86 protein-coding genes and 1 pseudogene (1 of these 87 running past the window's edge) are annotated in these 115,343 nt (G+C 42.2%); 46 read left to right on the forward strand and 41 right to left on the reverse strand.

The features are described from left to right. Positions 1–462: 462 nt before the first annotated feature. The 3 genes from AAG747_RS26825 to AAG747_RS26835 all read left to right on the forward strand — a co-directional run bounded on the left by AAG747_RS26825 (position 463) and on the right by AAG747_RS26835 (position 2,592). Positions 463–816, forward strand: a complete 354-nt coding sequence (locus AAG747_RS26825; RefSeq protein ID WP_346824343.1) for a hypothetical protein — start codon at positions 463–465, stop codon at positions 814–816. A gap of 35 nt (positions 817–851) precedes the next feature. After that, positions 852–1,925, forward strand: coding sequence for an RHS repeat domain-containing protein (locus tag AAG747_RS26830; RefSeq protein WP_346824427.1), 1,074 nt, complete (start codon positions 852–854; stop codon positions 1,923–1,925). Positions 1,926–2,046: 121 nt separating this feature from the next. Next, positions 2,047–2,592: a hypothetical protein gene (locus tag AAG747_RS26835; protein WP_346824344.1), complete on the forward strand. Its 546-nt coding sequence runs from the start codon at positions 2,047–2,049 to the stop codon at positions 2,590–2,592. A 157-nt stretch (positions 2,593–2,749) separates the two neighbouring features. Here the strand turns inward: AAG747_RS26835 and AAG747_RS26840 are convergent, their stop codons facing one another. Next, positions 2,750–3,220 (reverse strand): transposase, encoded by a 471-nt coding sequence (locus AAG747_RS26840; protein WP_346824345.1) that lies wholly within the window; start codon positions 3,218–3,220, stop codon positions 2,750–2,752. A gap of 111 nt (positions 3,221–3,331) precedes the next feature. Further along, positions 3,332–3,601: a helix-turn-helix domain-containing protein gene (locus tag AAG747_RS29255; protein WP_430300676.1), complete on the reverse strand. Its 270-nt coding sequence runs from the start codon at positions 3,599–3,601 to the stop codon at positions 3,332–3,334. Positions 3,602–3,730: 129 nt separating this feature from the next. Between AAG747_RS29255 and AAG747_RS26850 the strand changes: the two genes are divergently transcribed. The 5 genes and pseudogenes from AAG747_RS26850 to AAG747_RS26870 all read left to right on the forward strand — a co-directional run bounded on the left by AAG747_RS26850 (position 3,731) and on the right by AAG747_RS26870 (position 7,416). Next, positions 3,731–4,048: a hypothetical protein gene (locus tag AAG747_RS26850; RefSeq protein ID WP_346824346.1), complete on the forward strand. Its 318-nt coding sequence runs from the start codon at positions 3,731–3,733 to the stop codon at positions 4,046–4,048. Between the two features lie 35 nt (positions 4,049–4,083). Beyond that, positions 4,084–4,230 (forward strand): hypothetical protein, encoded by a 147-nt coding sequence (locus AAG747_RS26855; protein WP_346824347.1) that lies wholly within the window; start codon positions 4,084–4,086, stop codon positions 4,228–4,230. Then, entirely contained in the window at positions 4,205–5,143 is a 939-nt protein-coding gene (locus AAG747_RS26860; protein ID WP_346824348.1) for an RHS repeat-associated core domain-containing protein, read from the forward strand. Before AAG747_RS26855 ends, AAG747_RS26860 begins: the two co-directional genes overlap by 26 nt. A gap of 627 nt (positions 5,144–5,770) precedes the next feature. After that, positions 5,771–6,910 (forward strand): annotated as a pseudogene (locus tag AAG747_RS26865) (RHS repeat-associated core domain-containing protein); the annotation flags it as partial. Positions 6,911–6,921: 11 nt separating this feature from the next. Beyond that, complete coding sequence (locus AAG747_RS26870; protein WP_346824349.1) at positions 6,922–7,416, forward strand: hypothetical protein; 495 nt, start codon at positions 6,922–6,924, stop codon at positions 7,414–7,416. Between the two features lie 685 nt (positions 7,417–8,101). Here AAG747_RS26870 and AAG747_RS26875 read toward each other — a convergent pair. From AAG747_RS26875 to AAG747_RS26895, 5 genes are all read right to left on the reverse strand, one after another. Beyond that, positions 8,102–9,229, reverse strand: coding sequence for a hypothetical protein (locus AAG747_RS26875; RefSeq protein ID WP_346824350.1), 1,128 nt, complete (start codon positions 9,227–9,229; stop codon positions 8,102–8,104). Between the two features lie 186 nt (positions 9,230–9,415). Beyond that, positions 9,416–10,405: a serine/threonine dehydratase gene (locus AAG747_RS26880; RefSeq protein ID WP_346824351.1), complete on the reverse strand. Its 990-nt coding sequence runs from the start codon at positions 10,403–10,405 to the stop codon at positions 9,416–9,418. A gap of 121 nt (positions 10,406–10,526) precedes the next feature. Then, the gene (locus tag AAG747_RS26885; protein ID WP_346824352.1) at positions 10,527–11,726 is read right to left on the reverse strand and encodes a PepSY-associated TM helix domain-containing protein; all 1,200 of its coding nucleotides are present in this window, start codon (positions 11,724–11,726) and stop codon (positions 10,527–10,529) included. Between the two features lie 287 nt (positions 11,727–12,013). Then, entirely contained in the window at positions 12,014–14,377 is a 2,364-nt protein-coding gene (locus AAG747_RS26890) for a TonB-dependent siderophore receptor (protein WP_346824353.1), read from the reverse strand. 381 nt (positions 14,378–14,758) lie between these two features. After that, on the reverse strand, positions 14,759–17,026 hold the full coding sequence (locus AAG747_RS26895) for a S9 family peptidase (protein WP_346824354.1): 2,268 nt from the start codon (positions 17,024–17,026) through the stop codon (positions 14,759–14,761). Between the two features lie 371 nt (positions 17,027–17,397). Here AAG747_RS26895 and AAG747_RS26900 point away from each other — a divergent pair, with 371 nt between their 5' ends. After that, entirely contained in the window at positions 17,398–17,913 is a 516-nt protein-coding gene (locus tag AAG747_RS26900) for a hypothetical protein (protein WP_346824355.1), read from the forward strand. Between the two features lie 245 nt (positions 17,914–18,158). Then, positions 18,159–20,258 carry a TerD family protein gene (locus AAG747_RS26905; RefSeq protein ID WP_346824356.1) on the forward strand — a complete coding sequence of 700 codons (2,100 nt, stop codon included), beginning with the start codon at positions 18,159–18,161 and terminating at the stop codon, positions 20,256–20,258. Positions 20,259–21,081: 823 nt separating this feature from the next. On the opposite strand, the gene AAG747_RS26910 is transcribed toward AAG747_RS26905, so the two are convergent. The 4 genes from AAG747_RS26910 to AAG747_RS26925 all read right to left on the reverse strand — a co-directional run bounded on the left by AAG747_RS26910 (position 21,082) and on the right by AAG747_RS26925 (position 25,947). Then, positions 21,082–22,143 (reverse strand): endonuclease/exonuclease/phosphatase family protein, encoded by a 1,062-nt coding sequence (locus tag AAG747_RS26910; RefSeq protein ID WP_346824357.1) that lies wholly within the window; start codon positions 22,141–22,143, stop codon positions 21,082–21,084. Between the two features lie 150 nt (positions 22,144–22,293). Then, positions 22,294–22,977 carry a TolC family protein gene (locus AAG747_RS26915; RefSeq protein WP_346824358.1) on the reverse strand — a complete coding sequence of 228 codons (684 nt, stop codon included), beginning with the start codon at positions 22,975–22,977 and terminating at the stop codon, positions 22,294–22,296. 13 nt (positions 22,978–22,990) lie between these two features. Further along, positions 22,991–24,463, reverse strand: coding sequence for an O-antigen ligase family protein (locus tag AAG747_RS26920; protein ID WP_346824359.1), 1,473 nt, complete (start codon positions 24,461–24,463; stop codon positions 22,991–22,993). 272 nt (positions 24,464–24,735) lie between these two features. After that, on the reverse strand, positions 24,736–25,947 hold the full coding sequence (locus tag AAG747_RS26925) for a glycosyltransferase (RefSeq protein ID WP_346824360.1): 1,212 nt from the start codon (positions 25,945–25,947) through the stop codon (positions 24,736–24,738). Between the two features lie 289 nt (positions 25,948–26,236). Here AAG747_RS26925 and AAG747_RS26930 point away from each other — a divergent pair, with 289 nt between their 5' ends. The 3 genes from AAG747_RS26930 to AAG747_RS26940 all read left to right on the forward strand — a co-directional run bounded on the left by AAG747_RS26930 (position 26,237) and on the right by AAG747_RS26940 (position 28,884). Beyond that, positions 26,237–27,577 (forward strand): flippase, encoded by a 1,341-nt coding sequence (locus AAG747_RS26930; protein ID WP_346824361.1) that lies wholly within the window; start codon positions 26,237–26,239, stop codon positions 27,575–27,577. A gap of 143 nt (positions 27,578–27,720) precedes the next feature. Beyond that, positions 27,721–28,128, forward strand: coding sequence for a hypothetical protein (locus AAG747_RS26935; RefSeq protein WP_346824362.1), 408 nt, complete (start codon positions 27,721–27,723; stop codon positions 28,126–28,128). Positions 28,129–28,368: 240 nt separating this feature from the next. Beyond that, the gene (locus AAG747_RS26940; RefSeq protein ID WP_346824363.1) at positions 28,369–28,884 is read left to right on the forward strand and encodes a TlpA family protein disulfide reductase; all 516 of its coding nucleotides are present in this window, start codon (positions 28,369–28,371) and stop codon (positions 28,882–28,884) included. Between the two features lie 50 nt (positions 28,885–28,934). Here the strand turns inward: AAG747_RS26940 and AAG747_RS26945 are convergent, their stop codons facing one another. The 6 genes from AAG747_RS26945 to AAG747_RS26970 form a co-directional block, all read right to left on the reverse strand. Continuing rightward, positions 28,935–29,282 carry a cyclic-phosphate processing receiver domain-containing protein gene (locus AAG747_RS26945; RefSeq protein WP_346824364.1) on the reverse strand — a complete coding sequence of 116 codons (348 nt, stop codon included), beginning with the start codon at positions 29,280–29,282 and terminating at the stop codon, positions 28,935–28,937. A gap of 162 nt (positions 29,283–29,444) precedes the next feature. Continuing rightward, entirely contained in the window at positions 29,445–30,032 is a 588-nt protein-coding gene (locus AAG747_RS26950) for a hypothetical protein (RefSeq protein ID WP_346824365.1), read from the reverse strand. Continuing rightward, a complete protein-coding gene (locus AAG747_RS26955) occupies positions 29,995–30,492 on the reverse strand; it encodes an RNA polymerase sigma factor (RefSeq protein WP_346824366.1) in 498 nt (165 codons plus the stop codon). Before AAG747_RS26955 ends, AAG747_RS26950 begins: the two co-directional genes overlap by 38 nt. Positions 30,493–30,496: 4 nt before the next feature. Continuing rightward, positions 30,497–31,345 (reverse strand): alpha/beta fold hydrolase, encoded by an 849-nt coding sequence (locus AAG747_RS26960; protein WP_346824367.1) that lies wholly within the window; start codon positions 31,343–31,345, stop codon positions 30,497–30,499. Between the two features lie 234 nt (positions 31,346–31,579). After that, complete coding sequence (locus AAG747_RS26965; RefSeq protein ID WP_346824368.1) at positions 31,580–31,816, reverse strand: hypothetical protein; 237 nt, start codon at positions 31,814–31,816, stop codon at positions 31,580–31,582. Between the two features lie 569 nt (positions 31,817–32,385). Next, complete coding sequence (locus AAG747_RS26970; protein ID WP_346824369.1) at positions 32,386–33,021, reverse strand: NAD(P)H-dependent oxidoreductase; 636 nt, start codon at positions 33,019–33,021, stop codon at positions 32,386–32,388. 109 nt (positions 33,022–33,130) lie between these two features. Here AAG747_RS26970 and AAG747_RS26975 point away from each other — a divergent pair, with 109 nt between their 5' ends. From AAG747_RS26975 to AAG747_RS27000, 6 genes are all read left to right on the forward strand, one after another. Beyond that, positions 33,131–33,490, forward strand: a complete 360-nt coding sequence (locus AAG747_RS26975) for a winged helix-turn-helix transcriptional regulator (RefSeq protein ID WP_346824370.1) — start codon at positions 33,131–33,133, stop codon at positions 33,488–33,490. 811 nt (positions 33,491–34,301) lie between these two features. Continuing rightward, a complete protein-coding gene (locus tag AAG747_RS26980; protein WP_346824371.1) occupies positions 34,302–34,727 on the forward strand; it encodes a hypothetical protein in 426 nt (141 codons plus the stop codon). Positions 34,728–34,917: 190 nt separating this feature from the next. After that, a complete protein-coding gene (locus AAG747_RS26985; protein WP_346824372.1) occupies positions 34,918–39,951 on the forward strand; it encodes a DUF4132 domain-containing protein in 5,034 nt (1,677 codons plus the stop codon). A 395-nt stretch (positions 39,952–40,346) separates the two neighbouring features. Continuing rightward, positions 40,347–41,591: an alpha/beta hydrolase gene (locus AAG747_RS26990; protein ID WP_346824373.1), complete on the forward strand. Its 1,245-nt coding sequence runs from the start codon at positions 40,347–40,349 to the stop codon at positions 41,589–41,591. Between the two features lie 299 nt (positions 41,592–41,890). Next, the gene (locus AAG747_RS26995) at positions 41,891–43,123 is read left to right on the forward strand and encodes a S41 family peptidase (protein WP_346824374.1); all 1,233 of its coding nucleotides are present in this window, start codon (positions 41,891–41,893) and stop codon (positions 43,121–43,123) included. 268 nt (positions 43,124–43,391) lie between these two features. Continuing rightward, a complete protein-coding gene (locus tag AAG747_RS27000) occupies positions 43,392–44,603 on the forward strand; it encodes an NAD(P)H-dependent flavin oxidoreductase (RefSeq protein WP_346824375.1) in 1,212 nt (403 codons plus the stop codon). A gap of 355 nt (positions 44,604–44,958) precedes the next feature. Here the strand turns inward: AAG747_RS27000 and AAG747_RS27005 are convergent, their stop codons facing one another. After that, positions 44,959–46,521, reverse strand: coding sequence for a DNRLRE domain-containing protein (locus AAG747_RS27005; RefSeq protein ID WP_346824376.1), 1,563 nt, complete (start codon positions 46,519–46,521; stop codon positions 44,959–44,961). Between the two features lie 416 nt (positions 46,522–46,937). On the opposite strand from AAG747_RS27005, the gene AAG747_RS27010 reads away from it, so the two are divergent. From AAG747_RS27010 to AAG747_RS27060, 11 genes are all read left to right on the forward strand, one after another. Continuing rightward, positions 46,938–47,510, forward strand: coding sequence for an RNA polymerase sigma factor (locus tag AAG747_RS27010; RefSeq protein WP_346824377.1), 573 nt, complete (start codon positions 46,938–46,940; stop codon positions 47,508–47,510). Then, positions 47,503–48,201, forward strand: coding sequence for a hypothetical protein (locus AAG747_RS27015; protein WP_346824378.1), 699 nt, complete (start codon positions 47,503–47,505; stop codon positions 48,199–48,201). Before AAG747_RS27010 ends, AAG747_RS27015 begins: the two co-directional genes overlap by 8 nt. After that, positions 48,201–48,992, forward strand: a complete 792-nt coding sequence (locus tag AAG747_RS27020) for a hypothetical protein (protein WP_346824379.1) — start codon at positions 48,201–48,203, stop codon at positions 48,990–48,992. Before AAG747_RS27015 ends, AAG747_RS27020 begins: the two co-directional genes overlap by 1 nt. A gap of 173 nt (positions 48,993–49,165) precedes the next feature. Then, entirely contained in the window at positions 49,166–49,993 is an 828-nt protein-coding gene (locus AAG747_RS27025) for an alpha/beta hydrolase (protein ID WP_346824380.1), read from the forward strand. After that, positions 49,990–50,304: a peptidyl-tRNA hydrolase gene (locus tag AAG747_RS27030; protein WP_346824381.1), complete on the forward strand. Its 315-nt coding sequence runs from the start codon at positions 49,990–49,992 to the stop codon at positions 50,302–50,304. Before AAG747_RS27025 ends, AAG747_RS27030 begins: the two co-directional genes overlap by 4 nt. Before the next feature lie 86 nt (positions 50,305–50,390). After that, positions 50,391–51,620: a Hint domain-containing protein gene (locus AAG747_RS27035; RefSeq protein ID WP_346824382.1), complete on the forward strand. Its 1,230-nt coding sequence runs from the start codon at positions 50,391–50,393 to the stop codon at positions 51,618–51,620. Further along, positions 51,620–52,396, forward strand: coding sequence for a hypothetical protein (locus tag AAG747_RS27040; RefSeq protein WP_346824383.1), 777 nt, complete (start codon positions 51,620–51,622; stop codon positions 52,394–52,396). Before AAG747_RS27035 ends, AAG747_RS27040 begins: the two co-directional genes overlap by 1 nt. 110 nt (positions 52,397–52,506) lie before the next feature. Further along, complete coding sequence (locus tag AAG747_RS27045) at positions 52,507–53,394, forward strand: helix-turn-helix domain-containing protein (RefSeq protein ID WP_346824384.1); 888 nt, start codon at positions 52,507–52,509, stop codon at positions 53,392–53,394. A 166-nt stretch (positions 53,395–53,560) separates the two neighbouring features. Beyond that, positions 53,561–54,247 (forward strand): ankyrin repeat domain-containing protein, encoded by a 687-nt coding sequence (locus AAG747_RS27050; protein WP_346824385.1) that lies wholly within the window; start codon positions 53,561–53,563, stop codon positions 54,245–54,247. A 220-nt stretch (positions 54,248–54,467) separates the two neighbouring features. Further along, positions 54,468–55,673 (forward strand): MFS transporter, encoded by a 1,206-nt coding sequence (locus tag AAG747_RS27055; RefSeq protein WP_346824386.1) that lies wholly within the window; start codon positions 54,468–54,470, stop codon positions 55,671–55,673. 196 nt (positions 55,674–55,869) lie between these two features. Beyond that, complete coding sequence (locus AAG747_RS27060; RefSeq protein ID WP_346824387.1) at positions 55,870–56,313, forward strand: DUF4259 domain-containing protein; 444 nt, start codon at positions 55,870–55,872, stop codon at positions 56,311–56,313. A gap of 96 nt (positions 56,314–56,409) precedes the next feature. Here the strand turns inward: AAG747_RS27060 and AAG747_RS27065 are convergent, their stop codons facing one another. The 9 genes from AAG747_RS27065 to AAG747_RS27105 form a co-directional block, all read right to left on the reverse strand. After that, a complete protein-coding gene (locus AAG747_RS27065; RefSeq protein ID WP_346824388.1) occupies positions 56,410–57,246 on the reverse strand; it encodes a metallophosphoesterase in 837 nt (278 codons plus the stop codon). Between the two features lie 76 nt (positions 57,247–57,322). Then, a complete protein-coding gene (locus AAG747_RS27070; RefSeq protein WP_346824389.1) occupies positions 57,323–58,207 on the reverse strand; it encodes an SDR family oxidoreductase in 885 nt (294 codons plus the stop codon). 38 nt (positions 58,208–58,245) lie between these two features. Next, a complete protein-coding gene (locus AAG747_RS27075; protein WP_346824390.1) occupies positions 58,246–59,091 on the reverse strand; it encodes a DUF6597 domain-containing transcriptional factor in 846 nt (281 codons plus the stop codon). A 330-nt stretch (positions 59,092–59,421) separates the two neighbouring features. Then, complete coding sequence (locus AAG747_RS27080) at positions 59,422–62,244, reverse strand: TonB-dependent receptor (RefSeq protein WP_346824391.1); 2,823 nt, start codon at positions 62,242–62,244, stop codon at positions 59,422–59,424. 534 nt (positions 62,245–62,778) lie between these two features. Beyond that, a complete protein-coding gene (locus AAG747_RS27085) occupies positions 62,779–64,149 on the reverse strand; it encodes an ABC transporter permease (RefSeq protein WP_346824392.1) in 1,371 nt (456 codons plus the stop codon). Positions 64,150–64,153: 4 nt separating this feature from the next. Further along, positions 64,154–65,575 carry an ABC transporter permease gene (locus tag AAG747_RS27090; RefSeq protein WP_346824393.1) on the reverse strand — a complete coding sequence of 474 codons (1,422 nt, stop codon included), beginning with the start codon at positions 65,573–65,575 and terminating at the stop codon, positions 64,154–64,156. 1 nt (position 65,576) lies between these two features. Further along, entirely contained in the window at positions 65,577–66,287 is a 711-nt protein-coding gene (locus AAG747_RS27095; RefSeq protein WP_346824394.1) for an ABC transporter ATP-binding protein, read from the reverse strand. Between the two features lie 135 nt (positions 66,288–66,422). Then, complete coding sequence (locus AAG747_RS27100) at positions 66,423–68,855, reverse strand: TonB-dependent siderophore receptor (RefSeq protein ID WP_346824395.1); 2,433 nt, start codon at positions 68,853–68,855, stop codon at positions 66,423–66,425. A 994-nt stretch (positions 68,856–69,849) separates the two neighbouring features. Beyond that, on the reverse strand, positions 69,850–71,514 hold the full coding sequence (locus AAG747_RS27105) for a hypothetical protein (protein ID WP_346824396.1): 1,665 nt from the start codon (positions 71,512–71,514) through the stop codon (positions 69,850–69,852). Between the two features lie 586 nt (positions 71,515–72,100). Between AAG747_RS27105 and AAG747_RS27110 the strand changes: the two genes are divergently transcribed. The 7 genes from AAG747_RS27110 (at position 72,101) to AAG747_RS27140 (ending at position 86,534) form a co-directional block, all read left to right on the forward strand. Beyond that, positions 72,101–74,026: a transglutaminase-like domain-containing protein gene (locus AAG747_RS27110; protein ID WP_346824397.1), complete on the forward strand. Its 1,926-nt coding sequence runs from the start codon at positions 72,101–72,103 to the stop codon at positions 74,024–74,026. Then, complete coding sequence (locus AAG747_RS27115; RefSeq protein ID WP_346824398.1) at positions 74,019–76,211, forward strand: DUF3858 domain-containing protein; 2,193 nt, start codon at positions 74,019–74,021, stop codon at positions 76,209–76,211. Before AAG747_RS27110 ends, AAG747_RS27115 begins: the two co-directional genes overlap by 8 nt. Before the next feature lie 277 nt (positions 76,212–76,488). Further along, positions 76,489–77,499 (forward strand): FecR family protein, encoded by a 1,011-nt coding sequence (locus AAG747_RS27120; protein WP_346824399.1) that lies wholly within the window; start codon positions 76,489–76,491, stop codon positions 77,497–77,499. A gap of 233 nt (positions 77,500–77,732) precedes the next feature. Beyond that, positions 77,733–81,131 carry a SusC/RagA family TonB-linked outer membrane protein gene (locus AAG747_RS27125; protein WP_346824400.1) on the forward strand — a complete coding sequence of 1,133 codons (3,399 nt, stop codon included), beginning with the start codon at positions 77,733–77,735 and terminating at the stop codon, positions 81,129–81,131. Between the two features lie 95 nt (positions 81,132–81,226). After that, positions 81,227–82,705, forward strand: a complete 1,479-nt coding sequence (locus AAG747_RS27130; protein WP_346824401.1) for a RagB/SusD family nutrient uptake outer membrane protein — start codon at positions 81,227–81,229, stop codon at positions 82,703–82,705. A gap of 377 nt (positions 82,706–83,082) precedes the next feature. Then, a complete protein-coding gene (locus AAG747_RS27135) occupies positions 83,083–84,846 on the forward strand; it encodes an alkaline phosphatase (RefSeq protein WP_346824402.1) in 1,764 nt (587 codons plus the stop codon). Positions 84,847–84,935: 89 nt separating this feature from the next. Next, positions 84,936–86,534 (forward strand): calcineurin-like phosphoesterase C-terminal domain-containing protein, encoded by a 1,599-nt coding sequence (locus tag AAG747_RS27140; protein ID WP_346824403.1) that lies wholly within the window; start codon positions 84,936–84,938, stop codon positions 86,532–86,534. Positions 86,535–86,598: 64 nt separating this feature from the next. Here AAG747_RS27140 and AAG747_RS27145 read toward each other — a convergent pair whose 3' ends face one another. Beyond that, positions 86,599–88,218, reverse strand: a complete 1,620-nt coding sequence (locus AAG747_RS27145; protein ID WP_346824404.1) for an ArnT family glycosyltransferase — start codon at positions 88,216–88,218, stop codon at positions 86,599–86,601. A gap of 271 nt (positions 88,219–88,489) precedes the next feature. Here AAG747_RS27145 and AAG747_RS27150 point away from each other — a divergent pair, with 271 nt between their 5' ends. Continuing rightward, complete coding sequence (locus tag AAG747_RS27150) at positions 88,490–90,166, forward strand: hypothetical protein (protein WP_346824405.1); 1,677 nt, start codon at positions 88,490–88,492, stop codon at positions 90,164–90,166. 150 nt (positions 90,167–90,316) lie between these two features. After that, the gene (locus AAG747_RS27155; protein ID WP_346824406.1) at positions 90,317–91,516 is read left to right on the forward strand and encodes a glycosyltransferase family 2 protein; all 1,200 of its coding nucleotides are present in this window, start codon (positions 90,317–90,319) and stop codon (positions 91,514–91,516) included. Positions 91,517–91,518: 2 nt separating this feature from the next. Here the strand turns inward: AAG747_RS27155 and AAG747_RS27160 are convergent, their stop codons facing one another. Then, complete coding sequence (locus AAG747_RS27160) at positions 91,519–91,668, reverse strand: hypothetical protein (RefSeq protein ID WP_346824407.1); 150 nt, start codon at positions 91,666–91,668, stop codon at positions 91,519–91,521. An 84-nt stretch (positions 91,669–91,752) separates the two neighbouring features. On the opposite strand from AAG747_RS27160, the gene AAG747_RS27165 reads away from it, so the two are divergent. Then, on the forward strand, positions 91,753–92,349 hold the full coding sequence (locus tag AAG747_RS27165) for a Crp/Fnr family transcriptional regulator (protein WP_346824408.1): 597 nt from the start codon (positions 91,753–91,755) through the stop codon (positions 92,347–92,349). A gap of 45 nt (positions 92,350–92,394) precedes the next feature. Here the strand turns inward: AAG747_RS27165 and AAG747_RS27170 are convergent, their stop codons facing one another. Together AAG747_RS27170 and AAG747_RS27175 are read right to left on the reverse strand one after the other, a co-directional pair. Continuing rightward, a complete protein-coding gene (locus tag AAG747_RS27170; RefSeq protein ID WP_346824409.1) occupies positions 92,395–93,378 on the reverse strand; it encodes an NAD(P)-dependent alcohol dehydrogenase in 984 nt (327 codons plus the stop codon). Positions 93,379–93,622: 244 nt separating this feature from the next. Further along, on the reverse strand, positions 93,623–94,576 hold the full coding sequence (locus tag AAG747_RS27175; RefSeq protein ID WP_346824410.1) for a hypothetical protein: 954 nt from the start codon (positions 94,574–94,576) through the stop codon (positions 93,623–93,625). Between the two features lie 206 nt (positions 94,577–94,782). Here AAG747_RS27175 and AAG747_RS27180 point away from each other — a divergent pair, with 206 nt between their 5' ends. Continuing rightward, positions 94,783–95,376, forward strand: a complete 594-nt coding sequence (locus AAG747_RS27180) for a DUF4291 domain-containing protein (protein ID WP_346824411.1) — start codon at positions 94,783–94,785, stop codon at positions 95,374–95,376. Here the strand turns inward: AAG747_RS27180 and AAG747_RS27185 are convergent. Beyond that, positions 95,373–96,368, reverse strand: a complete 996-nt coding sequence (locus AAG747_RS27185) for a hypothetical protein (protein WP_346824412.1) — start codon at positions 96,366–96,368, stop codon at positions 95,373–95,375. The genes AAG747_RS27180 and AAG747_RS27185 overlap by 4 nt on opposite strands. 649 nt (positions 96,369–97,017) lie before the next feature. Between AAG747_RS27185 and AAG747_RS27190 the strand changes: the two genes are divergently transcribed. Further along, a complete protein-coding gene (locus tag AAG747_RS27190) occupies positions 97,018–97,683 on the forward strand; it encodes a DinB family protein (RefSeq protein WP_346824413.1) in 666 nt (221 codons plus the stop codon). Between the two features lie 146 nt (positions 97,684–97,829). Here AAG747_RS27190 and AAG747_RS27195 read toward each other — a convergent pair whose 3' ends face one another. Next, positions 97,830–98,465, reverse strand: a complete 636-nt coding sequence (locus AAG747_RS27195) for a TonB-dependent receptor (RefSeq protein WP_346824414.1) — start codon at positions 98,463–98,465, stop codon at positions 97,830–97,832. A gap of 991 nt (positions 98,466–99,456) precedes the next feature. Between AAG747_RS27195 and AAG747_RS27200 the strand changes: the two genes are divergently transcribed. Next, on the forward strand, positions 99,457–103,299 hold the full coding sequence (locus AAG747_RS27200; RefSeq protein WP_346824415.1) for a BamA/TamA family outer membrane protein: 3,843 nt from the start codon (positions 99,457–99,459) through the stop codon (positions 103,297–103,299). A 38-nt stretch (positions 103,300–103,337) separates the two neighbouring features. Here the strand turns inward: AAG747_RS27200 and AAG747_RS27205 are convergent, their stop codons facing one another. The 3 genes from AAG747_RS27205 to AAG747_RS27215 form a co-directional block, all read right to left on the reverse strand. After that, entirely contained in the window at positions 103,338–104,516 is a 1,179-nt protein-coding gene (locus tag AAG747_RS27205) for an acyltransferase family protein (protein ID WP_346824416.1), read from the reverse strand. 272 nt (positions 104,517–104,788) lie between these two features. Then, a complete protein-coding gene (locus AAG747_RS27210) occupies positions 104,789–108,337 on the reverse strand; it encodes a M1 family aminopeptidase (RefSeq protein ID WP_346824417.1) in 3,549 nt (1,182 codons plus the stop codon). Further along, a complete protein-coding gene (locus AAG747_RS27215) occupies positions 108,330–109,223 on the reverse strand; it encodes an ABC transporter ATP-binding protein (RefSeq protein WP_346824418.1) in 894 nt (297 codons plus the stop codon). Before AAG747_RS27215 ends, AAG747_RS27210 begins: the two co-directional genes overlap by 8 nt. Before the next feature lie 356 nt (positions 109,224–109,579). On the opposite strand from AAG747_RS27215, the gene AAG747_RS27220 reads away from it, so the two are divergent. The 3 genes from AAG747_RS27220 to AAG747_RS27230 all read left to right on the forward strand — a co-directional run bounded on the left by AAG747_RS27220 (position 109,580) and on the right by AAG747_RS27230 (position 111,810). After that, a complete protein-coding gene (locus AAG747_RS27220) occupies positions 109,580–110,344 on the forward strand; it encodes a sensor histidine kinase (RefSeq protein WP_346824419.1) in 765 nt (254 codons plus the stop codon). Then, a complete protein-coding gene (locus tag AAG747_RS27225) occupies positions 110,341–111,033 on the forward strand; it encodes a LytR/AlgR family response regulator transcription factor (protein WP_346824420.1) in 693 nt (230 codons plus the stop codon). The genes AAG747_RS27220 and AAG747_RS27225 overlap by 4 nt, the downstream gene beginning before the upstream one ends. A gap of 207 nt (positions 111,034–111,240) precedes the next feature. Further along, the gene (locus tag AAG747_RS27230; protein WP_346824421.1) at positions 111,241–111,810 is read left to right on the forward strand and encodes a GNAT family N-acetyltransferase; all 570 of its coding nucleotides are present in this window, start codon (positions 111,241–111,243) and stop codon (positions 111,808–111,810) included. A gap of 45 nt (positions 111,811–111,855) precedes the next feature. Here AAG747_RS27230 and AAG747_RS27235 read toward each other — a convergent pair whose 3' ends face one another. The 5 genes from AAG747_RS27235 to AAG747_RS27255 form a co-directional block, all read right to left on the reverse strand. Next, positions 111,856–112,563 carry a CTP synthase C-terminal region-related (seleno)protein gene (locus AAG747_RS27235; protein WP_346824422.1) on the reverse strand — a complete coding sequence of 236 codons (708 nt, stop codon included), beginning with the start codon at positions 112,561–112,563 and terminating at the stop codon, positions 111,856–111,858. A 161-nt stretch (positions 112,564–112,724) separates the two neighbouring features. Next, positions 112,725–113,777, reverse strand: a complete 1,053-nt coding sequence (locus AAG747_RS27240; protein WP_346824423.1) for a DUF4419 domain-containing protein — start codon at positions 113,775–113,777, stop codon at positions 112,725–112,727. Between the two features lie 84 nt (positions 113,778–113,861). Further along, positions 113,862–114,209: a hypothetical protein gene (locus AAG747_RS27245; RefSeq protein ID WP_346824424.1), complete on the reverse strand. Its 348-nt coding sequence runs from the start codon at positions 114,207–114,209 to the stop codon at positions 113,862–113,864. 73 nt (positions 114,210–114,282) lie between these two features. Beyond that, complete coding sequence (locus tag AAG747_RS27250) at positions 114,283–114,972, reverse strand: DUF6882 domain-containing protein (protein WP_346824425.1); 690 nt, start codon at positions 114,970–114,972, stop codon at positions 114,283–114,285. A gap of 86 nt (positions 114,973–115,058) precedes the next feature. Further along, on the reverse strand, positions 115,059–115,343 hold the 3' portion of the coding sequence (locus tag AAG747_RS27255; protein WP_346824426.1) for a hypothetical protein. It continues 78 nt past the right edge of the window; 285 of the gene's 363 nt are visible here — the last part of the coding sequence; its start codon lies beyond the right edge, outside the window; it ends in the stop codon at positions 115,059–115,061.

Below are 115,343 nucleotides of genomic sequence, written 5' to 3' on the forward strand. Positions count from 1 at the left end.
AGCATGGCAGAAGAGCGGTTAGCTTTTTCTCCTATGGCCTTGATAAACTCTCAGAGGTGTTTTTAAATAATATCAATAATATGATTAAAAAAGCCCTCTGCTTATTTTTGTCATGTACTTAGATAGAAAAGTTTAATGAACGTCTAAAAGCTCTCCAAAGCAAATATACATCTCCAAAATATGTATCTACATTAAAGAAAATAGAAAGAATGGCAGGACAATACCTCATTGGTAACGATGCTATTTTCCAAAATCAATACAGGTTAGAAAACATCAACTATTTTGTCATTATAAATGAACTAATTGCAATACAAAATTTTATAAATAGTATTCTTTTAGTGGAATGTCTTTAGTTCTTTCTGTAAAAATCATATTGTTAATGTAAGTGGCATCAATTGGAGGCTGTCCTTTTCGGACAGCCGGCAGCTAGCCAACGAAGGCACAACCCAAATCGACTGGACGGTGTACGGCAAGGTGGCTAAGGTGGTGAAGGGGGAAGACTTTACCGAATACCGCTACGATGCCTCGGATGAAATCTCGGGCAACCGGGTATACAAAGGAGTGAAAGTAGGTGCTACCACCAAGATGACCCACTATGTACGGGATGTCTCGGATGAAATCTCGGGCAATGTGCTGGCCATCTACAAAGACCAGCAGGTCAGCGAGCAACCGGTCTACGACAGCAGTCGGGTAGGGCTGTTCAGACGCTCCATCCAACCGGAAGGACAAGCAGAAGAGAGCCAACCCCAGGCCGGAGAACTGGCCTTGGGCCACCGTCAGTACGAACTGAGCAACCACCTTGGGGCAGACGCCTAGTCCAATGTTTTAGCGACTATCACCGACCGGGTGAAATACAAGGACAACAGCCGGGCCTCCGAAGTGTTAAGTGCTTCCGACTATTTCCAACTAGCCGTCCGCCCTTTGGCAAACAAATGGCCGGGCGGAGCTACTCGGATGAAGCCTACCGTTATAGCTTTAATGGCAAAGAAAATGACAAGGACTTCGGCAACCAGCACCTGATCCAGGATTACGGTTTCCGCTTGTACAACCCGGAGATTGGGAAGTTTTTGTCGGTGGATCCGTTGGCCCCGGATTATCCATGGTATACACCTTATCAGTTTGCTGGAAATACTCCAATACAAGCAATTGATTTGGATGGTGCGGAACCTGAGCCTTATGGATATAGTAGAGTAGTAAGTAACAATGACGCTAGAGAAAAATATGTAAACAAATATGGCACAGCAGAAGAAAAGTTAAAGTTAGAAAGGGACAAAAATGTTGCTCTTATGGTATCTTCAGGTATAATGATGTCTGGTTCAATATTTACTTTAACCCGCACTGCTGTTATTGCTTTTGCTAAAGGTGCAGGATCGGAAGCGGTTGTACAAATAGGAACAAACACATTAACGAATAAACCATGGTATGATTTTGACTATGGCGATATAATAGTAAATGGAGGTATCTCAACAGCAACGTCTGGAATGGGAGATTATTCACTTATAAAAGTAGGAAAGGAAGTAGCCGGTGAACTGCTTAAAGCTTCTACGGATATAAAATATACAGATGATCAGGTGAGTTTTGAATTTGCTGGTTTACAAAAGGATCTAGGAGAAGCTACAATAGATTTTCAATTTGGTATAGCAGGGGGGATGTTTGGTAAACTACCAGAGTGGGGCTTTAAAATGGATGCTCAAAAAGTACTCAAAGTGTTGGGGGGACAACTTTCAAAACTAAAGGGAAAATTGTCTATTTTAAAAGAAGCAAAGCCTAACTATAAAGAGGTTCAAGCGGAAATTGATGCTATTGAAAAACAAATTGAAGTAGTAAAGAAAAAGGCAGAAGAAGGAAATGGGACTGTTATAGGAATTATATTTGGAATAATTGGGGGAACATCAGCAGATGGAGCGAAAGAGAAGAATAAATAAAATAGAAAATTATTTCTGGCAGAACTAATGTAAATGCGCTGATTTTGTACAGAAACTCAACAAAATAAGTTTAATTAGCTTGTGTAATTTGAAATTTATTTTTTTGGTTAACGGTTTTTTTATGAAGGCTATTTTTAATAAAATGACTAGTCTCAATGTTTCAACTTTGATAGGAATTTTTGGGGTAACTGTACTAATACTAAATTTAGTTTATAAAGTAACAAATTCAAGTTCACTGAAAGAATCAGGTGTCCAAACTACTTGTGTAGTGACTAAATCTGGTTATACTATCATCTATGAATATGAAGTGAGAGGCGAAAAGTTTAAAGAAAGAAGAAAACACCCTTTTGATGGAATTGAAGTGGGAGATAAATTTATGCTCTTATACGACCCCTCCAAGCCTGAAAACCATATGCCGATGTTTTCGCATCCCGTTATAGATGAAGAAGGTGACTTTAAGGATACCTATACGACCAGTGTGAGGTTTGATTGGATGAATGATAATATTCATTTTTCTTATAAAGTAAATGGGATATACTATGAAAGAATTCAAAGGCTTCCTCCTGGTGTAGAGGTTGAAAATATTCGGTATAAGGTTTCTTATCGAAAAGACAAACCTCGAATTGCTTATATAAGGTTTTCACAAGAAGGCAGAGCGATAGAGTGATTCACCCAAATGAAAAATAATATCAGTTGGCAAGGATAAGAATATATCTGGGGTTATTGCTTACTATTTACTTGATTTGAAGTAGTAAAAATCTCTTTTAGTAAGCTTCTGAGAGGTTTTTTCCAGCCATTGTAAGCAACTGTGGGCTTTAAAGTACCTACCAAAAAAAAATAGTGTATTTGGAGCCATAGTTTTCAAAGATATCCTTTACCCTGTTGTAGAGAGTGGTTTTGGAGCTGTAGTCCTGTGGCCTTATCCAGCGGGGTGCCGCCCAAAAGTGCTTCATTTGTTTCCATAATATTTCAATGAGGTTGAGCTCAGGGCTGTATGCGGGAAGGAACTGTAAATAAAGCCCTCTTTTCCGCCACATGGCCAGGTGTTCTTCTACTATTTTTGCCCTGTGCGCCGGGGCGTTGTCCAGTACCACCACCGTCTTTTTGGTTATGGCCTTGCTTACCTTGGACAATATGTCCACCACTATATGGGCATTTACTGCCCCTTCCACTATGCGGCCATAAAAGCTTTGCCCCTTCACATTGAGCGCTCCCAAGACCGTATAACCCTGCCGTTTGGCCGGCAGCAGTACCTGCTGCCCTTTGGGCTGCCAACAGCTTCCCGCGCAGGGCATGGCGCTTAAAAATGTTCTTCAAGGTCTGCACATGACAGGTTTTTCCGGTGACCTTGGACACCCTGTCAAGAAACAATTTGGACTGTTGTACTCCTTTTTTAGCCTTTCTGATCATTTTTTTTCCTCAACGACCGTGTAAATGCGCTTGCGGCCACTCTTGGGACGGTTTTTCAGTCCTTCCAATTTTTCTGTTTCCCACCGGGCCACCGTATCCCGCTTTACTTCCAGTATATCGCTGATCTGGTCAATGGTATAGCCTTTCAGGCTCAGTAAAAGCCCTTCTATACGCACGGTCTCCTGCCGGCTCATCGGCTGGGTGAGTTGGGCCTTCAGCCCAGCGGTTTCTGCTGCCGTGGCGGTGATAAAGCGATGTAGTCTCATCCTGCAAAGTTAGCCTATCTTCAAATACTTTATTTTATTTTTGTGGGTACTTAAAACCTTAGAGAAAGTTGTTGTTTTATAAAATGGTGAGATAATTTGATCCAAGGGTAATCCCCAATCAACTGGACGGTGTACGGCAAAGTGGCCAAGGTGGTGAAGGGGGAAGACTTTACCGAATACCGCTACGATGCCTCGGGCAACCGGGTATACAAAGGAGTGAAAGTAGGCACTACCACCAAGATGACCCACTATGTACGGGATGTCTCGGGTGAAAGCTCGGGCAATGTGATGGCCATTTACAAAGACCAGCAAGTAAGCGAGCAACCGGTCTATGGCAGCAGCCGGGTAGGGCTATTTAGACGCTCTATCCAACCAGAAGGGCAAGCAGAAGAGAGCCAACCTCAGGCCGGAAACAGGCCTTGTTGGGCCACCGTCAGTACGAACTGAGCAACCACCTTGGGGCAGACGCCTAGTCCAATGTCTTGGCGACTATTACCGACCGGGTGAAATACAAGGACAACCGCCGGGCCTCCGAAGTCCTGAGTGCCTCGGATTACTTTCAACTAGCCGTCCGCGACTGGCCGTCCGCCTTTAGGAAAACAAATGGCCGGGCGGAAGTATTCGGATGAGAACTACCGCTATGGCTTTAACGGGAAGGAAAACGACAAGGACTTCGGCAACCAGCACCTGATCCAGGATTACGGCTTCCGCCTGTACAACCCAGAGATTGGGAAGTTTTTGTCGGTGGATCCGCTGTTTAAGTCTTATCCTTGGGATTCAACATATGCTTTTGCTGAAAATGATGTAATTAGCAGTATTGATTTAGAAGGACTTGAAAAATATAAAGTGGTTGGACGAAGTTTTGCTCCACGAGGATCATTTGAATTAACTCATTTTGAAGGCAAAGCTGATGATAGAACAAAGTTTGAAATAGCCGATTATAAAAAAGTTTTAGCTAGAATCCACGTAAAATTATTAATTGATCTAGATGAATGGCTTGTTGGAAAGGCAATTAGTTCACAACCAACAATATTAAAAGGTGGGTTATTTGGAGAATGGGAAATTGATAATCAGAGTATAAATATTAGTGATATAACTGGTAGTAAAGAGAATAAATTAATTCAAGTCAAAGGGGATTATTACGCAAAAAATGGAACTGAACTTGGTCCTGGGATTGACATCCAATTTAATTTAAAATTTGATGTTGATGAAGATATTTTACATATCTCAAGTAAAATTACTGGTAATGTTTTTCCAGCACAAGAAACTATGGTTTTTGATGCTGTAGGTAACGGGATTTTTATTGGAACATCATTAGCTGAAGGTAGTCCACTAACTAATGTTTGGGGAAGTGGCGAAGAAAATATCCTATCAAATTATTCTCTTAAAGTTGCCCTAGATAATGAGGGGAATTTTAAAGGGATATATTCGCCAAACGGTCAAAATAAAAATGAGTTGATTAGTATAGATGAATGGAATAAAAGCTTTGAGAATCAAAAAGTTTGGGATGGTCAAGATAATAGGGATGATTATGAGGATTAAGATTGTAAAAAATAAAGGAATGATATTTATAGGCTTATTATTTTTTATTATAGTTTATATTCCATTAATACAAATAGCATTAGATGCTGCTAATTTTGGATTCATTTATGTGATCGGAGAATTTATAGATATAAAATTATTGAATTACTCTGTATTCTTTAATATTGGTTTATTCGTAACTTCATCAATTCTTTTATACTATTTAAGTGGAAAAATACAAAATATTGTGTTTTTTTCTTCATGCTTTTTTGTGAATTCAACTTTTAATTCCTTACTAAATTATCCAGCAATTTATAAAGAGTCTATTATTGATAGTTATTACATATTAATGTTTGTTTTCAAACCCATTTTTTTTGTTTTATATTTCTTTATAGTTTTTTATTCAAAATCTTATTCCAAGAGTCCGAATCTTCCAAAATCATAGTGTAAGAGTTAAAATAGCTTTTGGATTTATCAATTATGTTTGGACCTTCGGAAGTAAGGTGCTCATTGTGGTACTCCATCGTCCTGCACTTCAATACCTGCAAGGTAGTATAACAAAAGTTATCTCTACTGGTGCGCCAGCCCGGCCAGTGAAGTCCTCAGTGCTTCGGATTACTTCCAACTAGCCGTCCGCCCTTTGGCAAACAAATGGCCGGGCGGAACTACTCGGATGAAAGCTATCGTTATGGCTTTAACGGGAAGGAAAACGACAAGGACTTCGGCCACCGGCACCTGATCCAGGATTACGGTTTCCGCTTGTACAACCCGGAGATTGGGAAGTTTTTGTCCGTGGATCCGTTGGCTAAGAGTTATCCTGAGTTGACTCCATATCAATTTGCTAGTAATATTCCAATTATGAATATTGATATAGATGGTCTTGAGGGAGGTGCAGCCAATGGGGCTTCAACTTTAGAAAGGACGCCAGGTGGGGGATATGTTGATATAGCAGGAGCATCAGGCGTATTAAATTTAAATAGCAAAATTTATAGTATTACAACTGGGGAAGGTGATAAAGCTAATACATTTTATTGGAATGCAGAAGAAGGGAGATATTTAGATAATAATAGAACAGAATATTACAGTTTTTCTTATTACAATGATGCTATATCGGTAGAGGAAAGTAAATTTTCAGGAGGTTATGCTGCAATTGGTTTCTGGAATAGTGGATTGAGAGTTGGTTATGCAGCTTATTCTAACCTACATTTGAAAGAACTTTATTCTTCTACATTGACATCTAAAAGTTCTGGTAATATTAACAGAGGTTTAAAATTACGATATAAATATAAAAGTTTGGCAAGAAAGATGACTCTTGGAACTAAAGGAATGTTAGATGCCATTGACCCAGTAAAGCATATAAACTTGACGGATAAATTCATGAGTGGTAGAATAGCCAAAGGAAAACTTGCGGTTCCAAGTTTTTATAAAACAGATTTATCTGTAAATGTACTAGGAGTAGTAGGAATAGCTTGGTATGGGTATAATTTATATGAAGCTGGTAGTCGAATTTATTCTTCTCCCAATCCAGGTAATCAAGCTACTTTTGAAGCTGTAGGGGCATATACAAGCTTTCAAAGCATGAGGCTCACATCAACACTTATGACATCGTTAACCTTCACTCCACTGGGAAGGACTTGGAAATTAGGGATGGGAATCATAGTATCCGGTGCTGGAGGGTATTATTCTCAAAAGTATAGTGGTGATGTAATGTTAAATATACTTGAAAACTATACTATTAAACAAGCACATATGTCAGAACTTAATAGAAGGGGAGGGACAATAAGATAATATTAGAAAGGATGGATAAAGACTATAAATTATTAGGAGCTAGTGTCTACTATAACTCACTTGTGTATATTGGTTTTTACATTATAAATACCCTTTTCTTTAACCAAAATTATATTGATTATGGTTTTTTAGTGTATTTTATAATTACAAATACATGTCTGTTTTTTGTATTTTCTTTGTTTCATACTTCTTTTGAAATCAGTGTTGAAGATGTTGTTCTAAGGAAAGAAATATTATCCTATAAAATAATAGAAAAAAGATATAAAAAGGAGAGTATTGATAAGGTAGTATTTTCAAGTAGTCAGTGGTATAATAACTTTTTAGGTTATAAATGGCTATTATTCAAGTTTAAAGACGATAGAAAACCTGGTAAATATTTATGTTGGTTTTATGCTTTTGAAACTATTGATGATATTAATTGTGAAAGCAAAATGATTTTTGAAAATCTTGCTTCTGAGTTTTACAGGAATCATTATGATATTGAATGGTACCCAGAAAAACAGTGAAATTTATCTCAAGGGGTGTTCTGGAATTAACTTTCAAGGTTTCTTAATTAAATGCTGCTTAGTTTTAGCACAGGCTTGGTTTTTAAACCTTGAAGAGTTGAAACTGGCAACCTGCTCCAAGCTATCCACGAAGGCATAGTCCCAATTGACCGGACGGTGTACGGCAAAGTGGCCAAGGTGGTGAAAGGGGGAGGACTTTACCGAATACCGCTATGATGCCTCGGATGAAATCTCGGGCAACCGGTCTACGGCAACAGTCGGGTAGGGCTGTTCAGACGCTCCATCCAACCGAAAGGACAGCCGGCAGCCAGTCAACCCCAGGCCGGAGAGCTGACCCTGGGCCATCGGCATCGGCAATACGAATGTAAAAACTCTTCAAGGTTTCTTAATGAAGTGCTGTTTAGTTTTAGCATAGGCTTGGTTTTTCAAACCTTGAAGAGTTGAAATTGGCAACCTGCTCCAAGTTACCAACGAAGGCACAACCCCAATTGACCGGACGGTATACGGCAAAGTAGCCAAGGTGGTGAAAGGGGGAGACTTTACCGAATACCGCTACGATGCCTCGGGTGAAGCTCGGATGAAACCTCGGGCAGCCACTCACTCTACAAAACTCTTCAAGGTTTTTTATCAAAGACCGTTTAGCCTAAACTTTCCAAACCTTGAAGAGTTGAAAAAAAGCTGTTTGCTAAAACCTGCGGATTCTTAGGTTTTTAAGGACTTCTTCAATTCGTTTTTGGGCTTCCGGGTCTTGCTTGGGGTATTGATAGCTGATGTGTAGCAGGTGCCGGTCTTTAAAATAGGTCTCGGCAGTGCCTTGTATTTGTCCGTTGGTTTCTGTGGTTTCACTGAGAAATACCTTCTGTGAGTTTTTGGCTAATTCCCATACGGTGCTTGCGGTTTGCTCTGCTTCGAAGGCTTCTGCACTTAATCCGGTTGTTTTTTTGACAAACGTCAACTCTACGGTTCCATGAGGTCCGTCATAAAAAAAGAGGTAATCCACCCCTCTCTCATTGGCCAATCTCCGGATGCTTTGTTTAAAAGGAGTTTGGGCTACTTTAATTTCGAGATCAGCAAGCATGTATTGCCCATGGTAAATGCCTTTATACGGGTTTTTCCAGAAGGTGACGGGCTGTGGGTTGACTGCCAACGCTTCTACCTTTGCCTTTTCCCATTCCTTCACCTGCAGGTGGAGGGCTTGGCTGCATTCTTTTAATTTTTCCAACCCTTTCTCTTTGTCCTGACAAGGGAACCCGATCTGTACAACCAGGTGGTTTTGTTGGTAAAACCCCAATAAATACTGATTGCCCGGGTTTGTACTGACCCAATAGACGGCCGTTGTATACCGTTGGTTTTTGCCGGTAAGTTGGGTTTCGTTGAGCGTGGCGGTATACGATTCGTGAATGGCATGGGTTCCCGAAAAGGCCGGATTGCCGGAGCTTGAATAAAAGTCCTTTAGATACAATGCTTCGTCTTCGTATAACAATGCCCCATAGACGAACAACTCTCCCCATTCCGGATCTTTGTAAATGACTTCCTCTTTTTGATAAAAATCATAGTCTTGTAAATCGTCATTTTCATTTTTGAAGTCGCCCATAAAGGGAAATACCTGTTCAATATTTGTCAGCACTATTTCGTCCTGCGCACCCTCATGAGGGTTCCATTCGTTTTGAAAGGGGGCTTTTCGCAGCCAGGTTTTTAAATCTTTTTGCGTAAGCGAAGTAAGGTCTTCTGTCCAGGTAAAGGTCTTTTCTTCCTCTGAGGAGCAAGCCGTCAGACCTATAATCCAAAAAGTCCATAAAATTAATTTCTTCATTTTTTTCAAGTGGTTTTTAAAATAAAGCAGAGGCTTGGAGAAGCCTACAGCTCTCCAAACAGATACAATGCCTTGATTAAGAATGTTTAGTTGCTACAAAATTATTTCCTTCTCAACTGCTTCAAAAATATTACCGGAAATAGTTGAATTCCGGAATGATAAGCGAACCGGATGATGTCTTCAAATTTATTGAGTTTGTACAAGCGGAAGTTGGGACAGATAGTCTTTTTCCCATACCTTCTTCCGGGTTTGATGATCGATGTTTCCCCCGGACAGGATGACCAATACTTTTTGAGGCCGGGTTTGTTTTTGCAACCATTGGCAAACCGCTTCCATAGACATAGCACTGGTGGGTTCCACATTTACTTTGAGCAAGTGATGCAACCATTGGGTCCAGTATTTTATCGGTTTTTCTCCGATTTCGTACATCCCGTCCAATTGCTTCAGGTATTCAAAGGTAATTTCCCCAACGGACAAAGTCATGGCTCCGTCCGCCAGGGTGTCGGGGGTGGAGGAGAGGCGTTGGATACTTTGGGATATTAACGACTGCGCTGCATCGTTAGCGTTGAGTGGCTCTACACCAAAAACCTTTGCTTGGGGCGCCAAGGCCCGGGAAGCGATCAACGTACCGGATAACAGTCCACCGCCACCGCAAGGGGCAAATAAGGCGTTGATTCCACTGAGTTCGGCCAGGGCTTCCAAAGCGGCTGTTCCTTGCCCGGCAATGACTTGTTCGTGGTTATAAGGAGGAATCCAATAGGTGCCGTTTTCCTGAGATTTTGCATTGACCAATGCGTCTACTTCCGCGCGGGTTTCACAGAGTACTACTTCTGCGCCATAGGCTCTGGTCGCCTGGATTTTGATTTGAGAAGCCGATTGGGGCATATAGATAGTCGCGGGAATTCCAAATTGGCCGGCCGCCCAGGCTACGGCTTGTGAGTGATTGCCCGAGCTGTTGGCAATGATCTGTTGGGGTTTTTGTCCGTTTTCTATCAGCCAGGCTACGGTATTACAGGCACCCCGGGCTTTGAAGGCCCCGATTTTTTGAAGGCATTCGGCTTTAAAATAAATTTCATGTCCCAGCCATTGGTTGAGCAGTTGGGAGGATAATATAGGCGTGATGTGGGTATAGGGTGCAATACGGCCTTTTGCCAAGGCAAGATCTTGAATATCCATGGATCTCATTGTTATTAGGTGGAAAGTAGAAATAGTATTCCGGAAACCGGGTGTGCTTCCGGAATACTTCAAAGGTAGTCACCTTTTATGAAAATCTTTTTCGATTGCCTCGGCAATCGGATCAACCCGTTGTGGCCATTTGTGCCGTTGGGTTGATTTTCTTTTTCTGTGGGGTTTTGCTTTTTTGTTTGGATTTTTTTCTGCGGCCCCACCATATCATAAAACCGCTGACAGGTAAACTGGCACAAATCAAACTGGCGAAAAATGCCAGGATTTTTCCGGGGATGCCTAAAATTGCGCCTACATGGATGTCGTAATTGGCGGTGATCAATTTTTCCCCGGTATTTTTATCTTCGTGTCTGCGATGTTTGAGCAATTCGGCAGAGTATTGGTCAAATTGCATTTCGGAGCTTTTGTAATAAACCCCCGGTAGTTGCTGAACCCGGGCCATAATAATTCCGGTACTGTCGGCCGGCATATACAAACGGGCGCAGTAGGCTTCCGGATAGATTTTCCAAACCTGTTCCATCGAAAGGTCCATAGGGTTGCTGGAAACAGGAGACGTCAATGGCGTGGAAACGGCTTGAGACATATCGGGTGGGGTAGTGGTACCGGAAGCTGCGACATAGACCAGGCCCTTAAACCAGGTAAAGGCCCAAACCATTCCGGTGAAGGCAAGGATCAAAGCCATGGAGGCGATGTAAAAACCCAGCACATTGTGCAAATCGTAGTTTACCCTGCGCCAACGGGCATTCCATTTGACGGTAAAGCGTTGTTTGCGGGCTTTTTTATTTTTGGGCCACCACAAGATCATTCCCGAAATTAACAAGATGACAAAAATAAAGGTACTCCATCCGACTATGGGTTGCCCGTAGGGGGTATTGAGCAATAAACTCCAATGGAGAAATTTTACGATATTAAAAAAGTCATATTTATGATCGATAAACCCGAGAACCTCACCGGTATAGGGATCGAGGTAGACACTTTCGTATTTCTCCAAAGCTCCAAAGTAGGTGAGGGCCTCAGGGTTGGGCTGGTAGGTTGAATACGACCAGCTGGCCTTGGGGTCGCGGTATTGGCTGGCCCAACCGATAGGACGGTCTTCTCCTAAAGCTTGAGCGGCTTTTTCCCACAATACACTGGCGGGCAGACGGGTACCGGAGGAGCTTGCGGGAACTTCGAGCACTTCCCGGTCGACAAATTGATGGATTTCCTGGCTAAAGACATAAATGCAGCCAGTGATACTGACAATAAACACAACGAGGCCTGAGCCGAGCCCAAGCCAAAGGTGGAGTTTCCCAACGAGTTTTTTAAAGGTCATGAATCGATAGGTTCTGGAATAAAATCAAACTTCTTTCGGCCGTTTTCAAGGAATATGATGGCTGTTTTGTCAATGTACCACTTCAAGGCTTTAGCCATTGATTCGTTTCCCGAAGAGGTATAACAGAAAGTACTTTTGCTTGATAGCTCGCTTTCAGTACATACTTTCCAAGCAGTAGGGCCAAGGCGGTTATTGATTTCATAGGTTGACACAATAGTAGTGAGAGGTGGAAAATTAAATCCCCTCTCTTTGGCTGACAGAGAGGGGAAAAGAGGTAGAGAAAGGTATTAGAATTGATAACCCACACTCAGGCGGAAGTTTCTTCCGGGCTCTGTTTGCCAGTAATAATAATCTGCGTAAGCAGAACCTGAATACAGATATTCATCCAACAAGTTGTTGATATTCAACGCTACCCGGAATTTTTCATTTCTCCAGGAAACCGAACCGTCCATGCGGAAATAATCCGGAAGGGCATCTTTTCCGGACGCTCCGGCCCATGACCAGGTACTTCTTTCAAGCAGGTATTGATAACCTAAGGAAAAGCCTAAACCCTTGAGCGAACTGTTGCGCAGTTCGTATGCCAACCAGGCATTGGTATTGTGTTTGGCAAAGCCGGGAGTCAGGTTTCCTATATTTTCGTCATTCTCATCTTCGGTAATCTCAGAATTGGTATAAGCATAGTTGACTGTCAGGTTTAAGCCGGGGAGTATTTCCCCTTTCACATCAAACTCAAGCCCTTTAGCCTGGTTCTCTCCAACTTGGATAGAGAAGTTTACATTATCCGGGTCCGGAAGCTTCATGTTTTGTTTGGTAATTTGGTACACTGAAACCGTAGTGTTCCATTTCCCTCCAAACCACTCTTTTTTCAAACCTACTTCCATATTGTTTCCTTCTATAGGGTCTAAACCTTTGCCTTCTTTGGTAGTACCGGATTGAGGAACAAAAGCTTGATCATACAAAGCGTATACAGACATTCCTTTTGTTACCGAAACGTTTAATCCAAGTCTCGGAGAGAATTTGTCGGCTTCCGCCACTTGCGTATACTTTGTGTCTTTGACAGTCGTATAGCGTCCTGCCAAAGTCAGGCGTACTTTATCTTCAAAAAACCGCAGTTCGTCTTGTAGATAGACAGCAGAATAACTTTGATCCACCACATTGCCCATTCCCGCTCTTTGACGAAGGCTTTTGGACCGGTCAAATACGGGAATAATGCCTGTTCCATGTACAGGGTCATAAACATTGTAGGGGTTTTCCGGGGTGTCAAACGAAAAGCCTTGATTCCAGTCGGCCATATAGTGTTTGTTACCCATGTCCAAACCTGCTAATACCCGGTGGGTGATAGGGCCGGTTTGGAATTCCCCGTTGACAAATACTTGTCCTAGTTTGGATTCTCCTAGGGCGTCCCAGATAGAGATACCCCGCATCACGGAGCCGTCTTTTTGCATAGTATTAGCCACGGGCCATAAAGAACTACCGGTTTGATCGTATCTAAAGTAAGCCAATTGGGCTGTGAGTTTCCAATCGCTGTTGAGTTGATGGTTCAGCGTCAGGAACAGACTGTGGTCTTTGATATCCGTTGGATCCATACCCGGTTCGGCAGTGGTAGCGTTATCCGGCAAATCTCCATATCCATTAGGAGAGAATACATACGCCGAACCAATGGCGGACATCCGGGAGTATTGGTAAGTATATTCGGCTGTCAACGAAGTTTGATCACTGAATTGATACGTCAATACCGGAGCTACGGAATAACGGTTGTTGAATTCGAAGTCCCGGTGCGAGCCTTTTAATTGCCCCATCAAATTGATCCGGTAGAGCAACTTTCCGTCTTTGCTCATTTTCCCGTCCAGGTCCAGGGTAGAGCGATAGGTATCAAAACTCCCCAAAGTAAAGGTCACTTCTCCTTTGGTTTGTCCGGTAGGTTTTTTGGTCACTACATTGTAAAAACCACTGGGTTCCCCATGTGCCAACATAAATCCGGCGGGCCCTTTCACAAATTCCACCCGTTCTACCATCGACATGTCTTCCGACAGAGGTCCCCACTGCATTTCCACATTCATTCCGTTGCGGAATGGCGCCACTCTCGAGCCTCTCATGTTCAGGCGGACGTAGTTGCCCCAGTGCTCCAATGAGGTTACCCCACTGACATTTCTCGCCACGCCTTCTGACATGTCAAAAATTTGTTGGTCGGCCAAAAGCTTCCCGGTCACTACCTGAATGTTCTGTGGGGTTTCCAGGAGCGGAGTTTTCAAACGAAGAGAGGAAGAAGGTATATCTACTTTATAAGATGGTTGTTTATGATCGGAAACGGTCACTTCACTCAGTTTCTGGCTGCTTCCCTGTAAAGTAATCGCTGGCAATGTAAGCGTTTGTCCTGCTTTTACCTGTACCGGAATTTCCCGGGCTTGGTATTCGATAGAGGTGAAAATCAGGGAATAAGAGCCTTCCTTGGCGTTTAATGTGAATTCTCCTTGGGCATTAGTAGCCGTTCCGTTTTGAGTACCTTTCAACAGTACGGAAACATAAACAGCTGGCTCTCCCAAGGAATTTAACACTTTGCCTTGTAAGCTGCCTTTCTCCGTTTGTGAGTAAGCCCATACACTCTGTAAGAGTAAAAGCAGTGTGTAAAATGTTGTAGATTTAACGTTCATCGCAAATATTTATTTAGACTGATTATAAATAATTGCTGCAAAGTTATTTGAGCGTTGATTGGATATCAATCGCTATTTCTAGTATTTCCACTCACTATTTCTAGTGAGTGGAATAAACTTGTTCGCAAGAGCAAAAATGAGGAAGATTACCTTTGAAAGAAATATCACTCCCGCTTTATGGAGCAACCGAATCACCCTAAAGGAGTTGACAAATAAATATAGGCTTGATAGAGGTCAAAGAGCTTTTCGGTATGAAGTTGTAAGATACACTGGTTGAAATGATACAAGTGGAATGAGGTATCCGTTTAGGATAAAAAATCCCGGAAGCCATTAAGGTTTGGCTACCGGGATTTTCCTGTAAAGAATATTTGATAAGGTATTTTATTGAGAAGTCTCTTGGTTGCCTACAGGCAAGTGGTTGTGGAGATAATGGGTGAGGGTCTCAAACAAATGCCTGCTGGTATTTTCTCCTTCATAAATGCCGTGCGAACGGTTAGGGTAGACCATCAGGGAAAATAACTTGTTGTGTTTGATTAACTCATTGATCAGCACTTCGGAGTTCTGGTAATGCACATTATCGTCACCCGTGCCGTGGACCAACAGCAATTTCCCTTGTAGGTTTTTGGCATAGGTGACCGGAGAGCCTTTCCGGTAGCCTTCCTGGTTTTCCCAGGGGAGTCCCATATACCGCTCCTGATAAATATTGTCATAGAGCAATTGGTTGGTGACCGGGGCTACGGACATCCCTACTTGGTAGAGTTCCGGGTAGCGGAATATTGCATTGAGGGTCATGGCGCCACCCCCGCTCCATCCCCAGATCCCAATACGGTTTTTATCTACAAACTTGTATTTCTGGATTACCTTACGGAGACCGTTGGCCTGGTCGGATGAGGCCAGAATTCCGATTTGCCCATAGACCGATTTGCGCCAGGTTCTGCCCCGGGGTGCGGGCGTACCACGGTTGTCCAGGCTCATGACCAAATAGCCCTGTTGGGCGAGTAACTGATGCCATAAATAGCGGCTCCATCCCCACTTGTCCAATACCGTTTGGTTCCAGGGTTCTCCATAAACATAAAAAAGTACGGGGTATTTTTTATCGGGATCAAAATCCTGAGGTTTGAGCATGTACCCGTCCAATTCCACTCCTTTTTCAATTTCCACTCTAAAGAATTCCACAGGTTGGCAATCCAGCGCCTTTACGGTTTCGATCAGGGCTTTGTTGCTTACCAGGCTGCGTACTACTTTGTGATCCGGCAAGCTGACCAAGTCGGTGACAGGAGGCGTATTGGCATTGGAATGAGTATGAATGGCCCATTGTCCGTTGGGAGAAATTTGATAAGTATGTGTGCCGGCTTGATTGGCCGGAGATATCAATTCCGGTTTTCCTTTTCCGTTCAATTTTGCTCTGTACAGATAGCGTTGGGTAGGGTTTTCCGGGGACGCGATAAAATACACCCAGCCTTTTTTCTCATCCAGATGCTCCAAAGAAATGATATCATAGGCTCCGGGGGTTAGGAGTTTTCGGGAACCTTCTTTCCTGTCAACCTGATAAAAGTGGCGCCAGCCGTCTTGTTCGCTTACCCATGTAAAGGCTTTTCCGTTGTGTACCCAATGGATATCATCGACCACATCGAGCCAGGCACTGTCTTTTTCAGTAAATAAGGTATGCACCGATCCGCTAGCCGCTTGAGCCAGCATGACCTCATTGGTATTTTGTTTCCGGTTCAGGTGTTGCAGAAGCAGTTCTTGCGAATTGGCAGCCCATTGCATCCGGGGAATATAGTTGTTCCGGGGATCTCCGGGTACCTTCATCCATTGTGTAGCGCCCCCTTGGGTACTGACGACCCCGATGCGGCAAGCTGAGTTGGGTTGACCTACTTTGGGATATTGAACGGGAATTGTATAAGAATAAATCGAATCGGTATTGTTAATCATCAGAAAGTCGCGGATTCCACTGGCATCCAGTTGCCAATAGGCAATAAACGCACCGTCGGGGCTCCATTGGAATCCATCCCGTATATGAAATTCTTCTTCATATGCCCAGTCAAAAGTCCCGTTGATAATCTTGCGGTTGCCATCGTGGGTCAATGCCGTGATTGTACCATTGGCCAAGTGCTCCACATATAGATTGTTTTCACGTACATAGGCTACCCGGTCGCTTTGAGGGGCAAACTTGGCAAACATCAAGCCGGATGCTTGGGCTTCCGTTCCGCCAAGTTGGGTGAAGGTGTTCTTTTCCAAATCCAAAACCCAATAATCGCCCCGGGTATGCAAACGCCAAACCCGGGCTGTATTGGTAAAGATCAATAATTTTTTCCGGTCGGGCGACCATTGGTAATCGCTGATCCGAAGAGGTGCCCTTTGCCCTGAGGGGATCAGGTCTTCAGCCGGCACCAATACGCTTCTTTCTCCGTTGGAGGTTTCATAACGTACCAGTTCAAGCGAGTTAGGATATCGCTTGGAATATTCCAAGGTGGTATAGCCTTTTCCATCTTCGATCCAACGGGCCGGCCCAAACCGTTCCGAAGAAAAGTCATTACTACTGAAAATCCGTTCCAGTGAGAGTTGTCCGGAGGGCGTTTTCTGAGCCCAACCTAAAGTCGTAAAGAAGCCCAGAAGGAAAAAGGCTGTGATGGTTGATTTTGTCATAGTGTATCGTTTCTTCATAATAGAGCTTCAAAGATAGAAGCAAGCGATGGGAAATGGGACTACAATTTTTGCCTTAACCGGTACTATTTTGCTTTTTTAGAGAGGGACTCTATAAGAGTCTGTTTAAAATTCGTTACGGGGGCTACTCCTTTGGTGGCAAAAATTCTTCGTTTAGGATTCTCAGAATAGTAGTTTTGTGGTCGGGCTACCGGAATGCTGCACGGAGGCTCCTGAAATGAGAGTTTTGACCCAAAAATAAAATTTTGATCTCTCCTTTAGATAATGAAGTGGTTTCTACGTATCGTTTTTGAAACATTTTTCAGGAAAAAGAAAAAGTTTAATTCACTTCAATATAAAAAAATAGTATGAGAATGAAGCTTAATGTATTTATACTATTACTAGTAGCCATGACTCTGTTCGCGGCATGTGGTAAACGTAAAAATGAAGTTCACCATTACCCGTCAAGCTCAAAATCAGATACACTGTATTATCCTCCGGATACTTTGTCACAAGTAATTTGCGATACGTTAATCAATAATACAGCTATTAAAGTTGTTGAAATTCCTTCCGGTTCTGAATTTCTGTTTAGAAAGCCGGAACCGGATGTTATTTATGCCTATAGAGCGCTTAAATATCGTATAACCATTGACTCTGGTGATTCATGGAATTTTACAAAAAATAAGTTATATGATATACTCGGTAATGAAGTTAATTCATCTGTGTTCAATTCATTTTGGTTTGAAAGTATAAAAGGAGATAGTGTTAATTTTAGGATGACCGTTGGAGAGCCTGATACGGATGATATACACCTTGTAGAGCTGTCTCTGATTAAACAACCCTCAAGAAATTGGACGGAAGTTATCAAACTCCTTTCAATAGAGGAGTAGAAAAAAAGGAGTTTTTGGGCTGAATTGAAAGAATATCTCCCTTACTCTTACCAAAAAATAAATTCTTTTTTTGCTACGCAGAAAGACTGCATACTTGCCCCTCATCTTTGTATCATCAGTCAGTAAGAAATGGATTTCTGACATATACTTATATTTTCCATAAAGAGACACGACTTATGTTTTTTTCTATATTCTTAAACCGTTTACGCATTATTCCGGTAACTGAGGGGAAAGTTACCAAAGATATGAAAATCATTTTCATGGCGGAGTTGGCTAACTTGGGATACAAAATCACCAATCCTGATTTATATACGGATGCGGTTTTGGAGGATTTTGAAAAGACGATGGAGGTCTTGAAAAAGATGAAGGGAGGAGATAAAAAATATGTACCGCTTTTTCAGGGATTTCCGGACCTCTTACCCAATCAAGAAGAATATTGGCATAAGCGTTTGGCCGGGTACCTGGGCAATGTTTTTGGGCAATTTACCGGGAAGGAAAGGCTGAATAATGGGATGATCATTCCGGATTGGCTTTTTGATCTGGAAGAGTTTGGTGCAGACCCCATTTCGCAGTTTCAGGACAAGGGTTTGTTTGAAAAAGGAGTACTCCGGCAGCTCAAAAAGGCTAAAGATACCCATACCGAATGGGTAGAAATAAAGTTTGTTTCACAAAAAGAGGCTATGCATCAGGCCTGGCAGTTTCTGCTTAATAATGTATATGCCAAGTCTTCGATCAAGGAGGCTTTGAAGCCCGAAATCGAATTTCTATTGGAATTTTTCGGGGCAGATGGGATGGAGGCTTCCAGGGTTGTCTTCAAAGAAACCAAAGCGTATTTGATGCAATATTGTTGGAAACAGAACGACCTGAAAACTTTAGCACAGTTTATCGATACTCCAACGGACTTACTAAGGCTTTTTGCCGCAGTCACCGAGTCGGATACCTCGTTGGCCCAGCCTATTAAGTTTCCGAAACTGAAAAGGGCACAAAGGGTTTTCGTCATGCAAATGTTGGAAAAATGTCCGGACCTCGCAGAAAATCTGAAGGCATACAAAGGTCTTTGGTTGGCCTTGGGTAGGTATTTACATCCTTTTGAATATGCCAAAAAATTTCCCAATACGTATGCGGCTTTTGACTTGTTGAGAAATGGAAAGGTAGTTACGTTTAACGCCAAAGTGGAGCAAAGTATACAAGCTTCGGACCTGGACAATTTGCTGGCTTTGCTGGTGCAGCGGCCCGGTATGTTTGCCCGGAAAATTCATCATGTTTTAGAAATTTCAAAAAAAGAATACCTGAAAGTATTGGCTGCTTTTGATGCCGTGGTGGATCAGGTCGCTTTAAAAAACCTTTTGGTGATGGATGCCTATTTTCAAACGATAGAGGCGGCTTCTTACAGAACCATTATCAATAAAAAAGGAAAAATCAGGGTGATGGACAATACACCCAACCGTTTGGAAAAAGCGGCTTTGGAAGCATTGAAGCAAATTCTACAAAAGGCCATCGCTCAAAAAATTTCCAGTGAAAAGGAAAGCTGGGAAAAGCAAAAGGTATGGATCGACCCTGCATTGCGGAATTTTACCGTGCCTTTGCAACAAAGAAGTGCCTCCGATGGGCTACTTACTTTGGGCCGGGGTAGCCGGATGCCTCTGGAAGAGGGGAAAGTGTTACGCTTGTTTGTGTATTGGAAAGAGAATGACCGGAGAACCGACCTGGATTTGTCACTGATTCAATACGATGAAGAGATGAAATTTAAAGGGCAGGTGAGTTATACCAATTTGGAAGCCGGGGGCATTCTGCATTCCGGGGATTTACAATCTGCCCCTTGTGGTGCTGCTGAGTTTATTGACATTGAGTTGGATACTTTGAGAGAAAGGTACAAAGAGGTGCGGTATATTGCCACGCAGGTGTACAGGTACTCAGGGAACAAGTTTGCCGATATGGATTGCCATTCGGGCTGGATGATCCGGGAAAAGGTAAACAACAAATACAAATCTTTCGATATCAAAACCGTACAACATAAATTCGATCTGAAAGGCAGCGGTTCCTATGCAATTCCCATATTGATTGATTTGCACAAACAGGAGATTATTTTTATCGATTTGTATATCAATAGTTTGTCGGGATATAACCGGGTGGAAGGGGCCTATCAGGATATTTCTACGATTTCAAAACAAATGACCGAAATGTACGATACCCGACCCAATATGCTGGCCCTGGCTCGCTACCATAGCGTGGGAAGAAATGCCGCGATTACGGAGGAAAAGTCGGAAGCGGATATTACCTTTGGCCTGAGTGATTGTGATTATAATGTCAGTGATATAGAGCTTATTTTAAATGAATTACTCTAAACACCAGGCCTAGCTGTCATTTCCTTCTATAGGTTCGATTCCTAAGCATCAGCTTGCTGATGTAGCTGGTATACAATGATGGCCATTTCCCGGTGTTGCGGAAAAACAGAGAGGACTATGTAGAGCTTCCTTCTATTTTAGGCTATAAATCTCCAATAGTTTTACTCATTCCCTCTCTTTTTTCTTTAGTAAATGAGCGAATAAAAAAACAAAACACATGGCCTAAGCACTGTTTCCTTCTAAATGGGGTACTGGAGGATGCAGGTTCGATTCCTGCCCGCTAATGGCGGTAGCTCAACCGGACAGAGCGCCAGGTAACAATGGAGTTGATTCCCATGTGTTTTTAAAACCTGAGTCAGGCCTAAAGAATGCTTCCTTCTAAAACTATGGATATTATAGTGTTCTTAATTTCCTGCTCTTTTATAAATGACTTAACAGGGAAAGGATTAAATGATGCTTCCAAGCCATAAAACAGTATCATTGCTTCCCTTTCTTTTTTAAACAATGTTCTTTTAATTACTTACTGTACTGATAAAAAATCTTCTAGAGAAAGGATTAAATGATACTTCCTTCTATTCCAAGCCATAAAACAGTATCATTGCTTCCCTTTCTTTTTTTAAACAATGTTCTTTTAATTACTTACTGTACTGATAAAAATCTTCTAGAGAAAGGATTAAATGATACTTCCTTCTATCCCAAGCCATAAAACAGTATCATTACTTCCCTTTCTCTTTTTTTCTTTTGAGAATGGTCAACACCGTATTCTTGCAAAGAAGAAAGTTCAATGTTCCTTTGATGCCTTACAACCAGTCTTCACCGTTATTCAATCTTTTAAGGAGAGTGTTGAACTCATGGGTAATTCATATTTCACTTCTATGGGAAAATGTTGGGAAGCTGTAATATCCGAATAGGTGGTGTATTGAAGTGCTTTGAGACTGGGGGTGTAAAACTGATGATCGATCCGGAGGAACTTGAGGGTGGAGCCGTTATACGTAAAGCCAAAGCCCGACCCTGCCCTTTCAAAAGAAGAGAGTAAATCTTTGTTAAATTCTTGGTATACAGCGCTGTAAGGGGTGGAGTTGAAGTCACCACTAACGATCACCGGGTAGGAGCTGGAAGCGATAAACGGTTGAATTTGCCGCACTTGGCGCAAGTGATTCATCACTCCGTTTTGATAGGCGCTGAACAAGTCGGAAGCGGCTGCCAATTGCATGGATTCCAAATGGATATTGATGACCCGAACTGTGTCTTGTCCGATCTGTATATCAGCATAAATTGCCCCGTTATACAAATTGTCGCTTAGGAATATTTCTCCTGTGTTTACGATCGGGTATTTGGAAAATATGGCCAAACCTCTTCGCGTGCCGTTTTGGTGCCGGGGCTTGGCTACGAAGTAACATTCGTACATTCCCTCTTTGCTTAAGGCCGTTTCATTGTTAAAAATAGAAGAGTTTTCATCATCGTAAAACTCCTGTAAACATTTAATATCTGCCGGATGGTTTTTCAACCACTTTTGTAAGGTAATGGCCGGACTATTGGCCAAAGGATCATAATAAGCGTCTGAGAAAGGCGCCGGAATATTAAAAAAGCTGACGTTGTAACTCAAAATACTAATGGTGGGGTTAGAGGAGGCCGCTACTTTAGGTTGACCCCATTGATAAAAAGAAGGAAGAAAAGGCAGTGTCCACACGACCCATCCTAAAGGCAAGAGTGCCCACCAGGATTTTTTGAAGCCTGCAAGGAGGATGAGCAAGAGGTTTAGCACAAATACCAAGGGCAGAAGAGGGGCCATGACTCCGGCTATCCCCAAACCCCAACGAACCAATAGCGGGCTGAGTAGACATAACAGACTGAATGCACTGCAAAAAGCGATCAGGTACTTCATAGATAGGGTAATTGAATTGTGCGTCCGGAAAGCTGAACAGTCTACCGGACGCATTGTTTGTCAGTAAATTATATTGTTATTCATTAACTCGAAAGGGTCGCCCTTCCATCCTTCATTCCTTCCATCCTTCATTCCTCCAATCCTTGGTTCCTACACTTCTTCCAAAGGCACCCCTACTAGTTCTTCCAATTCAATTTTGGAAGTGAGCAACTGTTCTTCGGCTTTGATTTTATTCAAACGCTCGGTGTTGTAGCTGCGAAGGGTTTCATTGAAGGTTTCCAGTTCAATTTCCCCGTTTTTAAATTGCTGTTCTGCCAATACGTATTTCGAATATTGTTCTTCCGTAATCTCGCTTTGTACCTGAAATACTTTTTTGGCCGAAAGGTAATGTTGGTATTTGATCAAGACGATTTTCCGGATGAAGAGCTTTTGCTGATTGAGTTCTTCTTTGGCAATTTGATGGTTCTGTTTGGCTATTTTCACCTGTTTGGGCGTAACCAATAGTGTGCTCAAGGGCAAAGTTACCCCCATGTTATACCTTGGGTAAAACAGGTTTGCCCCGTTTTCCGGAGGATCTATATTTCCTTCGTTTAAGTTAAAAGAAGCTCTGATGTCTTTACTCCAATCGACTTTGGCTTTCCGTATCTCGTATTCCGAAATGGTAATTTTATGTTGTAAGATCTTATTCTCCGGGTAATTTTTCCAAGCAGTCCGGATCAATTTTTCGACTTGCTCCTGGGAAGTGTTTCCTTCCGGAAGAATTACCCGGTCATAGTCTACTTGTGCCCATACCGGGCCGGCACACAGTAGCAATACTGCTAGTATTTTTTTCATAATAGTTTGTGAATTAGTTGTTCTGTTTTTCAAGTTGAGGAATTTTAATCAAGACCGCGAACAGGATGAAAAGAATCAGTCCTCCAGGCAATTGATTGATAGATTTTTGCACATAGGTAGCGATAATCAATGCATAAATAACGGCTAGAATCCCCGCCAAATAGGTGCGTAATTCGGGATCTTCCACCCGGTAAAAGTGCTTGATCCCCACCCGCATGGGTACAAAGTAAAAGATCAGGATCACAATCAAACCGATCCAACCTGTCTCCAAGGCGGTTTTCATGTAACCACTATCGATCACATAGGGGGCCAGGTAATGCCCCGGGTCATATTTTCTTCCTAAAATACCACTGCTGTCAATACCACCGCCCAGAGGATGTTCGTACACCAAAGGCTGGGCAAGGGCCCGCTTCATATCCCTTAAGTTGAGAGAGGCGTCTTCCGAACCGATAAAGGCAGTCCGTACTCGCTTGACCAACGGATTGTCAAAGGGCCCGAACATCAAGATGATGAAGCCCATCACGCCCATGGCGGTGAATAGTAGTGTTTTTTTATTATTGATGGTCATTAAGGTAAAAAGAACCAGGCCGGACGGAACCATGGCATAAGCGGTACGGGTACCGGAGTAGGCCATACCCAAGACAAAAAACAGGCTTAGAAGCCCCAGGCCCAATTTGGTTTTTTTTCGGAAGGGACCGGTCATCAACACCAGACTCATAACCAGGCTATTGGCCATCAACATTCCAAAGGAAGTAGGGTCGCTGAAGAACGAAACTTTCCGGTAAATGCCGTTGTGAATCAGGGGGTTGCGCCCGCCTTCCAAGGCAGTAATAAAATCGACCCAACGCTGTTCCATCGGCATAAAGCCAAACCACTCTTGGGTACAGCCGTACAGTGCACCCAGAAAAGCCATGACAAACCAAAACTTCAGAAAACTCCGGATGTTCTTTTTCTCTTTAAACAAATACAGCGCTACCAAATAGCTGATGTACAAAGCGGCTGTTCTTTTGATAAAATAAATATAACCGATCTTTGCCTGTAGATAGGGGTTAAAAAACTGCACCCCCACAAATAAGAGATAGACCAGCATAACATAGGTAATGGGATTTTTGACAAACTCCCAACTTTTGTCATTGTTGCGGTGCTGATCGATGAATATTCCCAACAAAATCAGGATCAATAGCAAATCCACGACCGAACCTAAGGGAAGGTCGATATTGTACATGGTCGCAAAGTACCGGATAAAATAATTACTGAAAAAGGCAAAAAAGAGACTTAAATAAAAAGCTACTTTTAAGTTGAGCAGGCAAAGCAATCCCACCGCTACGGAAAGGGATAATACAAACAAGCCCCCTCCTGCCAGTACACCCAGCTTGGCAGTCAATAAGCCGACTATTATGGCTACGACCGTCAGGATAAAATAACCGGCCGGAGTGTCAAACTGCTTGTATACAATATCGCTCCATAATTTTTTCCCCAATCCCATACTGTTGCGATTTCTGTTTTGTTCTTTTATGAATTATTAAGCTGGTAAAAATGCGTTTGTTCTTAGAAAAACATGATTTTCAGAAACAAAGCCACCATTGTCAGTGCAATAAAGCTCGTGACAATCATTTCCAATAATTTTTTATCACTCAGGCGGTTATCTTGCATTGCGTTCGTAATTTGTTTATGTCTAAATTTAATTCATCCCACCGGCCCTTCATTTCGTCCACCTTTATTTCTTCCACCTTCAATCCCTCAATCTTCAATCCTTTATTATTGATGGAGTAATTGATTTTCATACGTCACTTGCCGCACTATATCCGAAAATTGTTTGGCCCGGTTTTCCCAAGAATTTTCTTGAGCTATTTTACAGCGGGCTTTTACTTTTTGGGCGGTATCCTGTCGAATTTCATTTGCGACTGCCTGGCAAAACGCTTCCGGTGTTTCACAAATACTACTCACATGTTGAAATTCGTCCAAATGATCTGAAAACCGGCTCATGACCACCGGCTTTCCGGCCGCCAGGTATTCGTTTATTTTTAAGGGATAAATACTTTGTGTAAATGTGTTTCTGACAAACGGAATCAGACAAACATCAAACTCCGCAACCTTTTCCGGAAGTTTCGTATAATTGACCGGACCCGTAAATTCCACATTCTGAAAGGCCTGGAGTGGTTGAATGAGTTCAGGCTCCACAATGCGGCCGATAAAGCGGAATTGATAATCGGGGTATTGGCCAATCAATTGCCTTAACAATGTATAGTCGAGGCGGTCGTCAATACTGCCCACATAGCCAACTACTTTTTCCTTCTTTTCATGCGGGTCAGGGTCTTTACAATATTGATTGAATGCTTGATAATCCACTCCATTCGGAATGAGGTGGCAATTTTCGTTCAGCGACTTTTTGTTTTTTTGTAAAGCACCGGAGCTTGTAATCACCGCATCTACCTGCCGGATAAAATCTTTTTCCAGGGAAGGGCCGTGTTTTCCCGCCCATTGAGCCGCACTGATTTCATCATAGCAATAGTAAATATTTTTGGATTCCCCCAATTTACCCAATGAAAACAAGCCGTAAAAGGGGTTAAAGGCATTGAGCACCACCGGAGCATTCAGCCCTACGATATGGCTGGCATGCAGGATACTCTCCCGGATCAGGTAGGTATTAAAATGAATTCCCTTCCGGTAAAGGCGTGATGAGTTTACCCAATTGACTGGAAATACGGGTGGGGGAGTTAATACAAACACGTCCGAGCCATAGCCTGTGCTTAACTTCCGCAAACGCTTATTGATTCCGGTGATTCTTTTCCATGGCGCCTCTTTCTTGCCCAGGCTCCCCATTAGTACGTCTTTCCAGGTGTATTCGTAGTCAACGTAGAGCACCCGGTGGCGTTTGGCTAATTGTGAAATTAGTTGCACGGTACTCTTGGCATAGTTTCCCTCCCAAGTGGGGAAGGCTACACAAATGATGTCCGGGTATTCTTGCATAATTTAAACTAGTCTATTAAGGTGATTTTACAGATTGTAAAATAGCCTGTTGAAGATAATCCCTGCCCAAGTCAAAAGGCAGTTTGCTAAAATTGACTTGGGGCTAAATTATCACATTCCTATCTGAAGGTAAATTCTGTTAAGATTTGTTTTCAATTTAACTGAACTTAGCTGTTTGTAATGCCTGACAAACCCTCTTACTTTGCCTTCTGATTTTGGAAATGAGGCGATTTGATGCACCTTCCATCCTCCAACCTCTCATTCCTCCAATCTTTAACCTAGTGAACAGATGAAAGCATTACGCGAATCCTATTGGATCAAATCCGGACTTTTTTCTTCTTTTGAGAGAGCCTCCATTATGGGGTTTGGCTTTCTTACGTTTTTCTTATTAGTGCGAAGTCTGGAGAAAGAAACCATGGGAGTATGGGTGCTTTTTACCATGGTGACAGCTATTGTAGACCAGGTGCGAAACGGATTTATTAGAAATCCGTTGATCAAATTATTTATCACGGCATCCAAGCAAGAACAAAAAATCGTAGAGTCGGCCTCATTGCTCTTAAACGTACTGCTTTCCATCACGATAGCGGGTCTGTTGTATATGGGAGCCGGGGGGCTGAGTAGCATTTGGAAAGCTCCGGCATTGCCCCAGTTGTTTCAAATTTACATAGGTACTTCCCTGGCCATGGTCTGTTTCTCTCACCTGGAAGCGATGCAGCACGTACATATGTCGTTTAAAGGAGCTTCGTTTAGTCATTTTGTACAGAAAGGGACTTTTTTCATCTATGTGTTATATTGTTTTCTCGGCAAAGAAACCATTGAGTTGTCCACGTTGGCTTATGCGCAGTTGGTAAGTATCGTATTGGGCAGCCTGGTTTCCTGGTTGTTTGCCCACCCTTATCTGTCTTATTCCTTTAGAGTGCAAAGCACATGGCTCAAACAGTTGTTTCACTATGGGAAATATACTTTTGGCACCAATATCGGTTCCATGTTCATGCGGAATATTGATGGCTGGATGTTGGGGGGCTTGTTAAGTCCGGCTGCAGTACCTATTTACAATACTGCCATCCGCATTACCAACCTTTTTGAAGTGCCCACAACTTCCCTGGCCAATGTGGCTTTTCCAAAGGCCGTAGAAAAAATCAAACAAGAGGGGCTAAGTGCTGCCAAAACCATGTATGAAAAGTCGGTAGGGTATATCCTGGCCATGGTACTTCCTTTTGTGTTGATTTCCTCACTATTTGCCAAACAGATCATTTTATTGACAGCGGGAAGGGAATACCTGGAAGCCGTTCCTATTTTGCAAGTGACGCTCTTTACCGGGTTGGTTATTCCTTTTAACCGGCAGTTTGGGGTGATCTTGGATGCCATCGGCAAGGCGCGGGTCAACATGCTGTTTGTGTTGGGGGATGCTTTGGTCAATACGGCCCTGAACTATTATTTGATCGGCCAATGGGGAATTTTGGGTGCCGCACTGGCGACCTTATCCACCTTTACGTTAAGTTGGATGATCCGGCAAGTGTATTTACAAAAATATTTGAAAATCAATATCTTAAATTGCATGCGATACGGAAGAGAGTGCTATCGGTTTGCCCTGAAATTGTTGCAGCAAAAGACCTTAGCGGCAAAGTAGGGAAAGCGTTAAAATTCTGTTAAATGAATTTTTGACAATCAGTGTTCTGTATTTTTGCCTTTTCCTTCAGGAGGTGCTGAAGGATTGGTCTGACAATCCCCGAATCAAAGATTGTCTTTCTGGAAAAAAATTACAATAAGCAGATGCGGGTCCTTTTCATTACCATATTGTCTCTTGTACTGATCACTTCTTCCTCCTGTGCGATGAAGCGGTATCTGGTGGAGCAATTTCAGATGCACAAATCCGTATTGGTAAAATCTTTTCCTGTTCCCGGAACGACCAGTTCCTCTGATCATTCTAAGGAAACAGCCCAATCTTCTTGCACAAGCCAATCGGGTGACATCACAACCGGAATGTATCTTCAAACAATTTTTAAGGTGCTCAATTTCAAGCTCCCATGGGGATGGATGGCTTCTTTTATGTTTGCCTCTTGGGGACTGTTGGGATGTTGGGAACTCCGTAAAGTCCGGCTTTTCTATCGCTCGCAACGTCCTCCTCTTTCTCCCGTTCCTATATACTTGAAGTTGGGGCAGTTACTCCTCTATCATTAATCACGCTTACCTTTTTGGTCTCGTCAAAGAGAGTTATATCCTTAGGAGCGAGTTGCCTAATGGTCATAAATCCGCTTTCTCACATGCCTTCCATACCGGTACCTGTTTGTATATATTATCAATTCGAATACAGATTAGGTTTGGGAAAAAGGAGAGCCCGGCATATTTTTAGCCACGAGGCTTAGTGAAGTTGAGAAAGTGACAATAAGCGTTTTATTAATGAATAAATTTGGTAAAGAGATGAAAAAAAATAAAATATTTTCGTGGGTATTTATTGGTTTGATTGTAGGAATCGCAGCATATTTAAGTGCCTTTCAAAGCAATCCTGTTGCTCCGGATGCCGCGAACCAGTCAGATGCGGAACTGGTAGATGCAGAAGGCAATGCCGTGAATTTTGAGGATTTTAAAGGAAAAGTCGTTTTTGTCAATAATTGGGCGAGTTGGTGTCCTCCTTGTGTGGCAGAGATGCCTTCCATTCAAAAACTGCGAGAAACCTTTACTGAAGACGAACTGTCGTTTGTAATGGTTTCCTTTGACCGCAACCCGCAAGTCGGCTTGAAGTTTATGGAGCGCAAAGGCTTTGACTTGCCGGTGTATTTTCCGGGTAGGAAATTTCCCGATAAGTTTGTCACGGACGGCATTCCAGCCACATTTGTATTGAGTCCTCAAGGGGAAGTCCTTTTTACCCATGTGGGCATGACTGATTATGCATCCAGTTCGTTTATCAAAAAAGTGGAGCGCTGGTTAGGAAAATAAAGAACAAGACGCTACCCGGCCCAATGAGTTCAAGTGATTCGATACCTGGCTCATTGGGTTTCATTTTTCAAAAAATTAATATAGTTTGTTAACAGGGACTCAATGTATTCCCGGGCCACAGGATTGGCCGAATGAACTTTAAACCGGAGGGCTTGGAGGTCCAAGCCGCTTTCATAAACCAGCCACTTGCTGGCGGCATATCCATCCGGCAACAGGTTGCCTTCTTCGTCCTCCCCCAAATCATTGTCAAAACTGATGAATGCCGGAAGGCCCTTTTGCCGGATGCAGTTTACAAACTCCTCATAAGTCCGCACAACTACAAAATCTTTTTCGCTAAGGTGGGGATAGACCATCTGTACGGTTCTCAAATCATCTAAAAACAAATGATATTTCATCATTTAAATATACCCTCAAATGCGAAAAGCGCGAAGTTTAAGTTGGAAATAACATATGTTTTGCCTAATCCACCCTGCCGGACGTTTTGAAATCTGACGCGACAGGGCATTCAATGTTGTTTTAGAATTTCCGGTAGTTTTCCCGGTTTCGAACAACAAGGAATATCAATCAAATTGCTTTTGTATTTCCTGCAACTTGTCAATCAATTCATTGATGTGTGCTTCTTGCTTTTTTATGATTTTGGGCCGGAAGTAAAACCAATTGAGTGCAAGCCAAAAAACGGTCATCCCATAGGCCGTAATCACTGCGCTCAGGCTCATCAGGGAGGTGTATTCGTACATATACAGTAGTATTCCCGAAGAGAGCAGCATAAAATACAGGGAGGTCATTTGCCGGTGAAGGAAGGCTTGTTTTTTTTTCAGTTTCAGCATCTTTTGCAAATACACATGGCTGTTTATTTCCGAGTAGTTGGAAAGCAGGAGTGGAATCCATTGGTTGTACACGGTTAAGAATAAGAGCATACTGCTCACCATCAACATTATTCCGATTTTCGAACTTAGTAGCTCAGGTTGAAAATAATTCCATACATATATCAGAAAGGCAGAAGTCAACAGTAATGCGGCATTGGCAAAAATGATTTTTCTAAGGTGTTTCTTTTGGAAGCTTTGGGCCTTCTTCAAAATTCCCTTCGCATCGGGAATGGCAGTTTGTTGCCTATTCCACAGTTCTTTCAGATGTATATTCTCTTTCATTGTGTTTAAATTTCTTGGATAATTTGTCTTTAATCCGGTGAATTCTCACCCGTATATTGCCTTCGCTCATACCCAGTATATTGGCAATATCGGCCTGTTTTACCTCTTCTAATTCCAAAGAAATGATAAGCCGGTCGGTTTCCGGTAATTCCGAAATGCACTTGTACAAATAGGCGATCTCGGCATCTTTGTCGGACAAGTGTGCCTCGGGGAGCTCTTTGGGTAATTTGGTTTTGGGTATCCGCTGGTCTCTTTCGATTTGGCGCAAACAATGGTTGGAAGCAATCCGGAAAATCCATGTGCCTACGGATGATTCGGCCTTGAATTTTGGCAACTGTTGCCATACGGTGATGAATACTTCTTGTGCCAAGTCCTTGGCCCAGTCATGCTGATTGACATACCCCATACACAAGCGGAAGACTTTTTGCCAATAGAGTTGATAGAGTTCTTCAAAAGTCATTTGTTTAGTTTTGTTTGATAAATTCAGTCAATTGCTTGGTATACCATTTTATGTCATCATACATAATAAAGTGGAGCCCTTTGTCGGCATAGTGCAAGTCAGCCGTTTTGAGAAGTTTGTATTGCGCTTGAATGGCTGGTTGGATGGTGGCAAAACGGGCTTCTAACAGGATCAATGAGGGACATTGGATGGAGGAAATTTTCTCTCTTAAATCCGTATTGGCAAAGTCACAATACATCTTTGCAAATGTGTTCCGGTCAGAGGTTATCGACCATTGTACAATTTGTTGATGCCTGGATGTATCCGCTACCATATATTTAATCATTTGTTGTTGCATCTGATAGAATTGTTCATCCGGGATGGAGGTAAATTGAGAGACGAGGGGTTCACAATTTACTTCCGGGTTTGCTACAAACGATGCGTTTTGCAAAGCGGAAAGACATGGCAAGGCATCTATCACGACAATTTTAGCAATTAAATCGGGATGGTCGGCAGCCAGGGCCATGGCCAATACTCCTCCCATACTATGCCCGATAAGGATGGCTTGACCCAGGCTTTCTTGCCGGACATAGTCTGCCAGGCCTGTTTTCCACTTGTCAAACGTAGGATCGTGTTGAGGGGGAACTCCGGCAAAACCGGCCATGGTAAGGCTATGACAAGTATACACATCATCAAACAATGCAATGGTCTCTTTCCAAACTTGTCCTGAACAGGCAAATCCCGGGATGAAAATGAGAGCTTGGGTTCCCGTTCCCGAAATTTCCACCTCAAAGGGGTAGGGAGTGGATTGACCATATGTTTTGCAAGTAGAAAGGATAAAAAGAGTAAAGACAAGAAAAGCAAACTGTTTCATATTCGGTTTTTTAATTAGTTTGCCCTTTAGAGTCAGGATATTTCAAAATGTTACAAGGGAAGGAAAAAAAATGATTCTTAAACCGAGAAAATGAAAAGGACAAAATACGGCTGATTGAGAGAAATGAAAATTAGCCGGTCAGATCGCCCATGTACAACTCGGGTTTGCGCGATGGTTATGAAGGTTGTACTCGTTTATGCCTATGGTGATCCCAATGTCCTTAGTTATTTTTATTTATCGTTGATTTATGGTATCTTTTTTATTTTCGATTTCGTCAAACCGTAACGTATTTACATGTTTGTCCACCTGAACCACTTCAAAATATTTTGGGATTAAACCTGAAATGTCTACCGATTCCAAGTACTCATTGATGATCTCTTTATCAATCTGCACTTTTCCATGCCCAGCCCAGTGTATGTTTTGTCCGTTTCGCTTTACCCCGGAAACCCAATACTCTTCATGGGTTTCCATATTGTAGTAGTTGCTTGTAATCCCTGGCGATTTCAACTTTTTTAAGGCTTTGTTATTGAAATATATGGTTTGTCCGGATTTTGAAAATTCGACCTGGGCAATCCAAGCAGGGCCATCATCCGAAAAACCCGATTTTAACTCAGAAGTGAATTAACCTTTTTCTTTTTCCTAAAAAATGTTTCAAAAAGGCCTCCTCTGTGTTACTTTTTTCAACAATAGCTTTGGCTATTCTCTTCAAAAAGTGCCTTGATGAGCCGGTTTTGATTCCATCTTCGATCAAAAACGATACGTTTAACCCACTTTTCAATGTATTTGATTTGTTTTTTCATCTTGCAAAGTATGAAATTTAAACCTACTCTAAATGTAGACACAAAAAGCGGTATCCGTTTGCTAAGATACCGCTTTTGATATGTAAAAAATATATGATAAAAAGAGGTAGTGATGGTTGGTTTAAGATGAAAGGAAGAAAGGATTGAAGATTCCGGAAATTATACTTACTTGTATTAACCGGTTTTTCATTTCAAGCTTTCGCCATTCCGCCCCCTTCACCAAATGCCGGTTTTATGCCTCTAATTAATTTCAATTAAAAATTGCTCTTTAGGAGTTCTGACCTTTTTAAGGTTTACCAACCAATCGTTGGCTTCATCCCGGTAACCTAAGGCCAATACCACAGCACTTTTCAACCCTTTTTCCTTCAAGCCCAGAATTTCATCATAGGCATCCGGTACGAATCCTTCAATGGGAGTAGCATCTACTTTTTGCTCTGCTGCCGCTGCAATGGCCATTCCGAAAGAAATATAAGCTTGTTTGGCTGAGTGGTTGGTTTGCCATTCTTTCCCCAAGGGCTCATAGTGGGCAAGTAGATTGTTTTTGTAGTCATCCATGGTGTTGCCCGGTAAACCCCGCTCGGCCAAAGTTCTGTCAAATACTTCATCCACCCGCTCTTGGGTATAGCCATTCCAAGAGGCAAATACCAACAGATGAGAGACATCATCGAATAACCTTTCATTCATCATCGAAGCCGGTTTGAGCTTTTCAATAACTTCTCTGTTTTTGATTACCAGAATAGTGTAAGGCTGTAGGCCGGACGAAGAAGGAGCCAGGCGGGCTGCTTCAAGAATATAATCCAACTTCTCCTGTGGAACGGTGTTCCCGTTCATTTTCTTCGTGGCATACCGCCAATTTAAATTATCTAATAAACTCATCGTTTTATCTTTATTTTTGTGCTAAATTATAAATAGTCGCTATATATTAGTAACCACTATACAAAAAATACTAGTATACTTTTGTATAGCATGTGAAAACGGAAGAATTATGGACAAATCCTCAGAACTGGAACAAGTGAAAAAATGCTGCGGGCATTTTATCCTTGCGGTCAATGATACCTTAAATGTGATCAATGGCAAGTGGAAATTACCGATCATCAGCTCTTTGATTTATGGAAAAAAACGATTCAAAGAGTTGGAAAGAGACATTGCCAAAATAACTCCCCGGATGCTTTCCAAAGAGCTGAAAGAATTGGAATTGAACGGGATTGTAAAGCGGACGGTCTATGATACCATTCCGGTGAAAGTGGAATATGAACTGACATCCTCTGGCAAATCCTTGAAAAAAGTGCTGGAAGTGATGGTGGAATGGGGACTGGAACACCGGGAAAACATTATCGGAAAGTAAAGCATTGTAGAGTGGTAAGTACAGTATACCATGATGGTCTTTTTAAAAAGTAAATTTTTACTTGTAAAGTGTATTGTACTTCGAAAGAGCCGTGAAATAGAAACCGTTCGCCAGTAAACGTGATAAAAGCAACTTGCCGGTTATTTGGAAATAAAGAGCTTGCTTTAGTTGTGTTGATTTGATCCCCGGATGCAGGGATATTTGAGATTCACTTTTCATAGGGACGGCTTCTTACTTATTGTCATTTATCTTTGAGGTATCACCGTACCCGTTTGGGAAGATTTTTTGTTGGAAGAAGAATATTTTTTTCATCTTTGGGTGATTAAGGTTTTTTTAACACTGAAGTGATTTAAACTTTTGAAACTGGACCTTCTTGAAAAGTTGCTTTAGGGGTTAATCTCTGTCTACTTCATAGAAAAAACAATTCATAAAAAGTCGAAAAGCGGGAGCGTTTTTCAAGATCAAAAACACAATTAAATTCTTATAAATCAACTAACTACAATTAAAATACAATAATTAGTTTAAATCACTTCACTAAAATACTTTCAAATATATTGAGAGGGGAAGAGGCGGTCTAAAAAACTGATATATAGCCATGAAGGCACTAAGATTCATAGAGGAATTATACATTAAATATTTGTGCCTTAGAGTCTTCGTGGTATCTTATGTTTTTTGACAGCCTCTTTGTAAAATTAAATCACAACGTAAATAGCTTACGATGTGAAGATATTATTTTGTCTTTAACAAATAAGTGTAGTGGGGAAATGCGATGAGGAGAAATTACATTATTGAACTAGATACACCTAAACCTATGAAAGTCAATTATTCTGTCAAGCAGATGGGGAAAAAACATCCTCTGATCACAACCCGGTCCATTGAGATTGAAGAAATAGGGGAGAGTCCTCTTTTAAAAGTGTTGATTGAAGCGGTAGTGCGGCAACAAGTGAAGGCGTACAATGAGCGGAAAGCAGAAAAAACCTTAGTGGATTATTTAAAACCTTCGGATATCAACGAGCAAAAAGAACAGGGGAAAGTGGGGTTTGGAGATTTCGAAAACGATAACCAGGCGGACGAAGAGAAAGCCATTGCCACCGCCTTACAAGCCTTTGAAGACGGTATTTTTTGCGTGTTTGTGGATGAAGAACAAGTGGGCTCGCTTCAGGATACGGTAACCCTCCAACCGGAAAGTATTTTGTATTTCATCCGCCTTACTTTTTTATCGGGTAGCATCTGGTAAAGGATTGAGGGGTTGAAGGAACGAAGGATTGAAGGATCGAAGGAAAGACGAAGGGTTATAAAATTTCATCTATCGTTCCCCGTGATAACAAGGAAAATGCGAGCGAGGAACCGGATGGTGAATGTAAGTCGTCCCGGTTTTAGCATATAAATGAACATTCCTATCTCATCATATTTACTTTTTAGACATAATGGACATACAAGAATATCTCAAATCAAAAAAGAAAAGTCAAGACTGGCTTACTGATTTTCACCAATATCTGTATGAAATTCACACCGGTGCCAAAGTCGATGAAAATATTTCCAAATACACGGCCAGTTTGGTATTGATGTTTCTGAATGCCTATCCTAATTACCGGGAAGGAAACACCGATTATTGGTCGTACAGGGATGGAGTGAGCGTAAATTCAAAGCGGATGAGTGCTTTTGCGGGATTTGGGGACCTCACGGATTTTTGGAATGAGAAGAACTATCCGGCTTTGGTACTCATGTTTGGTGAGGAACTGGCCCCCTATGTGAAAAAAGCCTGGGACAAAATTCCCTCTTTACCGTATCAGCAGGGCTATAGCAGGCGCTCGTTCCGGAGTAGTCAATTGAGTGCGGTGTATTTTACCCGTCAACTCAATATGATCATCAATTTGTATGTGGGTTTGGATTACGAGCTGAGTATGGAAGAGTATGTCCTTTACGACCATGCGATGTATTATCGCAGTGATTTCTCATTGATATGGGCAGTTGCTTTGGAGGAAAAAGACGAAAAGCTTTTCCAATTGATGTCAGATATTGTGTACAACCGTCATCCTACAGCCAAAGTGAGCCGTAGAATTATCAAAGCCTTTTTATTGAGTGAGCGGGAAGATGCCTGGAAAGCCATTGAGGATTTGTTGCTTTCTGCTCAACGGCAGGAAGGCTTGCGGCAAAGTATCCTGGAGCAACTGGATGAAACGTCTATTGGAGCCATGATCCATTTTATCAAAGTGATTTTGGAACATAACCTGAGCCGTTTTTCTTCGGTGGTAAGGGCTCTGGATACCTGGGCAGGATTGGGCTGGGAAGCCGAAAAGGAATCTACCATTAAGCGGCATTTGCAATTAGGCTTGCGCTTTTTGGAACAGCCGGAAGAAGCCGGGAAGGCAGTGACGGAAAGTAAAGACAATGTTGAAATTTATATGGCCTTGTGGGCCTTGGGGGTGCGGGATGTAAAGGATTGCCTGCCTTTTATGGAAAAACTGATGTTGGAAGGCACCTTGGAAAAGCGCTGTCTGGTACTCTATTTTACCTATCAAATGGAACTGCCCGGGCCCAGCAAGTGGATGATCATAAAGGGCCTGGAAGCGGAAGACAAAACCATGAAATCGCTTCATTGGATTAAAAGCCTGATCCATTCGGGGAGCGGCATTGGCATTACCGTATCAAGTGTCCTTTCCCGGGAAAACAAAGTGTTTATTTTGCAAAAACTGGAAGAAAAACTGGCTCTTATTCCCAAAAATGGAAAGACCTTCAGCGGATCACCCTTCAGTTGGCTTTCAATAGAGCTCACGCAAGACGCGATTTATAATACGATCTTTAGCTTGGTAAGCACTAAGTACCGGGAAGATACCGATTTACTCCTGCGTCACTTTTCCGATATGAGTGTGCATCACCGGGAACGGGTAACCCTAATGTTATTGCCGGATTTTTACTATGCCAGCAAAGCCGAAAAATTGCCCAAGGACTACCGGTTAGGGAAATTTGAAAGGGATTTTGCCCTGAGCATTTTGAAAGATAAATCTTTTTCGGTGAAAGAAGCGGCCATTAATGCCTTGAAGTTTGCCGACATGGACGAAGAGGAGTTTGTCGTCTTTGAAGACTTGTTGAAGAGTAAAAGTTCTGAGATCCGGAAAAGCATTATCTCTTTTATCTTGAAAAAAGAAATGCCTCTGTTAAAAACCAGTACGGGGCGTTTGTTGAAAGCGGGCAATCAAGAGCAGCGTTTGGCCGGGCTGGATATTCTCAACCAATTACAGAAGAGAGAGGAATACCAAGAGTGGACCCAGCAGAAAGCCCGGGAGTTCAAAGAAAGCCGGAAGGTAACGGTGAAAGAACAAATTCTGATCGACAACCTCATGCAAGAGGAGTCTATCTTGCATAAATACACTGCTGAAAACGGCTATGGGCTGTTTAATCCCGCATTCAAAAGAAGCCTGCAAAGCCCAACGGTACCTACTTCGGGAGAATATGTAGACCGTACAAAACAACAAGCGTTCGGTTTAAGCAAGTCGCCCGAATATGTCAACCGGGAATTGCAGAAGCTTTTTGCATTGTTGGATCAACACCAGGACTATGAATACACGGTAGAGCATTGGGATAATGAACAGGAGACAGTCTTACTGGGAAACCGCTTTACCGGATTCAAGTTGGATGAGTCGGAAATGACCCCGGAGGAGAAATTTTACAACTATCCTTTGGCCGATGTCTGGAAAAAATGGATGGACGATTCAGGACTGGAACCGGTAGATTTGTTTATTGTAAATTATGCTATTGAAATAGCACTCATATACAACAAAATCAAATTGGATTTTCCTTTGTTCAATGGCTTGATAGACCGTTTGGTATTTAGGATAGAGATCGCAAAGGATGAACGGCGTTTGTGGAATTATGTGAATAAAATCTTTCAAAACCTAAGGAATATTTATCCTTATAAAGAGGAAGAAGCCTTTTTGGAAGGTTTGATGCAAACGGTTTTGGCCAACATCCCCCAAGAAGAAATGTACTTGGTCAAGTCCTCCGAAAACCGTTGGTCACAACAAAACTATACCTGGAGGGATGTGGATAGTTTTGAACATTTGTACAATGAGTATCAGAGTCCCGAAGAAATGAACGAGCAATCGTTTATTAACTTTTGGCACCTGGAGTATTGGCGAAATAATAGCCTGCCCGAAGGCTATAAGGTAGAATCATACCAGTCTTCTATACATAGTTTTTGCCGGGCTTATGCTTTGGGCCTCATTACTTACGATGAATTGATGCATCGTATTTTACAACCCCGTGCCATCAACGAATTGAGTACCCCCTTTAAGAAAAGACGGTCTAACAAAGAAGATCTTAATAAGCAGTTTCCTTTCCTGAAAGAAATCATGGAAAAATGCAGCACCAGGCTCTTGGAAGTGGAGTTGGTACGGGGAGACTCGGCAACTTCGGTGACACTGATGGCACAAAACCTAAAGAGAATTTGGGGGATGGACTATTTTGTCAAGTTATTGTTAGGTTTGGGAAAAGATACCTTACACCGGGGCTATGTATATGGTGGAAACTATACGGCTTACGATAAAAAGATGGTATTTAGCTCTTTGTTGCGGGTTTGCTATCCCTTGGAATCGGAAAGCCAGGAAGATTTTACCCAAAAAATCAAAGCGGCAAAGCTCACGGACAAGCGCCTGATAGAAGCGGCTCTTTACGCACCTCAATGGCTACCTTTTGTAGGAAATTACCTGGGATGGAACGGCCTGGACAGTGCGGTTTGGTGGTTACACGCCCATACCAACGACCGCCACGATGCGGAGACCGAAACAGAAATTGCCCGTTATTCCAAGGTGGATATTGCTGCGTTTAAAGATGGCGCGGTGGATACGAATTGGTTTAGCGCTACTTTCAAAGAATTGGGAAAAGAGAAGTGGAAAATGGTGTACGATGCGGCCAAGTACATTACTGATGGTACCGGACACAAACGGGCACAGTTGTATTCGGACGTAATATTGGGTAACACCAAGATCCGGGAGGTGACCAAAAGGGTGAAAGACAAGCGAAACCAGGATTATCTACGGGTATTCGGCTTAGTGCCCTTAAGTAAAAAGACCCCGGATAAAGATTTGCTACAACGCTACCAATACTTGCAACAATTTAAGAAAGAAAGCAAACAGTTTGGCTCGCAAAGGCAGGCCAGTGAAGGGTTAGCCGTAAAAGTTGCTATGGAAAACCTGGCCCGCACGGCAGGTTATGACGATCCGATGCGATTGACATGGGTGATGGAAACGGCCGAAGCACAACAAATTATGCAACAAGCCGAAACCCTGACCTTTGATAAGGTGGAAATCTCTTTGAAGGTGAATGGGCAAGGCAAACCGGAAATTCATACCTTCAAAGACGGCAAACCGTTAAAGAGTATACCGGCCAAATTGCGGAATGACAAGGCCGTCAAAGAATTGAGGGACTATCAAAAAGTACTTAAAAATCAATATAGCCGTACCTTTAAAAGTCTGGAAGAAGCCATGGTGAATGGCGATGCCTTTACCAACTCGGAAATCAACAGCTTGATGACCCATCCGGTGGTCCGGCCTATGCTGGAAAAACTGGTATTGAAGAGTGGGGAAGCCTTGGGCTTTTGGCAGGAAGGTGTCTTGGTAGACTCCGGTGGAAGTCGCCAGAGTTTAAATGAACATGTGCATATCGCTCACTGTACGGATTTGTATGCTTCCGGAAAGTGGAGTGATTTTCAGCGGTATTGTTTTGAAAAGGAGTTGAAACAACCCTTCAAACAGGTATTCAGAGAGCTGTATCTACCTACGGAAGACGAGCTGGCTGCAAAGTCAGTATCGAAGCGTTATGACGGGCATCAGGTGCAACCGAAGAAAACCGTGGCCCTACTGAAAGGCAGGGGCTGGACGGTAGATTACGAAGAGGGCTTGCAAAAAGTCTTTCACAAAGAAGGCTATATTGCCAAAATGTACGCCATGGCCGATTGGTTCTCTCCGGCTGATGTGGAAAGTCCCACTTTGGAAACCGTGCAGTTTATCAACCGGAAAACCTGGAAGAATGTGCCTTTTGAAGAGGTGGATGCCCGTATCTTTAGTGAAATCATGCGGGATGTGGACCTGGTGGTGAGTGTGGCCCATGTCGGGGATGTGGATCCGGAAGCCAGTCATTCTACGGTAGAGATGCGCGGTGTGTTGGTACGGGAAACCGCCCGGATGTTCAAGCTCAAGAATGTGGAGGTGAAAGGCAATCACGTGCATATCGAGGGAACGACAGGCGAATACTCCGTGCACTTGGGTAGTGCGGTGGTTCACCAGAAGCCGGGAAGGTATATTTCCATCCTGCCGGTACATTCCCAGCATCGTGGCAGGCTGTTCCTGCCCTTTGTCGATGACGATCCGAAATCGGCCGAATTAATGTCCAAAGTGTTGCTATTGGCCAAAGACCAGGAAATTCAAGATCCGACCATTCTCAGCCAATTAAAAATGCATTGATGCATAAAAAACAAGCTTACCCAAAGCTCCGGAGCATAAACTCTCCGGGGCTTTTTTATTTATTTCAGTCCTGTTTTGAAACATTTTTTAGGAAAAAGAAAAAGTTTAATTCACTTCAATATAGCAGACATGAAAGAAAGGGATGTAGCGAATAAGTTTTGGAGGTTATACTTATTGGATATTTTATAGGAATAAGTATATTTAGGGGTGGTTATAAAAAAATTATGTCTGGCTTTAAGTCTTAGAGAGAGCGTATAAAAGCCTTTTGCTCATTGATGTGTTTGTTTAACCTTTCAAGTTTTTTACTGCATAAAAATAGTGAGCATTTTACATAGTCAACTATATTAGTTTAATAAAGGAAAGGACAAGAGTTTCATCCATCCACCCAAAAAAATATGCATAAATCGTTCTTTACAGTATTGGTCTTAACATTGATATCATTTTTATCGTATGGACAAGTACATTTTGAGAAAATAGACTCCATTAAAAACCTTGAAATAACATCAAGGTATTTAGGAGAAAAAAGAGCGATAGAAATATACCTTCCCCCTAGTTATCCGGGATTAGAAACAAAAAAATATCCTGTGATGTACCTCATGGACGGTCAAGAATATTTTCTACATCCGGTTGCCTACCAAAGGATGTTACGGTTTAAAGATAAATCGCCTGAGTTTATCGTTGTAGGTATCAATTCCGATCGAAAGAAGAGAAGAAAGCTATATCATCAGGATGCCAGTAGGTTCATCGACTTTTTAAAGAAGGAACTCATTCCGTTGATCGATGAAAAGTATAGAACTTTAGCAGAAAAAGAACGCATATACTTTGGTTGGGAAATGGCGGGAGGCTTAGGCTTAGAGATTTTTGCCAACCATCCAAACCTATTCAGCGCCTTCTTTATGGCGAGTCCGACACATTTTACAGAAGACAGAATTGCGGCTTTAGATCATAGCCTAGCAAGAAATCGCTTGCCTAGGCCTTATCTCTATTTTTCAAAAGCACCGGAAGAAATCTATATCGAAAAATCATTACGTAAAGTTGATAGTGTTCTCAAAATGCGTAATGAAAAGAATACGTTTTGGAAAATTGATGATTTACCGGATGAAGACCATTATACGACTCCCCTTAAAACAATAAATAATGGCTTAAGAGACTATTTCCAAGATTACAACAGCTTGCGTTTTTACAGCCTGAAAGAATTTGACGACTTTGGAGATCTGGACAGCATAAAGGAATACTATCGTCATAGAGGAAACCGTTATGGAATTTCTTCAGACGTTCATAGAACTACCCAACATTTTCTGCTGCTCAATGCTATGGCGGAGAAAAAGTTTGAACGCTTTGAAGAATATGCCCACGAATTTAGAGAGTACTTGTTAAACCCAATCCTGGAAATTTGGGCGGTTAAGTTTGGAAATTACTTTGTTGAAAATAACAAGGATAAAGAAGCGATGCCTATTTATGAATCCGGTTTGGCTAAATTTCCCGAATCACCGGCAATTCATAATGCCTTAGGCACCTTTTACAAAAACAAAGGAAACAAGAAAAAAGCAAGAAGGCACTACAAACTGGCAATTGAGTATGCAGAAAAAAAGAAAGATGTGAAACTAGAGCAATATAAAACTGATTTTGAAAATTTATAAATCAGTGTTAACATTGAGTATAGAGCATCTTCAAAAAAGATACTCTACATCTTACCGCAACTTGTGTAAACAATGAGTCCTCTTAGTGAGGGCCAGGTTCGGTTTGGTCAGAAATAAGTATAAAACCTACTAAAAAAACTCTTGCCCGATTCCCGATTGGCATGATCCGTTTTTTAGCAGCTTCCCAGAGTGCAAGGAAATAAACAAGTAACCAAAATGCCGTATGGCCAACCGAAAAGGGAGAAAGGATAAAAGTTTGGGATAGGCTCCAACAGTTTGAAACAACCACCGAAACATTCATGAAAAAACCAATTTTAACGTTTGTTATACTTCTACATTTTTTTTGTGCGAATGCACAGGAAAACAAGATTGACCAAAATAAAATCAAAGAAGATTTAAATAAAATCATAAGTGATTTATCACAGAATTACGCCTATCTACAAGAAAAAAACGTTGACTTGGATTGCATTCGAGAATACTACCAGGGGCAAATTCCAAATATTAAAACAGAAGCACAAACGGTACTTTTCTTCGAGTACCTATTGGACGAATTTTATGATAGTCATTTGATTTTAAATACCAACAGAAAATCATCGTTCCGTCTTTTCTCACCAATTCATGCAACCATTGAAAACGGAAAACTACTTATTTCAAATGTATGGCAAACTCAAATTGAAAACCTTGAGCAAAATTTAATTGGGGCGGAATTATTGAAAATAAACGGAATTGATTTTGACAAGGCGGTTGAGAAATTTCCTACCCATTGCAATGACAAAAACGCTCAAAAAGTTAGAGAATGGATTGTCAACAAAATTTTGGCGGGTCGTTACGACCAACCGAGAATTTTAACATTAAACCTAGCTAATAATAAAACCATTGAATATGATTTGGACAAACTAAAAATCAGACAGCCTCTTGAGCTTATCACATCACGCATAGAAAACGGAGTAGGAATCATGAGGATCAACAATTCATTAGGAAATAATAATTTAATTAAAGCATTTGATCAATCCCTTGACCAATTAGAAAACACTAAAGGGTTGATCATTGATTTGAGAAATACCGTAGACGGGGGGAATTCGTATGTTGCACGTGGGATTATGAGCCGGTTTATCAATGAACCAGTCCCATATCAAAAACATTGGACAACCGAACACTATGATGGGAATCCGGAGGTGGACAGAGTTTGGGTTGAATATGTAAATCCAAGAAAAAACCAATATAAAAAACCAGTAGTCATTTTGGTAGGTCGATGGACAGGAAGTATGGGAGAGGGGCTTGCAATTGGCTTTGAAGGAATGGGAAGAGCGCAAGTAGTTGGTACGGAAATGGAGCGGTTGGCAGGTGAAATGAGCGGATTTTCATTCAAAAATCAGGGATTTGGGTACCGGCTTTCAACAGCAAAACTTTTTCATATGAATGGAACGCCAAGAGAAGAATATGTTCCGGCAAATTATGTAGCACAAACGATGATAGAAAAAGACCAGACTCTCGAAAAAGGACTTGAACTCATTCACAAAATTGCGGAATAACAACTACGTAGAACAGCCTGTATAAAAATAACGGCATAAGGATGTACGACAGCGAAAATGAATGAAGGGCTGTGTTAAGCCGAACCGTTGGTCTGTAAGATTCCCGGATTTTTCTGGAAAAGCCAGTGATTTTTTTGTACCTTCATTGCCGGAATAGGTCTTTGAATTTTGCTGAGTCGGCTCTTGTTTTGAGCCTTCAAATACATTCGATAAAACCAAATAAGTACATTGATGTTTATCCGGGTTTTCGATTTATGTCGCTTACAAAATGAAGAGGCGAAAATTTATAAGCATGGGGGCAGGGATGTCATCCATCGCTACAATAGGTATGGCTTGTGGTAAATCTCCGGAAGGTAAAACAACACTCAAAACACCGCTCTGCGATTTGTTGGGTATCGAATATCCCATCATACAAGCGGGCATGGGAGACGTGGCAGGACCCGAACTGGTAGCCGCGGTGTCCAATGCCGGAGGCTTGGGGATCTTGTCCGGTACCCTCCTCGAAAAAAAAGTTTTGCAAGGCCATATTCAAAAAATAAGAAGCCTGACCGAACGTCCTTTCGGAGTCAATCTCATTTTACAGAAAGACCTTTTCCCTCCTGCTCAATTTGACATACCGGACGAAACTGTTCGCAAGGTTCAAACGACCTTGAATCAATTCCGGAAAGATCTTGGGCTGGAACCCTCCTTTGCAAAACCACCGCAACTTCCGGACTTATTGGCACAGGATTTTGAAGTCATTCTGGAAGAAAACGTGCCCGTATGGAGTGTTGGCTTGGGTAATCCGCCTCAAGAGATGGTAGACCGCTGTAAGAAAAAAGGTATCAAAGTAATGGTGATGGTTTCTACCCTGGAAGATGCCTTGTCGGTGGCGCAATCCGGTCCCGACCTCATTGTGGCCCAGGGCAGTGAGGCAGGAGGACACCGCTCCACCTGGGAGAAAAAAGCGACCAATGAGCATGCGGCTATCGGAACGCTTCCTTTGCTTACCCAAATCGTCGGGAATCTCCAGATTCCTGTCATAGCCGCTGGAGGAATTGTGAATGGAAAGGGTATTTTGGCCGCTTTAAGTTTAGGAGCTCAAGGAGTCTTGATGGGCACACGGTTTATCGCCACACAAGAATCCATGGCTCCGGAATTTTACAAAAAGAAGATTCTGGAAGAAAGCGGTGACCATACCACCGTTACGGATGTTTTTACCGGAATGTATGCCCGGGTACTTCGTAATACCTTTACGGAAGGATACCGTTTGTCCGGGGCCCCGGTATTGCCTCCCGGTAGCCAGTACATTGCGACCCGTGATGTGGTAAATGCTTCGGAACTTCAAGAAAAAAGTGAATATTACAACCTCTACGCAGGCCAAGGCGTGGGGGAAATTAAAGAAATCCTTTCGGTAAAAGAGGTGTTGGACAGACTGATCGAAGAGACACTTTTTGCCTATGAGCAATTGGTCCTTAGGATGAATAAAGAAGGGAAATAAGGCTTTTGCATTACGGCAGGCAGGTTAGTATCTATTGCTATTTTTGAATTGACTATTCAAAATAGAAGTAAAAAGGGCGTTCCGGGAAAAGTTTACAGGAAAGGTGACCTTTTGTAAATATTCTGACAACCCGCTTAAATAAATGGAAATACGAAATCTGAAAAATGTTGTATTAGAAAAACTTGTCGCTTGTTTGCTAGGTGCTTTTCCCGTTGAGAAACTCAACGAATCGTATAAGAATAATATTTGCCAAAAAGCTAAGGGAAAAACAGAAAGCTCCGTAGCCTCATAATCCGAGGCTACGGAGCTTTTCAAATCATTTTGGACAGTGGTAATTTATCCATTCGGTTTATTTTTACCAAACAGCATAAGGTGGTATTTCAAAAGATAAACCATTTGCAATTTTACCATAGGCAATTTCCGAAGCGCCACCGGTTATTTTTACCCGCATGATTCCTCCTACGGCTTCATTTGCGGACGAGTTCATCCAGTACAAATGCGTTCCGGTTTGATTAACTCTTAGATCGGTAACGTTATTTTTATAATTACTGTTGACATCTATTTCTGAAACCGTCGAATTGTTAAGAGACGCTAAATAGAATACGCCTTTTTCCGAGTTCGTATCGCCTACCAGGTAAATGGAGTTGGATACGGTGATTGCTTTCGGTACAAAATTGCTGTCGAAATCGCTCTCATCAAACATTACTTCAGCCTTAGCACTTGCTATACTGTATCGCATGATTCTGTACTTCCCGGATTTCTGCTCTGATTCTATCCAGTAGAAGGCGTCACCCCCTTCCAGGCTTTCAAAATCAATAATGTTTACGACATCCCCGGATACACTTTTTTGGTAGATGACGGTGGCATCTTCCGGATTACCAGTGGTATTATCCGAATGCAAGAGATGAACAGCTCCCGTATTCGAACGGCCGGCGATGTAATGTCCGTTAGCATTACTTTCTAAAAACAACAAGTCATCCACTTGGCCGTGCGGCACATAAGCGACAGTAGCTTCATCATTTATCCCTGTTGTACTATTTACTTGAAATGCGTATTGGTTATTATTATTCAATGCTTTAAAGAAATACAAAATAGGGTTCGGGTAAAAATTCACGTCTATATCAGCCGAATTTCCGTTTTGAGCGGATAGACCGTTGCGTATTAATTCTACTTGTAAGTCGGATGAATTTGAGTTATATCCGGCTTTATATAAAGAGAACAGTGAGTTGTCTAAGACGCTGTAGTATACCTCCGGCACACCGGTAACGGGTCCGCTTCCATCCTGGTACTCGATTTCAAGAGCCGGCCAATAGTCTTCGTTTTCACTATCGGAAGAATAAAAAGAAACATGTGCATTGTCCGTGTCATTTCCGGTGTCAAGCGACAGACCAAAACCATAGTGGGCCTGTGCATTGACAAACTGATCATTGAGGAGGCTCGTCACATCTATTTCAAACAGTTCTTGATCTTTGAGTGAGTCCGTGGCAAACAATTTTATCGTTTTTTGTTCGGAAGCGGGGCGGTTCGAATAACTCAGTGTATTTTCATCCCAATCATCCAACAGCGTTGAAATTAATAAACTATAAGGTTTATTGCTTGGGTCGGGTGTTCCCTTGACGACTAACTTCAGTTTAGCGGATTTGACTTCTTGTTCAATTTTGGTCAGCGTATTAAATTTGATGTGAATCTCTTTTTGATTATCGGTAGGCCCAGAATTATTAGTGATGGTAAGTACTTCTATTGTACCGGGGTCCAGCTGAGAAATAAAATCAAGTTCTTGAGCAAAAGTAAAACCATCTTCAATTTCATTTTCTTTTGCCGGTGGTGGGGTCGGGTCGTCACAATCATGTTCATCAACACAACTGAAACAGAAACTGATTAACAATGCGGAAGTCAGGATTAATAGTAAACGGTTCATTATATCTGTTTTTAAAATTTCTATTATAAAATGCTTTATGGATAGTCAGTATTCAATGCATAGAGGGTACCATATTGATCGAATACATACCTAGGGCTCGTTTAAAATTCTATCTTTAGGCCTATTATTTTATGCTCATAAAAACAAAACTTCATGTGTTTAAGCCTTTTGCCCAGTAGATGACAAAACCCTTAAAACGTTCCCGGATTTTTTGGAAAAAAATTATCCGATCAAAAATATAATGCTGTATACAATTGATTATCAAGTTCTTGCGAATTGCAAAAAAATATAAATTTTTTATTATCTGCTTTTCCCTTGAAAAAAATTCCCCATTGAAAAAATTATTTCATTTATCTTTGGTCGTAATTTAGGTTAAGGTGTAGATTATTTTGCCATTAGCTTTCCTACCTGGCTAAATGAAAGAAATGGAAGAAAATGAACTAATTAAAGCTTGTATTAAAAATGACCGCACTGCATATACTCAGCTTTTCAATAGGTATGCTCCCAAGATGTTGATGGTGTGTTCACGGTACATGAGTGATGAAGACGAGGCAAAGGATGTACTTCAAAACGGCTTTATTAAAGTTTTTAAGTCACTCAAAAGTTTCAAATTTAAAGGATCTTTCGAAGGCTGGCTCAAAAGGATCATGGTCAATGAAGCGCTCGGAGCTTTGCGTCAGAAAAAAAAATTGATCTTCGACAATAATTCCTTCCACGAAAATATGGAGGTGGCAGAGGAGAATGAAGAACTGCCGGCGTATGACTTTACCCAAGAGGAATTATTGCATGCTCTGAAAACATTACCGGAAGCATATAAAGCGGTATTTAACTTATATTGTTTTGAAAAGTACTCACACAAAGAGATTGCTTCAGTACTGTCAATCAAGATAGAAACATCCAGATCCAGGCTATTAAGAGCCCGGAAGCTACTCAAAGAACAACTGTTTGATTTGGCCACCCAAAAAAGTAAATTGAATGAAAATGGATGAAAAGATAGATGATATTTTCTTTCGAGGTCTTGAAGGGAAACATATTGAGAAGCCGGCAAGTTATTGGGAAGGTATTAACCAGAACGTACTGGAAAATAGCATACCGAAGCCTTGGTGGAGTTCAATGAATCCCTACTTGGTGGCGAGTGTACTATTGGCTATCATTGCGGTTATAATTTGGGGAGTTACTGAGTTCAGCGAAAATACATCTCAAGAAAACCCGAATAACCCTGTAGAAAAAAATGCCGGTGACACACTGGGGATCAGCCCGGATTCGGTACCGGTACAAAAAAACAGTACGGATACCTTAGGAGAGAAAGCCACTGAAGAAGACGTAAAACGAGCGGTAGTTTTACCTGAAAATCCTAAACCACCGGAAGAGAATTTTATTCCTGAAGAGTCAATTCCGGTAGAGAACACGTTGACGAATTCCAAACCGGACACAAATCAGGTCAATATGATAGAACGGAGTGATTCGCTGTTGGTAGAGATAAACCAAGCGAAAGATAGCCTGACACGTTCCCAACCGGATAATAGCTTGAATACCTCGGAACCGGTGAACGATTCCGTATCGATAGAAAATAAAATCAAGTCTGACTCGGTCATGAACAAAAGACCCGTCCAGGTTATCATTATTCAGGATACCATTATCGTGACAGACACTGTTAAAGTAGAATCTAAGAAGAAATAATGCTGTATAGAGTACTCATTGGTTTACTCATTTTATTGACTTGCCAAAAGGTATTAGGACAAGAAAAAGATAGTGTTTTTATCAGAAACGACACTACGTATATCATCAAAAAAACTGTTGTAGTAACCAAAAAAGTATATGTGGAAGACCCTGAAGAGCCTCCTGTTAAGAAGGTGAAAAAAAGCACGGCCGTCTTCCTTATGCCCTATGTCCAAACTTCCTACTCGCTGGATTATATCTCGGTTTGCAAACTCAAACGGAATGTTTATGATCAGATTGACGGGGCAACCACTCCTCAATTGAACTATACATTGGGAGGGGAAATGGTACTGAGAAAAAACAAGTTTCTGTTTGCAATCGACATTGGCTATACCTTGTTTCGTGAAAAATTCACAAGCTCCGGAATCGAGTCCTCCAACAAACAACAAGTTTTAACGGCTTCCGTTGATTTCGGCTATTTGCTCATGAGTTATGAAAAATCTCTGGACATCTTCCTGAGGGTTGGTGCCGGATATATGTACACGCTGAGTTACAGTGGAAATACATTTGACCCCGGCAATCCCTCCAACGTAATTTCTCTTCAATCGCAAAATACTTTTGACAAATCGTCTGTCATTGCCAATGGAAAACTGTTAGGGGTTTATCATTTCAATGAGCAGTTGGCATTTGTCTTTGGCCCTACTTATTCTACCAATCTTCTTTCCATCACCCAAAAGGATATTTTTTATGATAAGTGGAGGAATAATGTCGGTTTTATGCTAGGTCTAAGTATCGAATTAGGGAAAAAATAATTCAGGCCAGGTTTAAATTCTTTGGACTGTAAAGGGCAGTGTGTATTGCGTGAAATTTTATAGGCAAATTGCATCATTTGGCTTAACTTCGGCCAAATAAGTTTGTATTCGTTATCTCCCCAAAAAGATGTATTTTATCACGTTGCAATATACCACCGTTTATTCCTGCCCAAATGAAAAAAATAGTCATAACCTTATTCCTGATAAGTCTGATAAAAGTCGGGTGGAGTCAAGAGTCAGAATACCTGATCCAATCCGATATTCCGTACTATAGTGAATCTGTCCGGCAAGCAGATGCCTATATTCGTGGGCGCTGTGTCATAGATCTTTATTATCCGAAAGACCTCAAAAACTTTCCGACCATTGTATGGTTTCATGGTGGGGGGCTTACCTCTGGAAACAAAGAAATTCCGTCAGCTTTAAAAGGCAAAGGAGTCGCTATTATTGGCGTCAATTACCGGCTTTACCCCAAGGCAAAAGCTCCGAAATACATTGAAGATGCTGCCGCTGCAGTAGCTTGGGCTTTTAAACATATTGAGGAATACGGAGGGGACCCTACTTTGATTTTTGTTTCGGGACATTCGGCCGGAGGCTACCTTGCCAGTATGGTGGGTTTGGACCAACACTGGCTCAAAAAACACCATGTGGAAGCGAACGACATTGCCGGTTTGATTCCTTTTAGCGGGCACACCATCACGCATTTTACCGTACGGAAAGAGCGGGGAATAAAAGGTACTCAACCGGTAGTGGACGAACTGGCACCTTTATACCATGTGCGGCCCGATGCCCCTCCTTTGTTGTTGATTACCGGTGACCGGGAATTGGAGATGCTGGGCCGGTACGAAGAAAATGCTTACCTGATGCGCATGATGCAGGTAGCCGGCCATACACAAACAAAATTATACGAACTGGATGGCTATGGGCATTCGATGACCGAACCGGCTTTCCCCTTGTTGCTCCGGGAAGTCAAAAGGATTGCTGCCTTAAAAAAGAAATTATGAGGAAGAGATTGAAAATGTATATTCTGGTCAGGGAAGAAGTCCCCTTAGGCAAAGCCATTGTGGGTGTTGCACATGCTTCGTTGGCCTGCTACTTAAAATACCAAAATGCTTCCGAAACCCAACAATGGCTGAAAGGACCTTTCTATAAAACCGTTTGCAAAGTAAGCGATGCCGAGTTTGAAAAAGCGAAACAGGAAACCGATTGGGTCGTAATGACCGAATCGACCCTCAATCATGCCGAAACCGTTATTGCTTTTAAACCCAGAGCGGATTATCCTTCCTACTTCCACTATTTCAGGCTTTTTAAATAAGCATTCTCTATCGCTAAACCCAATGGATAATAATACCGGATTGAAGCCTTACCTTCGCGGTATATTTGTCAATTAATCTTAATCGTATGAAGTCTTTTTTTACCATTATACTTTGTTTATCCGGTTTATTGGTCCGGGCACAGGACGTTATGAATTTGTTTCCCGAAATTCAAATGCTCGACTTGAGCAGTGAAGGAGAAAAAGCTTTTCAAGAGCACGAGAAACGCTGCGCAATCATATGGGAAAAACTCTCGAACGGTCTGGACATCGACCAACTTTCGGAAGCTGAACAAAATACACTTAAGAATTGTGATGAGACAGTCGGAAGTTATTGGGAGATCATCGGGAGTGGGTGCAGTTGGTATTGTGCCGGAGGGCCGAAAGAGGTGACGGCTTCTTCGCATCTGGACTCACAAGGAAAAGTAGATTATCAGGCTACCAATGCACATGACCTGGATTACAAAACAGCCTGGGTAGAAGGAGATGAGGGCTTTGGTACCGGTGAATATTTGAAATACATATTTGCGGCAAACAGCCCCAGAATTAATAAGATCATTGTAGCGAATGGTTATGTGAAAAATGAAACGGCCTGGAGAAACAACTCGAGGGTCAAAAAGCTCAAATTATATCTTGACGACCAGCCTTATGCCATACTGAATTTAAGGGATCAACGGGCCGGGCAGCATTTTTCGATTTCACCTCTGGGAAATAAGCCCTCAACAACGGATGATTTATCAAATGCTCCCGATTGGACACTTAAATTTGAAATTCTGGAGGTTTATCCGGGAGAAAAATATAAAGACGTGGCCATCTCCGAAATCTATTTTGACGGCTTGGACGTACATTGCCTGGCAAAAGGAACTCTCATCACGCTGGCCGATTCTTCTTTACAAAAGATCGAGAGCCTGAAACCGGGTGACCGGGTATTGTCCTACAATACTGACACCCGAAAATTTGAACCTTCCGTCATCCTGGAGTTGGCCCGTCCCTATCACCATCATTTAGTCAACCTCCAATTCTCCAATGGAGACTCCCTGCTCTGCACGGAAGACCATCCCTTACTAGCCCCTGACGGCACTTGGTATTCTGCCAACCCTGACAAAACCCAATCCGATTACCAGTTTGAGCATGTAGAGCAGTTGCAAGTGGGAAGCATTATCAACTCCACTACAGGAGTTCTGAAAATCCTCTCCATTCAAAAATTACACGAAAACCAACAAACCTATACCCTTGTAAAATTGAGCAAGAATAACGCATTTATAGCCAATGGGATCATCGTAGGTGCTGAGACGCTTAGGGAAACAATTGAATATTGATGAAAAAAATACTGTTATTACTTTTACTTGGTACGCTTCCCGAGGTGATTTGCGCACAAAATTTTGACTTTAGAAAAGACCTGGATTCCTTGCAAATCTGGATTAATCAATTACCTCCGGCGTCACCGGTGGGTTACTCCGGAGTGGGGGATGATAGTTTGGTAAACCTTTCTCAAGAGAAAATCAGCCGGAAACTACTTGAACTTTTAAACCACTCCGCTTTTCCGGTGGATAGTTTAAAGCCACTCGGCTTTTTTCATTTTACTACTTCGGATGATCAACAGTTTATGATCTGCCAATGGCAGGAATATACCGGAGGCACGGACCAACCTTTTGCCAGTATTTTCTGCTATTCCTCAAGCCCGCAAAAGGAAAGAGTAGCCAGTCCATCGGGTTATACCGTTCATTTTGAAAAGATTTACAGTTTACCAGGTCACCGTTATGTTTTGGAAGGAAGTGCAAGTCCTTGTAGTTCTTGTTTTGAAAGTTATCTGCTCATAGTGGCCCTTGTAAAGGATACTTTTAAAACGCTATCGAGTTGTTACCTATCAGACAGGGCCTGGGAATCTTATCTTGCTTTCGATCCCGAACAGCAAGGAGTTTCTTTCGACCTGGGTCAAAGTGATCTTGCCGAGTTACGGATCATCCATTATGGTAAATCCGTGTATTCCTTGGCACAGGATACCCTCAAAGCCACCCGGTTTTCGCTGGAATCTAAAGCTCATTTTATAGGGAATATTGAGTTGGATGGTGACGGACTACTTTGGTTGAAATAAACTTAATGTTACACCCAAATGATTTTTAACGGATGAGCTAAAAAGCATTTGGAGTCTGATATTTCTTCAAGCCTTTTTATCTTTGTCTGAAATGATAACTCAACAGAAATTTGGCAAAACGTTCTTCCAATAGTATCTCTACCTTACCCACCTTGGGTATTTCCGATATGGATGTGACCTTGTCATCCACCACAGGGTTTACGCTGTTCCGGCATGAGGAGAAAGGGAAGAGCGATGTACCTTTAGGACATAAACATGATTTTTATCTGCTCTTGTTTGTCAAATCCGGAGAGGGAGTGCATAATATTGATTTTGTGGACTATCCTGTACAAGCACAACAGGTTTTTTTTCTGGCTCCGGGTCAGGTTCATAGTTGGAAATTGAAGAAAGATACCGTAGGTTTTCAATTGATGTTTTCCCCTGAGTTCTTACCGATTCCCCCCGGAAAGCTTTCGTTTTTTTCTAATTCTTCTTCTCCCGAACTACCCCTGAGCGATATACAATCAACGCTTCTGGAATCCGAATTCCGGGCGATTGAAAATGAAACCCATCAAACAGATGGGTTAAGCGGTTTTCTTTTACGGCATCGTTTATGGACTTGCTTACTTTTATTGCAGCGTTGGTATACAGAGCATCATGCGATTAGAATCCAATCGGCCGCTCACCGTACCACTCATGATTTTATGGAATTGCTGGAACAACATTATCCGGAGCAAAGTAGTGTACAGTTCTATGCCAATGCCTTGCACCTCAGCTCCAACTACCTGAATGTTATCTGTAAAAAAGAATTGGGTCTAACAGCCGGGGAAGTGATTCGCAACCGACTATTGTTGGAAGCGAAACGCTTGTTGACTTTCACGCAAAATGATATCAAAGAAATTGCCTTTCAATTGGGGTTTGAGGATGCCCCGTATTTTACTCGCTTTTTTAAAAAACTCGATGGCCGGACACCTTCCGAATTCCGGCAAAATTCACGAATAGTACCAGCATCCGAATAATTAGGATAAGCCTTTCCGGTACATCTTGCTGTTATTTTGTATCCTTAAACCAAAACTTGAATAGCTATTAAACCTTATAAGGTGGATGGTTTGATGTTTGAACAAGATCGCCACTCTTTTTGTCAAAAAATGAGGGCATATCGCTTACTCGAAAAACTCGGAATAAATGAAACTTTTCAAAGTGTATTTAGGAGTCCTGATGCTGCTTAATGTAGCATGTACCGGAAACACACAACAATTAACCTTTATGAAATCAGATCAACACCCATTGTTACGGGCTGCACGAAATAATGACATAGAAAAGATAAATGTACTTCTTGCCCAAGGAAATCTGGATCTGGAAACTAAGAATACAGGAGGTAAAACAGCCTTATTATTGGCTACGGAGCAAAACCATTTGCAAGCGGCAAAACTTTTAATAGAGGCCGGGGCCAATGTCAATACACAGGATCAAATTCAGGACAGTCCGTTTTTGTTGGCCGGAGCCAGGGGATATACGGAGATCCTCCGCCTGTGTTTTGAAGCAAATCCGGATTACACGGTTTTTAACCGTTACGGAGGAACCGCCTTGATTCCCGCTTGTGAAAGAGGGCATGTGGAAACGGTCAAAGAGATTTTGTTACATAAAGACTTCCCGATAGATCATGTAAACAAACTGGGTTGGACGGCTTTGATGGAGGCGATATTACTGAGTGACGGAGGGCCTAAACATGTTCAAATCGTACAAATGCTGGTGGATGCAGGTTGTGATGTCAATATTCCGGATCATGACGGCATTACACCTTTGACCCTTGCAAAGAGTAGAGGTTATGATAAAATTACGGAAATTCTGCAAAAGGCAGGAGCAAAATAAATCTGAAAACGTAAACAGATTGTGCCGGAAATCCCAAACGGGAATCCGGTGTCATCATGGATTTTCTATATCAGTCTTATTACAACTATCTATTTGCATTAAAAGAAAACGTACGATTTAATTCCATGTAACCAGGCCCTCTTTTTGGAGGTGCCTGGTTTTTGTTACAGGGGATGCGAAGTATCAAGAGTAACGATCAACCAGAAGAAGAAACAATTTTATGCAAACAACAAACACAGCTCCGGCTCAAACAGCTAACAGGATAGCGACAGCCTCTACAGACACCCCTCTGTCTTCCTCATTAGTAGGGTGGATGGCAATCACTTGCGGACTGGTAGTCGCTAATTTGTACTTTAACCAACCGCTATTGGCTGAAATCGGAAAAGCCTTTCAAAAGACAGACAAACAGGTGAGTTGGATAGCCACCATTACACAATTGGGGTATACGGTTGGGTTGCTGTTGGTAGTCCCCTTAGGCGACAAACTGGAAAGGAAAAAACTAATCCTGATCAAACTCGTTTTGGCGGCTATCTCATTGGCCGTAGTGGCTTCCAGTCAGCATTTTTATACCATGCTTATTGCCAGTTTGTTTGTAGGGATTTTCTCGGTGGTGCCTCAACTGCTTTTACCCATGGCAGCGCAATTGGCACGTCCCGAAAAGCGAGGCAAAATAGTCGGTACGGTAATGAGTGGATTGTTGATTGGTATTTTACTTTCCCGTACCATCAGCGGATATGTGGGCGCCCATTTGGGTTGGAGGGCCATCTTTTGGATTGGAGCGGTGGTGATGCTCTTGTTGGATGGAATTCTGGCTTTTATGTTGCCTAAAGACCAACCTGTTTATAAAGGAACTTATTCGCATCTAATGCGCTCACTGTGGACCTTGGTGAAGGACCAAGCCATACTGAGAAAATCAGCAGGAGTGGGGTTTATGATGTTTGGGGCTTTCAGCATCTTCTGGACAACCCTGGTGTTCTTTTTGGAAGGGGCACCTTACCATTATAAAAGCGATATGGTAGGGCTTTTCGGACTTATAGGGGCTTGTGGGGCCTTTGCCGCTCCCTTAGCCGGAAAAACAGCTGACCGGAAAGGAGCCGACTTCACGGCCGTATTTGGTATGTTGATCGCACTCAGTGCTTTTGTCGTTATGGGGATAGGAGGGAACTGGTTGATTGCCTTGATCCTTGGAGTGATCCTGTTGGACATTGGTATGCAGGTTACTCATATTTCCAATCAGTCACGGGTATTTGCCCTGATCCCGGAAGCCCGTAGCCGGCTGAACACCGTTTATATGACTTCAGCATTTACCGGTAGCTCATTGGGTTCACTTCTGGGAAGCATGGCTTGGCATTACGGCCAATGGCCAGGTGTTTGTCTGTTGGGGTTTGTGTTTATAGGAACCGCATATTTGATCAACCGGAATTAAGATCAATCGTTGAAAAATACTGTTTTGCCGCATCAAAATAGACAACAAGCAGTGGTAAAGCGAGAAAAAAAATTCTTTTGACGTTTAAGGAATTGGCTTAATGTTTTATATTAGCGATTGATAAGATAGGATGCCTACAAGGTAGTAATGCTTATCTATTTGTAATTTAAAATACTAAACTAATTTATTTGTAAAAATGGGTGCTTGGGGCACAAAAGTTTTTGAAGACGATTTAAGTTTTGACTGGTACGATGAATTTTGCGAAAGTGACCAGTCCATTGAAAAATTAGAGAATGCCTTTGAGGATGTCATTGAGACAGAAGATTACCTGGATCATGAGTTTGGCATAGCAGCATTAGTTTCTGCGGAATTGCTGGCTGCCGCCTTAGGTGCTCCCTCCGAAGATTTTCCCAAAGAAGATTACCACCAGGGTGAGGATGGGGATGATCCCTTACCTCTGTTGAACCTGGGAAGAATTAGGGAAGATATCGATGCTGAATTGGTAGAAAAAGCCAGGAAAGCTGTGAAAAAGGTGGGGCATTTTAGCCATTCGGAAATCAGAGAACTATGGGAAGAATCCGACTCTTATGAGGAATGGCTCCGTACTCTTTCAGAGTTAATCGAGCGATTAAAAATGTAAGGATTGTAACTGTCCGGTTCCCTTTGTATGACCGGACAGTTACCCACAATATTCACGGCTTCCGGAAGCTTGCCGTGGTGGGTTGTTGCTACAGTATCAAAAATACAAAGTCCTTTGGGGCTCCCTTCCAAACCCTTCTATTTCCAAACGGTTTTGATAAACATGGACTATCCCATAGGCAGATTGTTCTTGTGTTTCTACTACTCCATGCATCGTCAGGAAGTGGATATGCCCCTGTTTGGCATAATCTCCGGCATGGTTATGGCCATTCAGATACGCCACAATATTGGGATATTGCTGTAGCAAGTTGTTGAGTTCCCGGTGGTTCCACAGGTTGTACTTACTTTCCGGCCAAATGGGAAAATGACAAAATATAATTACTTTTTCGTCTTGTTGTTTGGCTGACTGTAAGACGTCCTCTAACCAGTCCAATTGGGTTTTACTGATTCCACCGTTCCATGCCTGGGCATTTTGCAGGTGTTGGGCTTGAAGAGATTTTAATTCTTCGAGTGCCTGGGAATATGCATCACTTTCTTTGGGATAAGCATAACAACTCACTTCATTGCCATCCAACACGATCAACCGGAAGTGTTGATGTTGAAAATGATAATAGCCTTTTTGCAAGCCTAATTTGCTGAGAACTTTGGATTTGTATTCCGGTCGGACTTCAAAATCATGGTTGCCCAATAAAGAATAAAAAGGTTTGTTCAAACCGGAAATCACCGGATTCACTGCTTCAAAACTTTTGTAATCCCGGTCGATCAGGTCGCCTAGTTGTATCACAAAAGCAAGCTCGCGCTTCTGAAACGTTTGAATGCAATCTTTTAATTTATGCAGGGCTTGCCGGTAATACCGCTGTTTAAAAGGGGGGTGGTCACAATATTGTACATCGGCAAAAACCCCAAATGAAAACTCCGCTTGTTCATTCATCATAATACATCACTCCTTTTTCCGGACAAAGTTAGTGTACACCAACTATTGAGTGCAAATAGCTTGGACGACAATGTAATTATGATACCGGGGAACCGGCAAGTTGATCAAAACCTGTTTTCTGTACTTTTTCAAAGTGTTTTTGTAAGGTATGTTTTCCATATACCGGAGCTACCATATCCATGGACATCGCCGTCAGAAAAAACTCGACCGGGCCATAGGTTTTCGAGCTGGTGAAAGTGCGGGCCAGAAAGGTAACCAGTTGAGTGAGCCATAAAGGTAAATACGTGATTTTGGCTTTCTTTCCACATACGGCAAAAGCCATTTGGGCAATCTGTTTATGGGAGAGTACTTCCGGTCCACCTACCGGAATTTGTTTTTCTTGTGAGTGAATGCTTTGGACACAAACTTCGGCCAGGTCTTCTCCGTGAATCGGGTTGGCTTTGCATTCTCCATTACCAATCAGGTACACTCTGCCGTTATTCGCCATATTCAGGATTTCTGTCATATCGGAAAAAAAGCCATCGGGCCGGACGATACAATACTCCATGCCCGACTGTTGAAGTTCCTCGGCAAACTTTTCTTTGGCCTCACATATTTTCAGTTGGGTTAACTGATCACCACGAAAGACCGACACATAAATGAACTTCTTTACTCCTTTGGCTTGTGCCATCCTTAGCAAGTTCATATTGGCCTGGTAATCTACATCCATATATGTAAGTCCGTCTTTTTGCCGGGTGATCCCAACAGTGGAAATCACCACATCGGTATCTCGAAGAGCTTTTTCCAAGGTATCGGCCCGGGTTACTTCTGCCTCGATAGCCTCATTGAGGTACGGTGATAAATCTTGAAGTTTTGATTTACTTCTGCCAATGGCTTTTACATAATACGCTTGCCGGGCAAGCTCTTTTACAATGTACCGGCCCAAATAGCCGGTGGCTCCTGCTACGAGTACTTTTTCCATAGGGTTATTGATTGATGTTTGGTAATTTTTAGGCAATATTAGCCTTGGCGGGAATGAGAGGATTGTAAAAAATCGGCTTTTTCCAGAATACACTTTTCACTTAAATATAATTCTCCTGAAAAATAACTTTTGGGAGCTACGCCAATCAACTGCTTGAACTCACGGATAAAATGCGATTGGTCATAATACCCCAGTTTATAAATATCTAAAGCTTTGGTATGTGGTGAATAAGTTGTCAACACTTGACGGAATCGGGCCAATTTGCCGTATTGCTTTGGTGTAAGTCCCGTATAATGTTTGAAGTTCCGTTCAAACTTGCTGACCGAACAACAGTAAGTAGAAGCCAGATCACCTATTTGAATATTGCCTTTGGATAAGTCGATTGTGTGTACAATGGATTGAATCGGAATATTGGAAGTAGAAAGTTGTTTTTCCAGAAATGCTTTTTGTAAAAAGGAGTTGGCAAGCTGTACACGGTGGAGGTTATCCGGGGCTTCTTGTAATCGGGAAGTCAATTCTTTGATGGAAGGCATGAGCAGTTCGACCGGAACAATGATATTGGTAAATTCATCGGCCGGGTAGCCTGTCAACAAGCTCCAGCCAAAAGGCCGGAAACAAATGGAAAATAGCCCTATTTTTCCACTGTATTGCAATTGATGATATTTGGTAAACTGACCGACTAATAAAAGCTCATTTTTACTTGTCGAGGAAGCATTCGCAATTTGAAAAGGGTCTCCATAGTTGATCAATAAGTCTTGAAAACCCAAAGGAGGGACCCTGTCCCGAATCGAAGATTGTTGAGATGCAGGAACCTCCAATGCCCAATAACATTTGATAAAGGGTTGAAGCGCTGGGGCAACGGGTATTTCGAAGTATCCTTCCATAGTTTATCAATCGCAAAAATAAACGGCTGTTTGTAAAAAGGAACGTGTTTTTTGCAAGTAGCCGTAAAAAGTTTGACAAATACCGGAGTGCAAGGAAGTAGGGAATAAAAAAAGCTCAAAAACCGGAATCTCCGGATTGAGCTTAAGCGAGTTTTGAATGAAGCTGTCTGAAAAGTCAAAAGAACATAAAATGCCACGAAGATTTTAAAGCACAAAGAGTCGCAAATATTTGATTTGTAATTCGTTATTTCTGCTTAGTGTCTTTGCGGCTATCAATCGACTGTTTTAGATCGCCTCCAAGTGAAAATATTAGCCAAAAAGGCCAAGTACTTAACTTTTAGAATTGCCAAAGTTTCGCAAGTTATAGGTAAATGTCAGCATATAGTATTGTTGTAAGATTTCCGTTCTGGAATCCTCTATGTAGGCATTGGTGACATTTCGTTGAATGTTTTGGTTTTGATCCAGGAGATCAAATACCGTGAGTTTTACTTCCGCCCGGTTGTTTTTGGTAAATTTAAATCCGGCACTCATGTTCCATAGAAAGTAGGATTGGTTCATATCTTCCGAAAGCCCGCTATAAAATTGATGATTGAGATTGTTGTCAAAAAACAGGGTTTTCCAAAAATTCCAGTAAAACTTCAACCCGGTCTTTTGCATATAGTAATTGTTGTTCAGGCTTTCTTGCAGACTGTTGCGTACGATGTTGTAATTGGCTGTAGTTGACAATGTGAAATCCACCTTTTCATTGATATTACTACTCAATACCAAGCCTTGGCTCAGGTTGGTGGTAAAGGTCTCGTTTAACTCCTCGTTCAAGATATTAGGCGAATTTGAAAAGCTGACCGAAGTATTCATGTTCAGGTTGCTTTTGATGGGTTTCAGATAAAAGCCATAGGCAAAAAAGGACCGTACATTCCAGGAACCGTTCAAGTTGACAGGTTGAGAGTACTGTCCTCCGGCCAACAGGGATTGACCGTTGATCACCGTATCCTGCTGTACAAAAGTGGTTTTGTTTCCAATGTAATCGTTGGTAAGGGTGGTGTGAACCATCGCAATCAAGCTGGTCGATTTTTCCGGATTGATTTTCCGGAAGCTGAGCGAGAGTGTATGAGCATAGGATTGGTCCAAGGCCGGGTTACCCAGAGAGAGTTGTAAGGGGTTCGCATTGTTGACCACATCCTGTAATTGAGAGATGGACGGTTGACTGGTTCTTGTGCGATACATTAAGCGCAAATGACTTTGTTTATCAAAACGCACCCGGAGCATCATACGGGGTAAAAGATTCGTATAGCTGCGGTCCATTCCGAATGCATCCGGAAGGGTTTTTTCATTTTCCAAAGAAGCATGTTGGTATGAAACATTGGCCATAAACATTAATTTACCGGTTCTTATCCGGTATCCCAGGCCTGCTCGTTGAGTAAAATAATCATTTTCAAATACATTACTCAAGGTAGAATCTAAGAGAGTATATCCCTCCGAAATCGCTTCAAACTGATACGCTCTTTTGTCGGATGAACTATTGTTATTTCCAAAGGAATATTCAACCTGCAAACTTCCTGTTTTGCCAATAGGCTCCGTATACGAAACATTGGTATTATAGGAAAAGCTATTGCTCCGGGAGTCGGTTAATTGATTGACCGTATCGGCAACATCCGTCTTCAGGTTTTGATTTAAGGACCAAAGTTGGCTCTCTCCGTCTTTATTATCCCAGGTAGTATTTAAGCGCACTGAAAAAGTACGGCCGCGTTTGGCAAATTTATGTCTGAGCAATAGTAAATTAGAGATATTGTAACCGGACATTTCCGAGGAAGACCGGTTAAGCGCCTGGCTTAAGAGTTGTCCGTCTTGCAGACGATTGAGTCCGGTAAATTCTCCTTCGGCATTGTTGGATTGAAAGTTCAGGCTGGGCCGGAGTAACACGGAAGTCTGATCGCTGATTTTGTAATCCATTCGCAAGTTAAAGCGATGGTTGAAATTATTACTGTTGCCAAAGCTTTCTTCTTGATAATATTGACTGGAGTCTCCCGAAAACAGATACTCCCGCGACAGGACCTCTTTAGAGGTATTGGCCGAACGATTGTAAAAATAATTGGCGTTGATTTCAATTTTTTTGCCCCATTCGTCCTGAAAGTTGATGCCGAAAGCATCTGTGGTAGTGATCCCGTTTTGAGAACCGACCAGAAAGTCATTAGTACTGGCTCCCATCCCCCCACCTCTGCGGCCTCCTCCTCTGCCTCCGCCAAATCTGCGGGAGCCTCCCGAACCCACCACACCCAGTAAATCCTGGGTAGAAAAATTTTGCTGGTTCACATTGTTCGTCATACCAATGACAGAAATGCGTTGTTTGCCATTGAAGAAGTTTAAATTGCCCCCCGCCATATACTTTTCATCCAAGCCACCACCAGCATAAATTTTTCCAAACTGACCGTTTCGCTTGTCTACCCGGGTGACGATATTGATTGTTTTGGACGTTTCCCCATCGTCAAAGCCTGTAAACTGGGCTTGTTCGCTTTTTTTGTCAAACACTTCAATTTTATCAATGACTTCGGCAGGCAGGTTTTTCAGTGCAATGTTCGGATCATTGCCAAAGAAGGGCTTTCCATCCACCAATACCTGTTTTACATCCTCTCCGTTGGCTTTTACCGTGCCTCCATCAATCACAATCCCGGGCATTTTACCAATCAGGTTTTCCGCATCGGCATCGGGCCGGGTTTTAAAGGCATTGGCATTATACACCACCGTGTCACCTTTCACCTCTCCTACCGGAACTTTCCCCTCTACCTTCACCTCATCCAGTATTTTGGTATCTTCTTTCATAGGGATATTGCCAAGTTGCGGCTTGCTTACCGACTGAAATACTTTTTGGTACGTCTCATATCCTATATAGCTGACCTGTAACGTAAAAGGAGTGTCCGGTACTTTGGAAAAAACAAATACACCCTCTTGATCAGTGGTGACGGCGGCAAAAAGGGAGTCGTTTTCTACTTTGAGTAAAACCGATGCTCCTACCAACGGTTCTTGGCTGGTAGCATCTACTAACCTGCCGTTGAGAGCCGGTTTTGAAGATTGGGCGCTTAGTTGTAAGGAAATACCCAGAAGCAACAGAGTCAACCAATGTTGGTAGAGGGGTAAAATGTGGCGATATTTGTTCATATTTCTTGTAAAGTTAGGCTAATTGCATAGCGATATGCCCGGAAGTATATTCCGTTGTGGATAAATCTCTTCCGGACTACCCGTCCGGAACAAGTTTATTTATGTGGCAAAGAATCAAAAACCTTGTTACAACCGGAAATTTATTCAATCAACGGCCGGAAAAACTCAACGTAATGCAGGTAGGAGGAGGGGGGATTGAATGGTAATGGTTTTACAATTTAGGTCTGAGCCGGGTGTAGGATGTGAATCGCTTTTATCTGTATTTTTATTTCGAATGGTAGAGGGGTGTATATGCTTAATACGATTCTACTGCTTTTCGAATGTCGGGCCACCGAATGTCGGACCACCGAATGTCGGGCCACAATCATGTTATTTTGGGAACTCTAAACGGAGCCGCTTTACCGTCAAAAGGGCGGCCTATTAAAGGAGTATTTCCCGTTTAGTACAAAGAATGACTGCTTTATTATAAAGCACAAAGCCCACATTAGAATGGAAAATGTGGGCTTCTTGACGTTAATTAAAATTTTCTAACGATTAGTTTTTACGTTGGAAAAATAAATAGCCTCCTGTCATTACCAATACTGTACTGAACAACAATTTTGTAATGCCCCCCAATACCAGGTCTGTGGCCGGTTTTGTCGTAAAGCGATGCGTGGGCAGTTTTTCATAATCCGCATGTGTAAACGGAAGTTGCCGAAACAAGAAGGGGTAATAAAACTCCTTGAGAGATACATGGTATTGCTCTATACTTTCCATAAACTGTAAATGGCTGTCGAGGTCCGTACCGGCCAGAGCATTCAAAGCCGCTTGGGCATTGACCGGCAGGGAAAAACCGCTCAGGTCATAGGTCAGCGCCTGTCTTTTCTGTAAACCGGATTTATAGGCTTGCACCAAATCTTTTACCGCTTGATCTCCCATTTCGTGCATAGCATAATACCAGTGCCAGGAAAACCGACCTTTAATAGGCGTATCGTCTGCCCATTGGGGGTAAAGCGCATAGAATTGTTGCATGGTTTCTTCTTTGGGTTTGTCCCAGCCACTGTGCATGGCCTCCCGCTGTTGGACGGTCAGATCAATGCCCTGGGGCAAAGGTTGGCTAACGGTCACGTATATGTTCATCAGGCTGGGTAACACCATGGTGAGCACCAACCATATTCCCAAGAGTATTACGGCATTGAAAGAAGAGTTTTTTCGCAGAGCAATCACCAAGAAGGTAGCCCCAAACCAGAAAAGACAGTAGAGCGTTACGACTAACAGCCAGAGTGCAATTCTGCCATCCGGAGAGATGCCCGCCCCGATAAAACCCAGGATGGAAAGCAGCCAGGCCATGCCCAAAACCAAGATGACCTGAAAGCCCAGCTTGGAAATGACCACCGTAGAAAGGCGAATGGGTTGTGACAATAATAAGGGTAAGGTGCCTCGCTCTTTTTCCTGAGACAATACATTATAACCCAGTGTGATAATGAATAAAGGAAAAAGATAAACCAGTACAAAGGCAAGGTCAAAATTCCCGCTTAACACTTTTAAAGGGTTGATGTTTTCCGTGTCGTAGAGTTGTGCCTGCAGGTTCAGCAAACGCAGCTTCAGGTAATAGGGGTTTACGTCCCGTTGCCCCAAGGCAAGGCCGGCCCAAGGCTGGGGTTGGTTTTGGGCAAATACCGGAAAATAATAAGCAACAGTCCCGGCATCGGCCTCTCCGGGGTACTTTTTTTTGAGTTCTTCAATAGTATGTGTTTCCAACTGCTCCAGCTCCGCCAGGTTTTCCCTTTGCCGGGCAATTTCCTGCGTGCCGTAGTAAATGCTGTACAGTCCGGCTGCCAGCATCAGGGCAGTGAGCAGCAGCAAACCTTTGTCGGCCCGGAAGCTGAGGGCTTCAAATTTGATTAATAAAAGAATCTTTTTCATGGAATTAAACGATTTGTGCTTTTTCAATCAGTTTGGGGCCTAGCGCTAAGAGCAAAAACAGCCAGCCTCCCAGGGCTAACAGGGGTATAAGATGACGAACCAACACCCAACCTACTGATGGGGCCCGGTAGTCGAAAGGCTCAAAGGTGCTCCAGGTTTCGGCCGCGAGACGCTGGTTTTTGTTCCCATAGGTGATGTGAGTGGCCTGTAGTTCATTCAGCCTTTGTACAAACCGGTAGCGATAGCTTTCCGCTTCTTGTTGAAAATGTACATAATGGTGAAAATCAGCTCCGGCCAAGCCCATGGACAATTGGCGTAAAGCCAGGTAAGGATTGAAAAAGCCCGCCCAAACGGCAATGCTGTTTTGTTGGTGGAAGGTTTGTTGAAGTTCCTCAAAATGTTTTTGATAGACTTTACTGCTGTATTCTTCTCCTTCAGCCATCACAATCCCCTCGAAATTTACGGGCAGTTGATGCACGGAATCTACTCTGTATTGGATCAGGAGTGAGGTTAACAAGGCTTCTCCTCGCTTGTCTTTGGGGTTGTGCCCGTCTATGCCTTTGACGGCCTCTTCATGAACGTCGGCATCCATTTGCGCCTTGGTGGGAGCAGGATAGAGGCCTGCGCCCAGGTTGGAAGCGGCTTTGGGGATAATGATGCAACTTAAAATCCAAATGCCTAACAGGCTGACCAAGGCCAAGCGCGAACTCTTCGACAAAGCGGAAACGATCACCGAACCTGCGATACAGATAAAGAAATAGACGGCATACAGGCTTAAAAAGAGAAACAAGCGAAAGAAAATTTCCGGGTTGACTTCGAAGCTATTCAAACCGAAAATAAAGCAACCGGCTACTAACAAGGCAGGGCCTGTGATTAAACCGGTCACTTGGCTGTAACCCCGGATCTTCGCCCAGGCAATTTGCCGTAACGTTATCCCTTGGGTCAACAGGATTTTTAAGGTTCCGCTTTCCTTTTCCTGGGTGAAGGCACCAAAGCAAAGGAAGATTATGAGTAGGGGAAGGAGCATTTGCAAAACAAAGGCCACGGTCATTTCTCCGAAGCGAATCAGTGAACCGGACTGCTGTGCCTGACTGAAATTAGCGCTGTTTTGCCGGTGGGCTTCCAGAAATACAGAAACCCCGGTGTACGAATCAATTCCGAAATCCAGAAAACTAAGGCCGGATTTTGGCCGGAAGACAAAGGAACCGTAGTGTGCCACCCGGTGAGGATGCCGGTCGGGTTGATTGACCCATTGCTCTCGGACGGTCTCTTGGGCCGCAGTCCTTTCTGCTTGCAGTTGGTTAAAGCTGTGTAATCCTACCAGGGTAGCGGTCAGTAACAGGAAAAACAACAGAGCACTTAAGGTAACAAATCGCTTATCGCGCAAGGTGCTGATAAACTCTTTTCGGGCAATACTTTTCACCATGTTAATTATGCATATAGTTTAAATAGAGTTTTTCCAATTCATTGGCATTCAGGTTCTGCGTAGGCAATACATCCACCAGTTCACCCTCCCGCATAATGCCGACCCGGGTGCCGACCTCTTTGGCCCTGAAAATGTCGTGTGTAGCCATCAATACCGCTGTGCCTTTTGCCTGCAATTGTAAAAGCAGTTCGGAGAATTCATTGCTGGCCTTGGGGTCCAGCCCGGAAGTAGGCTCGTCCAATAACAACACCTTGGCATGTTTGGCAATAGCGATGGCAATGCCTACCTTCTGCCGCATCCCTTTGGAATAAGTGCCGACTCTTTTTCCGGCCGCATTGGCTGGTAAGCCCGCTTGTTGCAGATAGGCCATCAGTTCCTCTTGTGAATAAGAAAAACCGGCCAAACCGCTGAACAGAGAAAGGTTTTCCAGGCCGGTGAGGTTGGGATACAACATCACCTGCTCCGGGATATAAGCCAGGTGTTTCAAAATGGCCAAAGGATTTTGGGCTACCTCCAAGCCATGAATAAAAGCAGCCCCGGAAGTCGGTTGCAGAAACCCTAGGAGCAAGTTAATCGTGGTGGATTTTCCCGCTCCGTTTTGCCCCAGCAGGCAGAATATTTCGGAAGTCTCCAATTGCAGGTTCAGACCCTTCAAGGCCAGTTTGTCCTGGTACCGTTTCGACAGGTCTTTCGCTTCGAGAATGTATTTCATCAGTGATAGAATATTTAGAAGATTGAAAATCTGTAATTATTAGAGACACTCTTTATTTGTTCCCTCATTCCTCCACTCCCTCACTCCCCCATTTCCCCATTCCTTCATTCCTCCACTCCCTCATCCCTTCATTCCTTAAAAAGTGTATCCAATCGTTGCCATGAAATTCCGGGGTGCTCCAGGGCTGGCCCGGTAATAGTCATAACCTCCTACGAAATAAGCTTTGTCAAACAGGTTGTTGAAGTTGACGGTAAGCTTGAATTTGTTGACGTTATAAAACACTGCTGCATCGGCTAGGGCATAAGCGGGCCAAAAGTCCCAAACGTTTTCTCCCCGGTCATTTTGCACCTGGTTTTGCATGCGTCTTTTACCCACATACGTTCCGCCCAAGGCAAGGCCAAGGCCATTCAGGCCAGGAGCGCTAAAGGTGTATTTGGCCCAAAAGCCCGCAACATGTTCGGGCGCATTGGCATTCATTTGGCCTTCTTCCCCGGGATCGGACGTTTTCATGACTTCACTCCGGTTAAAGGCATAGTTTGCATGTAAATTCAGATTGGGGTGAAGGTTGCCCGTAAGCTCCAATTCAGCTCCCCGGGAACGAACCTTTCCGTTTTGCCGGTAAATGGGATTGCCCTGATCGCTGAGTTGACCGGTATTTACCAGCATATTTTGTTTTTCGATATGGTACAATGAAATGGAGGCAAACAAGGCCTGATTGAAAAACTCGCCCTTCAGCCCGGTTTCTACCTGGTAGCTACTTTCATTTTCAAAAGGCGTTGAATGGCCGTATCTTTCCGGGTATTTAATATATTCCGGCTTGATGGGGAGGAAACCGCTGCTGTAACTGGCGAAGTAATTCAGTCGGTTCGTGATTTTATAGGTAATTCCTAATCTCGGCAAGAAAATACCCTGTTTGATAGGTTCCTCTCCATCTCCGTAGTTGCGTTGATCGCGGTAGAATTCGTAGCGGAATCCGGCCAATATCTGCAAGCGTCCGGTCAGGTCCACTTGGTTCTGGAGGTAGATTCCTGTCGTACTGTAAGAGGCATTGACATAATCGATAAACCATTGTGGCAAGGGTCTGCGGAGGTATTTGGTCGGGTCCTGGATTTCATACAAAGGGTTTTTCAAATCAAAGGTCAACCCTACCGTATCTTTCCCGGCTACTTTCTGGCGGCCTTCCCACATCACACTGCTTTTGTCAGGCGTAAACTTCACATAATCCGTCCCCACAAGTACTTTGTGCTTGAAGGAGCCCGTTTGGCCATTGATGACAAAATAGGCAGAAAAATTATCAGTATACTCTTCCACTTGTCTTTCGTAGTAGCGCATGTTCATCACCGTGTTCTGAGGCGCATCGGCAAAAGTATTCAGCGTGCGGTGCTCACTCAGATTTTCCGAATAACTGAACTTCATGTACGAAGCATTGAACGAAAGCCAGGACGTAAAACGGTGATTGAGCGAAGTATTGAGGTAAAAATCGCGTACGATAAAATAATCACTGGGTTGGTTTAAGGCAAACGACAGGGGCAAAGCATACAAGTCATTGCCTTGAATGGGCAAACCTCTATCCAGGTATCCGTTGAAATTGCTGTACACCAGTTCCGCGTTGATGGTGGTTTTGTCCGTGGGAAGAAAGGTAATGGAAGGCGCCACGATCAAAGACTTATTTTCAATGATGTCGCGGAAAGTCTCCGAATCTTCATAGCCGAGGTTCAGTCGGTACAGCAGCGTTTTGTTCTCATTGAGCGGCCCGGTAAAGTCCAAGGCGGCCCGGGTGGTATTGAAACTTCCTACGGAAAAACTCACGGCTTTCCGGTTTTCTGCCAAAGGCTTTTTTGTCACCAGGTTAACCGTTCCTCCCGGATTAATATCTCCGAAAAGTGCGGCCCCCGGGCCTTTTAGTACTTCCACCCGTTCCAGATTGGCCGTAAGTGGCACTCTGAAAAAACCGTTGCCATAGCTGAAACCTGAGCGCATCCCATTGACCAACCGGAAGCCGCTTTCAAAGCCGTTGCGAAATCCCCGCACGGTCAGGTCGTCCCATTGAGAATACTGATTGACCCCACTGATGTTTTTCACCACATCGTTCAGTCGGTAAGCTTGTTGATCGTCCATCAGCTCTTTGGTAATGGAAGAAATCGTTTGCGGAACATCGATCAGGCGGGAAGCGGTTTTGGTCCCGATAAAAGAATAATCACTTTTATAGGAAGTTTCCTTCCGGCCCAGTACTTCCACATCCTGTAAATAGGAGGAAGCGGCCTGTAACGTAATTTGAAGTACGGCATGTGCGTTCTCACGGCTCAAAACGATTTCACGAACCTGCTCTTTGTACGACAAGTCTTTCGCCAGTAAACGGTAGGTTCCCAGGGGTAAATTTGTAAAGGCAAAATTCCCCTTAGCATCGGAGAGCAAAGTCATATTTGTTTCCTGAAGGGTTAAGACCACCTCGTTCAAGGGTTCGCCTTCCTCGTTAGTCAGTTGCCCGGTAATGCTTCCCGGATGTTGGGCAAAGGCTATTCCTTTGCCTAAAATGGATAGGGTAATGAGTAGGAATAAATGTTTCATCGGATTTCTTTTATGCAATATTGTTGCAAATAAAGAGATGAAAAATCATTAATGCAATAAGGTTGCATTATATAAATTTTAGCCTTCCATACTTAGCCTTGTTTTCGGTGAAGGGAATTGTTTGCCAATGGCTAATCATCAACAGGTTACAAGGAGGGGGCAGGCACCACATGGATTTTCAAAAAGAAGATAAAAATAGTTGAGAGAAGGTGGGCAGCGTTAATTCTATAAAGAAATGATATTATGTTTCTGAAAAGCAGTTTGTGGTTTCGAGATGTATCTTGATTTTATTTATCCACTCTTTATCCTCTTTTTCAACAATTACCGTGGAGAAGCGGTGTCGTTGTCCTTCGATCGCAACACCTTTAGAATCATCTATATGAAGGTCAATGTTAAATGCCGGAGGGTATTTGGAACAGGATATTCTCCTACGGTTTAGAGCATGTTTAAAATTCGTTTTTGGTGATAAAAATTCTCAGTTTAGGGTTCTCAGAAAAGTATTTTTGAGAAGAATAATAGCATTATTTGACGAAAAAATGCTGCACTGAGGTTCGTGAAATGAGAGTTCTTAACCCAAAGGATGAAATTTAAACATGCTCTCGGTTCTTTTCTGTTTTGGTATTCATTAATGATAAAATCCGTTTTTATCCCGTAGGTGAGCAGTTGAAATTTAATTTTGAACTTGGACCGGAAAGAGGTGGTATAAATACCCGTTGTATAACCTTGTTGCTGCAAGTCCCTGAAGAGGGCAATGCTGCCTTTACGGATAAATTCAACTCCTAAAAACTTTTGCCAAAAACTCCGATGTTCTGTTTGAAAGTCTTCTTCTTGAGCGGGAATTAAAGTATCATCAAGATCAAAGGATACGACCATGGAGTTAAAGTATTTTGCGTGAATAACAAAAGAAGAGCTTGCCTAAAAAGTCGATATAGTATAGCCACAAAGGTTTACACATGGCTTTTTAGACAGTTCCTTTTCAATTAGAGATGTTGTTTTAGTTGTGACTGCTCAGGTCAAAATATTTTTCAATCTTTTCTTGTTTATTCGTTTTTTGAAGATCGATCTCAAGGTTGTCAAAGCTAATAATATCTACGACTTCATTGGCACCGTCATCGTATTTAATCTGTACCTTGTCATTTACTTGAGTAACGGGAAGCTCATTGGAAACCAGCGAACTTCCGATGAAAATTTTATTTTCATAATTTTTTAGTATCAGATAGTAATGTGTATTTCCGTTTCGGATATCACTGGCGATTTTGGATACGGTGGTTGTAATATCAAATGTTTGTACTGCACTACTGGGAACGATAGCATTTCCACGGCTATTCAGTGCATTTTTAAATTCCCGGAGGGCTTCTTTCATGTTATTTCCTACCCCTACGATGGTATAATCTTCTACGGAAACCATTGCGAGCATTTTGATAAGGCCAGCCTGGTCTTTTAAAGACATGACATAGGTGGGAATGCCATTGATATTATATGTAATTGGGAAAGAGGATACATATCTTTTTTCCTGTACCTTACCCATCGCAGAATTTTGGGCGGCTTGTTCTGTGGCCCCTACTTGTTTGTACCATACGGTTTCTTTGGTACGGGTGTCCACGAGGGCGAAACCCACTGTTCCCTGATCTTTTCCTACGGAAGTAAGCCCTGTATACCAGTAGGATTTATTATCGGAGCCATATACCAGGGAGATCCCTTGGGTGGTGGTTAATTTATCTTGATTGGAAAAGTTCCAGTAGCCTCTGACAAATTCCCCCCAGTCGTTTAATTGATTGAGTACAAAATTTTCCGGTTGAATCCGGTCTATCCAAAGTGGAGCTTTGTTTATGGAGTATTCCTTTATCTCTCCGGTTTCGGTAGCTACCGTAATGACTCCGGTCGCATCAGCTCCTTCAAATCCGATCTTTTTATCCAATAAGGTTACCACCCAATACGGTTTTCCCTGATCGTCCAACTCAAACGTAAAATCAGTAAAACCTTTTGTCATATAGCCATTAAAGTAAATATGCCTGGCCAGGTTTTCAGCCATAAAGGCGGCTGGTTGGTATTTAATCAACACTGGATGATCGTTGATATTTTGAACAAGTTTGACATCCCGTTCATTGGTTGCGGAAACCATTACATAGCCGTTGGTTCCCTGCCGGTTATTAAACCATTTAAAAAAGCCGGAGTGTAGTAAGGGAGCGACCCAATAGAGTTTTCCATTGACTTTTTGGATGTTAAAATCTCCTAAGTTCACTTGACTACCCAAGGAAGGTTTGGTACCTAACACCTTATCCCCTAGTTTATAAGCCATGGCTTTGTCTACAATTCTGATTTCTTCGGTGGAAATAGGTGCTACATGAGTGGCAAAATCATCTCCATTGTTGACTTCTCCAATCAAATTCCGGTATTCGGCACTTTTAAATAAGGCCCATGAAGTGAAGAGGGGAACTAATGTTAAATAACCGAAAGATAGGCAAAGGGCAATGAGTAGGGTAGCGCGAAACCGGCTTTGCTTTTGAAACTTAACGTCCAGAAAGTAAATGCTACCTATGATCAGGGTGATAAGTAAAGGTAAACCATAAAAGCCATGGTTGATAGTAGGTAATCCTACATAAAAGCCTGTCCCGCCTAATCCAAACACTAAGAGAATATAAGTAATGAGTTTTTTCATAGAAGTTAATGATCTAAGAGAGAGTATGCGATTGATAAAAATAAAATTTTATTAATTAGTAATTTGTCTATTGAATATTTTACGAAAAAAGAAGGGGGGAAGATATTGTTTTGTGTTTGGCCCGGTAGGAGGAAATACGCTACTTAAAATTAGTGTAAAGGAAATGAAAGAGTTTTGTCAGTGTTTTTGGTGATTGAAAAGTAAATTGATAGCTTGTTAGAAGAATAGTTGGTAATATAGATAGAATATTAACTATTTATCGAAAAATAAGGTAAAAACAGAATAATAATTTATAGCCCTGTGCTTTTTTATTAAAATTACAATACTATTTTTTTCATGCAATTAGTATACTTAAAAGTGAAGTGGTTTACGCATATAGTTTTTGACCGAAGATGGAATCAAAACCGGCTCATCAAGGCACTTTTTGAAAAGAATAGCCAAAGCTATTGTTGCAAAAAGTAAGACAGAGGAGGTATTTTTGAAACATTTTTCAGGAAAAAGAAAAAGGTTAATTCACTTCAGTATTAAAAACATTGAGTACGATATTGATTTCCTCTTGTAAATTACAATTCATAAATTGACACTAATGATTCGTTGCATTTCCCTGATTGCTGTGATGTGCTTTGTTGGGCATATCCCCTTTATTGCTTTTTCTCAGAAAGTTGATGAGGAGTTCTTGGCTAAAGCCAAAGCTTTTAAAGAAGAGTTTCCCGATGAGGATATCGTCTTGCTTAGCTCCCGCTCACAGTATGATTTTAGGTTTTCCAAAAAGCAGAACTCATTGGAAGTGGCGCTAAAGGAAGCCAATCAATACCTGACGTTAAATAGCAATGTAGAATATACGATCCGGAATTATTACAATGATAATTCTTATATAGAATCTTATTCTCTTAAAACAGCCAGGGGTAAATCCTTTGATCACGATAAATATTGCGGGCATTACCGCCAAGGGGATATCTTTTATTCGGATGCCCAATTGTGTGCGTACCATTTTGAAAGCTTATATCAAGGCAGGTTGATCGTGTATGAATCCGGAAAGGTATATAAAGATCCCAAGTATTTGACGTACACATTTTTTCACGAAGACATTCCCAGTCAAAAGCGTGAAATTGAGCTTAAGGTCCCGGACTGGGCGGAGGTAGAATTGGTGGAGAGGAATTTTGAAGGGTATGAGATCCGCAAAGAAGTGAAAAAGTCAGAAAAAGAAGGAACGACTTCTTATATCTATACACTGGAAAATGTGGAGGCTTTTCCCAAAGAAGACGATGTGCCGGGCTACCTGCATTTTTTACCCCATATTTTAATTTTGACTAAATCGTATACGTACGGAGGTAAAAAAGAAACGGTACTTGCCTCTACGGATGACCTGTACCGTTGGTATGCTTCGCTTACGGCTTTGAATCAAGTGGATACCGGCAAATTAAAAGCCAAGGTAGATGAATTGACCCAAGGGCTGAATTCTACGGAAGAAAAAATCAAGGCCGTATATTATTGGGTACAGGACAATATCCAGTACATAGCTTTTGAAAACGGATTGGCCGGATTTAAACCGGAGGATTCTCATAAGGTGTTTTTCAAACGGTATGGCGATTGTAAAGGAATGGCCAACCTTACCAAAGATATGTTGAAACTGGCAGGAATAGATGCCCGGCTCACTTGGATTGGCACCAGCAAAATTCCTTATTCTTATGATATCCCTTCGCTAGCCGTGGATAACCATATGATTTGTACTGTGATAGAAGGTGATAAACGCTACATTCTGGATGCTACTGAGAAATTCAATCCGGTAAGTTTACATGCGGAGCGGATTCAAGGTAAGCAAATTATGATTGAAGACGGGTCTTCTTATCTTATTGAAGAGGTACCACAGGAACCTCTTGAACGATATTTATGTAAAACCGACCTTCAATTTGAATTAGCCGATCAAAAACTTCAAGGGAAAGGGGCCTATACCATCGATGGAGAGTATAAAAAGAACTTGCTAAATGTGGCGAATTCCATTGAGAACGAGAAGCTTGAAAAATTCATGAAATCCATTGTGTCGGGCAATGGAAACCCCGATCAGTTTGAGGTTTCGGAATACTCGGAGTTAAAGCGGGAACAACCCTTGGAAATTGTGTACCGATTTACCTTGGAAAATCACGTGAATGCTTTTGATAAAGAACTGTACCTGGACCTGGATTTTATAGAAGAATTTAAAGGTGGAAAAGTAAAAGAGGAACGAAAAGTGCCACTGGACTTTGGTAGGAAGGTTTTCAGGGAGACCGTAGCAGAACTTACGATTCCTCAAGGGTATAAAGTAAACTATGTACCGGAGCCTGTTTCCGTGGAAAATGAGTATTTCAAATTTGATTTGAAATACGAATTGCAATCAGGCAAAGTCGTCTACACAAAAGAAATTAAAATCTTTGACAAACTCCTTCCGGCTTCCCAATTCAATGCCTGGAACAATGCTGTCAAAAAGCTCAACCAATTTTATAATGATCAACTTATCCTTCAGTCTCATGAATAAGAAGTATTATCCTCGTAGTATTTTATTTCTCTTTGTTACGCTTCTGTATTCCGGATGGAGCCAGGCGTCCGGTATTGGCTATACGGAAGATGGAAAGCGGGCCGCGGAGCTTAAACAGCTGATGTGGCAAAGTGGCGACCCGGACTTTGACGTTACCGAAGTGCCCGAAAAGTGGGCCAATAAGTCGGCGGTAATTATTGCCAAGTCTAATAACTTAAGTTATCGAAAAGGAGCCATGGTTTCCCGTTTGTATTTTAATCGCGCTATCCATACCCGGATTAAATTACAAGACCAAAGTGCCCTGGAGGAATACGCCCAATTTGGTATCCCTGAGAATTATATGTATCGTAATACAGAGTATTCTTACTATGCCGGATTTAAAGTGATTAAACCCAGCGGGAAAGAAATAGAAATTCCATTGGGGAGTGCCGTGAAAGAAGAGCGGCAAGTCAATCAAAAGGGATTCAATAAACTGAAGTTAGCGATTCCGAATCTGGAGTTAGGAGATATTTTAGATTATTATATTGCTGAAGAACAAACGATTTATCTGAACCAATCCAAATACTATAGTTTTGATCCGGTCATTTTTCAACTTCACGATGACTACCCAGTGATCAAACAGAAGATTTCATTTGATGTACTCAGAAGGTGTTTTATCAATTTGAAATCACTTAATGGCGCTCCCGATTTTCAACTTTCCGAGGATGCCAAAGATGATAAAAACCATTATTCTTTGGAAGATGGCAACCGGGAAAGTACAAAAGATATTCGTTGGTTTTATCCTAACCGTGCCTTGCCCACTATTAAGTTTAAAGTAACCTATGCATCCGGTATGGCTGCAACAGCGACATCTTCGTTTATCGGTGAACCGGGGAAGTTAAAATCGGAAGTTAGCGAAGTGGAGATCAAAAACTTTTTAAGGTACATGATTAAAAATGCTTCTTATAATTACAGCAGTTTACCTTTCTTAATGAGGGACCGTTTCAAGAAAGAAGATCCGCTTACACGTGCCCAACAGGCTTATTATGTATATCGCTGTTTTGAGCATGTGGAAAATTCAGAAGTTGCATTATTGAATGAGGGAAATCCAAATCCCGCAAAAGGATCGTTCATGGGTATGATCAAAATATCCGATTACTATAAGGAACAAAAAATTCCTCATGAGATTTTGATTGCGGTTCCCCGGTTTATTTCCGGAATTGACGAGCTGATTTTAGAAAATGAATTGAGTTATTTGTTGAAGGTGAATGTGGGAGACTCTCCCTTTTATATAAGCCGGTTTACGAATCATTCCACCATCGGGGAGATTGATGAAAATTTGCAGGGAGTAGAAGCGTATTTCTTAGATGGCTTGGTTAAAGACAAAAAATGGGAATTGAAAAAGGTGGAAATTCCGGTGTCTTCACATGAGGAAAACCGTACGGAAGCCCAATATACACTTGAAATAACCGATCTCAACGAAGGAAAAATAAAGATAGCTGTGCTTAAGGCCACTATTGGTGCGAACAGGGTTTATGATCAAAATGTATTGATGGATGAATACGATTATATAGAGGAAGAACGGAAGGCCTATAAACTTGCAGACAAAATTGCCTCTATGAAGAAAAAAGAAATGAAGAAGTATCTTGAACTAAGGGAATCGTATAAGGCAAACCGGCAGGAAAAACTCTATGAACGGCTGAAAATCTACATGGAAAATAACTTTCCGCTAACCATTGAGGAAGTCAGTGATTTTAAAATAGAAAATACCGGAAGGTTCCATGATAAACCCGACTTCACTTATGCATGTAATGTGGAAACCAGCGGTGGTATCAAGAAAGTAGGCCCAAATTATTTGTTGGACATCGGAAAATTTATAGAAGGGCAAGTAGAGCTACAGCAAAAAGAACTGGATAGAAAATACGATGTGTATATGCCGTATGCACGATCATTTGCTTATACTGTGGAATTGAAAATTCCGGAGGGTTATAAAGTACAAGGTTTGGAAAAATTGAAGGTTGCCGTAGAAAACGAAACCGGAGGCTTTACCAGTAAGGCGCAAATCCAGGGTGACCGCTTGGTCATCACTACCGAAAAATATTATAGCTCCAACTTTGTAAAACAAGAAAAATGGCCTTTGATGGTGGAATTTCTAAAAGCCGCTTCTGATTTTAATAAACTGCAAATTCTATTGAAAAGGACTTAATATAATCGTTCTCAATAATCTTACCTCTTATGCGCGTCTTTGGACGCGCATTTTTTTTACCCGGATCTTGCCCGTTTTCCTTTTTCTCCTTCATCATTTCTTAACATAGCCTTGATTAACACTTTACATTGGCAATAGTAGATTTTTTTCGTTCAGGTTGTCTTAAGAGTGAAGAATCGTAAACAAGTGAAAGAATTAACAAAACGATTGTTGGAATATAGAGTGATGATTATAAAGTAATTGTGATTTTGAAAATATTGAATTTTGGCTTGAATCCATGAACCATAAACGATTTACAGAACTAGCAACAAAATATTTATCCGGTGAACTATCCACAGAGGAAATTGGCGAACTGGATATGTATTTGGCAAATGAAGAGTACAGGAGACAATTTCAGACAATTTCATCCCAATGGAATATTGCAAAGCGGAATTTTACTCAACATGAATTTGATATTCAAAAAGGAAAAGCAAAGCTGTATGCAAAGATTAGAAGGCATGATGCTTCCTTTGGGGCAAAGAAAAAGACAATACACTTGAATCCTCTTTTTTGGAAAGTTGCAGCCAGTGTATTGGTTCTCTTGACTTTGGCCTGGTGGGTATGGCAACAGCCTGCACCAACTGCTCCGGGCATTGTCTGGAAAGAGATTTCGACCCAACCCGGGCAAAAAACAATTTTAAGCTTGGGGGATGGGACACAGATTACACTAAATGCAGGTTCCGTACTTCGCTATCCGGAGAGCTTTCAAGACAGCATCCGGTGGGTGCATTTAATGGGAGAGGCATTCTTTGATGTGGCGAGCAACCCGGACAAGCCTTTTATTGTGCGAAGCGGAAGGCTGGATACAAGGGTTCTGGGTACGAAGTTCAATGTGAAATCCTACGAAGAGGAAGAAATTGCACGGGTTTCTTTGGTAGAAGGGAAGGTGGAAGTAACCACTCCGTCCAACAAAAAAGTAGTGCTAAACCCGAAACAGGAAATCTTGTATCAAAAAGATCGACAAGATATAACCGTCAAAGAATTTACACCGCTCAAAGTGGTAGGGTGGAAGGAGAATACCTTTATTATGGAAAATGAACCTTTGAAAAACTTATTGCCTCTACTGGAGCGCAACTTTGGTGTGGAAATTCAATTAACCGATACTCAATTGGCAAATTGTAAAATTACTGCGGATTTCCGAGGAGAATCCGTCTGGACGATGCTGGAAGTGTTGAAATACACCACCGGTATTGAGTATGATTTTTTAAATGATAAAACCATAGTGTTGAATGGAAACGGCTGCAATTAATTCTGGGGGGAAGGATTGTTGGCCCATCAACGAAAGCTACTGCGTCAATCCGAAATATAACAATGTACTGCCTATGAAGTAGACCTTGATTCATAAGTCTGTCCAATAAAGAGAAAGTGTCCTTTGCCAAGGACACTCTCCAATCACTTTCACAACGGTGCGATGACAAGCTGCGGGGCGGTCATCACCCGATGCTTAAGTTCTAATGTATTACATCAAAACATTACAAAGATATGAATTTTCATGTACAAAACTTATTGATTCAAATGTCCAGGAACACGCTCATTGGGATTGTGTTACAATGTGTGCTGACGGGCGTTTTATTTGCCCACAATCTGGAAGGGCAACAGTTGCGGGAAGTAAAAGTCAACATTCAGGCACATGACATCACCTTGGAAGAAGCGCTCACACTTATTGAAAAGCAAACGCAATTTAAATTTTCATATGTGCGCTCTCAAATACCCTTGAATAAAAAAGTAACGCTTACAACGAACCATCAAGATTTGGAAGTGCTCTTGCAGGACATTGCCCGGGAGGCGAATGTATCCTTCAAACGGGTGAACAATCAGATTGGCGTGAAGAAAAATCCCGTGGTACAAGCTGTGGTCGATGAGGAAGTCCAACAAGACCGCTTGATTACCGGAACGGTGATTGAGACGGGTTCCAAAGAGCCCTTGGTGGGTGCTACGGTACTGGTCAAAGGCACCTCTATCGGAACGATTACCGACCTGGATGGTAATTTTAAACTTTCCGTTCCTGCCGGGAAAGAGCAGTTGGTGGTTTCTTCGGTGGGTTACGAAATCAAGGAAATTACATTGGGTTCTCAGGATAAAATTACGGTGACTTTGTCCGTGGCAGTAAAAGCATTGGAAGAAGTGGTTGTTATTGGCTACGGTGTACAACAAAAAGCCGACCTTACCGGGGCGGTTTCCTCTGTCAAAATTGAAGAAATCGAGAATACACCGGCTACCGGAATCAACCATGCCTTACAAGGCCGTATGCCTGGGGTAACGGTGTACCGGAACAGTGGTGCTCCGGGTTCTTCGGCTTCCATCCGTATCCGGGGTATCGGAACCTTCGGAAATACGGACCCCCTTTATGTGGTGGACGGTATGCCTATTGAAAACCTGAATGATATCAACCCCAATAATATCGAAAGAATCGATGTCTTAAAAGATGCCGCTGCCTCAGCAATTTACGGTTCTCGTGCAGCGAATGGCGTGGTATTGATCAATACCAAAAGCGGGAGCAAAGAAGGAAAATTAAACGTAGCCTTTAATACCTACCACGGGATACAACAGCCTTCTAAAAAACTAGAGGTATTGAATGCCGAACAGCGCAATTTGATTCATGCCGAAGCCTATCTTAATGATGGAAAAACAGTTCCGGATTATTATTCGGATCCACAGAATGCGATCACCCGTACCGACTGGCAGGATGAAATTTTTAACAATGCGGCTTATATTGGCAACTACGATGTGCAAATCAACGGAGGGGATGAAAAAGCTCAGTATTCCTTTATGGTAGGGCATTTTAAAAACGAAGGTCTGCTAACCAACACCGATTACCAAAGAACAACTGTTCGTTTGAATACCACTTTTAATTTGAGTAAAAACCTTCAGGTCGGTGAGAATCTTTTGATTTCTACCAATAAGAACACTATGGTGAATACCGTAAGTGATTTTACCGGAGCTTTGGTTTCAGCCTTGCTGTACCAACCGGATGTACCGGTTTACGCTAATCCGGCTACGGGAGAACTTTCCGGTGCCGCTTTAGGGGCCGATATTCAAAACCCAGTGGGCTTGGTCAACCGGTATGACCGTACCAACAGACGGAACCGGGTGTTTGGAAATGCCTTTATCAAATGGGACATTACTCCGGATGTTGAGCTGAAAACCTCTTTGGGATATGACTGGGCGGATCACAAACATAAATGGTTTGTGCCTAGCGTACCGGAAGAAGGCCGTAAAACTTCTTATAATGAATTGAACCAAAGTGTGCGGGAAAGCCAACGGTGGATTTCGACAACGACCGCAAAATTTCAAAAAACATTTGGCAAACATGAAGTGGAAGCTTTAGCGGGGATGTCTATGGAAGAGTTTCAATCTACGAATGTGGATGTACGGGTTTCAGGATTTATTTCCGAAGGAGGCGATGCCCGCTATTTGAATGCTGCAACGGCTCTTAATTGGGCTACAGGTGGTAGAGAAGAGTGGGGCTTGCTGTCTTATTTTGGCCGTTTGAATTATTCTTTTGATGATAAGTATCTCTTCTCCGTAAATTTACGGACAGACGGTTCTTCCAAATTTAGCAAAGATAACCGTTGGGGTGTATTTCCTTCCGTATCCGCGGGTTGGAGGATTTCCAGCGAACCCTTCTTTGAACCGGTGCAGTTTGTCAGCAACTTGAAAATTCGTGGTAGTTACGGTCAGTTAGGAAACCAAAATATCTGGAACAACTACCCTATGTATACCCGTGTGCGCAATACCAGTGACAATGATGGATACAAAGTCGTTTTTGGAGAGGGCGGTGATGCTCAGATCGGAAGGTATGAAGACGGAATCATCAATAAGGATTTGAAATGGGAGGTGACCACCCAAACGGATTTCGGACTTGATTTAGGTTTATTTGACGACCGCATTGAAATCACGGCAGATTATTATTTGAAAAAATCTACGGGAGTTCTTCTTCAAGTTCCAATCACTTCTTTACCGGGAGTCAGCACGGCTCCTTTTGTGAACGGAGCGGATGTAGAAAACAAAGGGTTTGAGTTTTCATTGGGTTATCATAAGCGTGAAGGAGATTTCAAATACAATGTCACCGGAAATTTCTCAATAGTGAAAAATGAAGTGTTGAGTATGGGAGCAGGTAACGAGGCAATTTACTCTTCTTCATACCGGGGCAAAAGTATTAGCCGTACGGTAGTCGGAGAGCCGATTGCGCACTTTTTCGGTTACAAAACGGATGGTTTGTTCCAGTCGCAGGAAGAAGTGGACAATTATACAAACAGTGAAGGTGCCTTGTTGCAAAAAGATGCTAAGCCGGGAGATATCAAATTCAAAGACATCAATAACGATGGTATCATCAATGCCGATGACCGGACGTATATTGGAGACGGCTTCCCGGATTTTACCTATGGCCTGAATTTCAATGCCGAATACCGCAACTTTGATTTCACTGTGTTTTTCCAAGGCGTAGGCGGTTATCAGGTATTGAATACCTTAAAATATACGGGCTTGTTTGTGGATCCTCGTTACAACCAGTTTGAAGATATCCTGGACCGTTGGACTGCGAATAACCCGGGTGCTTCGGTTCCGAGAGTGACTGCGGATGATAAGAACGGCAACCAGCGAATTTCCGATTTCTTTGTAGAAGATGCGAACTATTTGCGTCTGAAAAACCTCACCGTTGGTTACACATTCAGCAACTTACTGCTTTCAAAAATCGGAGCCAAAAAAGTACGTGTGTACCTGACTGCAGAGAACTTGTTGACCTTTACGGAATATAAGGGTTATGATCCTGAAATCGGGGAGTCTTATCCGGAAAACTTTGGAATTACGGAACTGGGTGTAGACCGGGGGCAATATCCTCAGCCACGGACTTTTATCATCGGAGCTAATTTTAAATTCTAATTTGAAATAAACCTCCTACCGGGAAGAGGAGCAAACAGCTCCTCTCAGATTTTCAACATTTATTGATCTATAAAACACTATAACTATATATTCTCATGAGAAAGATCAGATTTGTATCCTTCTTACTTTCCTTATGGGTTCTGTCTTCTTGTACAGATATCCTGGACAAAGAACCTTATGGTCTGAGTAATTTCTGGCAAACACCTGCAGATGCGGAGTTGGGTATTAATGCTGCTTATGAGCCGCTTTTATTTGAAGAAGTGTACGGCCGGGGGCAGTTTTGGATGTCAGCGGCTTCGGATGATTTTATTGTCAACCGGGACAAACCCACCGAAAAGCTTTTGACTTCTTTTAGTACGAATGAAAATACCAGCTCATATGCCTACTCTTATTGGAAGCATATGTATCAGATTATCCGTAGGGCGAATGATGTCTTGGAAAACGTTCCTCAAATCGGAATGGATGCCGAATTAAAAGACCGTATTTTAGGTGAGGCCAATTTCTTGATGGGATTCGGTTATTTCCAATTGGTAAGACGTTATGGCGGTGTGCCTTTTTATGATTACCAAAAGCCGGATGAAATTAACAAACCCAGAGAAACCACAGAGGAAAGTTACAGACGGATTGAAGAGTATTTACAAACGGCTGCTGAGTTATTACCTTGGACACATTCGGCCGAGGCCGTTGGAAGAGCACACAAAGGTGCTGCTTTAGGTTTATTGGCGAAAGTATACGCTTACCAACAAAAATGGCAAGAAAGCAAGGACGCTTCTGGTCAAGTGATCAACAGTGGGAAATACACCTTGACCGAGAGGTATCAGGATATTTTTACCATTGAACATGAGAAGGCTTCTGAAAACCTCTTTGCCGTACAATGTAACCCTGTACGTCATGAAAGCACCATCACTTCCATCGTCCAATTGCCCGGTACGATTACCAATGGATCCGGTTGGAAATATTTTGCACCGACTTTCAGTCTAGCGAAAGCATTTGAGCCGGGAGATGAACGAAGAGCGGCTACTTTGGTAGATATAGACGGTGGCGTTTTCCGCTTTGACGGTGAAGACATTACGTTAAGTGAAAATTTAGTAGGGGCATGGGGTACGGCTCATATTGCCGTGAAGTATGTGCATCCCTATCAAGAAAAATACGTTGGTTGGGAATCTGGTTTGGACATACCTGTATTGCGCTATTCGGATGTGTTGTTGCTCAATGCCGAAGCGATCATAATGTTGAATGGCGGAGGACCAAATGCACCTGATTTGGGTGTTGCAGCTGCAGCAACGGCTTTTAATCAAGTACGGGTACGGGCTTTCGCCGGAGACGGCTCCAAAGCCATCACAGCTCCTAGTTTTACCGATTTGGTACACGAACGCAGATGTGAATTTGCCTTTGAAGAGCAACGCCACTACGACTTGGTTCGCTGGGGCTTGGCAGAAGAAGTCTACAATGCGGGAATTGACGATCCTCGTGGAAGCAGGCCTTTTGATGCCAGTGTGCACAGCCTCTTTCCTTTGCCACAAAGAGAAATTGATAACAGCAATGGCATGTTAAAGCAAAACCCAGGTTACTAAACCGCTGGCCTAAAGATTCATCTGTTGCATAGCAGGGTATTTAGAGTATCTAAACCGCCCTGCTTTTTCTATTCCCTCCCAGGGTTTTGTATTCTGTATCATTTAAAAAAAGATAGGAATAGCTCGCTTTGTAAACCTAAGCCCTGGAGAGGGATTTTTATTTTAGTGTGTGTGGATAGAAATACTTGTTGATTTATCTAGCACAGAGGAACCCAATTCTATCCGGATCTTTGTGGATGTTTTAACTTTAAAGGGGAAAAACAGTGTGGATGAATTTTTTGAAAAAGACCTTGAAGAAAGCATAAACTTGAATATATTTAATGATATAAATACTTGATTTTCATTTTAATAAATATAACTACTTAAAGCATTTGTTTATGAAACTGTCTTTTGTATTACTATTGTTCATTAGTTGTTTTTTTTCGGAAAATGCGATTGCCCAACACAAGCCCCTGCTACATTCGCATAACGATTATTATCATAAAATTCCCTTTCTTACGGCTTATCATCATGGCTTTTCATCCATTGAAGTCGATGTGATTTTGAAAAACGGAGAGTTGTATGTAGCCCACAGTGAGGATGAAATTGTAGAGAACCGTACAATAGAATCTTTGTACTTACAGCCCTTATTAGCCCAGGCAGAACAGGGATTTACCCACTCGTTTACCTTATTGGTTGATGTAAAAAGAGAAGCCAAGGGATCCCTGGAACAGCTTAAAGTATTACTCGAACCACATAAGGGTCATTTTTACCCTTATACTCAAAAAAATGCTCCGAAAATTGTGATAAGCGGCTCCAGGCCCCTTCCCAAAGAAATGGGCGACTGTCCGGAGTATCTCTTTTTTGATGGTAGAATTGAGGAAAAATACGATGAAAAGGCATCTGCCAAAGTTCCTTTGATCAGCCTTCCTTTTGCCAGAGTGTCCCGTTGGAATGGGAAAGGAAATATCCCTGCCGGAGATTTAAAAAAGCTTCGTATCATAATCGACAAAGTGCATGCACAAGGAAAGAAAATCCGTTTTTGGGGTACGCCCGATACCAAAACCACTTGGAAAGCTTTTGCCCGTTTGGGAATAGATTATATCAATACGGATAAAGTGGAGCAAGTGGCCGGATATTTTGATAAACTGGAGAGAAATGAATTTCAATCAGCTGTCACACATCCTATTTATACGCCTCGAAAGCGTGATTTTTCCAATAAAAAACCTCAAAATATCATTTTATTGATTGGGGACGGTATGGGGATCACCCAAATTTACTCGGGCTATACGGCGAACAAAGGACAACTTTCTTTATTTCAAATGCCTGTTACCGGATTGTCTATTACACAGAGTGCAGACAGTTATATCACGGATTCCGCTGCCGGAGCAACGGCTATGGCCACCGGGAATAAATCCAATAACCGGATGGTAGGAACCAAGCCGGATAGCACCAAGGCTGTGAGCTTGACAGAAATTGCCCGTCAAAAACAAATGAAAACCGGAGTGATTTCTATGGGAGATATTACCGATGCAACCCCTGCGGCTTTCTATGCACATCAACCGAACCGGAATATGTCAAAGGAAATTGCGCAAGAATTACTTTCTTCCTCCCTGGATTTTGCTGTTGGGAGTGGGGCTCACCACTTTTCCAGTACTTCTGTGTCTGATGAGTTGCCTCAAAATATAAAAACCGGTGAAAAATGTATTGTGGTTTATCCAAATGAAAAGATGAACCGGATATTGGACGGGAGAGAGGAGTTGTTCGGTAAGGTATTTACTTCGGCGTTGGAACATCTAACCAATAAAAAGGGGTTTTTCTTGATGGCCGAAGGAGCACAGATTGACATAGGTGGGCACTTTAACGATTTTCCTTATGTGGTAAGCGAAGTGTTGGATTTTGATAAAGTGATCGGGAAAGCCTTGGAATATGCAGATAAACATCAAAATACCTTGGTGATCGTGACGGCAGATCATGAAACCGGAGGTTTGAGCTTATTGGACGGTGATGTGCAAAAAGGCTATGTGGAAGGCAGTTTTTCTACCAATGACCATAGCGCTGTGATGGTGCCCGTGTTTGCCTATGGTCCCGGAGCAGAATTATTTCAGGGGGTATATCAGAATACTGAAATCTTTCATAAAATTTTAAGCCTGATTAAATAGGGTAGTAAACCTTCCAGGTTTTCAAAACCTGGAAGGTTTCAGTCCTGCCGGGCTATATTTAAAGAAAACAATAATAAACTACTCAATTTATGAAGTTTCTAAGCTCGATCGTTTTACTTCACTTGGCTTTGTATGTACAGTGGGTTCAGGCACAAGGCTTTATTAAAGGTGTGGTGTATGAAGACCGGAATTACAATCGACAATGGGATAAAGGGGAACCCGGAGTTCCGCATGTGGCAGTCTCTAATGGTTGGGAGGTAGTGCAAACCAATTCGAAAGGCCAGTATAAAATCCGCCTTCGAGACAACGAACCGGTGTTTGTCATCAAGCCTTCCGGCTATCAAGTGCCAATGGATGAAAACCATTTGCCTCAGTTTTATCATCTCAATTCCACCGTTTCCCATCAGTTAAAATACGATACGCCCGAAGTAAGTCCTTTGAAAGGAAAAGAGACCAACTTTGCTTTAAACGCAATGGAAAATCAAGACGCACTGCGGGTATTGGTGATCGGTGACCCTCAGGTTTCCATTCAGGACGATGTCAACCATCTGGCCAAAGTGCTGGTAGAAGACGTGGCGTATGAAAAGTACGATTTTGCCATTGTACTGGGCGATTTGGCCTTTGACGAATTGGATATTTACCAATCGTATAAAGAGACAGCAGGCGCTTTGGGCGTCCCGGTGTACAACGTGATTGGCAATCACGATTTGAATGTGGATGCCAGTGAAGATGTTTTTACGGATGATACGTTTGAAAAACACTTTGGTCCCAGCAATTATGCCTTCACTTTTGGCAATACACATTTTATTGTGATTAAAAACTTCCAACTCACCGACCAAGGAGTACCGGGGGTGATTTCCGAAGAGGTGCTTGAGTTTGTGAAAAACGATTTGCAATTTGTTCCTGAAGATCACAAAGTCGTTTTGGCCATGCATTATCCGTTTGAGGATGTGGCCAATACCGGGGCTTTGTTGGAAATCGTGCACCAAAAACACCAAGCCATCTCCTTGGCAGGACATACCCATACCAACTTTCAATCCTTCTTGCCGGTAGATAACGCCAACCAAAAGGAACATCATCAGTTAGTGGCAGGGGCCTCGTGTGGCAGTTGGTGGCAAGGAGAACATGATTTTTTCGGAACACCTTTGGCAGTAATGCATTGTGGAGCACCGAAAGGGTATTGGTTTTTGGATGTAGTGGGGGATGAATATCAATTTCAATTCAAAGCTGCGGGCTTTCCCAAATCATCGCAAATGCATATCTGGGTACCGGAATGGTACGATTGGGACAAAAAGATGAACCTTCCTGAGAGACATTCACGCGATACCGTTAAGGTCAACTTTTACCCGGGGTCGGAGCGTTCTACCGTTTCCATGCGGGTGGATGAAGGTCCGTGGCAACCATTGCAATACCAACCGGGAAAAGATCCTTATTACCAACGCCTTATGAGGCTGCAAGAACGGGGCGTTTACCCTACTAAAACGGCTTCCAAACTGGGAGGGTCAAGAGATTCCCGACATCTTTGGGTAGGTACCCTTCCTCCGGATACCCCTCCGGGCGTACATGTGATTGAAGTGATGGCCAGCGACCCCTATAGCGGTACTGCCAAAGCCAAACGGGTGATCAGGGTGTACCCTCAAGCAGAATTGAAGCAGAAGTATAAGCAAATGAAAACAGAAGAGCAGTAGCCCGAAAACCTTCCAGGTTTCCAAAACCTGGAAGGTTTATGCCTGGCAGTCACGAAAGCTTCTCTTACTTTGTAATCTCATACACAGCCACCTGTTGGTTTTCCAGTACCGGCTTTTTCCCTTCTATCGCTTTTGCCAAAACTTGAGGAAGCTGATGCCCATAGCGAGTGTTTAATTCTTTTACCCTTTGGCGGTTAATCCATACAAATAGTTTGTTCTTTGAGGAAGAATCAAAGGAGACCTTTTGCATTGTATTCCAATCGAGAATTTTCAATCCGGAAGGAGGCGCAAAATCAAAGTAGACATCGTATTTGCCGGCCAGTTTATCATCACTGTAAATCACTAGATTGTCTGTTGAGTTAGTAAGTTGCCGGATCAAATTTTTTTCATAAAAATAAGCCGTTTTGGTTTTGTGGTATTTAAAGACAAACAAACCTTGGTAGGCCAATAGGGGCAACAGGATGAAGACTGCCCAACCGGAGGATATTTTTTGTTGAAAAACAGCATATCCAGCCAATAACAATACAAAATATAAAGCAAAGATTGCTTCCCAATCGTGATGCCACCACAAAGCAGAACCGATGCAGGCCAAGGCAATGAGACAAAAAGCAATCATTGGGAAACGGAAGTTCACATAGGTTTTCCAATGAACCAGTGTATAAGCGGAAAAGATGCATAAAGGAGGAAGCAGAAGGATCCACATCCGGCTTTGCAAAGGCATAGGGTTATAGCCTTTCAAGGAGGTAGACCCCCACCAAAACATTGCGAGTAAGTATCCTAAATACAAGGCCCAGAACACTTTGAAAGACCTTTCCTGTTGCTCCTTTTTGAAATACAAAAGGGCAATGAATGCCAAGAAGAACAGGTAAGAATAGTATTGAGACGAGAGCAAAAAGACGAGAGGTTTGTAGGTGAGCCGGGCCAGTATCTCAAAAGTACTGCTCCCGTAATAACTCCATACCTTACTGATGTTATGTTCTTGTTCGATACCTTTTAAGCGATAAAGTAAATCTCCGGTATGGAGCTGGTAAAAAGCCAGGTAAGTACCTCCTAACAACAATCCGGAAACAATGACTCCCAACCAAAACCGGAGGTTCTTTTTTTGTATACAATCTATCAACATCAATGCGCCAATAAAAGGCAATAGAAAGGCTGTGGTTTCTTTGGCCAGGGTGGCAATGATAAAACACAAAGCAAACAAAAAAGACCAGCGAAATGCGGAAACGGTATTTTTAACGGATTGTGCCAATTGAATACAATACATGGCCAGCGTAGTGAAGACTGCCAGGATTAAATCCGGTAACAAATCGGCGGAAAGTTTTATCAATAGCGGATTCGTTGCCAGAAAAACCGTAGCCCAGAGTGCTATTTGAGGGGATTGCTTCCGCAAATAGAAAAAAGTACCTGTTAAGAGTAACACAAAGGTCAACAAAGGCCAAATACTCACCACCCAATACTCCATTCCCAATAGCTTGATAAACCAAGCCGTAGGAATAAATACGGCAAAGCGATTGGAAAAGACACTGGGAGACAACTCAAAATTACCCTCTGCAAAAAGGTAGGCATTTTTGGCATATAAATACTGATCACTCAGAAGGATACCCTGTTGATTAAAATAGGCAAATACTACAGTAATCAATAATAATAGGCAAAAGAGAAAAATGCTGTTCGGTCGTTTAAACATGGGTGTTTTTTATTAAACTTTAGGGGCCTCATCTTTCCCTTGAGCCTTAGGTGATGGACCTCTGAAGGAAAGCTTGCCAGATGCCTGCAAAAACTTTTCGCAAGGATATTCTTCATTTCGCTGAATCCATCCCCCAATTTTCTAAAGATTGTTAACAAGGAGAATCTTTTTGTTTAAAAATACCCAGCTTTACGCTTCCAAATACAGACTCATGTCCTTGACGGACCAATTTTTAAGTTGCAACAAACAATTCCAACGAAGTAAAAACTATATGGAAGCAGTACTAACAAAAGAACCCTTGACTGGCCACCGAAAGCTTATAAGCATTGCAGAAGTGCTCCTAATTGTAGGATTTGCCCTGGTGCCTTTATTTGTTTCATTTCCTTACCGGATTAATATTTTTCTCTCCTGGGAAGGCGCTTACCGGATGGCCAATGGCGAGCTCCCTTACAAAGATTTTGGTTTGCCCATGGGCTATGCCTTTTGGCTGGTTCCGGCTATGTTTTTTAAACTGTTCGGCCCCTATTTGATTACCTTGGTTAAGGCACAAGTGTTTATGAATATTTTGGCAGGCCTTTCCTTCCGCTCGATCTTAAAATCGGTAAAGATTAATCCCGGTCTTCGCCTGGTAAGTATCCTGGTGTTTTGTATTTCATATTCCTTTTTCAATTTCTGGCCTTGGTACAATCATACGGTGATTGTCTTTCAGTTGATCGGAATGGCCTTCTTGTTAAAATACCTTTTGCGGAAGCCCAAGAAATGGTCCTGGCTTTACATGGCGGGTGCGGGCTTCTTCGTTTTTCTATCCGTATTTACCAAACAAGATGGCGGAGGTTTGGCCTTGATGCTCTGTTTGGCTTTGCTCTTGTATAGCAGTCTGGTGGACAGAAGTATCCGTTCAATGGCATTATTTTTAGGCTTTTTTGCCCTGGCAGCTATAATTTTTATCGGCCCGTTTCTTCCCTATGGGTTTTCCTACTGGTTTAACTACGGGCAAGTTCCTCATTATTCCCGCTTATCCGCACTTGATTTTATTACCGAAATCCTGGGAAATTCACAATGGTTGAAATTTTACCTGTTGGTGGTAGGCTTGATCGTATTTCAGCAAGTAAAAAGCGTTAAGGAAGCTTTTCATGATAAAACCTTTATGGTCTTTTTCTTGATGACTTTAGGGATTTTGGTAGAAGCGGCCCTGTACCAGGTAACCAGTTATGTGCCGCCGGATAACAATATCTTCTTCCACAGTTTTGCCTTTGCCTTTATCATGGCAATGTTGTTTCCAAAAGTGCCATTTCATCGACCCTGGGTGATGCTTGTCGCTTGTACTTTAGTGATGGTTTGGTGGTCCGGCACGTATTGGAAATATACCCAACGGATCATGCAAAAGGCCATGCCCGGCTTGTTTGTCGTGGAAAACAAAGAAGTCGTTTCCAAAAATACCTGGAGTAACCAAGGGGAAGGAAGTGTACAAAAGCCCAATACATCGGAGTGGGTTTATACCGACCTGAAAGCTTTTCAAAAAGTATATATGCCTGAGAGTACGGTAAAAGGGATTGAAAAGCTGATGAATTTGCCCCTTGTCAAGGAAAAAGGAAAAGCGTTAAAAGTATTGAATATGACTGAGTTAACTCCTTTGGCTTACGAAATGGGATTCGAATTGCCTAAGAGTCAGGAACATCCCTTGTGGTATCATAAAGGTGTCTGCGCTTTTGACAAGGAAGTGGAAGATTTTTGTCAAAAAATCCGGCAAAATGAATACGACCTGGTACTGTTTGAATACCTGCCCGGGCTCAATAATTTTTATCCTTTTGAAGTAAGAGAATGCCTGAAAAAACATTACCAACAGGTAGATACCTTTGATGCTCCCCGGAGTGACGGATTGAATCCCATTGAAGTATTTATCAGAAAAGAAGCACCCGGTGGCGAACTGACGGAGGTAGTCGAATGAGGTTTTGATGAATACCTGATTGTAATACTTTAGGTGGAAACGTTGAAGAGTTTACTCAAGAAAATTTATAGTAAGAAATAGAGCCTTCTTCAGTTCTCATCGGCTTTTTGTTAACTGAAGTTTGCTCACTGATTTAAATGAACCCTTAGAATGATATTGATCGAACTACTCTTTTGGACTTGTTTGTTTATCCTCTTTTATAATTACCTGGGGTATGGCATATTGCTCGTTGGCCTGGTAAAGTTGAAAAGGCTTTTTGGGAAAAAGACCCCTCCGGTTGAGGCCTCTTTTGAACCGGAAGTCACTTTGGTCATTGCTGCATATAATGAAGAGGCATTTATCGAAGAGAAAATCCGGAATTCTTTGGCACTGGATTACCCTGAAAATAAACTTAAAATTGCCATTATAGCTGACGGTTCATCCGACCGCACCCCGGAATTGGTCAAGAAATATGAGCAAGTACAGTTGCTTTATCAGCCGGAACGAAGAGGGAAAACTGCTGCGCTCAACCGGGCAATGCACTGGGTAGATACTCCGGTGGTGGTGTTTAACGATGCCAATACCTATTTAAATAATCAGGCGATCCGGAACATTGTACGGCACTTTGCCAACCCGGAAGTGGGAGGGGTAGCCGGAGAAAAGAAAATCATGCTCAGCGAAAGTGAAAAAGCAGCCGGAGCGGGAGAGGGGATGTATTGGAAATACGAGTCCTTTTTGAAAAAGATGGATTCGGAACTTTACTCCGTGGTGGGTGCAGCCGGTGAGTTGTTTGCGATTCGCTCCGAACTGTACGAGGAAGTGGAAGAAGATACCATTTTGGATGATTTTATCATCTCCTTAAGAACCTGTGCCAAAGGATATACGGTAAAATACGAGCCGGAGGCCTATGCTCAGGAAGACCCCTCTGATTCTATCAAAGAAGAGCAAAAACGGAAAGTGCGTATCAGTGCCGGAGGTTTTCAATCCATCGTGCGTCTTGCCGGACTTTTGAATATTTTCAAAACTCCCTTGCTGTCTTTCCAGTATATCTCTCACCGGGTACTTCGCTGGACACTCAGTCCGCTTAGTCTGTTATTGGTATTGGTTACGAACTTACTATTGCTCAATCAACACTGGATTTATCTGGTAACATTGGCCGGGCAACTGGCCTTTCATAGTACGGCTTCGATAGGCTGGGTGTTGGCCAATCGCAATATTAAAATCAATGCCCTGTATATTCCTTACTATTTTCTCTTTATGAATATTTCCGTCTATCAAGGCTTTTTTCGCTATTTAAAAGGCCAACAGTCAGCCGTATGGGAAAAAGCCAACCGGAAAAGTTCTCAGGTAGGTTCGCAAATGGCAGGGTAGTTTCAGGAAATGATAGTGTTGAGCCCTTTGGGAAAAAGCATAGGCCCCAAAGGGCTTTTTCTGTTTAAATACAAATGATCTGTCATTGTCGGATTCCGGTTTTCAAAATATCCGGTAGTATGCCCCCATTCCTCTTCAAAAAAATGTAACATTGTGAGTGTGTACAGTTTTTTAAAAAACTCAATGAAGCGCTTGACTTAGATAAATTGATTTTTGTTGCATTCACAATGAAAACGATGGAAAAAGAACTGGTTCAATTTTTAGAAAATTTTCAAGTCTTCACAAAAGAAGAGCTTGATATGATTGTAGCACATACTTCCATAAAAACCTTTCCCAAAGGGACTGTTTTGCTCAATGAAGGAGAAGTAGCCAAAGACTGTTATTTGGTACTGAAGGGGTGTATCAGGGAGTATTATATCATCGATGGCGTAGAGAAAACCACAGCTTTTTTTACCGAAGGACAGCCCGTCAATGCGTTTACCAGCAGTGCTCATGCACAAGCTGCCAAACATTTCCTGGTCTGTGCGGAGGAGTGCGTTCTGACGGTGAGCGACCAATCTCTGGAACAAGCAATGTGTGAGCGTATTCCGCGCTTGGAAACGATTATCCGGCAAGAAGTAGAGAAATTCACCGGAGAGCTACAAGACCGCTTGGCGTTATTTATGACTTCCTCTCCCAAACAACGGTTTTTAAAACTGATGGAGGACAACCCGGGTTTGATTGGACGTGTTCCCCAACATCAAATTGCAAGTTATTTGGGGATTACTCCTGAGTCTCTGAGCCGTATCAAAAAGCGCTTGTATACAAAAGATCAATCAACAAATACCATATAATCAAGGGTCCGGTGATTTCTACCGGTGGGGTCTTTTTCTTGTTTTTCAGTGATGAAAGGTCAAAACTATGTTTCCCTTTTTATGGCCGGAATCCACATACTGATGCGCTTCTTTGATCCGGTCAAGAGGGTAGGTTTTATCAACAACGATTTTCAATTCCCCTTTTTGGATCAACAGATGAATTTGCTTTAACAAACGGTTTAACTCTTCCACTTTCCGCAGGCCGGTAGCTTGGAAGATGGCTTTTTTCTGACCTGCGAGAGAAGTACGCATCATGGTAAGTAATAAGGGAAATGTTAAGACAGGAGAGAGGTATTTCCCTGCTTTTTTCAGTGCTTTTTTGGATTGATGATACGAACTTTTTCCAACCGCATCAAAGATCATATCGTAGGTATTCAGGTTTTCGGTGAAATCCGATTTTTGATAGTCAATCGTTTCATCCGCGCCTAAACTTTTCACCCACGCGGCATTTTTAGCACTACAAACAGCCGTTACCCTGGCTCCCAGGCTTTTGGCAATTTGTACGGCCGCTATCCCCAAAGCTCCGGCAGCCCCGTTGATCAAAACATGTTGATGGCGTTGTAGCTTTCCTGCATCTACCAGAAAGTTGTAGGAAGTTAAGATACCATCACAGAGGGGGGCCGCTTCTTCAAAACTCAATTGCTCCGGCAGCGGTTGAAGAATGCTTTTTTGAGTATTTACGCATACATATTCCGCGTTGGCACCAAACTCCAAAGAGGTTTCACCATATACCTTGTCCCCGGGTTGGAAGTTCGTTACATCGGAACCCAATTGTGTGATGACTCCGGCAAAGCCGGTGCCTACCCTAGGGTTTTTAGGTTTGCGCAAGCCCAAAAATAAACGGCTGAATTTTGGTATCCCTCTACGCAAAAAAGTATCTGCTGTGGTGATGCTGGATGCATAATTTTGAATGACTACCTCGTTTTTACCCGGTGTTTGAAGAGGAGTTTCTCTAACTTCCAATACCTCCGGGCTGCCATATTGAGTACAGAATACGGCTTTCATCATATGGTTTTGATTTTGCATAGGCAAGTTTAAGGAGAATAGAGCATCCAAGCCGTTGACTTAAGTTAAGAAATGATGATTGGGAGCTTTTTTTATGGACGATTATATTGTAAAATAAGAGAAACGCTTGGGTACTATGAGCTTGTTGCCTCAAGACCAGATACATTTCTTCAGGAGAAACCGAATAAAAGAATAGAAGTGTGATGAGAAGGCAGTCCTGCGAAAGTGTAGGATTGCCTTCCAAACCTCAGGACGATTTATTCCACACTGGCACTTGCAAAAATTTCCCAATTGCTAACGCATCCTTTTTTATATGACCCTTTCCCCCATGATCCATCACATTGATACGGCTCCCATCTTTTAAAACCAGGTTTAACTCATGACTAAAAAAGGAGCCACTGTTTCTTCCGCTGCCCTGTACAAAACCGGAAATCAGTTGTACGGCATAAATTTCCGGTAAAGGCACGACTTCCGCTCCTTTTTGAAAGGTTCCTTTTCGCTTATCAAAAATCGAGGGAGGGTTTAGGGTGAAAAGGATGACCAAACCAATTAAGAAAAAAGGACCTCCATTGGTAAAAAATTGTTGGGAAGTTTTCAAGATACCTTGAGTAAATAAAGTACCCTCTTGGAATTCTCCATAAAAATGGAAGAAGAGGTAGTTCAGGCCTATGAGTAAAAACCCCCAACCAAAGGCCTTGAATGCAGAAGTTCTTTTTACTTTAAGCACATGAGGTGACACTTGTTTTACTTTATGAGTAACAAAATTACTCCCACCCGATTTTAAAGAGTGCCAGGAGGTCTTTTGGGCGATGGGATCATATTCCGGAATGTCAAAAACATCTTGCTCAAAACCCACCATGTTTTTGTTTTGCGCATTCACCTTTGCGCTACTGACTCCCATAATCAGAAGTACGGTGAACAGCACCACAAGCATTCCTCCCACCTGTAAATAGACTTTGTTCTCGAACCGTATGGAGTTTTTCCGCAATTCAATACTCATTTCCAAAGTAGTGGTACGGGCTTTTTGACGGGTATCGGGGTTTTCAATGCGTTTTAATTCTGCGAGTTCTTCCTGGAGTTCCTGCAGTTCGAGTTGGGTTTGTTTTCTTTGATCAATGCGGGTTTGAATATGAGGAATGCCAAAGGAAAGAAACATGCCCAAAGGAATAATCCAAACGATCAACCCGAGGTTTGTATTCATTTTAAAGTTCATCCGGTACTAATTTCAAGGTTTGGTTTTTTGAGTAAAAGTGACAAATATAAAAAAGTTGGCGTTTCAAATGGTTTAATGAAGGTGAAACATTCTGTGGCTTGTTCATTGATAAAAAGAAAATGACCTAATTCTTTACGTACTTTGCGTGATGTATACCCTGCATTTTTTGAAAAAAGTATAAAAAGAAGACTTCAATGAGCAAAATACAAGAGATCCGAGCCAGCTATGACAAGGAGTTGATTACCGTTTACCAGGCGTATAACCAGGCGATTGCCCTGCCTGCGATAAGGAATAATAAATTTGAAAAGCCTTTTTCGTTCAACCGGATGACTTGGATCAAGCCTTCCTACTTATGGCTGATGGCGAGAAGCAATTGGGGCACAAAATCGAATCAGGATTATATCGTAGGGATTCGCATCAAGAGAAATTGCTGGGAGAAAGCTTTGTCTATGGGAGTATTAACGGATCCGGACAAGGAAGTTTATGCCAATGGGGCAGAATGGGAGGAACAATTTGCAAAAGCAAAAGTCCATATCCAATGGGACCCGGAGCGCTCCCTGCAAGGTGGGAAATTACAAGTACGTTCGATTCAGGTGGGCATAAGCCGGCACTTGATCGAAGAGTACAACGAAGAATGGATCAAAGAAATCCTGGATATGACACCTTTGACAAAAAAAATCAATCAATTGCGAAAGCAAGGGAAGTACAAAGAAGCCAAAAGGTTGTTACCCAAAGAACAAGTATATCCATTGCCTGAGGATATTCAGAAAAGGATCGGTATCCGTTAGTAGGGTTTTCCGGACAAAGTCAATTTTTTCTCAGTCAGAGGGGGTGATTCTATTTTTATTTTTAAGGCTTCCAATAACCTTTTCTCAAAATCCTGAATAATGCTTTCCGCCCAAAAATTAGCATAGCCATTCATCTTGGATTCAAGCGAATAACGGCAATGCAAGGCCAATTTTACCTGTCCTGTTTCCATATCCGTTAAGTGATATGAAATTTCTTCAAAGGCGAAATAATTACTTTTCAAAAGGTGCTTGTCTGTGGGAAGGTCTCTCAGTTCTGATTTGTCAATATGAATTTGAAAGCTTACATAGTTTAGCGAATCGGATTTCGATATGGTTTCGTAAAGTTTTAATCCTCCTGTAAAATAACCGATTCTATATAGTTGACCTTCTATATGGTGAAGTTCTGATTTGATGGGCCTGGGTACTCCAATGTATTGGTAAAATCCTTTCTTGTATTCCTCTTTACGAATTTCGGGAACTTCTATCAAATGCTTCCAAACTTCTTGCGGAGAGGCATCTATGCAAATTTCTGTAGCTACTTGGTAGGTTTTTGCTTGATTGGGCAACCTGGCTTCAAATGGGTTCAAAAGAAATGGAAGGAATAACAGAGAGAAAAGCTTTTTTGACTTTGACTTTTTGATAAAATAGCCCATAGTTAGGCCGGTGATGCCAGCGGAAATTAAAAAAGGAAAAGCCAGAATCAAAAGGCATAGCCAATCTTCCAAACCGCTGGATAGAGCAATTAAAAAGAACAACAAAACGCTGAACATAGGAAATGCGATTTGTTTCTTTTTGGAGTTAAGGAGCTGCTTTGGTGCAAATAAAAAAGGGACGATACTGACGACTATGGGAAGTATCCAAATAAATGTGATACTATAAAGGCTGTAAGGACGATCGTATTTGTCTGAAAGTGTTTCCCAATTACAAAGCATTCGAAAGATAAGGCCATATAAAGCCCCAAGCACTATTCCTGAATATTGAGTAAACTTCATGGTAGTTAAAGCAAGTGGATCGAGTTTCTGTTATGGCAACTATCTGACACCTGCTGCCAATGTGATTTTTTTCTTCTATGTCAAAAGTAGTTTGTAAATATAGATGAGCCTTTGTATAATGTTTGAAGAGATGTAAGGAATATCAAATGATAAGAACTTGCCATTCCCCTTCTGTTTCTTGCTTCAAAGTTGGTCAGACCGACCGTAAAGAAGGCATTGGTAAGTTGTCAGAAAAGTTACAGTCAAAAGAGGACGTATAAACATGCTCTAAGAGATAAATGAGTAACGCACCGGAATCCGAAACGGCTTCATAAAGGTTTAGTCCTCTTGTAAAATGGTCGATATATAGCCATGAAGGCACAACAACAGCAAGATATACTATTAAAATCAAATATTTATGCCCCTTTGTGTCATAGAGTCTTTGTGGCATTTTGAAAAGGGTTGGTATTCATCTACTCGACACCGCTAGACAGTTCCATTAAAAATGGAAATCGCGGTTGATTTGGAAAATATTTGAAAAAGCATACCTTCGAAAATCATCTGCCCCTGGTATTTACTAACCCGGATACAACTGGCTAACCGGAAGGCTGTTGATGGAAACCACCTACTTCCGGATAACTACCCTTATTCAAAAATAACCCATAAGAAAATGAAAAAATCCTCCGGAACTTCTGATCGAAGAAGTTTTATAAAAAAATCCTCAGCCCTTGCTTTAGGCTCAGGGAGTTTGTTTGCCCTGCCCAATGCCAGTTGGGCCGAACCAGTGTCCAAAGAAGATGACCTCAATATTATTGGTCCCAAAGAAGGTTTTTCACCACAGGTAGGTACCTTGGTGTCCATGATGAACTGGATGCGGAGTGTGATTTTATATCCTGTGAAAAATTTGACAGTGGAAGACCTGGACTACTTACACGATGAAAATGCAAATAGCATTGGCGCCATGCTATGGCACTTGGCTGCTACGGAGCGCTTTTATCAAATTCACTCCTTTGAAGGTAAGAAATGGGGAGACTGGCCGGAAGAAGACAAAGCCGCATGGAGTACAGCTTCCAGGTTGGGTGCAGAAGCCCGGCAAACCATCAAGGGCCATACACTGGACTTTTATTTAACAAAACTAGAGGAGGTCCGGAATCAGACTTTACAGGAATTAGCCAAGCGCGATGATGATTGGCTCATGGAGGTGGATAAAGAATGGCCTTGGGGCCCCACTAATAACTATTGTAAATGGTTTCATGTTTGTGAGCACGAATCCAATCACAACGGACAAATCAAATGGCTGGTCAGTCGCTTGCCCTCGGCAAAAAAGAAGAAATAAGAGGACTTGGAAGCATAGTGGTTAGCGTTTTTGGCCATAAGGCACCGGAGTAGTAGGGAAGGAATGGTTCTGTAGTTGGGCCAATTCGCTGAACGTATTGAATTCAGCGAATTGGCCAGTATTGGTATCAGAAGGCGATAGCATGATTAGAAACGTGGAAAGTAATACGTTAAAGAAAGCCCATTCGTCCAGGTTCTGTAAAGGTGCCCGAGCTCAGAATGATGATTTGAGGCATAGGGGGCTGAATTTCCAATGTCTAAAATTAAGTTATACTTCGACTGCAGTTTTATCTGAAAGGAATCGAATAATGTATAGACCAATCCGGCTTTGGGGCTGAAAAGCCCCAAATGACCCGCATAGGATTCATCAGTGTCATGATAAGCATCTATTGTGTGAAGGCTGTAGATCACATAATACATTCCAACATCACCTCCAAGGTTTAAATCTAACTTATCAAAAAGTGTTATTTTATAGGCCATCCCCATGTATACCGGAATGGCGGAGTATTTTCCATAGCTAGCAACTCTGAGTTCATCGCTATTCACTTGATAATAGAATGAATCTTGTTGGGCCTGAAAAGCATGGTATCCTGCGGTTATGTTAAAAACGGTATTTTCTTTATTGATGACATAACTTCCTGTGAAGCCAATGGTAGAATTGTAAATATCACCGAGTTCTCCTTGTGGGCTTTCATGGTCCAAGGATAAAGAAATACCCTTTTGGGCCTTGGAAGAAAGTGATACCACACAGAGAAGTACGATGAAAAGTAGGTGTTTTTTCATGAATAGGGGATTGAAAGTTGTAAAATTATTTTTTAATGAGATGGGAGAAAACTACCGGTAGTATTGATGTTAACGACTACCATAGTAGATGCCTGCTCCCGTAAAAAGGGGGCAAAGTAATTGAAAAAATAATTAACTATCAACTTGAAATGAGGAGATGTGGCCCAAAAGGAGAGTAGTTAAACATGTTATAAACCATGCCGGTTCATCGTTTATAATGCTTTAAATTGAATGAAACTATTCATTCAGAAGGGGTTCTGTCAGTCTGGTGTAGAGTTGAAGTGCTGAAGGAAAAATTGACAGATACACCGGGAAAAATCTCTGAAAAGGGCTTGGGCGTTCATCTACTTGTCATCACTAGAGGGTTTCATATCTGTGAATACGAATCCAACCGCAGATAAGTCAAATCTGATGCCTTTCTAACGATTGTTTGTTTGAAAAGTACAAAACTAAACCAGCTTTCCGGCCTCTGAAGATTCCCTTTCTTTTTGGATTACTTTATGCGGGTATTTTACTCTGTTTAAGGTATTTTCACTTAAAAGAACTTTGCTCTTAATTTCATTTGGCAAACCTTCTTAAAAAAATATTTTTTGAAGCTTTGCTAAGTGAAAAGCTAACTGAAATTATTTGAAAAATAAGTGAAGATATCTGAAAAATAAGATGGGGTGACATCATAAAACAAACAAATATATGTTGCTGTATTTTTTTGACTTAAAGCAAGACCAATTGAGAAAAAACCAAGCATTACGACTTTATCTAAAAAAGATATCCGAATCGAATAAGAGAAGATATCAGTGATTTGAAGAAACTAGTAAAAGTCCAATTTTTATCTACGGGTCTTTGCTCTTTGTTGGAAGTGTTATATTGCTGGGTCTACCTTACTGATGAACCTACTACACGAATAATCGAAGAAAAATAGTAGTTAGAAGCTCCGGGCAAGTATTTTTGTGTAGTACTTAGGTTGAAGACCCAAATTAACAACATCAAACAAATGAAAACCACTACCATACACTCCCGGATATTATATATTACTTTATGGTTAGGTTGTTTCACGATCCAACAGGCAGTAGCTCAAAGAACTTTATTTTATAACCCGTCTGCCAAAGGTTGGCAAGAGCAACAGCCTTCACCGGATGACCGGCTTTATCATACCATATTTCTAATTGGTGATGCCGGAGATGCTCAACAGAACCCTTTAGAACCCAATCTGGTCAATTTAGGGCAACAATTGGAAGCAACAGGGAACAAGAGTTCTTTAGTTTTTTTAGGAGATAATTTGTATCCCAAAGGCCTACCCTTATCGCATGAAAAAGACCGGGAGGCTATGGAGCAAAGGTTATTAACCCAACTGGAATTGGCTCAAAAAAGTAAGGGGAGAGTAGTGTTTGTACCGGGAAATCACGATTGGGCCCAAGGGAGATCGTATGGTCTTGAACGTATTTTGGAACAAGAAAAATTTGTGAAAAACTACTTGCAGGACAGCTTAAGTTATTTGCCCGGTGGGGGATGTCCCGGTCCGGTGGAAATTCCGGTTGGTGACGATCTGGTACTGGTAGTCATAGATACACAATGGTGGTTACACCCTCATAAGAAACCGGGAGAAGGACCGGATGAAAATTCCGATGAGCTTTCGGATTGCGAATATCAAACAGACGAAGAATTTCTGATAGCACTGGATGATATTATCAAACAGAACGAGCATAAAAAAATTGTAGTCTTGGCCCATCATCCGTTGGCCTCGGTAGGCACTCACGGAGGGCATGCACCGGCCATTCAACATGTATTTCCACTGACGGATGCAAAGAAAAACCTTTGGGTTCCTCTACCCGGTTTGGGAAGTGTGTATGTGTTTTACAGGACGGTGATGGGGAATATACAAGATACGCCCCATCCCCGGTATAAACTTCTGCGAAAAGCCTTACAAAAAATCTTTGCTACCCATCCCAATATCATCTATGCCAGTGGACACGACCATTCATTACAATACTTGCAATTAGAAAATGTACACCAAGTAATCAGCGGGGCAGGAGGGAAAACCGATTATGTGGCAAAGAATAAAAAAGCGATGTTCGGAGCCTTGGAAAAAGGCTTTGCCCGGCTCGATTTTTATCAGTCGGGAGATGTATGGCTGAGCTTCTACATTGCCCGGGGAGAAGGGGGAACATTAGCCTACCAAAAGAAATTATTCACTCAAAAAGTAGACCTCACTCAACTAGAGCAAAAACGGGAAAGTATTGACTATACCGGGCAAACGACTTCCGCACAAGCAACGGAAGGGCTGGCCTCCAATGCCTTCAAACGGTTTTGGCTGGGTGATAACTACCGTAAAGAATGGCGCCAGGAAATCCGGGATGTACCCGTTTTTGACCTGGGGAAAGAAAAAGGAGGCTTGGAAATTCTAAAAAAGGGAGGGGGCATGCAGACCCGTTCTTTACGCTTGAGGGCCAATGATGGGAAAGAATATGTATTGCGTTCGGTGGAAAAATTTCCGGAAAAAGCGGTGCCTGTTGAGCTAAGAGGCACCATCGCTGCCAAAGTAGTAGAAGAACAAATCTCCGGAGCCCATCCTTATGCGGCCTTGGTGGTACCGCCTTTAGCCAAAGCTGCGGGGGTGTATCACACCAATCCGGAATTGGTGTACTTGCCGGACGACCCCAGATTAGGAAAATACCGGGCCGATTTTGGCGGGGCTTTGTACTTGTTTGAAGAAAGACCGGATGAAGATTGGCGTGAAGCTGCTTTTTTCGGAAACTCCAAAGATATTAAAAGCACTGCGAAGGTCTTGGAAAAAACAGGGGAAGACAATGACGATCTGGTAGACCAAAAGCTTGTACTCCGTTCGCGAATCTTTGATATGTGGATCGGAGACTGGGACCGCCACGAAGACCAATGGCGTTGGGCGGAACAAAAACATCCAAAGAAAGGATATAAGTATTATGAACCGATTCCCCGAGACCGCGATCAGGTATTTTTTAATGCGGAGGGCTTGTTGATGGATGTGGGCACACGCAAATGGGGTATCCGGAAATTCCAAGGTTTTAAAAAGGAAATCCGGGACCCTGCGGGATTGTTTTTCAACTCCCGGTATTTCGACCGCTCTTTCTTAACCGAGCCGGATCTGGAGGACTGGCTGGAAGAAACCGAACGCCTGCAAAGCCTTATGACGGATTCCTTGATTGAAGGAGCCATCCGTCAATTTCCCAAAGAAGTGTATCCTTATCATGGGCCACAGATTGTCGAAAAACTAAAATCCCGGAGGGATCACCTAAAAGGGTATTCTGAAATTTTATACAAAGCCTTGGCAAAAAATGTAGACATTACAGGCTCTGATAAACACGAACTTTTTAAAGTGGAAAGGTTGAATGATCGGGAAACCCGGGTGAGGGTTTGGAAAATCAAAAAAGAGGATGCCGAAAAAAAACATAAAATGTACGACCGGATATTCAAAACAGGCGAAACCAAAGAAATCCGCCTGTACGGGTTGGGTGGTCATGACCGTTTTGTGCTTTCCGGCAATACCAAGAAAGGCTTGAAAGTCAGAATCATTGCCGGTGAGGGCCCCGATAGCATTGTAGACAGCTCTTCTGTGGCCGGACTACGTAAAAAGACCATCGTTTATGATACACCCTCTACTTCCGAATTAGTAAAGAGCAAAGAAACCAAGGACCTGCGTTCCACAGATCCCAACGTAAATGAATATAACCGGAAGGCATTTAAATTTGATTACCTGGGGCCTACCGCATTTTTTGGCTACAACCCGGACGATGGTTTGTTTGTAGGAGGCGGGGTATTGCTCAAGACGCATGGATTCCGGAAAGCTCCTTATAAGCAAAAACATGAACTAAAAGGAAATATAGCGCCCAAAACCAGTTCCTTCAGCTTTGTGTATCAAGGGGAGTTCATCGAAGTGATTAAAAAGTGGGACTTTTTGCTGAAAGCGGAAGTGATGTATCCGAGCTTTGTCGATTACTTCTATGGCTTGGGAAATGAAACACTAAACGAGAGGGATATGAAAGGGAAACGATATTATACGGTACGCTATAATCAAATACAATTGTTTCCCCGTTTGCGTAAACGCATGTTAAACGACCAATTTGAATGGATCTTGGGTGGCTACTATCGCTCTATAGAGTTAAGGGATGAACAGACAGAGTTTCCCAATCGCTATATTTATAACGAACATAGAGTGCAGATCGGAGAGGGAGCGATTGAGCGAATATTAGGAGATGAAAAGCATTATATGGGTTTTTATACACAGCTTTTGTTTGATAACCGGAATAGCGAATTCATGCCTACCCGTGGGGTAACCGCCAGTTTCTTGGCCGGGCGCGTACTGGAGACCAATGGCAGTAGTGAAATGAAAGATGTTAAGTATAATTATTTTACAGGAAGCTTCTCCCTTTATCTCAGCTTGGGCGATCGTTTTAAAACTACTTTGGCTTCCCGTGTAGGAGGTGGTATTAATGAGGGCAATTACCAACAGCTCTATCAAGGTAATAGATTGGGAGGTTCGTCAACGCTACGGGGATACCGGAGGATGCGCTTTGCCGGAGACAAAAGTTTTTATTGGAACAATGAACTCCGGTTCAAAATTTTCAACCTTCGCTCGTTATTGCTCAATGCGGAAGTCGGACTGAATGGTATTTATGACCAAGGGAGAGTATGGGTAGAAAACGACCCTTCAACTCCGGACGGTAAGTCGGATAAGTGGCACCGGGGATATGGAGGAGGTGTTTGGATGGCTCCGTTTAATGCAGCGGTAATTGCCGTAGACTTTACCCATTCCGAAGAAGAAGATCTTATTGCTAATTTGCGTTTAGGGTTTATGTTTTAAAACCCATGATTGATACCATGGGTTATCTTTGCGCACTATTATACTTTTACTTTCTCCGGTGATGGTTTTATAGCCTTTTGCCCGCTTTTTACGATGGCCATTTTGGTTTTTAATTTTAAGAAGGGTTTTTCAAAATAGTTGTAAGAGGTGATAGAGACTCCAAAGGTTAATCCTATGGACAATGGGTAGACCAATAGGTTGAATAGCAAATTATCGGAGATATTTAAATGCATCAATAAGCTAATTGCCAGGCTAATACAGACCGTGTGGTACATATAGATGCCGTAGGATACGTTGCCCATATAGTTGTAAAAGGCATTCTCCATTTTGAGAAAATAGCTTGTATTGCAAGAGAGGTTAATGATAAACAAAACATATACCATTGCCTCTAACACTGGAAATCCGGGAAAGTGCAGCGGATTAAATAACAGAGCTATCGTCATGATAAAACTTAAAATTCCAGTGGCCGGGTGCATGACGAATGACAGTATGGAATGCCGGTTAAACAGAACGTATGCGCCAATAGCTCCCACTGCCATTTGTTCGATCAAGAGCAAATCCCAGAACTGCTTTCCCATCTTTAAGATAAATACGGTCTGTTCATTGAGTCCATCGGTCAACAGTAATCCACTTAAACAGAAGGTGATCGTGAGTTTGAAGAATATAAAGATTATTAGGGCTTTCAATAAGTGCTTGCGACAGAGCCAAATGAACCAAGGCCATATCAGATAGAATTGTTCTTCCACACCGATAGACCAAGCTTGATTAAGTCCCGGAATTTGATGAGATGCATCCATTAACCGCATCACATTGGGCAAGATGCCCAGATAAAGAGGCAACTTTAAACCCATCCGATCAAAGGCATGTTCGTTTACCTCAAAACCAATGATATAGGGGAGCAGGCAGGTAGCCAGGAATACGATAAAGAAATACAAGGGCCAAATCCGGAGAATACGTCTTAAATAGAATTTTTTGAATGCTACGGTTTGGGTTTGCTGCATTTCGACAAGCAAAAGATAAGTAATCAAAAAGCCGCTGAGTACAAAAAAGATGGATACGGCATTGTGTCCCAGACGGTCAATCAAAAGGCTATTTCCCCAGATATTTGGCAAGCCAAACCAGGATTTGTACTGTTCTACATGGTGTAAGATCACTGCCGAAGCAGCAAAAAAACGAATGCTATTCAGCCCGGGGAAGTAGATTTTTTTGCGATTCATGTAAAGTAGGTATCTGCACTGTGGTTGATTGGGCAGCAATGTTATTGACCGCACTTCGGATATCCTAAACCGTTAAATAATATTAACGGGGATAACAGGAGAAAAAGCAGAACCACATAAGTACGGTAGAGCACATAAGGATTCAAGGAGTGGGTAAGGAGGGAGAGAATACTATGAACCCTTCCCTCCTTTACTCCCCCAGTCCCTCAATCCTTCAATCCTTTCTTTCACTCCCTCAACCCTTCGTTGCTTCACTCTTTTCCTTCAACCCTTCATTCCCTCAATCCTCCAATCCCTTCAATAAGGTTGTCTTCCAAATTCCGGTCGATACGGTAGCGATTCGGGTCAATCATGATGTATGCCGGCTTTTCGCTGGTCATAAATTGAATTTGACAGAAATCCTGCTGCAAGTGGAATTTTTGAATAAAGGTCATATTTTGATTCTCCCGCTGCGGATAGTCCGAATAACAAGCGATTTCAATCCATTCGTTGATTGTTTCCTTGAGTTCTTGATGACTGTTATTTTTTAATACGGTTTTCACAGCCTGTACATCCAAGGTGACTTCGAATTGTCCGTTTTTGGGTTTGATTGCTACTTTTGACAATTTAAAATCATGAAAAACCACTCGCTTGAACAAATCATCGATGATTGGAATTTGTGAGGTATCAGCCACTTGGTAAAGTTCGTTCAAAAAATCAATGGAAGTAGGTTTGTGCGGATAGCCAAATTTTTCCAGCATATTTTTAAGCACTGTATTCACTTTGTCTTCCCCGATGAAGTTGCGCAAAGCCATCATCGTATACAACCCTTTTCCATAGTAAACATATGGTTCGCTTCCTGTCACTTGATACAATGGACTTTCAGAAAGTTGATTATTAGTACGGGAACGCAAATAAATATCCAGGGCAAAATCTACTTCATCATTGCCACTGTAAGTTCCGTACATTTTTTCGTAAATGGCATTTTCTGAATATTGTGCAAGTACCTCTGTGAGCAACTTACTTCCCCGGATATAGTTAGGCTCTAAGCAATAGCCCCAGTATTGGTGCGACAATTCGTGCAGATGTCCCTTGGCAAGCTCATTCCGTCCGGAAGAAGATGCTTTCATATGAAACATCCGGTTTTCTACTGCGAAATGCATTCCCGGATAGGCCGAACCGTGGGATTGCCGGCTGGAAAAATAGGGAACCTCTACCACTTTGTAGGTTTTGAACGGGTAAGGCCCGAATTGCTCCTGGCAGTAATCAAACCCATGACGGAGGGCGTCTACAATCCGTTCATTATCGCCATGGTGGTCGGGGTGGTGATAAATGAGTAAGTCAATGCCTTGATGCTGATAACGGGCCAAGGCATAATCAGCTGCAGCAATGGCAAACTGCCGGGCGATTTTCCGGTCGGTTTTATAATGAACATAGCGCCTGCCTTTTTTCACCGTCTCACTTAGCAAATCGCCTACGGTAACAGCCGTTTGGTTTTCCGGTGTAGAAATGAGGGCTTCGAAATACAAGCCATCTTCGCTTTGCCGGGAAGGGCTGTTTTCCGGGTTCGTTTTCACCAGGGGAGCCAAACCTCTTTTTTCTCGCTCTTTTTCATTTTGAATCTCATGATCAGATAAGTACCCGAAAAAAGGAAGATAATCTTCCAGCTCAAAGAATGTCCCGCCTTGCGTGATGTAATGTTCCCCGTCCAGGCGGTCGAAGGGCGAACGGGTAATGGTCACTTCAAACTCCAAACGGGTAGTTTCATGAGGTTTTAAAGGAGTATGAAGCTGAAACCAATAGATCTGATCGGCTAAGTTTTCCTCCAGAAGTTTTCCGGCCGGGAGCGATACCGTATGGCGAATACGGTTGATATGCGGCAGGGAAATCATCAGCTTTTCGATGGGTTTATCGTGTTTGTTTTCAACCAAATAATGTCCTTTTGCCTGGTATCGATGTTCTTCCGGGTAGATATCTATTGCAACATTGACTTGCGTAATGGTAGGTTGGAGTAAATCTGCAAATTGAGAATACTTCTTCTCATACTCAGCCTTTTCGTTCAGCGCTTGTTCTTTTCCGGTAAATTTGCTTAACCCATTCGTTTGATAGAAAATATACCCCCCGCTTAAGAGAAACAGACCTCCAAACAAACAGAGAAGCATCTTTGATTTGGGGGAAAGTACTTCTGCTTTTTGCAGGTTGCCCCGTTTCCAAAACCGGATGGTCAATATCCCGGTAAGACCCAAAAATGCTCCCCAATACATATGGTACCAATTGCTGGCTTCGGCATGGTAGATAGTATTGGCCATGGCGGAAAAGATAAAATCAGGTTGGTAACCAATCAGTGTAAGAGGATGGGTGAAAGGGGTATAACTGATCAGCCTGGGAAGCAGCAAGAGAATGGCCCCCAAAGCAATCCCAACGGCTTTGTTCGGGGCAAACCTCTGTATAAAAAAGGTCAAGCCTCCAAATAAAAGGAGTGGCAACCCAATGTTCTGAAGGGCGATCAGGTACAAATGCGGTTTGATAGCATAATATCCTTGAGAAAGTTGCAAGGCGATAGATGTAAGGCATATGGAAGCAATCAGCGTCAGGCAAATCATGGCCAATGCCAGTAATTTAGAGAGGTAAAGGGTGACACTGGAAACCGGAGTGGCATCGGTCAAAAAGCTGATTTTAACAGCGCGTTCGTTCCAATAAAGCTCAACCGTGAAAAATACGGAAATAAGCATGCCCAGATTTAGCAAGTCACTTTGAAAGAGTTCCAGAATCAACTCGGTGGATGGGTAGAACGCTTCCGTTCCCATACTTCCCCGGTGAATCCGCTCAAACAAAGTCAGGACATTGAAGAGCATGATGGCTATCAGGATGATGAGAAAAGGCAGGCCTTTTAAGACGGTCAGGTATTCGATTTTTATCCGGGAAAACAAGGACAAAAAATGAAATTTCAGAGAATTTGTCTTTACCGGAATTCTGACGTAGCGTAAGGGTTTTTTGAGGGTTTTCTCCTGTTTTTTGGGTTTGTCGGAAGCTTTTTGAAAGATTTTAAAAGAGAAGAACCGGTAAGTAACGGCAAACAACGAAAGCGCGATGGTCAGCCAGAAAAGACGGTTGTAAAGAAAGTTGCCGGACAAACTGGGCAACATGGTATTTTTTTGATCCACCGACCAGTAGGCAGTTTGTTGAAAAAGAGCCATAGGCCCGTAAGGATCTAACAAAGTGGCCAACCCTGATCCTTGTTCCAGCAAGGGATTGTAGGCCGCCATCAGGGGGGAATTCCCTAACAGGGAACCGAAAAAGTAACAGATATACACCAGGAGGATGACGATGTACAGGTAAACGGTTTTTTTGGTAAAAACCGCAGCACTGAAAATAGCCGCACTGCATAACAAAGTATTCGGGACCATCAAAACCAAAAATCCATAGGCATAATATTCCAGATGAAAGGGGCCGATTCGCTCCGGTTCTATTCCATACAAAGCCCCGATCATTGCCACGATGGCAACGAAATGTACCAACAAAGCCATCAAGAATAACCCGGTAAAGCGAGTCGTCAGATATTGAAACTTATCCACCGGAGTACAGAAGATTAGAGATTCCATTTTATATTGGTGATCTCTGAGTAGGGCAGAGGCGCCCAAAAAACCTACGACCAGTATAGTGGCTGTGGTGAGGATGGAAGTTCCGTGAAGAATGGCATAGGTAGAATTGATAAAATAAGCTTTTTCCCCGGCATTGCTCACCAGCACGGTTCCGTTAAGTATTGCTAATGCCATGACAATCCAAAAGACCGGTTGCCGGACATAATAGTTTATTTCAAAAGCCAACATCTTGTTAAACATGTACCCCTCCTTTTTCATGTTGGTGTTGGTACAAAGTGGCAAAGTACACATCTTCCAGGTCGGCTTCGGCCGGTTCAAAACCCAGTTCGGGTTGGTAGTCGGCAAGTACTGCAATTTGGGTTTTCCCCGAAATCAAGCGGGTAGAGATTACTTGCATTGATTGTTGGTAGTGAGGCAATTGTTCTTTCGAAATCATTTTATGCCAGATGTTACCGTTGAGTGCTTCCACCAGTTTATTGGGGCTTCCGTACAACTTTATTTCTCCGGCAATGAGAATCGCCATTTTGGAACAGAGCTGACGGACATCCTCTACGATATGGGTGGAGAGAATGACCACGATGTTTTCCCCGATTTCGCTTAACAGGTTGTGAAAGCGGTTGCGCTCTTCCGGGTCAAGGCCTGCGGTAGGTTCGTCCACAATGATTAATTGCGGATTGCCCAACAGCGCCTGAGCAATGCCGAAGCGTTGGCGCATTCCTCCGGAAAAAGTATTGACCGATTTGTTCCGTACCTGATAGAGGTTGGTTTGCTGCAAAAGCGCTTCCACCTGTTCTTTTCGTTCTTTTTTATGGAGAACTCCTTTTAGCACTGCCAAGTGATCTAGCAGGTTATACGCTGAGATTTTGGGATAGACGCCAAACTCTTGCGGCAAGTATCCCAGGCATTGGCGGAGGACGTTAGGGTTTTGAAGGATGTCTTTATTGTCGAATAAGATTTGCCCGTGAGTAGGCTCCTGAAGAGTAGCCAAGGTTCGCATTAAGGTAGACTTCCCGGCACCGTTCGGCCCCAAAAGGCCGAACATGCCAGGTTCGATGTCAAGCGTGACCGACTTTAGCGCCTGAACACCGTTAGGGTAAGTTTGTGATAGATTTCTGATGGTAAGCATATGGTTCGTATTCCTAATTTGATCCAAAAGTATAGGATTTTATCTGGTTTGACCGATGACAAATGACGAACAACCATTTAAGCCTGTCGAACGACAAGTGCCGTTGTGAACAGCCGTTTCCCCGGTGTCAATTGCTTGAGGAAGATGCTTGAAAACAAAGCTAAAAATGTACATTTGCTGTAATACAAAGAACGTGTCTTACAATGTGATTACTGACTAACAGTCAGGGTTGAAGAGTTGTTGTTCTTCTTTGTTGCCTTGACATGAATACTTTTGCGAACGTTGTGAAAAACTCTTATCCATCTTAAAAAATAGTTAAAGTACATCATTCTTGTGAATGTTTGTAACTCCTTAAAATGAATTCTATCCTCAAAATATCCCTGTTGGCGGGCGTTTACATATTGGCTTTGGTGCTGATTTACCAAGTGGAAAATAGTGATTTGATGCTGGTGTTTCTGTCTTTATCCCTGATGGTACCGGTGATTTACTTGGTGCACGACCGCTATCGACAAAAGGAAAAAATCAGTAAACTGCAAGAGGAAACCCTCAAAGCCGAATTGAACTTATTAAAAAGCCAGATCAACCCGCATTTTTTCTTCAATACCTTGAATAACCTGTACGGACTGGCCGTAGAAAAATCGGACCTTACCCAGGAGGTGATTTACAAACTTTCCGAAATGATGCGCTTCACCATTTATGAGGGACGAAAACACACGGTTTCGGTGAAGGACGAAATTGCCTATCTGGAAAATTTTATTGAACTGCACCAAATCCGTCAGAAACGGGCCGTAGATATACGTTTTGAGAAAGAGATTGAGGATGAAAAACAACGCATCCCGCCTTTATTGTTTATCAATTTATTGGAAAATGCCTTTAAACATGGAGTGAATACTCTGATAGAAGGGGCTTATATCCATTTTACCTTGAAAACCCACCGGCATTTTATACATTTTGAAATGGAAAATAACTTCGAACCTTTGGAAAAACCTTCCAAACGGCCAGGCATTGGAATCGAAAACCTGAAAAGAAGGTTGGCTTTGTTATTTCCGGGAAAACATACCTTTACCAACAGCCGGCAAGAAAAGACTTATACCACCACCGTAACGATAACGCTCCGATGAAGATAAACTACCTGATTATCGATGACGAACCGATTGCTCATACCTTGATAGAAAAGTATTGCAAAGAGTTGCCTTTTATGCACCTTATGGGTAATTGTTATCATGCTTTGGAAGCTATTCCATTATTAAAAACACAGCCGATAGATCTGGTTTTTCTGGATATTAAAATGCCCCGGGTAACGGGCTTTGATTTTCTGAAAAGCTTGTCGCAACCCCCTCATGTCATTGTGGTATCTGCACATAAGGAATATGCCTTAGAGGGATATGAATACAACATCACCGATTATTTGTTAAAACCCTTTTCTTTTGAGCGTTTTTTAAAATCCGTCCAAAAGGTAGTGGATGCGCTTTCCGATTCGGAAATACCTGTGAATCAGCCGGACAGGAGTATCTTTATTAAAGATGAGAAAAAACACCACCGGGTGGGTTTGCATGAGATTGTCTATATCGAAGCCAAAGGGAATTATTGCCTGGTAGTGTTGAGCAGCTCGAACATCATCACCCCGATGAAGATTTCCGATTTCGAACGCTTGCTCCCGGCAGAAGAGTTTTTCAGGGTACACCGTTCCTTTATTGTTTCCAAACATTTTGTCAGCCTGGTGAAAGCCTCTGAAATTCACCTGGGCGAAAAAGTGATCCCGGTAGGCAGGGTGTACAAACCAAACATAGAGCGTATTTTGATTAACTAATAGTAAGCTTACAGGATCGTTTCCCAAGGTTGGCCGGATGTTTATCAAATCAAGTGTGCTTTTCCAATCGTTACCAAGGCATTCGATAACTCTCCCGTAATCGAATGACTATATTTTTTAGGATGATTGCCAAAGAAACAAACCCATTCATTCGTCAAATTGACTTTTGATGGATAATTTTGCTTGAGTACCAAATTATATGTATAAATGTATCTTGCCGATCACTCCTGTAAGTCCCTTGTAGTGGATATCTTAAGCAAGTCTTTTGACAAAAATCAAAGCATTCTCTATGTGGTAAAGGATGGCGTGTCAAGAGCCAGAAACATCCGGAAGTTGATGGAGTATTCTTTTAATATTTGTCTGGAATACGGGGAAGTGTGGTTATCTGAGGACCGGAAAGCTTGTTGCCTGATTTTACTCCCGGATAGAAAAAAAAGCAGTGTGAAGCGTATCTTTTGGGAGGTGCAATTGGCTTTTCATATTAATGTGTTAAAAACGCTTAAACGGGAAGCCCGGATCAAGAAATACCATCCCGACATACCTTTTTGCTATCTATGGTTTATTGGTGTAGATCCTGCTTCTCAAGGCCAGGGGATTGGAAGTCAGTTGTTGGAAGAAGTGATCCGGGAGTATGAAAAAAGAGAGCGGCCCGTGTATCTTGAAACTTCTACGTTACAAAATATACCTTGGTATGAGAAAGCCGGTTTTGAGGTTTTTCGTGAAGTGGAGCTTAGTTATAAACTGTTTTTGCTCAAAAGAGAGCCTTGCCATATCTAAAAGCAGGAAAGGCTCTCTTTAGAAACATGTTCTTAGCGGATAATTTTAGTGTCTACTATTTTGAATCACTTTCCGGACAAATGCATAAATTAAAGGGTTGGGTTCTTCGTAAGTGGAGGTGAGAGCCGGTTGAAACAAAGTGCCTAAAAAGAAGGGATGTTGCTCGACTTCAAATGCTCTGACTTGTCCATCATCGGATAAGGCTGTTATTTTAAGTCCTTGTGTTTTTAAGGTGGCTTGGTATTGGCAATTCAATCCGTAGTTGCAATAGTATCGCCCGGTTAGTTTTTCTTTTCGAATCGTATCAAACAAAATGGAATTTGTATTGACGAGGGTCAATTCTTCTTCTTGTTCTACCAGCGAACAATTTAATTTTGAAATTAGTAAATCGCTTGCATCAGGGTTGATTTCCTCATGGTCGGCATTGGCAATTCCACAGACATTTCTGGCAAACTCCAGAAGCATATGTTGAAAGCCTCCGCAGTTACCGAAAACCGGAATGTTGTGCTCCCTGGCATACCTGATGGCGTCCAATACATTGTGGGTGTTTTTATACGGTGAACCCGGGGCAATCCATAGGCCTGCATACTGATGGTTGAAGGCCGACTTGGCCTCAAAAGTATCCGTACTTACCCAATCAAACCGGAGATCTTCCTCAAACAATTTTACAACTTGTTTTATACTGTCGTCTAAAGCTTGATGAGTGGAATGATTGGGGTTATGATCTCCTAGAATGGCAATATGATACCTCATTGAAATAGTGTATAGTTTAAGTGGATAAATTTTTATCACTAAAGAAATCCGGTTCCCAATACCCAAGTGATGAATGTCCTTGCCGGGTCATTTACTTTTATGGCATTCATCAAGAATAGAATACAAAAAGGAGGGCAAAGAATTCTTTAACGCTCACCTAATCAAGATTCGACCACTACCCAGTTAATGTCTGCTGACAGGAAATGATCGGATTTGTTTTCCCGGATGCCTAAGAATCCGGAAACGAAACTCATAGAAATATTGCTACCCGAATAATTCCATTTGAAGGGAACCACAGAACGCCCTCTGGGAAAGTCGTCAAGTTTCGATCGGAAATCCTCATTCCCTTCTAGTCTTGGATTTCTTATCTGATCTTTTTGCTTGGTGGATTGCGCTTTGATATAAGGGAAAAACAAAGAGATCCAACCCGTTACAAATGGGCCGCCCGATTCATTATTTTCTTTATAAATGGAATTCCAGAAGTCGCGATCCGTTTCTCCGTTGATTGCCCGGATGATTTTTTCAACAAGGGGGTAAATCCGGTTGATCCACCAATCCAAGTGATACTGTTTAAGTGCCGTTAAGGCGGTTAATATGCTTTCATAGTCTTCCTGAGTACCCGTTATTTTGATTTCCGGAATCCCACATAAAGACACAAATTCGTAGTCGAAATAGTGGGACATAGTATCCATGAAAACGATTTCGAAAGCAGTGGTTTCTTTGAGGGTCGAGGTTGAAAAAGTTAAGACGGTATTATCGTACAAATCTTTCCCAATGATCCGGTTAATTTGCCGGGAGAACTCCGGGAAAATCTCTTCCCAAGGGTTTTCCTTACCTTTTGCAAAATCGTCTCTTTGTACCTGAAGGGTTTGCTTTTCTTCAAGCCCTGGGAAGCGCTCTCTAAAATACTCGGGATTGAGCTTTACATGTTCCGCAAAGCCCTGACAGATCAGCAACCATAGATGGTCGGGCGAAATGGCAACCGGTTTGTGTTGGTTAAATGCCATTTGAAGCATTAATAGAAAGTGGTTGGTACCAACCACTTCTTGATGAAGTTTGATATATGCAGGGTCATTGTTAAGCGAAGTGGCTTCCATCTTTCTGGGTGTCATTGTTCCCAAGAGCCCTTTTCCGGAAATTGTATTAAATTCCGTTGGGTTGATTTCCACATCAGCGGCTTTCACAACCACACCCTTATCCGAATTTTGATTCATATGTATCTTTTTTATGATTATGGCCTGGTTTGAACAAAGGATTAAATTTTCAAAGATCCAGACCCCTATACCGTAATTTGAAACTTAACCGAAAATAGGCATCTTTTCAAAAAAGGCCCTTGAAACAGTGGCCGAAAATAGTAAAAGACCGGTAAAAAAAATGACCGATGCAAAAATGCATTCCAAAAGGAAAAATTTATTCAGTACGGTCCGGTTTTCGGTTTTTAGATACCCCGTGAGTAGTTGCAAGGAATTTCTTGATTTCAGGTATAAATAATAACCGATAGCAAGAAAGATCATACCCATCATACTATTGATGAAGGCTTGACTTATTTCGTTAAGCATGCTTCCTATGATGATAATTCCGGTCATACACCAGAGCAAAGCTCCGGCTAAAGAAATAACGCGATATAGTTGAGTTTTACCTTTCATTTACCGGGTTTGTCAAAAGTCGAGTAGATGCCATTGAATTTATGGATTGAAGAGCATCTACTTGACTTTACGTTTAATTACTCAAATGGGTCAGGCGGCCTTGTTCGTCAAATTCCGCCCGTACGGTTTTACCGTCTTTCAGACCCTCGATACTGTGGGCATCGGTTTTAAGCTGAAAGCCTCTGTCAATCAGGTAGTTTTTAAACGCTTCCCGGTGATTGATATCGATACTTCCGATCAGTTGAGGGAAGGTGGTGAAGATTTTTTCAGGATAGTTGTAGTTGACGTCCGGTATTTGATCGCTCTGTATCGTGACGACCAAGGTGCCTTTTCCGTAGTTGGCCAAATAATAACTACTGGCTCCAAACAAACCGGAGGCAATCATACCAATTTTATGCTCAAAGTTATCCCCCACGGCAAAATGAGCCTCGGTAAGTTCTTGAATATTCAGCTTTTCCCCCAAAGCCTTTAAGGCATTGGATTGTTCCAACAGGTTTTCGGGAATACCGCTTTGCGTATTGGCCCAGCCCCACATCCAGGAATTGTCTCCAAAGGAAAGCGATCCGATGACCTGCACCGGAAAAACCAGCTCTTGCCCGAAGGAGATGCAACCTGCATTCATGTCGAATTGCCAGTGATTTTCCCCGATTACCTCTGAGAGCAAGAATTGTTTTTCAAATGCAAGCGCTCCATGCTGTTCGAATAATTCTTCAAAGGATTGTGCTTTGGTTTTTTCGAGTGAATTAAAATTCGTTGTGTCCATGATGGTTTTAGTTTGAATTTATCTTGTAAAATGATAAAAATTATCTCCTAAAGGTTCAAGCATGTAAAAACACATACTGTCCATTTTTACGGTACCTGGGCTATAAATGATGCCTTCTTCCCCATGCATTGCCGATACTTGCCAACAATAGCAAATTTCATTTTTGTAGAAAAAATATCACAGATCTGGTAGAGCTTCATTTTTTGGATGATATTTAAAACTTGACTACTGTCGATCTCTATGTTTTTGGAAATAAGTAAGCTATCCAAGTTGGAATAGGGTGTTTTGTCAGCTTCCTCATAGTAATTCTGATAAAAGCCAAGCAAAGGTTTTTGTCCGTGGGTTCGCTTTTTTACGTTGATGACCAATTT

It is taken from the genome of Rapidithrix thailandica, from assembly GCF_039710355.1.
Classification (GTDB): Bacteria; Bacteroidota; Bacteroidia; order Cytophagales; family Flammeovirgaceae; genus Rapidithrix; species Rapidithrix thailandica.

Bases quoted from the DNA above. Each gene is read 5' to 3' on its own strand.
- AAG747_RS27240 (WP_346824423.1), bottom strand. From the start codon at position 113,777: ATGAATCAAAATTCGGATAAGGGTGTGGTTGTGAAAGCCGCTGATGTG.
- AAG747_RS26905 (WP_346824356.1), top strand. From the start codon at position 18,159: ATGAAAATCATTTTCATGGCGGAGTTGGCTAACTTGGGATACAAAATC.
- AAG747_RS26985 (WP_346824372.1), top strand. From the start codon at position 34,918: ATGGACATACAAGAATATCTCAAATCAAAAAAGAAAAGTCAAGACTGG.
- AAG747_RS26875 (WP_346824350.1), bottom strand. From the start codon at position 9,229: ATGAAGAAATTAATTTTATGGACTTTTTGGATTATAGGTCTGACGGCT.
- AAG747_RS26860 (WP_346824348.1), top strand. From the start codon at position 4,205: ATGGCCGGGCGGAAGTATTCGGATGAGAACTACCGCTATGGCTTTAAC.
- AAG747_RS27055 (WP_346824386.1), top strand. From the start codon at position 54,468: ATGCAAACAACAAACACAGCTCCGGCTCAAACAGCTAACAGGATAGCG.
- AAG747_RS26870 (WP_346824349.1), top strand. From the start codon at position 6,922: ATGGATAAAGACTATAAATTATTAGGAGCTAGTGTCTACTATAACTCA.
- AAG747_RS26955 (WP_346824366.1), bottom strand. From the start codon at position 30,492: ATGACTTTTGAAGAACTCTATCAACTCTATTGGCAAAAAGTCTTCCGC.
- AAG747_RS27205 (WP_346824416.1), bottom strand. From the start codon at position 104,516: ATGAATCGCAAAAAAATCTACTTCCCCGGGCTGAATAGCATTCGTTTT.
- AAG747_RS26940 (WP_346824363.1), top strand. From the start codon at position 28,369: ATGAAAAAAAATAAAATATTTTCGTGGGTATTTATTGGTTTGATTGTA.
- AAG747_RS26880 (WP_346824351.1), bottom strand. From the start codon at position 10,405: ATGGATATTCAAGATCTTGCCTTGGCAAAAGGCCGTATTGCACCCTAT.
- AAG747_RS26840 (WP_346824345.1), bottom strand. From the start codon at position 3,220: ATGCCCTGCGCGGGAAGCTGTTGGCAGCCCAAAGGGCAGCAGGTACTG.
- AAG747_RS27230 (WP_346824421.1), top strand. From the start codon at position 111,241: ATGTATCTTGCCGATCACTCCTGTAAGTCCCTTGTAGTGGATATCTTA.
- AAG747_RS26970 (WP_346824369.1), bottom strand. From the start codon at position 33,021: ATGAGTTTATTAGATAATTTAAATTGGCGGTATGCCACGAAGAAAATG.
- AAG747_RS27060 (WP_346824387.1), top strand. From the start codon at position 55,870: ATGGGTGCTTGGGGCACAAAAGTTTTTGAAGACGATTTAAGTTTTGAC.
- AAG747_RS27250 (WP_346824425.1), bottom strand. From the start codon at position 114,972: ATGGACACAACGAATTTTAATTCACTCGAAAAAACCAAAGCACAATCC.
- AAG747_RS27095 (WP_346824394.1), bottom strand. From the start codon at position 66,287: ATGAAATACATTCTCGAAGCGAAAGACCTGTCGAAACGGTACCAGGAC.
- AAG747_RS26895 (WP_346824354.1), bottom strand. From the start codon at position 17,026: ATGACAAAATCAACCATCACAGCCTTTTTCCTTCTGGGCTTCTTTACG.
- AAG747_RS27030 (WP_346824381.1), top strand. From the start codon at position 49,990: ATGAGGAAGAGATTGAAAATGTATATTCTGGTCAGGGAAGAAGTCCCC.
- AAG747_RS27050 (WP_346824385.1), top strand. From the start codon at position 53,561: ATGAAACTTTTCAAAGTGTATTTAGGAGTCCTGATGCTGCTTAATGTA.
- AAG747_RS26990 (WP_346824373.1), top strand. From the start codon at position 40,347: ATGCATAAATCGTTCTTTACAGTATTGGTCTTAACATTGATATCATTT.
- AAG747_RS27155 (WP_346824406.1), top strand. From the start codon at position 90,317: ATGATATTGATCGAACTACTCTTTTGGACTTGTTTGTTTATCCTCTTT.
- AAG747_RS27150 (WP_346824405.1), top strand. From the start codon at position 88,490: ATGGAAGCAGTACTAACAAAAGAACCCTTGACTGGCCACCGAAAGCTT.
- AAG747_RS26960 (WP_346824367.1), bottom strand. From the start codon at position 31,345: ATGAAACAGTTTGCTTTTCTTGTCTTTACTCTTTTTATCCTTTCTACT.
- AAG747_RS26950 (WP_346824365.1), bottom strand. From the start codon at position 30,032: ATGAAAGAGAATATACATCTGAAAGAACTGTGGAATAGGCAACAAACT.
- AAG747_RS27005 (WP_346824376.1), bottom strand. From the start codon at position 46,521: ATGAACCGTTTACTATTAATCCTGACTTCCGCATTGTTAATCAGTTTC.
- AAG747_RS26885 (WP_346824352.1), bottom strand. From the start codon at position 11,726: ATGACCTTTAAAAAACTCGTTGGGAAACTCCACCTTTGGCTTGGGCTC.
- AAG747_RS27110 (WP_346824397.1), top strand. From the start codon at position 72,101: ATGATTCGTTGCATTTCCCTGATTGCTGTGATGTGCTTTGTTGGGCAT.
- AAG747_RS27125 (WP_346824400.1), top strand. From the start codon at position 77,733: ATGAATTTTCATGTACAAAACTTATTGATTCAAATGTCCAGGAACACG.
- AAG747_RS27195 (WP_346824414.1), bottom strand. From the start codon at position 98,465: ATGAAAAAACACCTACTTTTCATCGTACTTCTCTGTGTGGTATCACTT.
- AAG747_RS27130 (WP_346824401.1), top strand. From the start codon at position 81,227: ATGAGAAAGATCAGATTTGTATCCTTCTTACTTTCCTTATGGGTTCTG.
- AAG747_RS26965 (WP_346824368.1), bottom strand. From the start codon at position 31,816: ATGGAAACCCATGAAGAGTATTGGGTTTCCGGGGTAAAGCGAAACGGA.
- AAG747_RS27105 (WP_346824396.1), bottom strand. From the start codon at position 71,514: ATGAAAAAACTCATTACTTATATTCTCTTAGTGTTTGGATTAGGCGGG.
- AAG747_RS26975 (WP_346824370.1), top strand. From the start codon at position 33,131: ATGGACAAATCCTCAGAACTGGAACAAGTGAAAAAATGCTGCGGGCAT.
- AAG747_RS27020 (WP_346824379.1), top strand. From the start codon at position 48,201: ATGCTGTATAGAGTACTCATTGGTTTACTCATTTTATTGACTTGCCAA.
- AAG747_RS27015 (WP_346824378.1), top strand. From the start codon at position 47,503: ATGGATGAAAAGATAGATGATATTTTCTTTCGAGGTCTTGAAGGGAAA.
- AAG747_RS26995 (WP_346824374.1), top strand. From the start codon at position 41,891: ATGAAAAAACCAATTTTAACGTTTGTTATACTTCTACATTTTTTTTGT.
- AAG747_RS29255 (WP_430300676.1), bottom strand. From the start codon at position 3,601: ATGAGACTACATCGCTTTATCACCGCCACGGCAGCAGAAACCGCTGGG.
- AAG747_RS27115 (WP_346824398.1), top strand. From the start codon at position 74,019: ATGAATAAGAAGTATTATCCTCGTAGTATTTTATTTCTCTTTGTTACG.
- AAG747_RS27080 (WP_346824391.1), bottom strand. From the start codon at position 62,244: ATGAACAAATATCGCCACATTTTACCCCTCTACCAACATTGGTTGACT.
- AAG747_RS27210 (WP_346824417.1), bottom strand. From the start codon at position 108,337: ATGTTTAACAAGATGTTGGCTTTTGAAATAAACTATTATGTCCGGCAA.
- AAG747_RS27180 (WP_346824411.1), top strand. From the start codon at position 94,783: ATGAGCAAAATACAAGAGATCCGAGCCAGCTATGACAAGGAGTTGATT.
- AAG747_RS26915 (WP_346824358.1), bottom strand. From the start codon at position 22,977: ATGAAAAAAATACTAGCAGTATTGCTACTGTGTGCCGGCCCGGTATGG.
- AAG747_RS26835 (WP_346824344.1), top strand. From the start codon at position 2,047: ATGAAGGCTATTTTTAATAAAATGACTAGTCTCAATGTTTCAACTTTG.
- AAG747_RS27035 (WP_346824382.1), top strand. From the start codon at position 50,391: ATGAAGTCTTTTTTTACCATTATACTTTGTTTATCCGGTTTATTGGTC.
- AAG747_RS27065 (WP_346824388.1), bottom strand. From the start codon at position 57,246: ATGATGAATGAACAAGCGGAGTTTTCATTTGGGGTTTTTGCCGATGTA.
- AAG747_RS26920 (WP_346824359.1), bottom strand. From the start codon at position 24,463: ATGGGATTGGGGAAAAAATTATGGAGCGATATTGTATACAAGCAGTTT.
- AAG747_RS26900 (WP_346824355.1), top strand. From the start codon at position 17,398: ATGAAGCTTAATGTATTTATACTATTACTAGTAGCCATGACTCTGTTC.
- AAG747_RS26890 (WP_346824353.1), bottom strand. From the start codon at position 14,377: ATGAACGTTAAATCTACAACATTTTACACACTGCTTTTACTCTTACAG.
- AAG747_RS27200 (WP_346824415.1), top strand. From the start codon at position 99,457: ATGAAAACCACTACCATACACTCCCGGATATTATATATTACTTTATGG.
- AAG747_RS27175 (WP_346824410.1), bottom strand. From the start codon at position 94,576: ATGAATACAAACCTCGGGTTGATCGTTTGGATTATTCCTTTGGGCATG.
- AAG747_RS27000 (WP_346824375.1), top strand. From the start codon at position 43,392: ATGAAGAGGCGAAAATTTATAAGCATGGGGGCAGGGATGTCATCCATC.
- AAG747_RS27225 (WP_346824420.1), top strand. From the start codon at position 110,341: ATGAAGATAAACTACCTGATTATCGATGACGAACCGATTGCTCATACC.
- AAG747_RS27160 (WP_346824407.1), bottom strand. From the start codon at position 91,668: ATGTTACATTTTTTTGAAGAGGAATGGGGGCATACTACCGGATATTTT.
- AAG747_RS26980 (WP_346824371.1), top strand. From the start codon at position 34,302: ATGAAAGTCAATTATTCTGTCAAGCAGATGGGGAAAAAACATCCTCTG.
- AAG747_RS27100 (WP_346824395.1), bottom strand. From the start codon at position 68,855: ATGAAACATTTATTCCTACTCATTACCCTATCCATTTTAGGCAAAGGA.
- AAG747_RS27140 (WP_346824403.1), top strand. From the start codon at position 84,936: ATGAAGTTTCTAAGCTCGATCGTTTTACTTCACTTGGCTTTGTATGTA.
- AAG747_RS27245 (WP_346824424.1), bottom strand. From the start codon at position 114,209: ATGAAAGGTAAAACTCAACTATATCGCGTTATTTCTTTAGCCGGAGCT.
- AAG747_RS26925 (WP_346824360.1), bottom strand. From the start codon at position 25,947: ATGCAAGAATACCCGGACATCATTTGTGTAGCCTTCCCCACTTGGGAG.
- AAG747_RS27220 (WP_346824419.1), top strand. From the start codon at position 109,580: ATGAATTCTATCCTCAAAATATCCCTGTTGGCGGGCGTTTACATATTG.
- AAG747_RS27010 (WP_346824377.1), top strand. From the start codon at position 46,938: ATGAAAGAAATGGAAGAAAATGAACTAATTAAAGCTTGTATTAAAAAT.
- AAG747_RS27185 (WP_346824412.1), bottom strand. From the start codon at position 96,368: ATGAAGTTTACTCAATATTCAGGAATAGTGCTTGGGGCTTTATATGGC.
- AAG747_RS27025 (WP_346824380.1), top strand. From the start codon at position 49,166: ATGAAAAAAATAGTCATAACCTTATTCCTGATAAGTCTGATAAAAGTC.
- AAG747_RS27070 (WP_346824389.1), bottom strand. From the start codon at position 58,207: ATGGAAAAAGTACTCGTAGCAGGAGCCACCGGCTATTTGGGCCGGTAC.
- AAG747_RS27090 (WP_346824393.1), bottom strand. From the start codon at position 65,575: ATGGTGAAAAGTATTGCCCGAAAAGAGTTTATCAGCACCTTGCGCGAT.
- AAG747_RS27135 (WP_346824402.1), top strand. From the start codon at position 83,083: ATGAAACTGTCTTTTGTATTACTATTGTTCATTAGTTGTTTTTTTTCG.
- AAG747_RS26930 (WP_346824361.1), top strand. From the start codon at position 26,237: ATGAAAGCATTACGCGAATCCTATTGGATCAAATCCGGACTTTTTTCT.
- AAG747_RS27235 (WP_346824422.1), bottom strand. From the start codon at position 112,563: ATGAGGTATCATATTGCCATTCTAGGAGATCATAACCCCAATCATTCC.
- AAG747_RS27190 (WP_346824413.1), top strand. From the start codon at position 97,018: ATGAAAAAATCCTCCGGAACTTCTGATCGAAGAAGTTTTATAAAAAAA.
- AAG747_RS27215 (WP_346824418.1), bottom strand. From the start codon at position 109,223: ATGCTTACCATCAGAAATCTATCACAAACTTACCCTAACGGTGTTCAG.
- AAG747_RS27040 (WP_346824383.1), top strand. From the start codon at position 51,620: ATGAAAAAAATACTGTTATTACTTTTACTTGGTACGCTTCCCGAGGTG.
- AAG747_RS26935 (WP_346824362.1), top strand. From the start codon at position 27,721: ATGCGGGTCCTTTTCATTACCATATTGTCTCTTGTACTGATCACTTCT.
- AAG747_RS27145 (WP_346824404.1), bottom strand. From the start codon at position 88,218: ATGTTTAAACGACCGAACAGCATTTTTCTCTTTTGCCTATTATTATTG.
- AAG747_RS27085 (WP_346824392.1), bottom strand. From the start codon at position 64,149: ATGAAAAAGATTCTTTTATTAATCAAATTTGAAGCCCTCAGCTTCCGG.
- AAG747_RS27165 (WP_346824408.1), top strand. From the start codon at position 91,753: ATGGAAAAAGAACTGGTTCAATTTTTAGAAAATTTTCAAGTCTTCACA.
- AAG747_RS26945 (WP_346824364.1), bottom strand. From the start codon at position 29,282: ATGATGAAATATCATTTGTTTTTAGATGATTTGAGAACCGTACAGATG.
- AAG747_RS27075 (WP_346824390.1), bottom strand. From the start codon at position 59,091: ATGGAAGGATACTTCGAAATACCCGTTGCCCCAGCGCTTCAACCCTTT.
- AAG747_RS26910 (WP_346824357.1), bottom strand. From the start codon at position 22,143: ATGAAGTACCTGATCGCTTTTTGCAGTGCATTCAGTCTGTTATGTCTA.
- AAG747_RS27170 (WP_346824409.1), bottom strand. From the start codon at position 93,378: ATGATGAAAGCCGTATTCTGTACTCAATATGGCAGCCCGGAGGTATTG.
- AAG747_RS27120 (WP_346824399.1), top strand. From the start codon at position 76,489: ATGAACCATAAACGATTTACAGAACTAGCAACAAAATATTTATCCGGT.